We start from the raw sequence: 114525 nt of genomic DNA, 5'->3' as shown, positions 1-114525 counted from the left end.
GCGGCAATCGCCAGCGGGTCGAGGTCGCAGGCCACTACTTCCAGCGCGCCGGCCTTCACCGCTGCAATGCCGGCGATTCCGGAACCGGCGCCGAAATCCAGCACCCGCTTGCCTCGAACCCATTCGGGAAACTCCGCCAGATAGCGCGCCACCGCCAGACCGCTTGCCCAGCAGAAACTCCAGTACGGCGGTTCATGCAGGATTCGTTGGGTTTCCTCCTGGCTGAATTCGCGCGCCATGTTGTCGCCGTCGATCAGCCACAGCTGCAAATCGGTGTCCGGCAACGCACAGGCCTTCAGTCGGGCGTCGCCGAGCAATTCGCCCAGCGACTGTTGCAGGTCTAGCGGTGCATTCATGGTGCTTTGACAAATTGCAGCTGGCCCAGCGCCTGGGTGGTCGGCTGAGTGATGGTCTGCGACGGCAGGTGCAGGATCAACTGGCCGGACTGGCTGGCGCGGCCGCGCAGTTCAACCCGCGCACCCACCGGAAAAGCGTCGGGGTTGAAGCGCAGATGGAACGGCAGAATCTGGTTGTTGCCGATCAGGCTGGAACTGGCGAGCAATTGTTGCGGGCGATCCTTTGCGTCGATCACCAGCAGCGCCAGTTCGACTTCGGCGCCGGCCGGCACGCCTTGCAGGGTGCCGCTCAGTTCCCGTTGATACGCGGGCAGCGGGCCGAGGTCGGCGGCTTCCCGGGCTTTTTTCTGCGCCTGTTGCGGCGCCGGGCCCGGCGTGGGCGGCTGAGGCTTGGGCGCATCGCTGCCACAGGCAACCAGCAGGCTGAAAACACTGAGCAAAACGAGCGGTCGTAGGGACATTGGCGGCTCCAGCAAAATGAAATCCATGGATCAAACGATCATGGCAGTCTGTATACCGCAAAGCCTATGGCTTGTCTTGCCACCGGGATGCGCTACCATGGCCCTCCCTTTTTTTGTTGCCAGCCACCATGCACTGTCCCTTCTGCGGTGCCAACGACACCAAGGTCATCGACTCGCGTCTGGTCGCCGAGGGCGAACAGGTGCGCCGCCGGCGTGAATGCCTGGCCTGCGGCGAACGTTTCACGACGTTCGAGACGGCCGAACTGGTGTTGCCGCGCCTGATCAAAACCGACGGCAGCCGCCAACCGTTCGACGAAGAAAAACTCCGCGCCGGCATGCAGCGCGCCCTGGAGAAACGTCCGGTGAGCGTCGAGCGCCTCGAATCCTCTCTGGTCCATATCAAACACAAGCTGCGCGCCACCGGCGAGCGCGAGGTCAAGTCCCTCGTGGTCGGCGAACTGGTGATGGCCGAGCTGCAGAAGCTCGATGAAGTGGCCTACATCCGTTTCGCTTCCGTGTACCGCCGCTTCCAGGACCTCAACGAATTTCGCGAAGAGATCGACCGCCTCGCCCGCGAACCGGTGAAAGAATGACCGCCGCCGCCGAGCAGGCCATCCTCGACGCCCACTTCATGGCCCGGGCCCTGGAGCTGGCGCGCAAGGGGCATTACACGACGCATCCCAATCCACGGGTTGGCTGCGTGATCGTGCGTGACGGGCAGATTGTCGGCGAAGGCTGGCATGAACGTGCCGGCGAACCCCACGCCGAAGTCCACGCCCTGCGCGCCGCCGGTGAACTGGCCCGGGGCGCCACGGCTTACGTGACTCTCGAACCTTGCAGCCACCACGGCCGCACACCGCCGTGTGCCGATGCGCTGGTGAATGCCGGTGTCGGTCGGGTGGTCGCGGCGATGCGTGATCCGAATCCACAAGTCGCCGGACGCGGTCTGCAGCGCTTGAGCGATGCCGGCATCGCCAGCGAAAGCGGCGTGCTGGAAGGCGAAGCTCGCAAGCTCAATCAAGGTTTTCTGAAGCGCATGGAACACGGCTTGCCGTTCGTGCGGGTCAAGTTGGCCATGAGCCTCGACGGTCGCACGGCGATGGAAAGCGGCGAGAGCCAATGGATCACCGGCCCGGCCGCGCGTTCGGCAGTGCAGCGTTTGCGCGCCCAGGCCAGCGTAGTGCTGACCGGCGCCGACACGGTGCTGGCCGATGGCGCACGCCTGACCGTTCGCGGTGACGAGTTGGGACTGGATGCCGAACAAACCACGCTGGCCCTGAGCCGTCCGCCGCTGCGGGTGCTGATCGACGGGCGTCTGCGGGTGCCGCTGGATGCGCCGTTCTTCAAGGCCGGACCGGCGTTGGTCGCCACCTGCGTGGCCATCGAAGAACAGTACGCCCACGGTCCGGAATGCCTGATCGTGCCGGGCGATGACGGTCAGGTCGATCTGCACCAGTTGCTGATCGAACTGGCCAACCGTGGCGTCAATGAAGTGCTGGTCGAGGCCGGTCCGCGACTGGCCGGCGCGTTTGCCCAGCTCGGTCTGGTCGACGAGTTCGTGATCTTCATTGCCGGCAAGTTCCTCGGCTCCACGGCGCGTCCGCTTCTGGACTGGCCGCTGGCCTATATGAAGGATGCGCCGGAGCTGAAAATCACTGAAATTCGCGCGGTTGGCGATGACTGGCGAGTCACTGCAATCCCTGTCTCATCGGCGAGCGTATAATTCCCGGCCATCGCGTTAGCGCTGGCTTCGTTCTCAAGGAGAACCCCATGTTTACCGGCATCATCGAATCCATCGGCAGTATCCGCGCACTGACCCCAAAGGGCGGTGATGTGCGGGTGCATGTCGAAACCGGCAAGCTCGACCTGAGCGACGTAAAACTCGGCGACAGCATCGCGGTCAACGGCGTGTGCCTGACCGCGGTTGAACTGCCGGGCAACGGCTTCGCCGCCGACGTCAGTCGCGAAACCCTCGACTGCACCGCCATGAATGACCTGAAAAGCGGCAGCCCGGTCAACCTGGAAAAAGCCCTGACTCCGACCACCCGTCTCGGCGGCCATCTGGTCAGCGGTCACGTCGACGGTGTCGGCGAAGTGGTATCGCGCAGCGACAATGCCCGCGCCGTGGAATTTCGCATCCGCGCGCCGAAAGAGCTGGCCAAGTACATCGCCCACAAAGGCTCGATCACCGTCGACGGCACCAGCCTGACCGTGAATGCGGTCGATGGCGCCGAATTCCTGCTGACGATCATTCCGCACACCCTGAGCGAAACCATCATGGCGTCCTACAAGCCAGGTCGCCGGGTGAACCTGGAAGTCGACCTGCTGGCGCGTTATCTGGAGCGTCTGCTTCTGGGCGACAGGGCCGCTGAGCCTGACTCTTCACAAAAGCCTGGCGGTGGCATCACTGAAAGCTTTCTGGCCGCCAACGGCTACCTCAAATCCTGACTGAAGGGGGTGCCTTGTGGCGCTCAATAGCATCGAAGAACTGGTTGAAGACATCCGCCAAGGCAAGATGGTCATCCTCATGGATGACGAAGACCGCGAGAACGAAGGCGACCTGATCATGGCCGCCGAATGCTGCAAGGCCGAGCACATCAACTTCATGGCCAAATACGCCCGTGGCCTGATCTGCATGCCGATGAGCCGCGAGCGCTGCGAAACCCTGAAGCTGCCGCTGATGGCACCACGCAACGGTTCCGGTTTCGGCACCAAGTTCACCGTCTCGATCGAAGCCGCCGAAGGCGTGACCACCGGCATTTCCGCCGCTGACCGCGCACGCACCGTGCAAGCGGCCGCCGCGAAAGACGCGAAAGCCGAAGACATCGTCAGCCCGGGCCACATCTTCCCGCTGATGGCCCAGGCCGGTGGCACCCTGGCCCGTGCCGGTCACACCGAAGCCGCCTGCGACCTGGCGCGCATGGCCGGTTTCGAGCCGAGCGGTGTGATCTGCGAAGTGATGAACGACGACGGCACCATGTCCCGTCGCGCCGAACTGGAAGCTTTCGCCGCTGAACACAACATCAAGATCGGCACCATCGCCGACCTGATTCACTACCGGATGATCCACGAACGTACCGTTCAGCGGATTGCCGAGCAGCCGCTGGACAGCGAACTGGGCCAATTCAACCTGGTGACCTATCGTGATTCCGTGGAAGGCGACGTGCACATGGCACTGACCCTGGGCACCGTTTGCGCCGAAGAGCCGACCCTGGTTCGCGTGCACAACATGGACCCGCTGCGCGACCTGCTGATGGTCAAACAACCGGGCCGCTGGAGCCTGCGTGCCGCCATGGCCGCGGTTGCCGAGGCCGGCAGCGGTGTGGTGCTGTTGCTCGGTCACCCACTGGATGGCGACGTGTTGCTGGCGCACATCCGCGAAACCGGCGATCAGGCCGCGCCGAAAAAACCGACCACCTACAGCATCGTCGGTGCCGGTTCGCAGATCCTGCGTGACCTCGGCGTGCGCAAAATGCGACTGATGTCGGCGCCGATGAAGTTCAATGCAATATCCGGTTTCGATCTGGAAGTTGTAGAATACGTGCCCTCCGAATAATGACCGGTTGTTTCCGGCTCCGAATTCGCGGCAAATAAATCACTGAGGGACGCGAAACAGACGCGTCCCGGCTCTTTAAGAGATCTGACGAATGACCCTGAAGACCATCGAAGGTACCTTCATCGCCCCTAAAGGCCGCTACGCTTTGGTAGTGGGCCGCTTCAACAGCTTCGTGGTTGAAAGCCTGGTCAGCGGTGCAGTTGATGCCCTGGTTCGCCACGGCGTGAGCGAAAGCGACATCACCATCATCCGCGCACCTGGCGCCTTCGAAATCCCGCTGGTTGCGCAGAAAGTCGCCCAGAAAGGCGAGTTCGCAGCAATCATCGCCCTGGGCGCGGTCATTCGTGGCGGCACTCCGCACTTCGAATACGTGGCTGGCGAGTGCACCAAGGGCCTGGCCCAGGTGTCCATGGAGTTCGGCGTACCGGTCGCTTTCGGCGTCCTGACCGTTGATTCCATCGAGCAAGCCATCGAACGTTCCGGCACCAAGGCCGGCAACAAAGGTGCTGAAGCTGCCCTGTCCGCTCTGGAAATGGTCAGCCTGCTGGCGCAGTTGGAGGCCAAGTGATTAGCGACGAAAGCGATCGTTTCAACCCGCGCGATCCGAAACCTGCGGATGCCGGCAAGCCATCGAAAAGCGCCAAGCGCCGCGAAGCCCGTCAGCTCGCGACCCAGGCCCTGTATCAGTGGCACATGGCTCGGCAGTCGTTGAACGAGATCGAAGCGCAGTTCCGGGTCGATAACGATTTCACCGATGTCGACGGTGCTTACTTCCGCGAAATCCTGCACGGGGTTCCGCAGTTCAAGACCGAAATCGACAACGCGCTCACGCCTTGCCTGGACCTGGCGATCGAAGAGCTGGACCCGGTTGAACTGGCCGTTCTGCGCCTGTCCACCTGGGAACTGCTCAAGCGCGTCGACGTGCCGTACCGCGTTGTGATCAACGAAGGTATTGAACTGGCCAAGGTGTTCGGTTCGACCGACGGCCACAAGTTCGTCAACGGCGTGCTCGACAAGCTGGCTCCGCGCCTGCGTGAAGCTGAAGTGAAGGCGTTCAAGCGCTGATCCGCGCTTGAATACTTTTTCTCGGCCATGGGCGAGTTTGAGCTGATCCGCAATTTCTTCGCCGCCGCGCCTTGTGCGCAGGGCGGCGAAGGCGTTGCATTGGGGATCGGCGACGACTGCGCCTTGCTGGCGGTTCCTTCCGGGGAACAGCTGGCGGTTTCCACCGATACGCTGGTGGCCGGCGTGCATTTCGCCGATCCCTGCGATCCGTTTCTGCTCGGTCAGCGCTCGCTGGCCGTGGCGGTCAGCGACCTCGCTGCCATGGGCGCCACGCCCGTCGCCTTTACCCTTGCCCTGACTCTGCCGACGGTGACTGCCGATTGGCTGCAAGCCTATGCCCGCGGTTTGAACCGCATGGCGCAGGGCTGCGGCGTGGCACTGGTCGGCGGCGACACGACGCGCGGGCCGTTGAGCCTGACCGTCACCGTGTTCGGCCGCGTCCCGGCCGGCAAAGCGCTCACCCGCAGCGGCGCACAGCCGGGCGATCTGCTGTGTGTCGGCGGCGAACTGGGCAATGCCGCCGGGGCCTTGCCGCTGGTGCTGGGTCAGCGTGACGCCGAGCCGCACATCGCCCAGCCGCTGCTTGATCATTACTGGTCGCCGCAACCGCAACTTGCCCTCGGCCAGGCCCTGCGTGGCAAGGCCAGCTCGGCGCTGGATATCTCCGATGGCCTGCTCGCCGACTGTGGTCACATTGCACTGGCCTCGAAGGTTCGCCTCGAAGTCGAGCGTGAGCGTGTTCCGTTGTCGGATGCGCTGGTGACGTTTCTCGGCCAGCGCGGCGCCGAGCGTGCGGCGTTGAGCGGTGGCGATGATTACGTGCTGGCTTTCACGTTGCCGTCCGACGAGTTGCCGGCGCTGCTCGCCGATGGCTGGCCGATCCATGTGATCGGCCGCGTAACGCAAGGCCAGGGCGTGGTGCTGCTGGATCGCGACGGGCACGACATCACCCCGCAAATCCGGGGTTATCAACATTTTCAGGAGTCACCGTGACAGATCACCCGAAACAGGTTCCGGCCGAATTCGTTCCGCCGTCGGTCTGGCGCAATCCCTGGCATTTCCTCGCGTTCGGCTTCGGCTCGGGCACCTTGCCCAAGGCGCCGGGCACTTGGGGCTCGTTAGTTGCGCTACCCTTTATCCCGTTGTGGCAGATGCTGCCCGACTGGGGTTACTGGCTGATGCTCGGGATCACCATGCTGTTCGGCTTCTGGCTGTGCGGCAAAGTGGCCGACGATCTGCGGGTGCACGACCACGAAGGCATCGTCTGGGACGAAATGGTCGGGATGTGGATCACCCTGTGGCTGGTGCCGGAAGGCTGGTACTGGTTGCTCGCCGGGTTCCTGGTGTTCCGCTTCTTCGACATTCTCAAGCCGTGGCCGATCCGCTGGATCGACCGGCATGTTCACGGCGGCGTCGGCATCATGCTCGACGACGTGCTGGCCGGCGTATTTGCCTGGCTGGCAATGCAGGGACTGGTGTGGGTTTTCGCCTGATTTCCAGGCGTGGATGAGGGACACAGGGATGACTCGACGCTGGTTGGCGATAGTGTTTTTGACCTTGCTTGGCGCCACGGCTCAGGCACAGGACGCACCGCCTTCGGTCATACACCTGGCCAGCGAAGACTGGGAAGACTACACCGCCGCCGATGGTCATGGCTTGGGCTGGGACGTGTTGCGCAAAGTCTTCGAGCCGGCCGGCGTGACCCTGGATATTCGCACCGTGCCCTACACCCGCTCGGTCGGGCTGGTGCAGTTGAAGGAAGCCGACGCACTGGTCGGTTCCTATCGCGGTGAAGCCGAACAGGTGCTGTACCCGAAATGGAATTTCGATTCCGACCACATCTACGCGCTCGGCCTGGCCAGCAACCCCTCGCCGACCCAGGCGACGCTGGGCAAATACCGACTGGCCTGGGTGCGCGGCTATCGCTACGAAACCTACCTGCCGAACGTCAAACGCTTCAACCAGATCGAGCGTCGCACCGGCATCCTGTCGATGCTCAAGCAGGGGCGGGCGGATTACTACATCGATGCGCTGACGGAAATAGAAGCGGTGGTGAGAAACGCCGCCGACCCGTCGCAGTACCGTTATTCACATCTGGCGGAATTGCCGCTGTACCTCGGTTTCGCCGACACCCCGCAAGCCCGTGCACTGATGTCGATCTACGACCAGCGCATGGAGCAACTGGTAAAGAACGGCGAGTTGAAGCCGATCTTCGAGCGCTGGAAGCAGCCGTATCCCTTCGAATGAACGCGATAAGGGCGAGCCTGTTATCAAACTTTTTGATCGTTATGGCCGATAATTCAGCCTAAGCGCCTGCGGGAACCTGCTGTTACAATGCCGCCCAGCGAATCTTCAGACTTTTCAGATCAGGAGCACACCGGTGCCTGTCGTTTTTGTCGCCGCTTCCAAGCTGCCAACGCCTTTTGCACAATTCACCATGCACGGTTTTCTCGATGAAGCCACCGGCCGCGAGCACGTCGTGCTGAGCTTGGGTGAGATTGCCGACGGTGCCCCGGTACTCGGCCGTCTGCACTCCGAATGCCTGACCGGCGATGCCTTGTTCAGCCAGCGTTGCGACTGTGGTTCGCAACTTGAGGGCGCCCTCAAAGCCATCGCTCGCGAAGGTCGTGGCGTGTTGCTGTACCTGCGTCAGGAAGGACGCGGCATCGGTCTGTTGAACAAGATCCGTGCCTACGAATTGCAGGACGGCGGTGCCGACACCGTGGAAGCCAACGAGCGTCTGGGCTTTGCCGCCGACCAGCGTGACTACGCCATGTGCCTGCCGATGCTCGAGCATCTGGGCGTCAAGTCCCTGCGCTTGATGACCAACAACCCGCGCAAGGTCAAAGCCTTGACCGATATGGGTATCGTTGTTGCCGAGCGCGTGCCGCTGCACACCGGCCACAATCCGCACAACAAACTCTATCTGGCGACCAAGGCCAGCAAGCTCGACCACATGATGGGCAACGAGCATCAGGGCGAGGTAGACCGGGCGTGACCCGCGGGCAAGTGCGGCGCCGTCTGTCGATCGCCTGGTGGAAATACCTGGCGCTGGCGCTGGTGCCGCTGTTCGTGATCAACGCTGTGTTCGGCCAGGGCGAGGCGATTCTGCCGGTGCTGGCGATGCCTTTCTTTATCGCTGGCGTGGCCTCGATGTTTGTCAGCCTGAAGTTTTTCGGGCGCTACAAACATGCGCTGATCGCCACGCAAAAAGCCCTCGATACTCCTGAAGAGCCCGCTGCCTGGATTGCCCTGGCGGCCTGCCTTCGCAGTGCATACGTGGTCGCAGCGCTGCCGGCATGGATTGGTTCGCTGGCGGTGTTCGTTGGCCTTGAAGCGGTGCCGCTGATGTTGCTGGCGCTGTCTACGGCCGTGCTGTTCTACCTCTATCGTATCCCGCGTCAACTCGCTTGATGCGTCGTCTCTGGCTGGCGGTTCTGCTGCTGGCCGTCAGCGGTGAAACGCTGGCCGCCCTGCGGGTGGTCAGCCTCGCGCCATCCCTGTCCGAAATCGTGGTTGAACTGGGTTCGGCCGACCTGCTGGTCGGGGTGCTGGATGCCGGTGAGCGTCCGTCTGCGATCAAGGACGTGCCTTCGGTGGGCCGTTACGGTCAGCTCGACATGGAGCGCCTGCTCAGCCTCAAGCCTGACTTGTTGCTGTTGTGGCCCGGCAGTGTCGGCCCGGCTCAACGTGATCAGCTCAAGCGCCTGAACATCCCGACGTTCGTTGCGGAGCCTCACAGTCTCGAACAGCTGACTGCGCAGATTGAGGGCATCGCGATACAGCTCGGTCGTCCTGAGCGTGGGATCGCGCGGGCCAGCGAGTTGCGGCAAAAACTCGATAAGCTGCGCCAGCGCTACCGCCGCGAAGTACCGCTGCGGGTGTTCTATCAGGTTTGGGACAAGCCGCTGTACACCGTCGGTGGCGGACAAATCATCAGCGATGCGCTTGAAGTGTGTGGCGCACGCAATGTGTTCGCCGACCTGAGCCTGCCAGCGCCACAGGTGAGCATCGAAGCGGTTTTACAGCGTGATCCCGAAGTGATACTGGCCGGCGATCAGCTGCAACTGGAGGCGTGGAACGCCTGGCCACAAGTGGCAGCGGTGAAGCATCGGCAATTGCTGCTGGTCACCGATAAAGGCCTTGAGCGTCCGAGCGGGCAGATGATCGAGGCGACCGCCAAGCTCTGCCAGCTGATCGCGCCAGATCGTTAGAGCTGCGGCGTCCAGGTCACGCCGAACATGAACGCCCGACCTTCCTCGCGATAGCCAAACTGACTGCCGTCATGGCTGTACAGCGCCCGGCTGTAACCCTTGTCCAGCAGGTTGTCGACCTTGAAATCCAGTTTGATCTCTCGGTTCAGCGCCCAGCTGCTGCGCAATCCGAGCAGTGCATAACCGCCCAATGGTTGCTGATTGTTCAGATCGTCATAACTGCTGCTGACGGCCTGCCAACTGGCGCCGAGGCCAAGGCGATCGAACTGTCGATCCAGATCCCAGCTCAGGGTGCGACGGGCACGCCGTGCCAAAGTGTGGCCGGTGTCGCGGTCGCGGGGATCGATGATCGCCACGCCGAGGTTGCTCTGCCAGCCGAACAGCTCCTGTTTCAGCGCTGCTTCGAAGCCGTTGATTCGCGCCGAGGCGACGTTTTCCGGGCGTGAGTTGCTGCCGAAGATGATCGCGTCTTCCAGATCGGTCCGGTACAGCGAGGCTTCGAGGCGAGTGCTGTCGCTCAACTGGCTGCGCCATTGCAGCTCGTAGCTTTTCGAGGTTTCCGGTTTCAGGTCGGGGTTGCTGAAGTCCGGGTAATACAGATCGTTGAAGGTCGGCGCGCGGAAGCCTTCGCTGTAGCTGAGCAGCAGATCGTTGTCCGGGTTGACCGGCAAGGTCAGCGTGCCGCTCCAGCTGTTCTGGCCGCCGAACTGCTGGTTGTCGTCACGGCGCAGGCCCAGTTCGGTGGAGAAACTGTCGGCCTGGAAGCGATGCTGGATGAAGGCTGCGCGGTTCCAGCGGCTGTCTTCGTCGAACGCGGTGCTGCTGTTGACGCGATCTTCGTACCAGTCGCCGCCAAGGATCAGGCTGTTGCGTGCATCGAGGGTCAGGTCGTTCTGCCAGGTCACCGAATCACGGTAGGTGTTGAACACCGAGCGCTCGTCGCTGAGCTTGTCGAAGGACTTCTCGCGGTTTTCGCTATGGCCGAGTTCCAGGCGCGACTTCCAGCGCTCGTTGATCCGCGCGTCGATGTAGCTGCTGAAACTGCTGACGGTGAAATCGCTGTACGGTTGCTGCTGCACAGAGTCGAAGGTCACCGGGTCGAAGCGTCCGAACGGGTTGTCGAACTCGCTTTTGCCACGGTTATCCAGCAGATTGGCGCCAACTTCGATGTCATCGGTCAACGCATGGCTGAGGCTCAGGCTGATGGATTTGTTGCGGTAGGCGTCGTGGTCGCTGTCGCTGGGGTAGGACTCGTGGGTGCGGTCGAGGCCGGCGGTTTCATCGAGGCTGGCGCCGAGGTTGAAGCGGGTTTTCTCGTCTCCGCCGGAGAGGCCAATACTGCGTTCCCAGGTCTGGTTGCTGCCGAATCCGACATGCATCCGCGGCTGCAAGCCTTGTTCGCCGCCGCGCCGGGTGAAGATCTGAATCACCCCGCCAATCGCATCGCTGCCGTAAATCACCGAGCGCGAACCGCGCAGCACTTCCACGCGCTCGATCTGTTCGATGTTCAGGTGTTGCAGGTTGCTGTCGCCGGAGGTGGAATTGCCGATGCGCTGGCCGTCGACCAGCACCAGGCTCTGCGCCGATTGCGTACCACGAATGTAGATCCCCGGGAGGCTGCCACGTCCGCCGGTTTGCGCGACTTGCACGCCCGGCACCCGCTGCAGCAGATCGGTGACGCTGCGCGGTTGCAGACGCTCGATGTCTTCGCGGGTGAACACGGTGTTGGCGGCGCTGCTGTCGTTGCGTGCTTCGACCTGACGGTTGGCGCTGATCAGCATGTCCGGCAGCTTCAGGGCCTGATCGCGTTCGAAATTGTCAGCGAGGGCGTTGGCGGAGGGCAGCAGCAGGAGGGGCAGGGCGAGGCGCGAGAGGTTCATCGGTATTCCGTTGGTATTTCTGGTGTGCACTAGATTTCCAGCGACACAAAACACTGTGGGAGCGGGCTTGCCCGCGATGGCGTCGGTACATCCAACATCAATGTTGACTGTGCCGACCTCATCGCGGGCAAGCCCGCTCCCACAGGGATGGTGATTACTTGTTGAGCAGAGTCAGGCGCTCACGCACCGCCGCTTCGATCCCTACTTCATCCAGCCCGCACTCGGCCAGCATCTGCGCCGGCTTGGCGTGCTCGACGTAAACGTCCGGCAAGCCCAGGTGCAGCACCGACTTGAGGATGTTCTCGCGGGCGAGGAACTCGCTGACCGCGCCACCGGCACCGCCCATGATCGCGTTCTCTTCGATGGTCACCAGCAGGTCGTGGCTGTTGGCAATCTCGCGCACCAGCGCTTCGTCCATCGGCTTGACGAAACGCATGTCGACCACGGTTGCGTCCAGCGTCTCGGCGACTTTCAGGGCTTCGGCCATTTGCACGCCGAACACCAGCAGGGCGACCTTGCTGCCCTGACGACGCACCACGCCCTTGCCGATCTCGATCGGTTCGAGGTCTTTCTCGATGGTCGCGTTCGGGCCGGTACCGCGTGGATAACGCACCGCCGCCGGGCCGTTGTACAGGTGGCCGGTGGTGAGCATCTTGCGCAGTTCGTTTTCATCGCTCGGGGTCATGATGACCATGCCCGGGATGCAACGCAGGAACGACAGATCAAAACTGCCGGCGTGAGTCGGGCCGTCTTCGCCCACCAGACCGGCGCGGTCGATGGCGAACAGCACGTCGAGGTTCTGCACCGCGACGTCATGCACCAACTGGTCGTAACCGCGTTGCAGGAATGTCGAGTAGATCGCCACCACCGGTTTCGCGCCTTCGCAGGCCATGCCGGCGGCGAGTGTCACGGCGTGTTGCTCGGCAATTGCCACGTCGAAGTAGCGCAGCGGGAAGCGTTCGCTGAACGCCACCAGGTCCGAGCCTTCCTTCATCGCCGGCGTAATGCCCACCAGACGCGGGTCGGCAGCGGCCATGTCGCACAGCCATTCACCGAACACGCCGGAATACTTCGGCCCGCCGGCCTTTTTCGGCGCAGCGGCCGGGGCGTCCAGCGGTTCGAGCTTGGTGATGGCGTGGTAACCGATCGGGTCGACTTCCGCCGGGGCGAAGCCTTTGCCTTTCTTGGTGACGATGTGCAGGAATTGCGGGCCTTTCAGATCGCGCATGTTGCGCAAGGTGGCGATCAGGGTCGGCAGGTCGTGGCCGTCGATCGGGCCGATGTAGTTCCAGCCCAGTTCTTCGAACAGGGTGCCGGGGACCAGCATGCCCTTGGCATATTCTTCGGTGCGACGGGCGATTTCCCAGGCGCCGGGCAGGCGCGACAGCACTTTCTTGCTGCCTTCACGCATGCTCGCGTAGGTGCGGCTGGAAAGGATCTTCGCCAGATAATTCGACAGACCGCCGACGTTGCGCGAGATCGACATGTCGTTGTCGTTAAGGATCACCAGCATGTTGGCGTCGACTTCCGGCGCGTGGTTCAGCGCCTCGAACGCCATGCCGGCGGTCAGTGCGCCGTCGCCGATCACTGCAATCGCCTTGCGATCGCTGTTCTGCAGGCGGGCGGCGATGGCCATGCCCAGCGCGGCACTGATCGAGGTGCTGGAGTGACCGACGCCGAAGGTGTCGTACTCGCTCTCGGAACGGCGCGGGAAAGCCGCGATGCCGTCCTTCTGGCGCAAGGATTCCATGCGCTCGCGACGACCGGTGAGGATCTTGTGCGGATAGGCCTGATGACCGACGTCCCACACCAGCCGGTCGTCCGGGGTGTCGAAGACGTAATGCAACGCGATGGTCAGCTCGATGACGCCCAGGCCGGCACCGAAATGCCCACCGGTCTGGCCGACCGTGTAGAGCAATTCCAGGCGCAACTCATCAGCCAGGGTTTCCAGCTCGGCTTCGCCTAACCGGCGCAGGCCGTCCGGCGTGTTAGCGCGGTCGAGCAGGGGCGTGGTCGGGCGCTTGCGGGGAATCTCATGAAACGTCGTGGGCATCAGGCGAATCGTTATAGGTATAAAAGATGCGGCAGTTTACCTGATGCATCGCCCCCTGCCCACGCGTTGGTCTTTTTTGGCTGATTAGCCTTCAGTTACGCCGATCGACGATATACCGGGCCAGATCGCGCAACGGCTCGGCAGCCGCGTCAAACGGTCGCAGTGCGTGCAGGGCCTGATCGCGCAGCTCCAGCGCATAGGTCTTGGCGGCGTCGAGGCCGAGCAGGGCCGGGTAGGTCGGCTTGTCGCGGGCGATGTCGGCGCCCTGGCGCTTGCCGAGGGTTTCGGTATCGCTTTCGACGTCGAGGATGTCGTCCTGGACCTGGAATGCCAGACCGATGGCCTGTGCATAAGTCTGCAGGGACTTGAGTTCATCCTTCTCGGCACGGCCGCTGGCCAGGGCGCCGAGCTTGACGCTGACTTCGATCAGCGCGCCGGTCTTGTGCCGGTGCATCTGTTCCAGCGCTTTCTGGTCGAGCTTGAGGCCGACCGAACCGAGGTCGATGGCCTGACCGCCGACCATGCCCGCCGGGCCCGCCGCGTGCGCCAGCGCCGTGACCTGTTGCAGGCGGATGTTCGCGCTCAGATCGCTCAGACGCGGATCGAGCAGGGCGCTGAACGCCAGACTCTGCAAGCCGTCACCGGCGAGGATTGCGCAGGCTTCGTCGAATTTCTTGTGCGTGGTTGGCTGGCCGCGACGCAGATCGTCGTCGTCCATCGCCGGCAAATCGTCGTGCACCAGCGAATACGCGTGGATCAGCTCAACCGCACACGCCGCGCCGTTGGCCTGTTCGGCCTTGCCGCCAAGGGCTTCGCATGCCGCGTAGGCCAGCAGCGGACGCACGCGTTTTCCGCCGTTCATCACGCTGTAGCGCATGGCTTCGTAAAGCCGCGCCAGTTCTGGCAGCGGGGCGTTGAACAGGGTTTCCAGTGCCGCGTTAACGCGCGCCTGGCTGGTCGCCGAATACGCTGCAATCATTCTGGCTGATCCGCGTCGAAGGGTTCCTCGGCGAGTTCGCCATCGCGCTCCAGCAACACCTGGACCTTCTGCTCGGCCTGGGCCAGCGCCGCCTGGCAGTCACGGGTCAGGCCGATGCCCTGCTCGAAAGCGGTCAGCGAGTCTTCCAGCGACAATTCACCGTTCTCCAGACGCTCCACCAGCGTTTGCAGGTCGGCGAGGGACTGTTCGAAATCCAGTGCAGCTTTTTTGCGGGCCATGGCGGCTAATTCCGGTTGACGTTAAACCGGCGCGACACTAGCAGATAGGGGGGGTATGGGCAAATGAGCGGGCCGACGGACAAGGGTGTCAGTCGGTCAATTCGCCAGGATATTGAATCTGATACCGAGTGCTGCGTCCGCCGCCCGGAAGACGTTGCAGGCAGCCCTTTTCCAGCAGTTCCGCCAGATGTCGGGTGGCCGTGGCTTTGGAGACCTTGGCCACACTCTGGTATTGCGCTGCGCTGATACCGTGCTCGAAACCGCGCTCACCACCGTCGAGCAAACGATTGAGCACTTTGATCTGCTCCGCCGACAGCCCGGATTCCCGGTGCGCCTGCCAGAAGCGTGATTTTCCCAACACACTTTCAATCCGCGCAATGGCCTGTTGCAGGCTGCGCAGCAGGGTTTGCAGGAACCATGCGAGCCAGTCGGTGATGTCCAGCGTGGCTTTCTGGCTGGATTCGAGAATCCGGTAATAGCCCGCGCGGTCGTCGAGAATGCTGGCGGACATCGCATAAAAACGAATCGCCTGCGCTTCGCCCTGAGCCAGTGCCAGATCGGTGAGCGTGCGGGTAAGACGGCCGTTGCCGTCATCGAACGGGTGCAAGGTGACGAACCAGAAGTGCGCGATGCCTGCCCGCAGTAAAGGATCGAGGCCTGCCTGGTGCTGACTGGCGTCGAACCACTTGAGAAAACTGTCGAGTTGTCGCTCAAGCCCTTGTCGCGGTGGCGCCTCGAAATGCACGGTCGGGCGGTCGATTCGCCCGGAAACCACCTGCATTGGCTCATCGCCGCGTAGAGCGCCGACATTGATTGCTCGCGAAAGGAAACCACTCTCCTGTTCTGGAAACAGCCATGAATGCCATTCCAGCAATCGTTCCAGCGTCAGCGGTTCGGCAAAACGTTGAGTGGCATCGAGCATCAGTTGCGCCAGCCCCTCGCTGCGCTTGCTGACGTTGTCGCCATCCGGTGATTCCAGCCCCAGACGTCGTGCCAATGAAGAGCGCACGGATTCAACATTCAACTGCTCCCCCTCGATGGCCGAGGAGGTCACGATGTTTTGCAGCAAAGCGTCCAGCTCTGTCTGCGCGCTCAGTGAATGGCTCACCGATCCCGCCATGCCCATCAATTGACCTTGTGCCTGAACACACTCGCGCAACAACGGTGCCAGGCATTCCGCCTGCCAGTTGAAGTCCGGCCAATCAGGCTGCTGCCAGATCCAGTGAGTCGCCATTAATTGCTGATCCTGAGTGCGTGAGCCGATTGGAAACGCTATTCGGCTCATTTCGTGAGCCGAATATGACGCCTAATCGGCTCATCGTCCACTGGTCGCCGTGATTCCCACCGCAAATCCAGATGTATCCGATTGTTAAAAAACTGCCGAATCGCTAACCTTCGCGCCTTCTACGACCCGACAGTCACGGGTCTTTCAGACGAAACGCAGTTTTCACCGCTGTGAAGTACCGAGGATCGGGTGCAAGGTTTCGTTCAGGCATGGCAGGAGGCATCACATGCGTTCACTTCTTTTGCTGCTGATCGGGTTGGCCTGCGCACCCGCGCTGCTGGCGGCGCCGAGCGCGGAGCTGTCGGAGCCGGTGGGCGGCTGGCGCTATCACGGGCTGCTCGATCGCACGGAAAACCCGCAAGTCGCCTATCCCACGCCGCCGATCGATCGCGGCATCCAGCGCAATCGCACGATGATTGAAGGCCAGCTCAAGGCGATCGGCCATTTACGTCCGCCGCACAGCCTGGCGGTGAATGGCAATCCACTGAATCTGTACACCGACGACCAGGGCCGTTTCGCCCGGCCGTATGCGTTCGGCGCCGGTTCCAACAGCGTCGAGGTGATCAGCGCCGACGGCCAGTCGCTCAAGCGCGTTCAATTCTACGAAGCCAACAACCTGCGCACGCCGGCGCGGATCCGCGTGGTGCTCGGTTGGGACGACCCTAAAGCCGAACTCGACCTGCACGTCATTACGCCTGACGGCCAGCATGCCTTCTGGGCGCGTCCGGCGATGAGCAACGGTGGTGGCCTCGATCCGGACGGCGTCGATGGCCCTGGCCCGGAAATGTTCACCATGACCGCGCCGTTGCACGGCACCTATCTGGTTTACGTCAACTATTGGGGCAACTTCGGCAACGGCGGCTATAACTTCGAGGAGACCAGCAACCAGAACGAGGTCATCACCTCGCAGATCACCCTGGTGCTGAACGAAAACACCGTCGACGAAAAACGCGAAACGTTCATCGTACCCCTGCGGGCCATCGGTGATCTGCTGCTGGTCAAGACTTTCAACTATTAAGCATCCCGCACCACGGATGAACTGCCGAGCTTTGGGAACATGAGCGAGAAGATGAGCGATAACACTGCGACCCCGGCTACCGATGCGTTCGCCGCCAAACCTTCCCGGCGCTGGCCGTTGCTGGCGGTCGGGCTGTGCCTGGTGGCCGGCGTGGCGGGCGGGCTCGGCTGGCTGATGCACAAACCGAAGGCGCCGCCGGCGGAACTGGCCAGCGACAAGCTTGGCTTGAGCCGCCCGGACGCACTGCTGGAAACCCGCTCCCTGAGCCAGTTGCCCAAGGACTTGCTGACGGTGCCGTTCCTCAAGGCCACGCTCACTGAGGATTTCGTCTTCTATTACGAAACCCACGCCGACCGTCTCGGGTTGATCGGCAGTCTGCGGCGGATCATCTACGAGCATGACCTGAAGCTGCAGGACAGCCTGATCGAGCAGCTTTTCGACCAACCGGCTGACGTGGCGCTGTGGCGCGGCGCCGACGGTCGGCTGAAGGATTTCCTGCTGGTGATGGATCGCGGCGGGCTGGCCAAGGTGCTGGAGCCGCTGGCGAAAGTCGCGCTGGATGATTCGCAACTGAGCGTGTTCAGCACCCTGAAGGTCGGAGGCGATGAAGTGCCGCTGTATCAGCTGACCTACAACGCCGGCAAATCCCTGCTGTTCGCCTCCCGTGGCGACAAACTGGTGGTGCTGTCCAATCCGGCCAAATTCTACGATCCGGAAAGTGGTGCTTCCGAGGAGTCCGGCCATGTCTCGCCGCAAGCGCTGGCGGCGCTGCTCAACGGCGAAAAACTGTTCCCCGAAGCGTTCGGGCTCAAGGCCAAGACACCTGAAACCAAACAGCGCCTGTCGGTCAATTCCAGCGTTCTGGCCATGGGTTACCAGCGCTTCATCCCGAACTTCGCCGGCCTGCGTTTCGACATGGACGACAAGGGCTGGCACAGCTACCTCGCCATGGACGAACTGGAGAACCAGCCGGACTTCGATTTCAAACCGGTCTGGCAGGCCATGCCATTGGGCGCCAGTGCCTGCGTGACCTTGCCGGTCGCTGCCGAGCCGCAGAAGCCGCTGCTGGTGAAACTCGGCGCCGAAGAAGCCGTGGCGCAGAAACTCACCGAACACGTGGCCGGCGCGGCGGGCCTGTGCTGGTACGCCGATTCGCGGCTGTACACGCCGTTGCTGGTGGCCAGTCTGAACGACGAAGACAACGGCAAACTCGACGCTGATATCGGCACGCTGTTCGATTCGATGGTCGGCGCTTACGAAGGCAAGGTCGACGAGCACGCGTTCCCGGTGGTGGAAAAACAGGAAGGCCAGAGCCACCTCTGGCAGCGTCAGGTCAGTTCCAACTTCGGCCCTTACGCGGCCAAGGATGCCGAGAACCCGGACGCGATCACCGGCCGTGCCTTCATGAAAGTCAGCCTGGCGCGCCACGGTTCCACGCTGCTGTTTTCCCTCGACGACAAACTGGTCGACAAGGCGCTCGGCACCCTCGACAAACGCTTCCCGCCGATGGCCGATGTACTGCCGAAAGACGTGCTGATGCCGATCTACTTCGGCCCGGATTCGATGGCGCAACTGATCCAGCAGGAAACCCTCGACAGCCTGCCGCAGGACATGGAGCCGGTGTTCTACAACGCCGCGCAAACCTACCTGATCCCGAAACTGCGCACCCTCGGCGGCATGGGCAAATACGCCCTGACGTTGCCGGAAGGCAGCGAGCCTGACGGTCACTGGCAATGGCTGCCGCTGGAGTGGAAAGCGCTGTGACCGGACTCATTCGCAGCCTTGGCCTTCTGGCGCTGTTGCTCAGCGCCGGTGCCCGAGCCGTTGAGATTCCAGCCCTCGATCCGCAGCAATCCCAGGTGTTTCGCGCCTGGTTCGTGCGTATCGCTCAGGAGCAGTTGAGCAAAGGCCCGAGCCCGCGCTGGTATCAGCAGGACTGCGCGGGGCTGGTGCGTTTCGCCGCCAACGAAGCGCTGAAAGTCCATGACGACAAATGGCTGCGCAGCAATGGCGTGTCCAACCGCTACCTGCCGCCGGAGCTGGACCTGAGCGCCGATCAGCGCAAGCTCGCCCAGCAATGGCAGCAGGGCGGCGGCAAGGTCGGGCCCTACGTCAACGCGATCAAACTGATTCAGTTCAACAGCCATCTGATCGGCCGCGACGTGTCCCAGGCACGGCCCGGCGATCTGATGTTTTTCGATCAGGGCGACGACCAGCACCTGATGATCTGGATGGGCCGCTACATCGCCTATCACACCGGCACGACCACCCCAACCGACAACGGCATGCGTTCGGCAAGCCTGCAGCAACTCATGACATGGAAGGACACCCGATGGATACCCGACGCAGCCAACCCCAACTTCATCGGCGTCTATCGACTGAACTTTCTCTCCCAATGACCGGTGCCCGCATGCTGCGTTTACTGTCTTTTCTGTTGCTGTTGACCCTGCCGTTTTAGGCCGTGAATGCCGAAGACACCGTGGAGCCAAGCGGCTATACGCCGGTGTCCGGTGAGAGTTTTTTCCTGCTGGCCGACAGCAGTTTCGCCGCCGACGAACAGGCGGTGGTGCGCCTCGAAGCACCGGGTCGCGACTATCGCCGTTTCCGCATGGAACCGTACGGCGGCGCCGATATCCGGGTGTACAAGATCGACAAGCCGCTGGACTTCCTCAAGCGCCAGAAAAACCTGCACCGCGTGGTCAGCGACGGCCAGTTCAAGGGCGAAGGCCTGTCGAACACCCTCGCGTATCTGTGGGACAACTGGTACCGCAAATCCCGTCGGGTGATGCAGCGTGCGTTCTCCTATGAGTCGCGCCAGCAAGTCACCGAAGAAGTGCCGGAATTGAAGATGGGCAACGCCATCGCCGCGCCGACACCGTACGACGCGCAACCGCAATTCGCCCTGATTCCGGGTCTGCCGGTGGTTAGCCAGTTCCGCTATCCGCTGTGGCAGGCCAAGCCGATCCAGCCGCCGACCGGCGTCAATCTGGCCGGGTCTTCCAGCGAGTTCGTCAGCGTCGCGCCGGGTAACGTCTACATCCCGTTGGGCAATTTGAAACCGGGCCTCTATCTGGTCGAAGCGCTGATCGGCAAGTACCGCGCGACCACCATGGTGTTCGTTTCCAACACCGTGGCGGTGAGCAAGATTGCCGGTGATGAATTGCTGGTGTGGGCCGCGCGCAAACACGAAGGCAGCTCGGTGCCGAAGGTCAATGTGTTGTGGACCGACGGCCTCGGCGTGATGAGCAGCGGCGCCACTGATGCCGACGGTCTGCTGCGCCTGAAACACGTCAGCCCGGAGCGTTCGTTCGTGATTGGCGAGGACGAAGAGGGCGGTGTATTCGTCTCGGAAAACTTCTATTACGACAGCGAAATCTACGACACCAAACTCTACGCCTTCACCGATCGGCCGCTGTATCGTCCGGGTGATTGGGTGTCGCTGAAAATCGTCGGCCGTGAATTCAGGAACGCGCGGGATTCGGTATTGCCGGGCGCGGCGGACGTCAATGTCAGCGTGCTCGATGCCACCGGCACCGAGCTGCAGCGCCTCGATCTGAAACTTGATTCCAAGGCCGGCACCCAGGGCCGTTTCCAGTTGCCGGACAATGCGGTGGCCGGTGGTTACGAGCTGCGTTTCAACTACAAGGATCAGGCCTACAGCAGCGCGTTCCGGGTGGCGGAGTACATCAAGCCGCATTTCGAAATCTCGCTGAATCTGGCCAAGCAGGATTACCGCACCGGCGAACCGGTGAAAGGCAGCTTGGTGCTGCTTTACCCGGACGGCAAACCGGTGGCGAACGCCAAACTGACCCTGAGCCTGCGCGCCCAGCAACTGTCGATGGTCGACAACGAGCTGCAATACCTCGGTCAATTCCCGGTGGAGCTGACCAGCACCGAACTGACTTCCGACAGTAAAGGCAACGCGACCCTCGACCTGCCGGCCGCCGACAAACCGAGCCGCTACATGCTCACGGTGTTTGCCAGCGATGGCGCAGCGTATCGGGTCAAAACCACCAAGGAAATCCTCATCGACCGCGGTGCCGCCAGCTTCCGCCTGACTGCGCCGCAGCGCTTCAGCGCGGTGGGTGACAAGGTCGCGTTCAGCTACGCCAACGAGGGTGGCAGTGTGCAGGCCCAGGCCGTTGTGCCGAGCAGCTACAGCTGGGTTCGCCTGGAAGACCAGACCACCGGCGAAGGCAAACTGGCGGCGAAAGACAAAGGCTTCAGCGTGGCGTTCGATCGCCCGGGCACCTACAACCTGTCGCTGAAAGATCAGCACGGTCGGGTGCTTGGTGCGACCGGTCATTCGGTCACCGGCGATGGCGTCAAGGCTGTGCCGGGCACCGTGGAAATCGTCCTCGACAAACCCGAGTACAAAGCCGGCGACGAAGCGCTGGCGCTGATCACTTTCCCGGAGCCTGTCAGCGATGCACTGCTGTCGCTGGAGCGTGACAAGGTCGAAGCCACCGCGCTGCTGACCAAGGGCGGCGACTGGCTGAAACTGGAAAAACTCAGCAACACCCAATACCGCGCACGCATCCCGGTGAAGGACAACTTCGCGCCGAACCTGACGTTCTCCGTGCTCTACACCAAGGGCGGTCAGTACAGCTTCCAGAATGCCGGGATCAAGGTTGTTGCGCCACAGATCGATGTGGCGATCAAGACCGACAAAGACACCTATCAGCCGGGCGATACCGTGACGGTCGATCTGACCACGCAGTTCGCCGGCAAGGCAGTGCCGGCGCACCTGACGGTCAGCGTGGTCGATGAAATGGTCTACGCGTTGCAACCGGAAGTCGCGCCGACCATCGACCAGTTCTTCTACCACCCGCGCCGCAACAACGTGCGCACCAGCGCCAGCTTGTCGTTCATCAGCTACGACGTGGCCTTGCCGGGCAGCCCCGGCGCGCCGGGCAAGGCCAACCGCAGCGAACGCGGGGTGAAAGTGCTGGAGCGGCCGCGCCGCGAAGACGTCGACACCGCTGCGTGGCAACCGGAATTGCTGACCGATGCCGACGGTAAAACCCGTTTCACCTTCAAGATGCCGGACTCGCTGACCCGCTGGCGCATTACCGCGCGGGCGATTGCCGATGACGGTCAGGTCGGGCAGAAGAAGCAGTTCGTGCGCTCGGAAAAACCGCTGTACCTGAAGTGGAGCGGGCCGAGCAAGTTTCGCAAGGGCGATCAGCCGCAACTCGGCGTGTTCGCGTTCAGCCAGGCCGAGAAACCGGTCAAGGCTGAATTGGTGACGCACTACGCCGGCGCTGAACAACGCCTGCCGGTGACCCTCAATAACGGCATCAACTACCTGCCGCTGCCGGCCTTCGCATTGGCCACCGGCGAATGGACCGCCGAACTGGTGCAGGACGGCAAAACCGCCGATGCCCTCGCGGTACGCCTGACCGCCACCGGCGAAGGCTGGCAAGTGACGCAGACCCAGAGCCTCGACGTGGCCAGCGGCGACACGCCGTTGAGCCTGCCGGCAGACGCCACCGACATTCGCCTGCGTCTGGATGACAGCCCGCAAGCGCTGTTCCGTTCGGCCCTCGACGATCTGCTCAGCTATCCGTACGGCGGCGTCGAACAGACTGCCAGTCGTTTGCTGCCGCTGAGCATCGCTTATCCGTCGCTGGCGTCGAGCCCGCAGATCCGCGATCGCTTGCGCCTGATCATGCAGAACAGCCGTCTGCGCCTGGTGCAAATGGCCGGGCCGTCGGCGAGTTTCACCTGGTGGGGCTTCGATGGCGAGCCGGATGCGTTCCTCACCGCTTACGCCTATTACGCCGACTGGAACGCCAGTCAGGTGCTGGATCTGACCTTGCCGCCGGAGCACTGGCAGCGGGTGCTGGAGGTCTACGCCAAGCAGGCGCCGAACACGCCGTTGCTGCAACGGGCACTGATCCTGTCGTTCGCCAAGCAGATGCATCTGCCGGTCAACACGATGCTCAGCGGTTTGATGGACGATCTGGCGAAGGCCGGGGAAGGCAATGCCGAAAACCTGATGGACGACGGCGAAGACAGTCTGGTGATGGGCGATCCGGATTCGGCGCTGGGTCTGGCGGCGGCGCGGGTCTTGACCGCATCGCTGGCGACCCAGTCGAAAGTTGCTTTGCCGGACGCGTTCAATCGTCAGTTGGGCGCAGCGCAACAGCGCTTGTCGGTCAGCTCCCAGCCGTTTGCCGAAGCGCTGAACCTGTCGCTGCAACCGTTCGATCAGGCTCGTGCGAACGCGCTGCTGCAACGCCTGTTGCCGCAGCAATCGACCCTCGAACGTGCGCTGGCGCTAACCTGGCTGCAACGCAGCATCGCCCAGGCATCGCCGACCATCGCGCTGGCCCCGGGCGAAGGCTGGAAGAAAAACTACGGCGCGACCGGCGAGATGTATTGGACGTGGCAGGGTGCTGCGCCGGTGCCGAGCGTGTTGTCGGTGTCGGGCACTCAGGAGCGTCCGTTGCGTGCCGCGCTGAGCTTCCAGACCCAACAACCGGCGGTCGATCCGATGGCGGTGACCATCACTCGTCGCCTGTCGCGTCTGGTGCCGGGTGACGAAGCCTTTACCTTCAAACTGGAGCCGGTCGGCAGCAAGCCGTTGTCCAGCGACAGCCTGTATCTGGACGAGGTGATCATCACCAGCAAGGCACCAAAACCGCTGCGCTACGGCATGCTCGAAGTACCGCTGCCGCCGGGTGCGGATGTCGAGCGCACCACGTGGGGCATCAAGCTGCAGGGCAAGGACGGCACCGAACCGACTGCGCTGGAAAAAGCACGGTTCGAACCGGGCCAACTGGCCTACGCGGTGCCGGTGGATGCGCTGAGCGGTGAATTGCGTCTGCGGCATCTGGTGCGCTTCTCGCAGAAGGGCCAGTTCAACCTGCCGCCGGTGCGTTTCACTCAGGTCTACGCGCCGCAGCATCAGGCCCGCGAAGCGAAAGCGGCCCTCGGTCAGGTCACGGTCAACTGACATGACCCGGCCGCTGGTCTGGCTGCTGATGTGTGTGATTCCTGCGCTGGCGACGGCGCAGGATGAACCGTTGCGCGTGGCCTACAAGGGCGAATTGCTGTCGCTGAACCCCACGCAACTGACCGCCCGCGAGCCATTGCCTTCGTCGCTTGATACGCCGCTGGGCAGTTTGTGGAAGGTGTTCGTCTACGCGTGGCTGGTGGATACCGGCGCGCAGGAACCGGCTTATGAATGTCTCGGGCAGTCGAAGGAAGAAGTCTATTGCTGCACGGCGGGCGGGAAGATCGAGCGTGATCAGGCGCTGGTAAAATCCTGCGGGCTGTATTTCGAGCCGGCGCGGTTGGGCATAACCGCTGGCGATTGGAGAACCTATTGGCAGGCGCGACAGGCGCCGTCGTGGTTGCTGGATTTGCCATCGGTGCAACCGGCTACTCGGGTGTCCGTGGCTGACTTGTTGAAGGTTTTATCTTGGCTGCCGGCTCAGGATCAAATGCGCCGTGTGCTGCTCGACGTGGTGCTGAACGCGGCGGACGGTAATGTCGTCGGTGAACTCGGCGGGCGCTTGCGGGTGAAAACCTGGAGCTGGCTCGGCGATCAGGATCCGCAATCACGTCAGGGCGGATTCGCTGGCTGGACGGCGGACGGCTCGCCGATCTGGGCCGGTGGCCGGGGCACCAGTCAGATGGTTCTGCGGCATTACGGTTCGGCGTTGGCGACGGTGTTGCCCGCATCATGGCCAGCGGAAGCGGGGCGATGCGTTGAGGTCGGACTGTTCTCGCGTTATCCGGTTTCGCGGGTTCTGGTCGGTGATCGAGTGGTGAGCTCCGGCCCGTTGCAGGGCGATTACCGCGTCGAATTCGTTAATGGCAATACGCTGGATATCCACAGCGATGGCGAGCTGTTTCTGCTCAACGACAAGCTTGTGGCTCGGCTGGATCGCGAAGAGTACGTCGCCCGTGTGCTGGAGCGTGAAGCCAAACCCGAGCCGGCCGAAGCCGCCAAAGCGTTGGCCGTGGCGATCCGCACGTATCTGCTGCAAAACGCCACGCGCAACGGCGAATGCCTGAGCATCGACGACAGCAGCACCCGCCAACGCGTCGCCCCGCGCCCGGCTTCCGCCGAATCCCGCAACATCGCCGCATGGACGTCGGATCTGGTATTGGCCGGCAGCACCGTCACCTATCACTCCGATCAACCTGGCCCCGACAAACTGGCCTGGCAACAAGCCGTCGAGCAAGCCAATGCCGGGCAGCGTTACGACGCGATCCTGCTGCACGCCTATCCACGAGCGAGCCTTAGCCGCTGGGACAACCCGGTGGCGTCCTGCGAAGCACTGCCCGCCGCGCAGGACTGGCTGCAAAAACAGCGGCGCGGCTGGAGTCCCAGGCTGGAAAGCGAAACCGGCTACAACGAAGTCAGCACGTTCGCCGTCTGCAAACTCGCCTTCGGCCGCCCCTTCGTCGACCGCGAACGCCAGCGCATCTATGTGCGCGGCGTGCTGTCCTTGCAGGACCGCCTCGACCTGACTCACGAATACCTGCACCTGGCCTTTGAAGCACATCCCAACGGCCAGGATGAAACCTATATCGAAGGGCTCGCCCGTCACCTTTTGCTGGAATAGACCATGACACTCCGTTATCCACAGGTCTTGCTGTTCCTCTGCGCGCTTAATGCATTGCCAATGGCGATGGCCGCCGACAGCGTCAAACTCGACACCCCGGTCGGCGGCTGGCGCAGCGGCGCACCCGAGGGCGAAGGCGAAAACTTCCGCCAGACCGTCAACTATCCGGCCTCCTCGGTGAATACTCCGCTCGGCCAGGCCAACACCGCGCGCATCAGTGGCGAAATCAAAGCCACCCCGAAAAACAAAGAGCCCGGCCGCCTGATCGTCAACGGCGTCAGCATGCCGCTGAAAATCGACGACAGCGGCCGCTTCGACCGCCCGTTCTCCTTCCCCAACGGCAGCAACAGCGTCGAAGTCCGTAGCCCCGACGGCCAGCAACGGCACCGCACGCAATTTCTCAACACCAGCGGCGGCGCTACTCCGGCGAAACTGCGGGTGTTGCTGGCGTGGGACAGTGACGGCACCGACCTCGACCTGCACCTGATCACACCCGACGGCGCGCACATCTGGTACGGCGATCGCGTCGCGCCCAATGGCGCTGCTCTGGATGTCGACGTGACCACCGGTTACGGCCCGGAAATCTTCGCCATGCCGGCGCCGATCAAGGGTCAGTATCTGGTGTATGTGAATTATTTTGGCGGTGGGTATCGCGGGGATGATGAGGGTGGAGAAGAGGCGGTGCAGCCGTTGACTACCGCGCAGGTGACGGTGATTACGGAGGAGGGGACGCCTAGCGAGAAGATGGAGACTTTCATCGTGCCGATGCGGGCGGTGGGGGAGTTGACGTTGGTGAAGTCGTTTAGTTATCCCTGAGCAGGAGCCTGCTCAGGGTTGCATTAGAAGCCGGGTGGAATGTAGCCGGGCACGAACGGAACGTTGATGCACTTCCCGTGAATGATCTTCCCGTCTTCAATCCTGAACAGCACGATCTTCTTGGCCTTATTGACGGTGGCCTCCAGTTTGCAATCCGAACTGTGACCGACTGTCTCGTAGTACTCGGTGTAAACCATGCCGTTGCCGGTATGGTTCATTGAAGTCCCGGCCGCTTCTGTAGTGGTCCAGCTGGAGGATTTGAACCAGGTGAGAACCGCCAGATTCTCACCGTTGGCACCGGTCTGTTTTTTCATCGAGTCGGGTTTGCCGAACAGGTCGAGTGCTTCCTGGACATCGCGTCCTTCCCATCGAGACTGAGCAATCAGGTGGCAGCCATGCAGCAGCAATAGTGTGGGTGTCAGCAGCACCGCCAGTAACGTTTTAGTCCATTGATTCATCATGCGTTCCGCCGCTTACTTGTTACCGAGGATCGAATCCAGGTTGTCCATCATCTGCCCCTTCTCCTGAATCGGTGCCAGCTTGAAGAACATCTGTTGCATGCCCTGAATCATCTGCAAGGGCTCCATCTTGCCCAGCGCGATCATGTCCTTTTTAGCGGGGGAGCAAACAAACTCGGCGGCGCGCTGTACCCAGAACTCCTTCGGCTGCTGCCATTGGTCGTTAACTTTCAGGTGCCGCATCATGTAGGCAATGCGATCTATGGATTGCCCATTAAGAAAGCGGACCTTGTTCGTCGAGCACTGCACTTCGAGGTTGTAGGCATCGATCATCGGTTTGCCGGGTTCTTCATACACCAGCGTCACGGCCACCAACTTCGCACCCTTGGTATGGTTCGACGGCACCACTGAAGTGCTGTCGGCTACATACATGATGTTCTTGTTGGGAATGCCGTTGCCGTAAATGATCCACCAGTCACCGACGGGGTTCGGTTCTTCTGCCTGCGCGCAAATAGTGGCGGTCAGAAGTGCGGTTGCTAGAACAAGGGATTGATTGAGTTTGAAAAACGACGACATGGTGTTGCTCCATTCCTTGGTGCTTTTGCAATGCACAAAAACAGAATGGAAATTTAGTGGCGAGGTTGGGTGAGGGGCAATTAGGGCAGATGTGCTAATGGCTTATTGCGATGGTTCAATAATCGCCTGAGCCGTCTACTCATTGCACGTGCCAAGCGGACAGGCAAACTCGCATTTATTGTCTGCGTCAGGCCGCTATTTTCGGGCTGAAACTGCTGGAGATCAGGCGATTAATCGCGATTTCAAGAGCTTGATCATCGAATAGTTTATTTTTGCGCACCGCAGCTCCACCCCCGCCGTCCCAGTTTCTCAGTGCTTCACGTACCGCAGAAACGGTCGGAACAACCCCTTCCTTAATCAGCAACCAATCGACGGTCGCGAGTAATTCCATTCCGAAGGGGGATTCAAAGCCATCGATTAATTCAGCTGTGCGCTCTAAAGCTTGGGAATATTCCCTGGCTTCAGTCTTTAGGTAGGTCTGCAAAAAAGCCTTGCGATCTTGATCAAACCAAATCACATCGGTGATTTCCGCATCACTGATACGCTTGTCGCAATGTAGATAGCTACCATCCAGATTGTTGAGCAGATGCTCCAGTCGATTGGCGTATGGCCCGAATTTATGAGCGATAAATTTCAGGTTTAGCGGGTTCTCTGTACTTGGAAGTTTTTCAATTGCCCGCTCAAGAAACCAAGCCAGTTTTTGAATCTCGAGCAGACTGCATTCCATGCCCAACACCCAATAGCGTCGAACCAGTTCAGCGATAAGGGCACGGGCCGGCGTGAGCGTCTCTACACCGTTGCGCTTGGCGACATTCAGATATTGATTGGTCGGCTCGAACACCAGCACGTCGACATCCAGATCCCCCAAAACCTCAACGATCTGTTCGCGGACTTCAGGCCACTTCAATCCACCGTTACCAGCACCCAGTGGCGGGATAGCGACTGATTTCACGTCATTCTCAATTAGAAACCGACGCAGGTCGTGCAGACCTTCTGTTATCCAGGCCATTTGCGAAGGTGAACGCCAGTGACGTTTGGTCGGGAAATTGACGATCCAGCGAGGTCCTTCAAGTTCGTTGGTGGCGGTCACGTGCATCTTGCCGGTTTCAACTTCCTTGGCCTTGCACGCCGCTGCGTACAGACGATAGTTCTGCGCAAAGCGTTCTTTGAACATCAGCGCGATGCCTTTTCCCATCACGCCCACGGTGTTCACCGTGTTGACGAGGGCTTCGGTCTTGGCTTCCAGCAGGTTGCCTTGGGTAAATCTGATCATTGGAAATACCATTTGGGACGCGCATGGACAGACAACGTCAGGCCTCGAGCGGCGACGTCTTGTTCTATGCGTTCTTTCATTGCATCGGTGTGGCACATGATGCCCAGTAGTCCCGTAATCGGTAAGTGATGGTGGATCAGCGCTTCCGCTTGATAACGCTCAATTTTACGAGGGTCATCAGGATCGCGCTTGAAGTCGCGCCGTTGAAGGATAGTCCAATCGATCTGGTCGAGATTCGCCAGATCGCTGTAATAGTCTGTCCAACTCGGATAGGCATGTGCGTTTGTAAAGACAAACGGTAGGCCGAGCTCTTCAACGCGATGGAGGCTTGAGACCAGAATGACGATCTCGTCATTGCTGCGTTGCTGCACGCTCCACCCGGAGTGGATGTTCTGCATCATCACCGAGAAGGGCGTGAAATAGAAGGGCACGTAGTCGGCCAGGACGCCTTCGGGTGCGATAGGCACCTGACGGGAACGGCGCTTGTCGATCAAGTCGACGTTGCCGATGTTCACGTAATGAGGTGCCTGTACTTCCGAGTTTGCGCAATGCAGGCCGTTGTCCAGAATCCAGGGCAGGTTATCGCGATGGACGATACGCCAAATCAGAGCTTTCTCTGGATTCAGGCTGGTGTAGTTCATTGATAAAACATTCTCTGATTCACGCTGGTCTGCACATTAACATCCGCTGCCTGCAATTTAGCTACGCAAAGTGCATCGACTTCTTCGCTGGGGGTAAAGATTTTGAAGAAGGCCTCAGGTTTAACAACCCCCGGTGCGAGACACTCGGCCATGCAGATGCTTTTGCAATGAGGGTCCAGGTAATCGCGACTGCTCATGACATCCCACTCGATGGCTTCGAAACCCTGTTCGTAATCAAGTAGCTGTATTGAGTCGCCTGCTAACGGGTGGCGTGGAATGATTTTCCAGCCGTATTGCCTGGCCGTTGATCTGTAGACCGAGATCAGTACAAATTGGGCCTCTGGCCTGTTGCGCTGGACGCTTCCGTCAAATGGATTCTTCGCAAACCAGTGGAAGGGCACGTAATTGTCGAGCTGCAGAGCCTGCCGCTTTTTCAGGATTTCAGCATCTGCGACGTCTTTGAAACCCGAGAGGCCAGCGCGAGGTTTCAAACCATCCTTGAAAATTCCATCCAGGTTTTCAACTGAAGTGAGATGGTAGAGAAGCTTCTGATCCTTGATGCTTTTAACGTCCGACATAGTGGTCTCCTTGACCTGCACATCAACCTAAACTGGATTCAGTTCCGGCCTCGCCCCGTGCTGATGTAACCCTCGATCCGTAGGGGTTGGTAGAACAATCGCTGCGATTCTAGTGTGCCATCACTTTTGGCCACAAGCCCACTAAGGAAATTGGTTAGCAGGGTCAAGCAGCAACACGCCCGAACTCACTCTTCATCAAAATAATCGCGATCCAGCGTCGGCAACCGCAACAAACGCGATGTCACGCCCACCTCATGATCCATCATCAGATGCACCAGTCGCGTCCCGTCTACCAGCACAATACCGTCCACCGATTTGGCGAAGTCGACGGCGTGCGCCGTAAAACCAGAGGTGGTAATGAACACACCGCGCTTGGCCTTTTGTCCTGCGAGCGCGCCATAGAACGCCTGTAACTCAGGTCGGCCAACCGTGTTCTGCCAACGCTTGGCCTGTACGTAAACCTTCTCCAACCCCAATTTATCGAGCGAGATAATGCCGTCGATGCCGGCATCACCGGAACCTCCGACACGTTGCAAGTCGTTGCGACTGGCGCCGTAACCCAAGCGATGAAGAACATCCAGCACGATTACTTCAAAACGGTTAGGGCTTACTTGCAGCAAGTTGTCCAAAAGGTCGGCCGCCGTGGCATCGCGTAATTCCTTAAGCGCTCGCTCCAGTCGGTCGTCGGGGCTCTCGGTGGCGGAGGCTAGATCGGGCTCCACATTTGGTTGGTCATCCAGTGGCTCGGCGTCAGGCGCGACTTTCAGCTTCACATTCATGTAGCCGATTGCTAAGTGCTCCACATCCGTGGTCGACAGTGGAAATGCATGCTCCTTGGCGTACTGCACGCCTGCGTCGGTCAACTTCCAATAACCGCGTTTGGCACTGCTGGAAAGACCTGCGCGCTTGAGTCGATCGTGTGCCCAGCCTGATCGGTTCTTGTAGGTAGCCTGACCACTGGCGATCAGTTCTTCGCGCTGAGCTTCACTCAGTTGCAGCATTTTTGCTGCTGATTCATGAGCGTCCCGAGCGATTGCACCCTCGGGTTTTGTGGCGAGAAAGCGAAGGATCGGCTCAATGAACTGATCGTAGGTTGGAACGGACATGGGCGCATCCCTGTGCTGAAAGTGTTTTCGTGCCGATCGGATGGCGATTGTAAATCAACGGTGGATATGGAGGGCTTCGCGACTAAAGCGTCTGCAGGTGAAAGCGTAAGTCGCTATGTCAGTTTCACCATCAATCCGCAAAAACACCGCAAAGCGCATTGCCTTGGTAACCATGAACGATCGGTCCCAACATCATGAATGGGCCGCAAGCGTAGAAAGGGGATGGGACTTTTTGCTGCGAGTCGAGCAGAACGGCTTCGTTTCCGAACTCGTCGTTGCCGAAGGACTGCTCGAAATACGATGTGCACACCGGTAGTTTCAATGGCACCGGAATGATCAGTGCCCAAACGGTGATCCCGCACCATTCCCGTGTAGGCGTCGACGTGACCGTTCTGCTGATTTGCGGTGTGATTGATCGATAGCTTTGCGCTTTGTAAGCGTCTGTCTTGACGGTTGTTTTTTCCGGGAGCGATACGATTGCTCCAACACATCCTGAAAGACAAAGGCACGAGGCGGCTGTCAGGCCAACTGATTTCATGTTTGAAGTGATGGTTTTGGGCATCAATGTTGAACGTCCTTGTGGGGTGACTTGAGCAATCTAAGTTGCCGTCGCTTCCAGCAGGCGGGGCTCTGTTATGCGATGAGTTGTGCAAGCACCATTACACAGCGCTCTGCCCGTAAACCGACCCCCGGCCGGTTTTTCAGCAGGCATTAAAAAGCCGGCTTGTGGCCGGCTTCTCGGGGACTGGCTTGGTTTATTTTTGGTAAACCGCGCCAGCCTTCAAAACGTACATCCGGATCTTGCGTCCGGCTGTGGGACTTGGTCAGACAGTGGTCTGCCGCGTCAGGCGTCATCCGGGCCGCTTGGCGGGCCGATGCGCGAATGTGGGGCGCAGGATACTGAGTTTTGTTGGGGATTCCCAGTGCGAAGTGCGGGATAGAGCGTTCTATCCATGAAAAATCCCGTATTTGTACCGACTATCCGGGCCGGTTGCCCCTCACGACAGAAGCTGGCTCAGAGAAACGGCACCACCGGCCGCCGCTTGCCCAGCGTCGACCACCAGAACACCCACCCCAATACATGAATCCTCTGCTCCTCGATCTGCGCCGCGCGGAAGATCTCGTCCGGGTATTCGGCGCTGTTGTGGCTGCGCAGGCGCAATGCGTTGCCGGGCATGCGGTGCAGGTATTTGATGCGCAGCATGCCGTCGTGTTCGATGGCGTAGATTTCGCCGTCCACCACCTGGGTGAGGCCGCGGTCGATGGCGAGGGTGGAGCCGTCTTCGATTTTCTCGGCCATGCTGTTGCCGATCATGTGGGTGCAGATGGCGTCGGTGTGGCGGATCTCCAGTGTTTCTAGGTGGCTGCGGGGCAGGCGGATGGTTTGTTCCGGGTCTTTGATGACATGGGTTTTGTCGGAGCCGGGGGCGACCGGGGTTTCTTTGTAGAGCGGCAATTCGATGTCGTTGGTTTCGAGCACCGTGTAGACGCCGCGAATGGCATGCGCATCGAGGATGTCGCCCGAGTCCGTATGCAGGTGCGGGGCGTCTTTCGGGCCTTCGCCGGTCTTCAGCCATTGGCTGTTGACGGACAACAGGCGCGCAACTTCTTCCATGCGGTACGCGGGTACGCCCCGGGTGTACCAGTTATGAACGTTTTGGGCTTCCGTGCCCCAGAACTTTGCGAATCCCGTGGTGGTGATGTTCGCAGCTTCCAGGAGTGCCTTGAATCTTGGACCGCTAGTGTTCTTTCTCATAAACACGAGTCTACGACCGGCCTAGAGCGGTTTGAATAAACCTTGCGTTCAAAATCAGGGCAAATTTTGCGACGGGATGTAAGACGTCCTTGTGGGAAATTACACACACCAAAACTTTTCTGTAGGTCGCTATAAACAGGCTGTTTAAGCACTTATCTGGCAGGCACAAAAAACCCCGGATCAACCGGGGTTTTCTTCAAGCGTGTCGCAGGTCGCGAGACTTAGCCTTTGTAGGCAGCAACCGACTTGGTGATCGCGGCGCGGGCAGCGTCAGCGCCGTCCCAGCCTTCGATTTTCACCCATTTGCCTTTTTCGAGATCTTTGTAGTTCGCGAAGAAGTGCTCGATCTGCTGGATCAGCAGGGCTGGCAGGTCGGTGTATTCCTTCACGTCCACGTACAGCTGGGACAGCTTGTCGTGTGGGACTGCGATGACTTTGGCATCGCCGCCGCCGTCGTCGGTCATGTTCAGGATGCCGACTGGACGCGCGCGGATCACCGAACCTGGAGCAACCGGGTAAGGGGTTACTACCAGCACGTCCAGGGGATCACCGTCGTCAGCCAGGGTGTTCGGGATGTAACCGTAGTTGGCCGGGTAGAACATCGGGGTGGCCATGAAACGGTCAACGAACAGGCAATCGCTGTCTTTGTCGATTTCGTATTTGATCGGCGCGTGGTTGGCCGGGATCTCGATCGCGACGTAGATGTCGTTCGGCAGGTCTTTGCCAGCCGGAATCTTGCTGTAGCTCATTGGGCGTTGCCCCCGTTAGTTGACCAAAAACACTTGGCCGGATTGACCAAAAAGTGGCGGCGATTATAGGCATATTCTGCCGTGGACGCCATGTACCGGAAGTCGTGCAGACCTTTACTCGTGAGCCTGATAGACCGGGTCGCTGGCCTGAAGTTGCTTCAGGCGCGCCAACGGATCCTGGCGGTAGAAAAGCCGCAGCTGCGCATACACCTGTGGATAAGCTTCGTGCAGCAGATCCGGAGCGCTGAAGAAGTACTCGCTGGTGACGGCGAAGAACTCGGCCGGGTTCTCGGCGGCATACGGGTCGATGGCGGTTTCGGCGTCGGGATGGCGGTCGAGCTGGCGATTGAGGTCGTCGTACGCCGCCTGCATCACCTCGGCCCAGTCGCTGACCCGCATGTCGGCATGCAGCGGTGGCAGGCCGTTGGCGTCACCGTTGAGCATGTCCAGCTTGTGCGCCAGTTCGTGGATCACCAGGTTGTAGCCTTCCCAGCCACCACTGGCCATCACGCCGGGCCAGGCGAGGATGATCGGCCCTTGTTGCCACGCTTCGCCGCTGTGTTCGCCGTCCCACTCATGCTCGACGCCGCTGGCATCGCGATGGCGCTGGGGGCTGAGGAAGTCGTCGGGGTAGAGGACGATTTCATGAAAACCCTGATACCAGTTCAGATCGCCGAGATGCAAAAGTGGCAGTTGCGCCTGGGCGGCGAGCAGCAGGCGTTGTTCCTGATGCAATTCGACACCGGGCAGGGCGGTCAGGTGTTTGTCTTCGAGGAACAGCACGCTGGTTTCGCGCAGCCACTGGTCTTCAGCGGCAGTGATGCCATCGAGAAAACTCAGGTGATGGCGCACCCGCTGCCACATATCGTCGGCAATCGGGTACTTCGCCAGAATGCGCCGGCGTCGCCAGGCGCTCAGCGACCACATCGGCTTAGTGCGATTGGGCTTTGGTGCCGCCGAAACGGCTGCGAACCACGCCGATGATCATCGGAATCAGCGACAGCAGAATGATGCCGACCACCAGCAGCGACAGGTTCTTCTTGATGAACGGCACGTTGCCGAAGAAGTAGCCCAGCGTCACCAGACCGCCGACCCACAGGACCGTACCGAACACGCTGAAACCGAAGAACCGCGGGTAAGGCATCTTCGCGACACCGGCGACGAACGGGGCAAAGGTACGGATGATCGGCAGGAAGCGCGCCAGGGTTACAGTCTTGCCACCGTGTTTGTCGTAAAAGTCGTGGGTCTGTTGCAGATAGTCGCGGCGGAAGATCTTCGAATTCGGATTGCTGAACAGTTTTTCACCGGCCGTTCGTCCGATCACGTAGTTGGTGCTGTCGCCGAGGATCGCCGCGAGCATCAGCAAGCCCGCCAGCAATACCGGATCCATACCGCCGCCCGCAGCCACTGCGCCGGCGATGAACAGCAGGGAATCACCCGGCAGGAATGGCATCACCACCAGACCGGTCTCGCAGAAGATCACCAGAAACAGGATGGCGTAGATCCAAGGCCCGTAATTATTCACCAGCAGGTCGAGGTAAACATCGAGATGCAGGATAAGGTCGAGCGGGTTGAAATCCATGGAGGCACCTGTGGTGATGGCCTGACTCGGCAGACCTGTGCGGATGACTTCGTGTAAGCCTACAAGCGGGTGTAGTTTTTCTTACAAGCCGGAAAGATCGGGATTATACGGGCAGAGGGGTGAAAAGCGCGTTGGTTTTGTAGCGGGGGATGTCGGTGTGAATAAATGTCGGGTTGGCATTCATTTTGGGGAGGGAGTCTGCTCCCTCCCCGCAGGGCACCCCGCGATCAGAGTTCTTCGCTGATCGGCAGCACGTAGTTCTTGAACTCGGTGTCTTCCTTGAACCCGATGGATTCGTAGGTTTTCTGCGCCACTTCATTGTCGGCGCTGGTGGAGACGCGCATGCGCACGGCCTGGGTTTCCTTGGCCATTTTCTTCGCGGTGCGGATCAGGTTGTCGGCTACCAGCTGGCGGCGGGCGTCTTCGGCGACGTAGATGTCGTTGAGGATCCACACGCGCTTGAGCGACAGGGAGGAAAAACTCGGGTAGAGCTGGCAGAAGCCCATGAGCTTCTTGTCGTCGTCATCGGCCAGGGCCAGGTAGATCACCGATTCCTTGCGTCGCAGGCGCTTTTCGAGAAAGGCCCGGGACGAGTCCGGGTAGGGCAGGGAGCCGTAGAACTCGCGGTACTTAACGAACAACGGGGTCAGCAAATCCAGGTGTTCGAGGGTCGCTTGGATAATCCGCATGGTAGGTCTCGTCCTTCAAGTGGCTGTCTTCACGTGGGGCTGACGGCAACGGGAAACCTTGGGCGGCCGTGCGTCGATCCTGCCTCAAACCGGCGCAGAAAGGCAATGCGGAAACGGTTCAGGCTGGGGGCGGATCGAGTAGGAAATTACTCTTCATGTCTGCACCGGCTTCCGATTCCAGCGTCCGAACCTGCGCTTCGTCCTTCAGATTGACGCCCGACAGCTGTCGCCGACAGGCTTCGCGCATCAGGTACAGCAAGCGATGCGCCGCCATGCCGTAACTGAGCCCTTCCAGCCGCACATTGGAGATGCAGTTGCGGTAAGCATCCGTGAGGCCGACCTTTGGATTGTAGGTGAAATATAAACCCAGGCTGTCCGGCGAACTGAGGCCCGGACGCTCTCCAATCAGCATCACGACCATTTTCGCGCCCAGCAACTGGCCAATTTCATCGCCAATCGCCACCCGGCCCTGTTCCACCAGTACCACCGGCGCGGTCGACCATTCGTCGGCGCTCATCTGTTCCTCCAGGCGGGTGAGAAACGGCAGGGTATGCCGATGCACCGCCAGCGCCGACAGACCATCCGCCACCACAATCACCAGATCCACACCGCCCGGATGCGCCTGGGCGTATTCGCGCAGGGTCTGGGCCGATTGATCGCTCAATTTGCGCCCCAGGTCCGGGCGTTGCAGGTAGCTGTTGCGATCCACCGCCGCGCTGTGCAGCAGCAGGCTGTCGCGCTGGCGCTCGGTCAGTTGGGCGCTGAGCCCGGCGTGATCGAACGGCAAATGCACCGCGTCCCGAGCCTGGGCGTGGGCGAACTGGAAATCCAGCTGTGCACGGGTCGGCAGGCTGGTGCCGGTGCGGCCGAGGGCAATGCGCGCCGGGGTCAGACGACGCAGCTCCAGCCACGGGTTTTGCGGATCGACGGGCGGTTTTTCCATCTGACTCATCCCAGTTGCGCCAAGGCCTGGCGGAAGGCCGGCGGCAGGTTGTTGCCAAAGCGGACCTTGCCGTCCGCCTGGGTGAAGATGCCCATGTTCGCCAGCCACTGTTCGAATTCCGGCGCCGGTTTCAGGCCAAGTGTCTGGCGCGCATAGAGCGCGTCGTGGAACGAGGTGGTCTGGTAGTTGAGCATGATGTCGTCGGAGCCGGGGATGCCCATGATGAAGTTGATCCCGGCCACGCCGAGCAGGGTCAGCAGGGTGTCCATGTCATCCTGGTCGGCTTCGGCGTGGTTGGTGTAGCAGATGTCGCAGCCCATCGGCACGCCGAGCAGCTTGCCGCAGAAGTGGTCTTCGAGGCCCGCGCGGATGATCTGTTTGCCGTTGTACAGGTATTCCGGGCCGATGAATCCTACGACGGTGTTCACCAGAAACGGCTTGAAATGGCGCGCCACGGCGTAGGCCCTTGTCTCGCAGGTCTGTTGATCGACGCCGTGGTGGGCATTGGCCGACAGGGCGCTGCCCTGGCCGGTTTCGAAATACATCAGGTTCTGCCCGAGCGTGCCGCGATTGAGGCTCAGACCCGCTTCATAACCTTCCTGCAAGATGTTCAGGTTGATGCCGAAACTGGCGTTGGCCGCTTCGGTGCCGGCAATCGACTGGAACACCAGATCCAGCGGCACACCACGGTTGACCGCTTCTATAGAGGTGGTGACGTGGGTCAGCACGCAGGCCTGGGTCGGAATGTCGTAGCGCTGGATGATCGCGTCGAGCATTTCCAGCATTGCGCAGATCGAGGCGATGCTGTCGGTGGCCGGGTTGATGCCGATCATGGCGTCGCCGTTGCCGTACAGCAGACCGTCGAGAATGCTCGCCGCGATGCCGGAAGGTTCGTCGGTCGGGTGATTGGGTTGCAGCCTTGTGGATAACCGCCCACGCAGGCCGAGGGTGCCGCGAAATTGGGTGACGACGCGGATCTTCTGCGCCACCAGCACCAGATCCTGCACGCGCATGATCTTCGACACGGCAGCGACCATTTCCGGTGTCAGGCCGGGGGCGAGGGCGCGCAGGCTCTGCTCATCGGCCGCTTCGCTCAGAAGCCAGTCGCGAAAGCCGCCAACCGTGAGATGGCTGACGACTGCGAAGGCCTGTTTGTCATGGCTGTCGATGATCAGTCGGGTGACTTCATCGGATTCGTAGGGGATCAGCGCTTCCTGCAAAAAATGCGTGAGCGGGATGTCGGCCAGCGCCATTTGCGCGGCCACCCGTTCGCCATCGTTGAGCGCGGCGACGCCCGCCAGGAAGTCCCCGGAACGTGCAGGGCTGGCCTTGGCCATCACTTCCTTGAGGCTGTCGAAGCGATAGGTCTGGGCGCCGACGGTATGGGCAAATGCAGCCATGGGGCGCGTTCCTCCTGAATGAATGCTTTTAGTGCGGGCACCGAGCCCGAGGCCCGATGCCGGTGCAGCTCAGTTAGCGTTTAGATACCTTCGAGCATAGCGTCTGCCGGTGCTTCGGAGCGTTGCTTGGCGGTCAACTGGAAGTACAGGTAGCCGGCGGCCATGAAACCCAGGAACACACAGCCGATCAGCGTGTTGAACCAGGCCATCGCCACCAGGCACACCACCGCCAGGAACAGCGCGATGGCCGGCACCACCGGATAGCCCGGTGCGCGGAAGGTGCGCTCCAGATTCGGCTCGGTTTTGCGCAGTTTGAACAGGCTGAGCATGCTGATGATGTACATCACGATGGCGCCGAACACCGACATGGTGATCATCGCCGCCGTCAGGGTCATGCCTTGCAGGTTGACCAGACCGTCGCTGTAGATCGCCGCGATGCCGATCACGCCGCCGGCCAGAATCGCCCGGTGCGGGGTCTGGAAACGCGAGAGTTTGGCCAGGCCTTTCGGCAGATAACCGGCCCGGGCCAGGGCGAAGAACTGCCGCGAGTAGCCGAGGATGATCCCGTGGAAACTCGCTACCAGCCCGAACAGGCCGATCCACACCAGCATGTGCATCCAGGTCGAGTTGTTGCCGACCACCGCTTTCATCGCCTGCGGCAGCGGGTCGTTGATGTTCGACAGTTGACGCCAGTCACCGACGCCGCCGGCCATCACCATTACGCCGATGGCCAGGAATACCAGGGTCAGGATGCCGCTGACATAGGCCCGTGGAATCGTGCGTTTCGGGTCCTTGGCCTCCTCGGCCGCCATGGCCGCGCCTTCGATGGCGAGGAAGAACCAGATCGCGAAGGGAATCGCCGCGAAAATGCCCGGAATCGAGCCCATCGTGAACTCATTGGCACCCGACCAGCCGTTCAGCACGAAGTTGCTGAAGCTGAAGCCCGGTGCGACCACGCCCATGAACACCAGCAATTCGGCGACGGCGAGCACGGTCACTACCAGCTCGAAGGTCGCGGCGATGCTGACGCCAAGGATGTTCAGGGCCATGAACACGAAATACGCGCCGACTGCCGCGAGTTTCGGATCGAGCCCCGGATATTGCACATTCAGATAGGCGCCGATGGCCATGGCGATGGCCGGCGGGGCGAACACGAATTCGATCAGGGTGGCGATGCCGGCGATCAATCCGCCTTTCTCGCCGAACGCCCGACGGCTGTAGGCAAACGGCCCGCCCGCGTGGGGGATCGCGGTGGTCAGTTCGGTGAAACTGAAGATGAAGCAGGTGTACATGGTCGCGACCATCAGGGCCGTGACCAGGAAACCCAAGGTTCCTGCGGTGCCCCAGCCATAACTCCAGCCGAAGTATTCGCCGGAAATCACCAGGCCGACGGCAATGCCCCAAAGGTGCAGGGTGCCGAGTGTGGGTTTGAGCTGTGTGGTGGAAGTCATAAGTCCTCTCTGTCTTTTTTATTGTTCGATCTGTTGGACTTTCGGGTGCAGCGGTTGAGTGAGTGGATGCTGTTCACGCAGCGGCAGTGTTCACGCAAATCCTGAATGACGGGTACGCAAGGCCCGTGCCAGAGCGGCCAGGCCAGGAAGTGTCATCGGGATTAAAAGGGCGACACCGATATTTCGGTGCCGCCCTTGGTTTTTAGAAGAAGCCCAGCGGATTGATGTCGTAGCTCACCAGCAGGTTTTTGGTCTGCTGGTAGTGGTCGAGCATCATCTTGTGGGTTTCACGGCCGACGCCGGACTTCTTGTACCCGCCGAACGCGGCGTGCGCCGGGTACAGGTGGTAGCAGTTGGTCCACACACGACCGGCCTTGATGGCGCGGCCCATGCGATAGGCGCGGTTGATGTCGCGGGTCCAGAGGCCGGCGCCCAGGCCGAACTCGGTATCGTTGGCGATCGCCAGGGCTTCGGCTTCGTCCTTGAACGTGGTGATGCTCACCACCGGGCCGAAGATTTCTTCCTGGAACACACGCATTTTGTTGGTGCCCTTGAGCAGGGTCGGCTGGATGTAGTAACCGGAAGCCAGGTTGCCTTCGAGTTTTTCCACCTTGCCGCCGGTCAGCAGCTCGGCACCTTCGCCCTTGGCGATTTCCAGGTACGAAAGGATCTTGTCGAATTGCTGCTCGGATGCCTGGGCGCCAACCATGGTGTCGGTATCGAGTGGGTCGCCACGTTTGATCTGGCTGACTTTCTTCATCACCGCTTCCATGAACTGCGGATAGATCGACTCCTGAACCAGTGCACGGGACGGGCAGGTGCAGACTTCGCCCTGGTTGAAGAACGCCAGCACCAGGCCTTCGGCGGCTTTTTCGATGAAGCTTGGCTCGGCCTGCATGATGTCTTCGAAGAAGATGTTCGGCGACTTGCCGCCCAGCTCAACGGTGGACGGAATGATGTTTTCGGCAGCGCATTTCATGATGTGCGAGCCGACCGGGGTCGAGCCGGTGAAGGCGATCTTGGCGATGCGTTTGCTGGTGGCCAGGGCTTCGCCGGCTTCTTTGCCGAACCCTTGCACCACGTTGAGCACGCCCGGCGGCAGCAGGTCGCCGATCAGTTCCAGCAGCACGCTGATGCCCAGCGGGGTTTGCTCGGCAGGCTTGAGCACCACGCAGTTGCCGGCGGCCAGGGCCGGGGCGAGTTTCCATGCGGCCATCAGGATCGGGAAGTTCCACGGGATGATCTGGCCGACCACGCCCAGCGGTTCATGGATGTGATAGGCGACGGTGTTGCCATCGATCTCGGCGGCGCTGCCTTCCTGGGCGCGCAGGCACCCGGCGAAATAGCGGAAGTGGTCGGCAGCCAGCGGGATGTCGGCGTTGAGGGTTTCGCGGATGGCTTTGCCGTTGTCCCAGGTTTCGGTGATCGCCAGGGTTTCGAGGTTCTGTTCGATGCGGTCGGCGATTTTCAGCAGGATCAGCGAGCGGGCCTGGGCGGAAGTGGAACCCCAGGCATCGGCAGCGGCGTGGGCGGCGTCCAGGGCTTTTTCGATGTCTTCGGCCGTGGAGCGCGGGAATTCGGCAATCGGTTGGCCATTTACTGGCGAGGTGTTGGTGAAGTACTGACCTTTGACAGGCGCGACGAACTCGCCGCCGATGTAGTTACCGTACTTGCTCTTGAACGAGACTTTGGCGCCTTCAGTACCGGGGTGAGCGTAACGCATGATGATGTTCTCCTTGGCTTTGTACTTATTAGAGAAACGCGCATGAGCGCTTGCTATAAGCGTAGAGCAAAGGTCGGGCCACTGCCGTGCAGGTCAGGCAAATCAAGGCCTTGCGAGATTTGTGTCGGACAAGTGGCAAGCGTCTGTGGCGGTATCGGTACAGCCTGGGTGACAGTTTGTACCGCTTCTGGCACAACCCGTGACCGGGCGGTCTTGCCAGCATTGCAAAGACCGGTTGGCTGGAGGATGCTGGTCACCACTTCACGCATGGGCCGATGAGCCTCGGGGAGAATAATAAGAAATGCACGACAACCATTTGAGTCGCCATGCCCAACAGGTTCTCACCGTCACCCAGGGCAAGCCGCACCTGCATGGCCCCGGTGCCGACCCCTCGATTGCCCGCTCGTGGCTGCGTTGTCTTGAGGACTATCACCTCGACCCGGCCCTGACCATGGCGCCGACCGTGCTCGAACACGGTCGAATCCTGGAAAGCCGCGAACGCTTGCAACAGGTGTTGCAGATCGCCGGCAATGAAATGAGCAGCCTGCATCAACAACTCTCCGGCGCCGGCCACGCGGTGCTGCTGACCGACGCGCGCGGGGTGATCCTCAACTGCGTCACCGCTCCCGCCGAACGCAAGATTTTCGAACGCGCCGGCCTGTGGCTGGGTTCCGACTGGAGCGAGGCCTGCGAAGGCACCAACGGCATCGGCACCTGCCTGGTGGAACGTCAGGCCCTGACGATTCATCAAGACGAACACTTTCGCGGTCGTCACACCGGCCTGACCTGCTCGGCGAGCCCGGTGTTCGACCCGCACGGCGAGCTGCTGGCGGTGCTCGATGTTTCCTCGGCTCGGCATGACGTCTCGCGCCAGAGCCAGTTCCACACCATGGCGCTGGTCAATCTGTCGGCGAAGATGATCGAGAGCTGCTACTTCCTGCGCTGCTTCGATAACCAATGGTTGTTGCGTTTCCACCTTCAGGCTGAGTCCGTCGGGCTGTTTAGCGAAGGGTTGCTGGCGTTTGACGGGGAAGGGCGGATCAGTGCGGTCAATCAGAGTGCATTGAACCTGCTCGGGCACATCCGTGGCGGCTTGCTCGGTAAACCGGTGGAGGCGTTTTTCGATTGTTCGCTGGATGAGTTGCTCGGGCGCGCCAGTGCCAATGCCAGCGCCAGTTGGCCGCTGCGTACTCGCGATGGGCGGCATCTGTTTGCGGTGCTGCGCGGCGAAACCCGTCGGCCGCTGCCAGCAGTACCGGTTCCGGCGCCTTTGGAAGCGCCGCGTCTTGCGGGCATTTGCCTTGGTGATGCGGCGTTGCAGTCGGATTTCCGCAAGTCGCTGCGGGTGTTCGAGCGTGACGTGCCGCTGCTGATCAACGGCGAAACCGGTTCTGGCAAGGAAGCATTCGCCAAGGCTGTGCATAACGCCAGTCAGCGCGCCGGCAAAGCGTTCGTCGCCCTCAACTGCGCGGCAATTCCCGAAAGCCTGATCGAGAGCGAACTGTTCGGTTATCGCGGCGGCAGCTTCACCGGCGCGCGCAAGGACGGCATGCGCGGCAAGCTGCAGCAGGCCGATGGCGGCACGTTGTTCCTCGATGAAATCGGCGACATGCCGCTGGCTCTGCAGACTCGCCTGTTGCGGGTGCTGGAAGACCGGCAGGTGGTGCCGATCGGCGGCGAGCCGGAAGCGGTCAACGTGCGAATCATCAGCGCCACCCACCGCAATTTGCTGGAGCGGGTCGGTGATGGCAGTTTCCGGGAAGACCTTTACTACCGGCTCAACGGGCTGGAAGTGGCGCTGCCGCCGTTGCGCGAGCGCAGTGACAAGTCGCAGCTGCTGGATTTCCTGCTGGCCGAAGAGGCGGGCGGGGAAACGATCCTGATCGACGAACCGGCGCGCCAGGCTTTGCTCGGGTTCAACTGGCCGGGCAATGTGCGGCAGATGCGCAATGTGCTGCGCACGCTGGCGGCGTTGTGCGATGAGGGGCGGATCGGGCTGGATGATCTGCCGGCGATGTTTCGGCATGTGCAGCCGCTGTTGGTGAAAGCCGATGAAACTGCATCCGAACATCCGCTGGAAGATGCCGAGCGGCTGGCCTTGCTCAGTGCGCTGGAACACACGCGCTGGCATATGACCCATACGGCGCAGCAACTGGGCGTCAGTCGCAATACGCTCTATAGAAAGTTGCGCAAGCACGGGATTGAGCGGCGTGTCAGTTAAAAGCCCCTCACCCTAGCCCTCTCCCAAAGGGAGAGGGAACTGACCGCGGTGTCTTTTGGCATACATCGACCTGAGCGACCGAGTCGATTATGGATTCGGGCTGGAGTTCACCGTGATGTGTCAGGTCGGCGTACCTCGAGAGAACACGACGGTCGGTTCCCTCTCCCTTGGGAGAGGGCTAGGGTGAGGGGTGCGATCTCAAGTCGGACACAAATCCAGACCTCCACCCTCAATCACCTAAAGAGTGCCATTTCCCCCTCCCTGCGCTAACCTGCGGCCATGTTTTACGAGGTCGACTATGCACATTCATATTCTGGGTATCTGCGGGACTTTCATGGGCTCGATGGCGGTTCTGGCCAAAGAGCTGGGCCATCACGTCACTGGCTCCGATGCCAACGTCTATCCGCCGATGAGCACCCAGCTCGAAGCCCAGGGCATTCAGCTGACCCAGGGTTACGACCCGGCGCAGCTTGATCCGGCACCTGATCTGGTGGTGATCGGCAACGCCATGTCCCGCGGCAATCCGGCAGTGGAATATGTGCTGAACAAAGGCTTGCCGTACGTGTCCGGCCCGCAATGGCTGGCCGACCATGTGCTGCAAGGTCGCTGGGTGCTGGCGGTTGCCGGTACGCACGGCAAGACCACCACCAGCAGCATGCTCGCCTGGGTACTGGAACACGCCGGCATGAGCCCGGGCTTCCTGATCGGCGGAGTGCCGCAGAATTTCTCGGTGTCGGCACGTCTGGGTGGTACGCCGTTCTTCGTGATCGAGGCTGACGAATACGACAGCGCGTTCTTCGACAAGCGCTCGAAGTTTGTCCACTACCGTCCGCGCACCGCGATCCTCAACAACCTTGAGTTCGATCATGCCGACATCTTCCCTGATCTGCCGGCCATCGAACGGCAGTTCCACCACTTGGTGCGGACCATTCCGAGCGAAGGCCTGGTGATCCACCCGACCACTGAACCCGCCTTGCAACGTGTGATCGAGATGGGCTGCTGGACCCCGGTGCAAACCACTGGTGCCGGCGGTCAGTGGCAGGTCAAGTTGCTGAAGGACGACGGCTCGGCGTTTGAAGTGATGTTCGAAGGCGTGTCCCAAGGCGTGGTCGAGTGGGAGTTGACCGGTCAGCACAACGTTGCCAACGCCTTGGCCACTCTGGCTGCCGCGCGCCATGTCGGCGTTGTTCCGTCGATGGGCATTGGCGGGCTGAGCGCATTCAAGAGCGTCAAGCGCCGTATGGAGAAAGTCGCGGAAGTGCGCGGCATCACCATCTACGATGACTTCGCCCACCACCCGACCGCGATTGCCACCACCCTTGATGGCCTGCGCAAACGTATCGGCGATGAGCCGCTGATCGCGATCATCGAGCCGCGCTCCAACTCGATGAAGCTCGGCGCCCACCGTGACGGTCTGCCGGACAGCGTGGTCGATGCCGATCAAGTGATCTGGTACGCCCCGGCCAACCTCGGTTGGGATCTGGCAGGCACCGCCGCGTTGTGCACCGTGCCGTCAATCGTCAGCGATTCGCTGGAAGGCATCATCGAACGCGTGAAGAGCCAGGCCCAGCCCGGCACCCACGTGGTGATCATGAGCAACGGCGGTTTCGGCGGCCTGCACGGCAAACTTGCCGAGGCGCTGAAATGAACACGCGTCTGGCGAGCAATGGCCCGGAACGCATCACGCTGGCGATGACTGGCGCGTCCGGCGCCCAGTACGGCTTGCGCCTGCTGGATTGTCTGGTGCGCGAGGATCGCGAGGTGCATTTCCTGATCTCCAAGGCCGCGCAACTGGTTATGGCCACCGAGACCGACGTGTCGCTGCCGGCCAAGCCACAAATGATGCAGGCGTTCCTCACCGAATACACTGGCGCGTCCGCCGGGCAGATCCGTGTGTACGGCAAGGAAGACTGGATGTCGCCGGTGGCCTCGGGCTCCGGCGCTCCGGCGGCGATGGTGGTGGTGCCGTGCTCGACCGGCACCTTGTCGGCCATTGCCACCGGCGCCTGCAACAACCTGATCGAACGGGCGGCGGACGTCACCTTGAAGGAGCGTCGCCAGTTGATTCTGGTGCCGCGCGAAGCGCCGTATTCGAGCATTCACCTGGAGCACATGCTCAAGTTGTCGAACATGGGCGTGACCATCCTGCCGGCCTCGCCGGGCTTCTATCACCAGCCGCAGACCATCGATGACCTGATCGATTTCGTGGTGGCGCGGATTCTCAATCTGCTGGGCATTCCCCAGGACATGCTGCCGCGTTGGGGCGAACACCATCTGAGCAGCGATGAATAAGCTGCTGGCGATCCTGCTGATCTTGCAACTGACCGGCTGCGCCACCGTGCGCACGCTCGATGCTGCCAAGCCCGGCGCGCCGGTGGTGTATTCCGGCACGCGGCTGGATCTGTATGCGATGAATGGCGGATGTTGCGCGATGGATCGATTCGGCGCCGAGGCACCGAGCTATCCCGGTGTGGATCTGCCGGCCAGCGCATTGCTCGATACGCTGCTGTTGCCGTTGTCGTTGCTGACGGTCATCGGTGTAGGGTTTCAGGCGACTGGCGGGCTATGAAAATCAATGGCACGACCCCGCAGGGGCGTGCCATTGAAGCTCCCTATAACGTGATCGTTTCGGGCGGAAAGACGATGTCGTCGGAGAATATGTCCTGTCCCGCCGGCAATTCGATAACGCGCTTGCCGGCGTTCGCCACTTCATCGATCAACCCGTCATATTCGTCCCGGTTCAATTCTCCTGCCCGCGTGCGGGACTCGATGGCGTCGGCAGGGTTTTGATCCGATCCCGTGGCGTGCTTCAACGCCTGCAAATGGATATCTTCCACTGTCGCCGCGCGGGTCATGCCCGAGTTGACCAGCCAGACGCGCCTCGACGTGAAGCCGATCGACGACATCGATACATGGCCTTCCATCTTCATGCTCGGGAACCACGTTTTGCCATCCGCAGGGCTTCGTTCGAGCCGCGTCGGGTTGTAGACGCGATTGTCCTGCCCAGCAACGACTTCCACATTGCGGGTATCGAGCAGGTAGCAAAACCGGATGCGTTGAGCGGGGGGCGTCGAAGTGCCGCTGGTTGTCTGGTGCGCCTCTATGCCTGTCACTCCTCTGGTTTCATTCGCAAAGTCCATGGCGCTCTTCAGGCTGAACATTGCACTGACGGGTGTCTCGCTCGTGGTGCCCACAGCCGATACCACGCGTGGGACCATGGCCCCGGGCCGGGCTATTTCGAAAGGTGTCCGGTCATCCACTTTGAACACGGCAGGAATGTCGGTTCTGTACAGATAATTGTGCGTATTGCGCTTGAAGCCGCTGAGCCGCAACAGCTCCTGAAAGAAGGGTTCGGTCAGACTCGCCTTCAGCAGGCTGGTGCCTTCTCCCTGATTTCTCAGCTGGATGATTTCAGCATCGATTTCCGGCAGAAACGGTTCGAAGAGTTTTTCGTTGGTTACCAGCCGGGTGCGATCCTGATAGGTCTTGACCCATCCAGGCATTTCATCATTGATCAGGTTCTTGAACTGCCCTGTCGGCGACAGCTCCTTGCACAGTCGTATTAGTTGCTGGACGGAAAGATTGTAGGGCTGGAACCGGGCGAGGATTTGCTCTCGTGTTTTAAGCGGAGAATCAGGGTTGGTCCACAGCCGCAGGTAGTCGAACAGTTGTTCACGCTGGGAGGGGTATTCCCGTTGTTTGACCCAGGCAGGCGGTTTCTGATGGCGCGCAACCTCCCGACGAAAGCGCACGATGTCGGGTCCTTCGATCCGATAGAGGTTCCAGATGTCGATGTCCCGCCAGAAGGGGCGCAGAACATTCTCTTTGTAGATCGGATAATCGGTGGCTTTGACGACAATCAGGCTGGCGCCTTCACGAAACGCCAGTTGGGTGAGAGGTCCATGATTGTCATTCAAGCCAGGCTTGCGTTGCATTTCGACATAACCATGGAAATTCGACTTGTCGAGATCCCAGGTGTAGTGGCGCTGATCACCGTAGGCAAGCGTGGCGTCCGCTGTCCCGGACGTGTCGGGTGTTGATGTGCGTGGAGAGGGCGAGCCGGGTGTTGGCGGGCTTGGCAATGGCGTTTGTGGGCCAGATGGGCTGCGGTGCAAGGTGACGGACTGGAGGTGTTCTGCCCATTGGGCGGGCGTGCGGTGCTGATGGTTCAGGAGGCTGTTGAACAGGTCGCGATCCATGTCCATGCCAGACCAGCGGTACAGCTCGTCAAACAGGTAGGCGTTTTCCATCCGTTGTGTCCGAACGGTAGCCCATAGAGGTTTCTTCCCGGTGCTGTGCGCTTCGCTGCGGAAACGGGTGATTTCTGCGCCCTGTATCCCGTAGAGATCCCAGATATCGCGGTCTGTCCAGGCTGTTAACAGTTCGGCTGGCTGATCGATTCGCGAAGCGGAAGGCTCGACACTGACAAACGAGCCGCTTTCGTCCATGAATGCATGATGCAGCGGCGGTCCCACCTCTTCGGTCCGGCGCATTTTTCGGTGCAGGACCACATAGCCATGGTGATTGTTGGCCTTCTCGTTCCATACGTAATGTTGGGTATCGACGTAAATCGGTGCAGTGTTCGGCTGCGTCCTGGCCGGTCCCGGCAGGTGGGGCTGTGCTGCGTTATCGTCGGTATTGTCTGCCTCCCGGTGTACCGTGGACTCGAGGGCCTGACTGATAACCCGCGGCTCAGCGACCCGCCAGGTATTGCTTTCGGTGTCGAATTGCAGGACGGGGCCCGAGGGCTGCGCTTCCTGTGGGCGCATCGCTCGGTAGGTTCCTAGGCCTTCGTCCCAGGCCACCATGACCGTCGTGGTCGTGGTGTATTGCACCTCGGCATAAATGCGTCCCCTGTGAACCCGCAACCCTTCGGTGTTGACGGCGGGTAATCGCGTTCGCAGTTGCGCCGGTAACTCGTAGTGACGGATCGATCCGCTCGCGTCTGGGTCGCTGGATGAGCTTCCTTGAGTGTCTCCAGCCGGGTGGGTCAGATCCTGAATCTGTATCGCGGGCAATGTGTCACTTGAAGAAAGGGGGGCAGGCGCCTCCGTGGGGCGGCTGGCGCTGTCTGTTTCCGGGGATCGAATCAAACCCGGGAAATCATGACGCTGGGTCGGCGATGTTTCCGGAGTCGACCTGTCGAGGGTGGGTGGCGTTTTGCTGGTGCCTTTCGACGTTTTTGTTTGCGGTGCCATCAAGGAGTCCTTTCATTGATTGCCTGACGTGCTGTGGTGTCATCCCATGGCGGAATGGCCGTAGACGCAGGTGTGCTGGAGGGCACGTTATCCATGAAAGGGAAGGGGCACGTGGTAGATAGCTACGACATGCGGGTTGATTCGATTCACTTTATTTCGAATGTCGGCCAGTTCACGCAAGATCCTCGGGCTTCATTGGAAATGGTTACCCGGGATCCGCGTTGAACCGCTGTGGCGAGTGAGCTTACTTGCCGAGTTTTCTCAGTTCGTCCGACTCGACAATCCGCACACCATCCTGCTCCTCCAGCGCCAGACGCCACATGGCGCGGGCCAGTTGGCAGGCTTCGATGCCACGGTATTTGCCGGGGATCAATTTAGAGAATGGCGCGGCGAGCTGTTCGCCCAGACGGGGCTCGCTGCGTTCGCCGAGCAACAGCGATGGCCGGCAGATGGTCAATTGCGGCCAGTCCTGCGCGCGCAATGCGTATTCCATTTCGCCTTTTACCCGGTTGTAGAACACCGAGGACCGGCGATCGGCCCCCAGGGCGCTGATCACGATCAGGTGCCGTGCTCCCATCTCCCGGGCGCGCTTGGCGAACGCCACCACCATGTCCAGATCCACGGCGCGAAACGCCTCTTCGGAGCCGGCCTGTTTGATCGTGGTGCCGAGACAGCAATAGGCGATGTCGACCCGACCGGCCAGTTGCGGCAGGAAGGTCTGTGGATCGCCGACCGGGTTTTCCAGATGCGGATGTTCAGCCAGCGGCCGGCGTGAGGGGGCAAGGACGCGGCTGATCGTCGGCTCGTTGAGCAGGCGGTCGAGCAGATGTTCACCGGTCAGTCCGGTGGCTCCTGCAAGCAAGACATGCTGAGGCGTCAAGTACATAGTGTCTCTCCCTTGATACTGTTCAGCTTAGTTGCTCTTTATCGCTCCGTCGTTCAACGCAGCACTTTGCAATGCTTTTCTCGCTTGCTGTTTACGCAGCAGTTGCCAGTGCGCCAGCACGGTTTTCGGCGCCCAGATCTGCGGTTCAGAGGCTTCGAAGTTGTCCGCCAGTTCCCGTTCGGCGACGGTGGCCTTGGCCAGTTTGAAGGCTTGCTCCAGGTCGTCGGTCTGGTTCAGCGCCTGGGCAAACAGGGCATCGCCGAAGTAGGTGAAGTTGGCCTCCTCGGAGCAACCGAACGACACGCGATCGGCGCGCGAGGCGGTCATGATCAGCGTGCGCTCGTCCTTCAGCGCCGGAATGAAGCCGCCGGAATAGCACGAAGAGATGACGATGATCTTGTCGCGATTCTTCAGCGGTGCGAGCACGGCGGCGAGTTCGTCGGCGGGCAGGTCGGCCAGTTCCATGCGCGGCTGGTCGAGCACCAGTTCGTGTTCGGCGGTGCCGTGGCTGGTCAGGTAGATGAACACCAGGTCTTCCGGGCCGCTGCGTTCGGCCAGGGTCAGGGCTGCGCGGCGCAGGTTCTCGCGGGTGGCCATCGGCCGGTCGCCGAGGTGGTCGCGATGGTTGACCAGGCGAATCTGGCCAAACGCGCCGAAACGGCTGGTGAGCATGTTGGCCACGTAATCGGATTCGCGCAGGAACACGCTCTGCTTGCCGTCGCCGCCGAGGGTCAGGGTGTACAGCTCCACTGCCGGGGTCGAGGCCGGCACATTGGCCAGCGCTTCATCGAGCAGGCGACCCTGGGCCAGCAGGCCGAGTTCTAGGGTGTCCGGCAGCAACTTGCCGTCGGCATCGCGTACCCGCTGGCCGTTGATCCAGGTGCCGCTGAGCACGCTGCCATCGGTGAGCACCAGGGTGCCGCGTCCGGAATAACTGTCGCTGTCGAATCCACCGACGTAGAAGCTGCCATCGGACAGGTTCAGGCGACCCTGACCGCTGAAGCGCCAATCATTGAAGTAACCGATGTAGTGGCTGCCGTCGGCGCCGATCAGTTCGCCCTTGCCGGTCAGCGCGCCTTCCTTGAACTGCCCGAGCCAGACATCGCCATCGGCGTTTTCGTAGCGACCCTTGCCGTGCAGTTGATTGTTCTTGAAGCCGCCGACGTAGATGTCGCCGTCGGCACTGTTGAAGGTGCCGTTGCCTTCGAGCTGGCCGTTGACGAAGTGGCCGGTGAACTGATTGCCGCTGGCATCGCCGCGCTGGCCTTCGCCGTTGGGTTTGCCGTGGGCGAACTGGCCCTGATAGGAACTGCCGTCATCCAGCTCGAGGCGACCGAGCCCGGAATACTGGTCGGCCTTGAATTCGCCGCGATAGGTCATCGCGTTTTCTTTAAGGGTGCCTTCGCCGTCACGTCGGCCCAGCTTGAAACCGCCGGTGTAGCTGCCGGCCGTGGTGGTCAGCGTGCCCTGGCCGTCGAACAGCCCTTGCTGGAAGTTGCCGCGATAGACCTCGCCATTGCTGCCGTGCCATTCGCCCTGACCATGCCATTGCCCCTTGTCGAACGCCCCGGCGTACCAGCTGCCGTTGGGGTAGTCGACCCGGCCCTGGCCTTGCAGCAAACCATCGACCAGTTCACCGCGATAGCGGCCGCCGTCGGGCAGGCGTGCATCCGGCGGCAACAGCGATTCGCCGTCGCCACACGCGGCCAGCAACAGGGTCAAGGCAAGGGGAGCAAGAGGAGCGAATGAGCGCATAGCGGGATCCGGGCAATTAGGCGACCGAGTATGCCGCAGCTATGTGACCTAATACAGCCGGCGGGGAGGAGCGGATGCGAAACAGCGTGAGCCGCTTCGCATCCAGGCGCTTAAACGAAGCAGAGCGACAGCGGTTCGGCGATGTAGGCCGGTTTGTCCGAGCCTTCGATCTCCAGGGTGGCGGTGGCCTTGAGCAGCCACTGGCCAGGTTTTTTCTCGGTCACTTCACCGAGGTCGACCTTGAGCCGGACCTTGGAGTTGACCTTGACCGGCTGGATGAAACGCACGCTGTCCAGGCCGTAGTTGACCACCATCTTCACGCCTTGCGGCAGGATCAGGATGTCTTCCATCAGTTTGGGGATCAGCGACAACGACAGGAAACCGTGTGCAATGGTGCTGCCAAATGGCGTTTGCGCGGCTTTGATCGGGTCGACATGGATGAACTGGTAATCCCCGGTGGCTTCTGCGAACAGGTTGATACGCTCCTGATCGATGGTGAGCCATTCGGAACGTCCGAGTTCCTTGCCGACATAATCTTTGAGCTCTGCAACTGGAACATAGGGCATTGAGACTCTCCTTGGGTTCATCGGTTTTATAGTTTTTCAGGTGGGGGATTTGACCGCCCTGCGAACCACTGTAGATCATCATGGCGATTTGCTCAGGTCAACCGACCATGCTTTTGGCGAATGCCGATCCATAGCGCAGGCGTGCTTATAATGCGGGCGACTTGCGAGGCGAAAAGTAAGACGGAGATGACGGATGTTGCTACGCGGCCTGACCATGCTGGTGCTGTTTCAATTGCTCGGCACGGCCCTCAATCATTTGCTGTTGCCGGTGCTGCCGGGGCCGATCATCGGCCTTTTGCTGTTGCTGGTATTCCTGATCGTACGCGGTGAAGTCGGCGAGCCGCTGAACCTCGCCGCCGGCAGCCTGCTGCGTTATCTGCCATTGCTGCTGGTGCCGCCGGCGGTGGGCGTGATGGTGTATGCCACGGCGATTGCCGCGGATTTCTGGGCCATTGTCGGTGCGCTGGTGGTCTCGCTGATTCTGTCGATGGCCTTCGCCGGCGTGCTGATGCAACGGCTGGTCAAGCGCCACGCGCCGCATTCGGAGGAGTCCTGATGCTGTTCGACTGGCAAGGTGCCTGGGCTTCGGTGATTCACCATCCCCTGTTCGGCATCGGCATCACCCTCGGTGCCTATCAACTGGTGCTGGCGGCGTTCGAGAAAACCCGCTGGATCTTTCTGCAACCGGTGCTGGTCTCGATGCTGTTGGTGATCGGCGTGCTGGTCGGCTGCGGCCTGACCTACGCCGAGTACCGCAAGAGCACCGAGATCCTCAGTATTCTGCTGGGCCCGGCGACCGTTGCGCTGGCAGTGCCGCTGTATCTGAATCTGCGACGCATCCGGCAATTGTTCTGGCCGATTTTTACTACGCTGGTGATAGGCGGCGTGGTCGCCACGGGCATGGGCGTGGCGCTGGGCTGGTGGTTCGGTGCCGATCACATGATCCTGATGACCATGGCGCCCAAGTCGGTGACCTCACCGATCGCCATGCTGGTGGCCGAACAGATCGGCGGTGTCGCAGCATTGGCGGCGGTGTTCGTGTTGATCACCGGGGTGATCGGCGCGATCTTCGGCCCGGCGTTGCTGACCCGTCTGGGCGTGCACAGCCCGGAGGCGCGCGGCATGGCGCTGGGCATGACGGCACATGCGGTCGGCACCTCGGTGGCGTTGCAGGAAAGCGATGAGTGCGGCGCCTTCGCGGCGCTGGCGATGAGTCTGATGGGCGTGGCCACGGCGGTGTTCCTGCCGTTGGCGGTGTCGATGGTGGTGTAAGGAAATGTCTATGAGTCTGCCGCTTTTTCCGCTGAACACGGTGCTGTTTCCCGGCTGCAATCTGGATCTGCAGATCTTCGAAGCACGCTACCTGGACATGATCGGCCGCTGTATGAAACAGGGCGGCGGGTTCGGCGTGGTGTGCATCCTGGAAGGCAGCGAAGTCGGCGTCGCGCCGGAAGGTTTCGCCATGGTCGGCTGCGAAGCGCGCATCACCGATTTCCAGCAGCAGGACAACGGACTGCTGGGCATCCGGGTGCAAGGCGGGCGGCGCTTCATCGTGCAGAGCACCGACGTGCAGCGCGATCAATTGATCATGGCCGAGGTCGAGTGGCTGGACGAAGAACCCGAGCAACCGCTGCAGGATGAAGACGCCGATCTGGTGGCGCTGCTCAAGGCTCTCGCCGAGCACCCGATGGTCGAGGCGTTGAACATGGGCATCGAAGCGGCGGGGCAGCAATCACTGGCCAATCAGTTGGCGTATCTGCTGCCGTTCGCCGAGGAAGACAAGATCGATTTGCTGCAACTCGACGACCCGCAGCAGCGACTGGATGCGATTCAGGCGCTGCTCGATGAATTGCAGGGCGAGTTGTTCGCTTAAGACTCGACTCGGTTATACGGGCCAGACGATGTCATTGGCGAACCAGTCCCGGCCACCTGGAAATGCAAGGATCGGCTTGCCGGCCCTGGCCACCGCATCGATCAACGCGTCGTATTCATGTTGATTGGAAATGCCGCTGTGGGTCCGCGCCTCGATGTCATTGCCGATGTAGCTGGTTTGGGCGGCAGCGGCAACGTCGTCGACTTTTGCCGCACGGGTGAAGGTCGAGTCGAGCAGCCAGAGGCGCTCTGATTCGATACCTCGCTTGGACGTTGAAATCAGGGCTTCGAGTTCGTCTTCGGGAAACCAGGCATTCTTTTCCCGTGCCGCCAGATTGAGCAAATGGTTCTCCTCATTGAGGACCACCTCCATCCTTCGGGTATCGATGACGTAAGAGAAGATGAACTGCTGATCGTGTCGGATCGTCTCGTAATTGCGTTCGGTGTCCAGTTCTACGTCCGATGCATCGGACCAGTCGTTGTCGGAGTTCCCTGACTCGTTGTCCGATTCACCCGGTTTTTTGCCGGGATATTTGTTTCTCTGGCTGTTGTAGCGCAGGTACTGCGGATCGGGAGCCTCGGTGCCCCTGGCGCTATATCTCTTGACCAGCTGATGGCTGACCGTGGCACTGATCGGTTTTTCGGTCGTGGCGCCGCGCGGGTGTTTCAGGCGAGGCAGCATGCGTCCGTCGTTGTAGAACTCGAAAGGCGTGCGTTCATCGGCCCTGAACAGACCCGGAATATCCGTGCGATACAGGCAGTCGCTGCTGTTGCGCAGGTAACCGAGTCGGGTCAGAAAGGCGTCGAGAAATTCCCGGGTGACGCTTTTGTCGAAGTCGATCAGGTCGCTGCGCAGTGTTCCGTTCCGCACGGGCAGTAGCAGCGGTTCGATTTCTTCATACAGTTGATCGAAGCGGGTCGGATCGTTCTCGTCCCGAGAGCGTAAGTGATGCTGCTTGGCCCACTCCGGCATCACCCGGGGATCGGCGGTCAGATCACTGTGCAACCGGATGTGTTGTCGTGGCGACAGGTTATAGGCGCGCAAAAACTCGACGCGCTGGCCGAGCGTCATCAGTGGATGCATCGTGAGCAACGAGTCGTTCAGCAGTCGGGTGGTGGCTTCATGCGCCGACAAAGGAGAGGTCTGCGCTTGTTTGGCTGGCTCCGGCGTATCAACGTCACTGACCTGGGAATGGGGGCGTTTCGAGGGGGTATGTGAGGCCGGGCTCCAGGTCGATTCACCGGTATTTCTGTAGAGCACCGGCCCGGGAGACAGCTTTTTGTATAGATCCATGGCCCGATAGGTGCCCAGGTTCGCATCGAATTCCACATACACCGTGCCGCTGTCTTTCACATCGACGAACGCGCGTCCGACGATGTAGTGCAGACCCTCCTCGTTGGGCGGTTGCAGGTTGCGCAGCAATCCGGGGTTCAAACGGTAACTGTCCAGTCCGGTCGCCGTTTCACGGGAGGCGACCGGCAGGTCAGACACTTCGATTTTCGGTGTGTCCGCGAGGGGCGGGGTGTGTCCCGGGTTTCGCGGATGCGCGGCTGTCAGGTCTGGCAACGAATGCGGTAGCTGTGGGTCTGGCGCTTGCGGTCGCAATCGTGGGAGTTCAGCAAGCGAGTCGGCGGGCGTATTACCCTTGGAAAAGCCTGGCGGCGAGGGTGGTTTTGGTCGCATGGTGTCATTCCTTGACGATGATCAGGTGCTCGACAGGTATCGAGCGGGTCGGAGCGGTTTCGCTGCTCCAGACGTTGGTGGCAACGTTGTATGAAATCTTGCCGGCAGCGGTTTCGCTCAGGCGAATGTGGTGAACGGACACTTCGTCGGACTCAAGCTCTTCACGCCGTTGATGCTCACGAATGTCCTGGGCGATGGCCTGAACCGATGGGTAGGCTCGGGCATTGATGGCGCACAGACCGATCACCTCGAACAGTGCATTGATCCGATAACGGTTTCCCGAGGAGACCACGACTTCGATGGTTTCCAGTGGCGTCAGCGGATCGTTGCTGTCCGGCAGTTGAATCCGGATGCTGCCGATTCTGAGCAGGTTGTCCTTGATGGAAAGATCGCGGTGGCTGATCTGCTCTTGCAGATGTTGCGTGTGAATGAACCAGGTGGAAGAGCCCGAGACGTTGGCATCCGCTTCTGCGGTGGACAGCCGGATGGACGTGGCGCTGGCGGGAAACAGTTCATAGCTCGACGATCGTCCCTCCAGCCAATAGGTCGCATTGTGCTCGGCTGCCTGAAAGTCGACCCGCTGCGAGGTTGCCTTCAGCGTGCGCTTCTCGACAGAGGGCCTGACGAAAATATACCGGCCGGCTCGCTCGCGCAGCGAGGTGCGGCTTTGCACTACGGTATAACCCGGGTTCCTTGCGTCGTTTAGATACGTGGGATGCGGAAAGTCGAGGTGATAGGAAATCCCGTCTCGCATGACCAGCGTCATCGGGTGATTCATCTGCCAGCCGGAGGCCAGGATTCCGGCTCCCATGTCGCGTTTCTTGCCCGGATTTTCTCTTGCAGCACCGTGCAACGAAAGCAAGCCACCACCCTGGTGGAATGTGATGGTGTAGTGAATGTCCGAGTAGCTGAGCTGCGTGAATGCGTTTGGCCTTGTTTTTGTAACCGTATAAATCGCCCTGACTTCATCGATTTCCGTGCTGTCGCGGTCGACGTACAGAGTGCTTCGGGTCGGTGTTTCGTTCAGCGTTGCCCACAGGATCGAGTGATAGACCTGGCGCGAGACGAAGTAATACGAGTGCGGTTTGTTCGAGATTCTGCAAGGGAGATCATTGACCGGCACCGGCGAGGATTTCGTTGTGCCGACGGTCAGAACGGTCACTTTCACGGTCAGGTCGGCCAGGTCCGGGGTATCGGCAGGCCACGCCGGCAGCAAGTGGTAGCCGTCCTGTGTAATGAGCGTCCATTTGTCGTTGCGCAGGGTGCGTTTGCCATCGACCGTCCGGTACACCGCCTCCAGCACCAGTTCCCGGCTTGGCGACCGGATGTCGTCGTCGCGCAGGGATTCAATGACCAGCGCGTCATTGCGCACGTACCAGCGCTGGATGGCTTCGAGTGTCACGCCCAGATAGACCTTGCTCGGTTCCTGACCATCCTCTTGGAGGGAAACCTTGAGACAGTTCGGGGCAATTTCATAGGTATCGCTACCGCTGCCGCCGTCGACCGTGCCTTGAAGACCGCTGACGGAGATGCGGTCATCGCCGGCGCCTGCGTCGACGCGGTCATCACCATTGGCGGCAATGGTGTCGGCGTGGTCGGAACCGGTCACGCGGTTGAGCGCGCCGGCCAGTGTCTCGACCTTTTCGATGGACTTGAAGGTTGAATGCAGCACCGGTTCAGCCGCTGGGTCTGCAGGACGCACCGCCAGCCTGCCGTTTTTCAGGTCGATGTCAAAACCGATATGGCGCGGCGGTTTGGCGACAGGGTCTTGGTTTTTGTGTTTGCCTTGCAGCCAGAGCAGATCGGTGCCGTCACCGCCGGACAGCTCACTGACGGTGGTCGGGTCTTCAGACAGCGCTTCGGATGCCGACTGAAACAGAAAGGAGTCATCCTTGTTGCCGCCGTCGAGGGTTTTACGGCCGCTGGCATAGCTGAAGAAATTCGGCTTGTCCTCAACGCCTTGCACCGTGTCATGGCCGCCGCCCAGGTTCCAGAAGACCCCTTTCGCCGGGTCGCTTTTGGTCCGCGCGATGACGGCGTCCGAGCCTGATACGCCCTTCCTCGCATCGCAGGTATCGTCCGTATCACTGATGACGGGGAGATTTTCGGTGATATAGGGTGTTTCTCCTTTGGCCTCATCCCATTGGAAGCGATAAAGACGAGTTGGCTGCAACGTGACCTCGTAACGGCCATTGACGATCGCATCGACACTTTCCTTGAATTCATTGTCGAGCCAGCCAAGGCTGCGGGTTTTCAAGGCTTTGGCATAATCGCTCGTGGTCTTGGCGACCAGGTAGCGCTCCATCAGAGCCTTGTCCTGGCTTTGTCCGGTGAACGCGAACCAGCCGGCACGCCAGCGTTCGTGCACGGTCAGCTCGATGTAATCGTCGATATCGTCGACCATGCGCGCGGCACCGTAGATTCGGGCACCGACAATCATGATCGCCGCCGCTGCAATCCCCACCGGGCCAGCAGCTTGAAAGCCCATCAGTGCTGCGCAGCCAAGGGCAATGGACAGGGCACCGCTGAACACGCTCAAGCCGCCGGTGACGTACAGATCCTGAGCTTCCTTGCCTTGGGCCTTGGCCGCATCGTTGAAGGATTTGATGGCGGTGTAGATATCGAAGGGCAGCGTCAGCACGCTGGCGATCAGGCCTGCGCCCCGGCTCAGCCATTTGCCCATGGCGGTCTTGCCGAATTGTTCGAGGGCCATGGAGCCCTGGCGGATCATCTGTTCGCCGGTCTTGTTCAGCGCGTATTCGAGGCCCAGTGAAGTGATCTCGGCGAGAGCGCCGCCCACATTGATCAGCACTTCTCCCATCTGACCTTTCTTGAGGCCGTCGATGGCGCCCATGTAGGCGCTGTACAAACCGTAGGCCTGCAGCCCGGCGCCCATACTGGTCATGCCGCGACTTTTGGCCTTGTCTACCCAGCCCGGCAGGTGTTCGGGCAGCGGGCTTCTGTGGATATCCAGCTGTTGAGTGGCGGTCAGCAGTTTGCCGATTTTCTGCATGGGGTGCTCAGTATCACTGGCGGATATTTCGCGCAGAAGCGGTGCTGCGTCGGGGGAGCGCAGAGTGGCGATTTCGTAGAGTAATTCCGGTACCCGTTGATGCTCCTGACCATCGACTGACTTGATCCGCTGCTCAACCTGGGCGGGATCGAATTGCAGCCCATCGATAAAGGCCTGATCGGGCTCGGGGAAGTACGTGTTGGCTGCTGTAATGGCCTCGCCGTTGACCCGGGCACCCAGCGCCTGAAGTGTCTGGCGGCTCACGGTCAGTTCGCCAAATCGCAGGGGCCCGAACAGTTTGTCCAGATCGTTCAGGTCCGACATTTTGCCAAACGGTACATCGGTTTCCGCCGTTGCTGAATTTGATGGAGTGATAATGTCGGAAATTGTTATGGAGGCTGTAAGAATAGTTTCAGGATTGATGTTAAAGGGTTTGGCCAAAATCAATACTCTTTGATGAAGTGTCGGGTGACTTTGGCATGAAGGATGGTTGTGTTTGGTTGTTATTGTTTTGCTGATTGTATTGTTGTTTTTTGTATTGCCTTTGAAGTGGTCTGTCGGGTGTTTTTGATTTAGCGTTGAACCCGACTCGCAGGAAGCGGGTTTCATGAACAAGGAGAGCGATGTGACAATTTATGAAGATGAATGGGCGTTCTGGGATGATATTGCCGGGAAGTATATTTTTAAACATGCAGGCGTTGATCTGAATACCGATATTGTCCTCAAGGCCGCCGGCTACTACGCGGATTCCATGGTGCTTGAGCGCCGCAAACGCAGACGTGTGAAGAACGATCCGGCCCAGGCTGCTGGTAAATGAAATCCTGTCTGTTGTTCAGTCCGTTTTTAACAAGAAGAGAACCTTCACATGTCTGATGGCAATAATATTACCTTCACGGGGCAACTGTTCGCGGATGGACTTCCGCTGGTGCTCAATTATCAAGTCATGGAACAACGTTTGAAGCAGCCGCGGATCACCACGGGGCAGAGGTTGAATGCGGAGATTTCCCTGAATGACGAAATCAGTTCGCCAATCGTGACACTCGCGGATCATGACGATGCCGAGCCGCTGTTATTGGAGTTTGTTCCGGATTATCAGGGGCGATATGCCCTTAATGTCAAAACGGCCGGTCGTTACTTTAATTGGCAGCTGCGACTTGATCAAAGTACAAGGCATCTTCTGGCCGCGAAAAGTGGTGGTAGTTACTTTGAGCTGGAAACGTATGCCGGAAAGCTCAAGTCGTTTGGTGACTTGCCGTCCAATCCGGTTTCTGTGGCGCTGTTCAGCGTAGAGAAGAAGATGCGCCTGTTTCAGCATGAGACAAAGGAAGGGCTCACCTACTTCCTGGACAAGAATCCGAACGACACCGGGCACAATGCCTACAACCCTTCGTCGGTATCGTTCGTCTTGAGGAGCAATCCTTCGCTGCTGTCTGCCGTCGCCTAGTACGAATAGCGCAGCATGGTATGCGGCAAGTGTCGCAGCACGAAGAAACCGAACAGGGCGACCAGCGCCGGCAACACCAGCCACCAGACTCTCTGCGGCATGGCGCCGAGCGGCGATTGCCGTTGGCTGAGCCAGAGCCCGGCGGCGCACACGCACGCGGCGAGCATGGCGCCGGCCAGCACATCCGTCGGCCAGTGTGCGCCCAGATACACTCGCGACAGGGCAATCGCCAGTGCCGGAATACAGCCGACCAGCAACCAGGTCAGTCGCAACCTCGGCGGCTGCCCGCGTCCGGCCAGCACAGCCAGAGTCAGGAACAGCGCGAACGATCCGGACGCATGGCCGCTGGGCATGCTGTAACTGGTGAGCGGGTCTGTCAGTACTTCCGGGCGCACCCGGGCGAAAAACATCTTGGTGCCGGTGTTGGCCAAGGCCGTGACGAGCAGGGTGCCGCCCACGAAGATTGCGTGGCGCCACTGGCGGCACAGCAACAGCAGCGCAGTCAGCAGGGCGCTGAACAGCAGCATGTTGCGGAATTCACCGATCAGGGTGAAGACCACCGCCACCTCATCCAGCGCCGGGCGGCGATGTTCCTGCACCAGGGTCATGACGCCCTGATCGAGGGCAGTCAGATACGGGTAACCGATGAACAGGCCGATCAGGATCAACAGGCTCATGCTGCTGATCCAGATCGTCGCCCGCCGATGGCGGCGCAGGCTGCTGTTGGCGCTCAGGCCGACCATCACCGCAATGCTGCCGGCGACGATTCCGGCCTGCAGCCAGAAACCTTCCGGCAACGGCAGGCGAATCGCCGCCCCGGTGGCCCAGCCCGGCAGCAGGTAGGCGAGGCTCCAGCCGGCCGCTGCCAGCAGACTCACGGCCGCGAAGCGCGGGAAGGGCATGTCGCACATCCCGGCGACCATCGGCAGCATCGGCCGCAGCGGGCCGATGAAACGTCCGACCAGCAGGCTGGCGATGCCGTACCGTTGGAAGTAGGTTTCCGCGCCGGCCATCCATTCCGGGTGATGGCGCAGACCCGGCAGGCGCCGGATATTCTGGTGGAAGTGGCGACCGAGGAAATAAGAAATCACATCGCCGAGAATCCCGCCGAGGAAACCCAGCAACAGGGTTTCGCTCAACGACAGCGCTCCGCTGCCGGCCAGCACCGCCACGGCAAACAGCAGCACCGTGCCGGGCACGATCAACCCGGCAATCGCCAGGCATTCCACGCAGGCCACGACAAACACAGCAGCGGCCAGCCACTGCGGATTGGCGGCCAGCCACCCGGTCACGCTATCGAGCCATGGGCCCATACAAACCACTCCATTTCATTGATGTCCCTGATCGGCGAGCCGAAGGGTGTGCATTCACAGCAAAAAATAATCGCGACCTTCGACCTGACCTCGACGCAGCGGGTTCCGCGTGCACCACTGGGCATAGGCGGCATCGACGAAGCGATACATCAAGTGTTCGTCACGGCCATGGGGAATGCCCAGTCGGGTGGTCTGAATGACGTGGGTCGGAGCCGGTCCGGTATCTTCCACCAGCAGGATTTCATGGTCGAAGCGCTTGGCATCCCACACCGGCACTTTCAGTCCCAGCGCCTTGCACAACAGCGTCTGCCCGGCACAGAGTTTCTGCGACGGACGCGGTCGCCCCTGGGCGTCGGGGTTGTTCAACAGCATCTGCGCCAGGCTGGCCGGGCCACTGATCTCGTCGACCCACGGATAGGCCGATTTGATCAGCACTGCATTGCCCGGACCCTGCGCGCTGAAGTTCAGCGAATCGCCGCCACGGGCGTAGTACATATAGATGTGGCCGCCGTCCAGAAACAAAGCCTTACGCTTTTCTGTGTAGCCGAGGGACGCGTGGCTGCCTTTTTCTTCGCAGTAATACGCTTCGGTTTCGATGATTCGGGCGCTGAGCCACAAATCGCCGACGCGGTGGCGGATGACTTTGCCGAGCAGATCGCGGGCCAGTGTCTGGGCGTCACGGTCGAAAAAAGCGTCCGCAAGGCCGACAGGCTGGCGCGCGGAGGTGGCGCGAACGGTCAGGTTGGACATGGCAAACAATGTTTATCCAGGCGAAGGAGGTCGTGATGATAACAATTCACGGCTTAATCCCGGCTGAACGTCGGCAAATCGCCGTCCATTTCGACCATCCGCCCGTCACCGCTGTTAGTCCCGGGACGCGACAGCTATAATCTGCCGCTTTCCTCTTTGCCAAGACCCCAGCAGACCATGACTGAGTCCGTTCTTGACTACATGACCCGATTGGGTCGCGCCGCCCGCGAAGCTTCCCGCGTCATCGGCCGTGCCAGCACCGCGCAGAAAAACCGCGCCCTGCTGGCTGCCGCCAATGCCCTGGACGCCGCCCGCGCCGAGCTTGCGGCAGCCAATGAACAGGATCTGGCCGCCGGTCGCGCCAACGGGCTGGAGCCTGCGCTGCTGGAACGTCTGGAACTGACCCCGGCGCGTATCGATGGCATGATCGTCGGTCTGCGTCAGGTCGCAGCGCTGCCGGATCCGGTCGGTGCGATCCGTGACATGAGCTTCCGTCCGTCGGGCATTCAGGTCGGCAAGATGCGCGTACCGCTGGGCGTTATCGGGATCATCTACGAATCCCGTCCCAACGTGACCATTGATGCCGCGAGCCTGTGCCTGAAGTCCGGCAACGCGACCATCCTGCGCGGCGGTTCCGAAGCGATTCATTCCAACCGCGCGATTGCCGCCTGCATCCAGCGCGGTCTGGCCGAAGCCGAACTGCCGGCTGCCGTGGTGCAAGTGGTGGAAACCACCGACCGTGCCGCCGTTGGCGCGCTGATCACCATGCCGGAGTACGTCGACGTGATTGTGCCGCGCGGTGGTCGGGGCCTGATCGAGCGCATCAGTCGTGACGCCCGGGTGCCGGTGATCAAGCACCTGGACGGCATCTGCCACGTCTATGTCAGCGAACACGCCGACCTGCCGAAAGCCCAGCGCATCGCCTTCAATGCCAAGACCTATCGCTATGGCATCTGCGGTGCGATGGAGACCTTGCTGGTCGATCAAAGTGTTGCGAAGGATTTCCTGCCGTCGATGGCGAAGCAGTTCCGCGAAAAAGGCGTCGAACTGCGTGGTTGCGAACGCACCCGGGCGATCATCGAGGCCGTAGCGGCAACCGAGGAAGACTGGAGCACCGAGTACCTGGCGCCGATTCTGTCGATCCGCGTGGTGGATGGCCTGGATCAGGCCATCGAACACATCAACCATTTCGGCTCCCACCACACCGACTCGATCGTCAGCGAAAACCTCGCCGACACCCGCCAGTTCGTGGCTCAGGTCGACTCGGCGTCGGTGATGATCAACACCCCGACCTGCTTCGCCGATGGATTCGAATACGGATTGGGTGCCGAGATCGGCATTTCTACTGATAAGCTGCACGCCCGTGGCCCGGTGGGCCTCGAAGGACTGACCTGCGAGAAATACATCGTGGTCGGTGATGGCCAGTTGCGCGGCCAGGCGACGGTCTGACTTGTCCGACCTCGACCTGAAAGCGCCGAAACCCGGCAAGAGGTCCCGTCCCCGGCGCATTGGCGTACTGGGCGGGACGTTCGATCCGGTGCATGTCGGCCATTTGCGTGGTGCGCTGGAAGTGGCCGAAGCGCTGGGGCTCGATGAGCTGCGCATGATGCCCAGCGCCCGGCCGCCGCACCGCGATACGCCGCAGGTGTCGGCGCAGGACCGGCTGGCAATGGTTGAATGTGCGGTGGCCGGTGTGCCGCCGCTGGTGGTGGACGCCCGCGAATTGCAGCGGGACAAACCGTCCTGGACCATCGATACCCTGGAGTCGCTGCGTGCCGAAATGGCTGCCGAGACCCAGGTTTTTCTGCTTCTGGGCTGGGACGCATTTTGCGGACTGCCCACTTGGCACCGCTGGGAAGAGTTGCTCCAGCATTGCCACATCCTGGTGCTACAGCGCCCGGACGCCGACAGCGAACCGCCGGATGCCTTGCGCAACCTGCTGGCAGCGCGTTCGGTGAGCGACCCGCTGGCCCTGAAGGGGCCGAGCGGACAGATTGCATTCGTCTGGCAGACACCGCTCGCGGTTTCCGCCACCCAGATCCGTCAACTGCTGGCCAGCGGTAAGTCGGTACGTTTCCTGGTGCCCGACGCGGTCCTGGCCTACATCGATGCGCACGGTCTGTACCGTGCGTCGAACTGAACAAGGCGTGCTTCACTGATACGAATCCACGTGTCGCCAAGCCGCCGAAAATATGAGCAAAACGAGTTTTATATGACTGACAAAGACCAAACCAAAGTAAAGCGCAAAGGCACATTCAAGAGCGCCCCGCTGCCAGAACCGGTCAACACCAACGAACCGCTGAAGGGCGACGAGCTGGTCAAGGTGGCCGTTGCAGCCCTGGAAGACGTGAAGGCCCAGGATATCCAGATCATTGATGTGCGCGACAAGCAGAGCATCACCGACTACATGATCATCGCCACCGGTACTTCCAACCGCCAGATCAACGCGATGCTGGACAAGGTTCGCGAAGAGGTCAAAAAGAACGGCGCCAAGCCGCTGGGCGAAGAAGGCAAGGGCGACAGCGACTGGGTGCTGCTGGACCTGGACCTGGTGATCGTGCACATGATGACCGCCTCGGCACGTCAGTTCTACGACCTGGAGCGCCTGTGGGCCGGTGCCGAGCAAAGCCGTGCGGCGGACGCCAAGCACCACAGCCCGGAAAACACCCACGAGCATTTCACCAAGCTCAACAAAGACCAGCTGTAAGGGATTGCTGTGCGACTGCGACTGATCGCCGTCGGTTCACGCATGCCCAAGTGGGTGGAAGAAGGCTGGCATGAATATGCCAAGCGTCTTCCGTCCGAGCTGGCGCTGGAACTGGTGGAAATTCCGCTCAATACCCGTGGCAAGAACGCCGACGTGGCCCGCTTCATCCGTCAGGAAGGCGAAGCCATGCTGGCCAAGGTCGGGCAGAACGAGCGGATCGTCACTCTCGAAGTTCATGGCAAGCCGTGGAGCACCGAGCAACTGGCGGTCGAACTCGATCGCTGGCGCCTGGACTCGCGCACGGTCAACTTCATGGTCGGTGGCCCGGAAGGGCTGGCGCCGGAAGTCTGTGCCCGCGCGGATCAGCGCTGGTCGTTGTCGCCGCTGACGCTGCCGCACCCGCTGGTGCGCATCCTCATCGGCGAGCAGTTGTATCGTGCCTGGACCGTGCTGTCCGGCCACCCTTACCACAAGTAATCCGCCCTCATGTCTCAGCCGATCCGCATCAAGGACCACGAAAAAGACGCCCGTCTGGTGCGTGGTCGCGTCGTGTTCGGCGCAATTGCGGTGGTGGCGCTGATCTGCGTGCTGATTGCGCGGCTGTATTACCTTCAGGTGATTCAGTACGAATATCACTCGACCTTGTCGGAAAACAACCGGGTGCATGTCCAGCCGATCCCGCCGACCCGTGGCCTGATTTTCGACCGCAACGGCGTGGTGGTGGCGGACAACCGTCCGAGCTTCAGCCTGAGCATGACCCGCGAGCGCTCCGGCGACTGGCAGCAGGTGCTCGACGTGATCGTCGAGGTCTTGCAGCTGACGCCGGAAGACCGGGTGATCTTCGAGAAACGCATGCGTCAGGGCCGCCGGCCGTTCGAACCGGTGCCGATCCTGTTCGAGCTGAGCGAAGAGCAGATCGCCCGGATCGCGGTGAACCAGTTCCGTCTGCCGGGCGTCGAGGTGGTCGCGCAACTGGTGCGTCATTACCCGCAGGGCGCGCACTTTGCGCACTCGGTGGGTTACATGGGGCGGATCAACGAAAAAGAGCTGAAGACCCTCGATCCAGTCAACTACAGCGGCACCCACCACATCGGCAAGACTGGCATCGAACGCTTCTATGAAGCCGAGCTGCACGGCCAGGTGGGTTACGAAGAGGTCGAGACCAACGCCCGTGGCCGCGTTCTGCGCGTGCTCAAGCGGACCGATCCGGTGCCTGGCAAGGACATTGTCCTGAGCCTCGACATCAAGTTGCAGGAAGCTGCCGAGGCTGCGCTGGGCGGTCGGCGTGGCGCGGTGGTGGCGCTCGATCCGAAAACCGGCGAAGTGCTGGCGATGGTCAGCCAGCCGAGCTTCGACCCGAACCTGTTCGTCACCGGCATCAGCTTCAAGGCTTACGCCGAGCTGCGCGATTCGATCGACCGGCCGCTGTTCAACCGCGTGCTGCGCGGTCTTTACCCGCCGGGTTCGACGATCAAACCGGCGGTGGCGATTGCCGGTCTCGACGCGGGCGTGGTGACGGCGTCGAGCCGGGTATTCGACCCCGGTTACTACATGCTGCCCAACTACGATCACAAGTACCGCAACTGGAACCGCACCGGGGACGGCTTCGTCGACCTCGACACGGCGATCATGCGGTCCAACGACACCTACTTCTATGATCTGGCGCACAAGCTGGGCATCGATCGGTTGTCGGCCTATATGAACAAGTTCGGCATCGGCCAGAAGGTCTCGCTGGACATGTTCGAAGAATCCCCCGGCCTGATGCCGTCCCGCGAGTGGAAACGCGCGACCCGGCGTCAGGCGTGGTTCCCGGGCGAAACCCTGATTCTCGGGATCGGCCAGGGCTACATGCAATCGACCCCGCTGCAACTGGCCCAGGCCACGGCGCTGGTGGCCAACAAGGGCGTGTGGAATCGCCCGCACCTGGCCAAATCCCTCGAAGGCGTGAAACCGGTGGATGAGAATCCGATGCCGGACATCATCCTGCGCGATCCGTCGGACTGGGCCAAGGTCAACCATGGCATGCAACAGGTGATGCACGGTGCACGGGGTACGGCGCGTAAAGCGGCGATCGGCGCGCAATACCGGATCGCCGGCAAGTCAGGTACGGCGCAGGTCGTGGCGATCAAGCAGGGTGAAAAGTACGACCGCTCCAAGGTTCAGGAACGCCACCGCGACCACGCCTTGTTCGTCGGTTTCGCGCCGGCGGATGACCCGAAAATCGTGGTGTCGGTGATGGTCGAGAACGGTGAGTCCGGTTCCGGCGTCGCTGCACCGGTGGTGCGGCAGGTCATGGATGCCTGGCTGCTGGATCAGGACGGACGGTTGAAGGCCGAATACGCCAGCCCTATCAGTGCGGAGGCTACGGCCCGTGATGAATAATTTCGATCGCATGCTCTCCAGCGAGGATGTGATGCGTCGCCGGGCGACGCTGTTACAACGTTTGCATATCGACGGTCCGTTGCTGGTGCTGCTGCTGATTCTCGCGGCCGGCAGCCTGTTCGTGCTGTATTCGGCCAGCGGCAAGAGCTGGGATCTGCTGGCCAAACAGGCCACGTCGTTCGGCATCGGTCTGGTGTCGATGATTGTCATCGCCCAGTTCGAGCCAAGGTTCATGGCGCGCTGGGTGCCGCTCGGCTACGTGATCGGGGTGGTGCTGCTGCTGGTGGTGGACATCATGGGCCACAACGCCATGGGTGCCACCCGCTGGATCAACATTCCCGGGGTGATCCGCTTCCAGCCCTCGGAATTCATGAAGATCCTGATGCCGGCGACCATCGCCTGGTACCTGTCCAAACGCACGCTGCCGCCGCAGCTCAAGCATGTCGGCATCAGTCTGCTGTTGATCGGCGTGCCGTTCGCCCTGATCGTGCGTCAGCCGGATCTCGGCACTTCGCTGCTGATTCTGGCCGGCGGCGCCTTCGTACTGTTCATGGGCGGGCTGCGCTGGCGCTGGATTCTCAGCGTGCTGGCGGCGGCGATTCCGGTGTCGGTGGCGATGTGGTTCTTCATCATGCACGACTACCAGAAGCAGCGAATCCTGACGTTCCTCGACCCGGAAAGTGATCCACTCGGCACTGGCTGGAACATCATCCAGTCGAAAGCCGCCATCGGTTCCGGCGGCGTATTCGGCAAGGGCTGGCTGCTGGGCACCCAGTCGCACCTGGACTTCCTGCCGGAAAGTCACACCGACTTCATCATCGCCGTGCTCGGCGAAGAGTTCGGCCTGGTGGGCATCTGTGCGCTGTTGCTGATCTATCTGTTGCTGATCGGTCGCGGCCTGGTGATTACCGCCCAAGCGCAGACGCTGTTCGGCAAATTGCTGGCCGGCGCTCTGACCATGACGTTTTTTGTTTACGTTTTCGTCAACATCGGTATGGTCAGTGGCCTGTTGCCGGTGGTGGGGGTGCCGTTGCCGTTCATTAGCTACGGCGGAACTTCGCTGGTGACGCTGCTGTCAGCGTTTGGGGTTTTGATGTCGATCCATACCCATCGCAAGTGGATCGCACAGGTTTGAATAAGGTGAAGAGTTCAATGCAAGTAATGCGTGACTGGGCGACACGATACGCACCGTGGCTCGGCCTGGTAGGCATCCTTGGCAGCGCGCAGGAAGCGTTGGCCGGCGATTACGAAGGCTCGCCCCAGGTGGCCGAGTTCGTCGGTGAAATGACCCGCGACTACGGTTTTGCCGGCGAACAGCTGATGGCTGTGTTCCGCGAGGCCCAGCGCAAACAGGCGATTCTCGACGCCATTTCCAAACCGGCCGAACGGGTCAAGCAGTGGAAAGAATACCGGCCGATGTTCATCACCGACGCGCGCATCGCCCGCGGTGTGGACTTCTGGCGCCAGCATGAGGCGACCTTGGCCCGCGCCGAGCAGGAATACGGCGTTCCGGCCCAGGTGATCGTGTCGATCATCGGCGTTGAGACCTTTTTCGGACGTAATACCGGCAATTACCGGGTGATCGATGCCTTGTCCACGCTGGGTTTCGACTATCCTCCCCGTGCCGAATTTTTCCGCAAGGAGCTGCGTGAGTTCCTGCTGCTGGCGCGTGAAGAGCAGGTCGACCCGCTGACCCTCAAGGGTTCCTACGCCGGGGCGATGGGTCTGCCGCAGTTCATGCCGAGCAGTTTCCGCGCCTATGCGGTGGATTTCGACGGCGACGGCCACATCAATATCTGGAACAACCCGGATGATGCGATCGGTAGCGTCGCCAGCTATTTCAAGCGTCACGGCTGGGTCGCCGGCGAGCCGGTGGTCAGTCGCGCGGATGTACGCGGCGAGCAGGTGGATGAAGGCCTGACCACCGGCATCGAGCCGACGAAAACCGTCGGGGAGTTGCGAGCGCTGGGCTGGTCGAGTCATGATGCGCTGCGCGATGACATGCCGGTCACCGCATTCCGCCTGGAAGGCGACAATGGCCCGGAATACTGGATGGGCCTGAAGAATTTCTACGCGATCACGCGTTATAACCGCAGCGTGATGTACGCCATGGCCGTACATCAACTGTCTGAACAGCTGGTACAAGCACGGGGCGTCAAGTAATGCGGGCATTGCCTATCAATAAACCCCTGAAGCTGGTGGCTTTCGCTGCGTTGGCGGTGCTGGTCGCCAGTTGTTCGACCAGCCGTTCGCCGAGCCAGAAGCCGACCACCGCCGTTCGCTCGCAGCCGGGCCTGGACATCAACCGGGCCCACAAGGACGGCGCGCCGTGGTGGGATGTCGACGTATCGCGCATCCCGGATGCCACGCCGACCCTGCACACCGGCCCCTACAAGGCCAACCCGTACACCGTGCTGGGCAAGACCTACTTCCCGTTGCAGGAATCCAAGACGTACGTGGCTTCCGGCACCGCGTCCTGGTACGGCACCAAGTTCCACGGTCAGAACACCGCCAACGGCGAGGTCTACGACCTGTACGGCATGAGTGCCGCCCACAAGACATTACCGCTGCCGAGTTACGTTCGGGTGACCAACCTGGACAACAACAAGAGCGTGATCCTGCGGGTCAATGACCGCGGGCCGTTCTACTCGGACCGGATCATCGACCTGTCCTACGCCGCCGCCAAGAAGCTCGGTTATGCCGAAATCGGTACAGCGCGGGTCAAGGTCGAAGGCATCGACCCGCAACAATGGTGGGCCGCCAAGGGCCGCCCGGCGCCTTTGATGCTCAACGAGCCGCAAGTCGCGCAGAATAGCGCCCCGGTGATCACGGCGTCGGCCGGCACCGTCGAGCAATGGACTCCACCGCCGCAGCAGCACGCCGCGGCCGTCGTGCCAGTCCAGCTCGATGCAAAAAAAAACGCTTCTGCACCAGCGTCTGGCCAGTATCTGCAGGTGGGCGCGTTCGCCAACCCGGACGCTGCAGAACTCCTGAGGTCGAAGCTCAGCGGGATGGTGAGCGCTCCGGTGTTCATCAGCTCGATCGTGCGCAATCAGCAGACCCTGCACCGGGTTCGCCTGGGACCGATCGGTTCGCCGGGTGAAATTGCCCAGGTACAGAACAGCGTGCGCCTGGCCAACCTGGGTTCGCCAAGTGTGGTCACCGAGTAAACGTAGGACTTGATTGACGGTTCACCAGCGATTGGGGGGTGAACCAGGTTGTTGGCTCGTCGAAGAACAAAAGCCCGGCAAGGGTGACTGGAGTGAGCAACTGAACACGCGATGGCCCGTTAGAAAGCCATCTGATTAATTTTGCCCGCAAGGGCAGTTTCCATTAGCGATTTCGAGAGACGGATGAACATCACCACCTTTGCCAAACGCCTGTGTCTGCTAGTCCCGCTGCTCCTCTCGCCTGCCGCGTTCGCGGCCGAGATGATGCCGTCGCCACCACAACTGGCCGCCAAATCCTACGTGCTCATGGATGCCAACAGCGGCAACGTGCTGGTGGAGAACAACGGTGACCAGCGTCTGCCGCCGGCCAGCCTGACCAAACTGATGACCGCGTACATCGCCACGCTGGAAATCCGTCGCGGCCAGATCGGTGAAAACGACCCGGTGACCGTCAGCGAAAACGCCTGGCGCACCGGCGGTTCGCGGATGTTCATCAAGGTCGGCTCGCAGGTCACTGTCAGCGACCTGCTGCACGGCATCATCATCCAGTCCGGCAACGACGCCAGCGTCGCGGTGGCTGAACATATCGCCGGCAGCGAAGATGCGTTCGCCGACCTGATGAACAAGACCGTCGCCGATCTGGGCATGACCAATACCCACTTCATGAACCCGACCGGTCTGCCGAACCCCGAGCACTACTCGTCGGCTCACGACATGGCGATCCTGGCGCGCGCGATCATCCACGAAGACCCGGCTCACTACGCGATCTACTCGCAGAAAGAGTTCTTCTGGAACGGCATCAAACAGCCTAACCGCAACCTGCTGCTGTGGCGCGACAAGACCGTCGACGGTCTGAAAACCGGTCACACCGACGAAGCCGGCTACTGCATGGTGTCCTCGGCCGTACGTGACGGCATGCGCCTGATCGCCGTGGTGTTCGGCACCAACAGCGAAGTGGCCCGTGCCGCCGAGACCCAGAAGCTGCTGACCTACGGTTTCCGCTTCTTTGAAACCCAGACCTTCTACCAGAAGGGCACTGAACTGGCTCAGGCCCCGGTGTGGAAAGGTACCACCAGTCAAGTCAAGGCCGGCCTGGCACAAGACCTGACCATGACCCTGCCGAAAGGCCAGCTGAAGAAGCTCGCTGCCAGCATGACCATGAACCCGCAACTGACCGCGCCAATCGCCAAGGGCGACGTGATCGGTAAAGTCGAAGTGAAACTGGACGACAAGGTGGTGCACAGCGCCGACCTGATCGCCCTGGACGCTGTCGAGGAGGGTGGTATCTTCCGCCGCATGTGGGATAGCATCCGTCTATTCTTCTACGGCTTGTTCAACTGATTCGAGTTGACCTGCATGGCCCCGTTCCGGTCCGGAGCGGGGCCTTGTTCGTTACCGGGCTTACGCTTACGAGGCCGTTACGCCATGACCGATACCGAAGTAAAGGCGCCAAAGATCGAATTTCCCCAGGTTGATTATCCGGTTAAGGTGATCAGCGATACGGGCGTCGGCAACAAAGACAGGATCATCGACATCGTCAAGAAACACGCCAAGATCAACGATGAGCGTGTCGACGAGCGTCAAAGCAGCAACGGCAAGTACACCACCATCCAGTTGCACATCGTCGCGACCGACCAGGATCAGCTGTACAACATCAACAGCGAACTGCGGGCCACCGGTTTCGTGCACATGGTGCTGTGATGCCGGGCACGCTGGGCTTTCGCGAGCTTGGCCAGATGGCTTACGAGCCGGTCTGGCAGGCCATGCAACGTTTTACCAACGAGCGTGGCACCACGGCCCCGGACGAAATCTGGCTGGTGGAACACCCGCCGGTGTTCACCCAGGGCCAGGCCGGCAAGGCCGAGCACCTGTTGCTGCCGGGGGATATTCCGGTGGTGCAGGTCGACCGCGGCGGTCAGGTGACCTACCATGGCCCAGGCCAGTTGGTAGCCTATCTGCTGCTGGATGTGCGCCGACTCGGTTTCGGCGTGCGCGATCTGGTCAGCCGCATGGAGCGCTGCCTGATCGAACTGCTGGCCAGCTACGGCGTGACCGCCGTGGCCAAGCCGGATGCTCCCGGCGTCTACGTCGACGGGGCGAAGATCGCTTCTCTGGGTTTGCGGATTCGCCATGGTTGTTCCTTTCATGGCCTGGCCCTGAACGTGGACATGAACCTGGAGCCGTTTCGACGGATTAATCCCTGCGGCTATGCCGGGCTGGCGATGACCCAGCTGAGCGAGCACGCAGGATCGATTGAATTTGCCGAGGTAAGTGCCCGGCTGCGCGCGCAGCTCGTCAAACACCTCGACTATGCTGAGCAGACGACCCTGACGGGCGGAATCGACTGATATGACTACTGATGCAGTGCAAACCATGATCCCGACGCTCGACGTGACCGAGCGCCCGGCCCCGCGTCCCAAGGTTGAAGCCGGCGTCAAGCTGCGCGGCGCCGAGAAGGTTGCACGCATCCCGGTGAAGATCATTCCGACCACCGAACTGCCGAAGAAACCCGACTGGATCCGCGTGCGCATCCCGGTTTCGCCGGAAGTCGACCGCATCAAGAGCCTGCTGCGCAAGCACAAGCTGCACAGCGTCTGCGAAGAGGCGTCCTGCCCGAACCTGGGCGAGTGCTTCTCCGGCGGCACCGCGACCTTCATGATCATGGGTGACATCTGCACCCGTCGTTGCCCGTTCTGTGACGTTGGCCACGGTCGTCCGAAGCCACTGGACGTCAACGAGCCGGAAAGCCTGGCCATCGCCATCGCCGACCTGAAACTCAAGTATGTGGTGATCACCTCGGTTGACCGCGACGACCTGCGTGACGGCGGTGCCCAGCACTTCGCCGACTGCATCCGCGAAATCCGCAAACTGTCGCCGAACGTGCAGCTCGAGACCCTGGTCCCGGACTACCGTGGCCGCATGGACATCGCCCTGGAAATCACCGCGGCCGAGCCGCCGGATGTGTTCAACCACAACCTGGAAACCGTACCGCGCCTGTACAAGGCTGCGCGTCCGGGTTCGGACTACCAGTGGTCGCTGACCCTGCTGCAACGCTTCAAGCAGATGATGCCGCACATTCCGACCAAATCCGGCCTGATGCTGGGTCTGGGCGAGACCGACGACGAAGTCATCGAAGTCATGAAGCGCATGCGCGAACACGACATCGACATGCTGACCCTGGGCCAGTACCTGCAACCGTCCCGCAGCCACTTGCCGGTGCAGCGTTTCGTGCACCCGGACACCTTCGCCTGGTTCGCCGAGGAAGGTTACAAGATGGGCTTCAAGAACGTCGCGTCCGGCCCGTTGGTGCGTTCTTCGTACCACGCCGACGAACAGGCGAAACTGGTCAAGGCCGAGCTGCTCGGTTCCTGATTCAGCGCTGAATAAAAAATGCCCGCCGGGGTTTATCGCCCGGCGGGCATTTTTTTGCCTGGCTTACACTCGTTACTGACTTTTCCTGCAATTTGCGGCGCGGCCGAGCCTCTTCTGTTTGTCGCCGTTCCTGACTACTGTGTGAGCATGACTTCACACAGGGAGATCCATGGATGACCGTTCGACCGACCCACACCCTTTTTCCGCACAAGCCCGTGCCCGCGCTGCCGTCGGAAGGGCTGATAGGCGTCATTGCGCCCGCCGGCCCCGGCACGCTGGATACCGAAAAGGCCGTTCAGTGGATGCGCGCCCGGGGTTACGGTTTGCGGGTGTTCCCTGGCGTCTACGAGAAGGATGGCTATCTGGCCGGCAGCGACGAGGTGCGGCTCAACGATCTGCACGCGGCGTTCGCTGACGAGGAGGTGGATGCAATCATTTGCCTGCGCGGTGGTTACGGCACGCCAAGGTTGCTGGACCGGATCGACTACGACTTGCTGAGCCGCCATGCCAAGCCCTTCGTCGGTTACAGCGACATCACAGCTCTGCATCTGGCCATCAGTCGCTACGCCGGGTTCGTGACCTTTCACGGGCCGTTATTGAATGCCGATCTGCTGGGTGACAAGGAACCGCCGACGGTGACGTCGTTCTTCGCCATGCTGCGCGGTCAGTTGAAGGCCGGCAGTGTGCTGAGTCATCCGGCGGCTTATCCATTGACCACCGTGGAGCCCGGCATTGCTCACGGGCGTTTGCAGGGTGGCAATCTGGCGATGATCGCCGCGACCCTGGGCACGCCTTACGAAATCGATGTCGAAGGGGTGATTCTGCTGATCGAGGACATCAACGAGCCGCTGTACCGGATCGACCGCTTGCTGACCCAGATGCGTCTGGCGGGCAAGTTGGCCAGATTGCGTGGCGTGCTGGTCGGGGATGTGGCGGGCGTGGATGTCGAGGCCTTGAACCGCTTGCTCAAACAGACCTTTGAACCACTGCGGATTCCGGTGCTGTCCGGCTGGCGCAGCGGACACTGCGATCCGAACCTGACGCTACCGCTGGGGGCGCTGGTTCGACTGGATGCGGGTAAGAAGGAATTGATGCTGGAGCAGGATGTGGTGATTCGCTGAGCGAGTCACAAAAGAAGACCGCCGCCTGAAGAGGCGGCGGTCTTTTTGTTTTTACTGGTTGCGCAGGCTTTCCAGCAGCTTGTGCGTCGGATAACCGTCCGCCGGCCAGCCGAATGACTGCTGCGCAGCGCGAATCGCCTTGCGCGTATTGGCACCGATGATGCCGTCGGCGGTGCCTGCGTCGTAGTTGCGCGCGGTCAGCAGGTTTTGCAGTTCGATCCGTTCGGTGCGGCTCAACGGCAGATCGTCTTTTGGCCAGCTGCCATTGATCAGGCCGGCACCGTTGAAGCGCTCGGACAACAGGCTGACGGCCAGTGCGTAGGATGACGAGTTGTTGTATTTGAGGATCGCCCGGAAGTTATCGAGGATCAGGAACGCCGGGCCGCGGTAGCCGGCCGGCAGCAGCAGGGCGGCGGACAGTTGCTCGGAGCCGGCCGGCACCTGGCCGCCGTTCGGCAGGATCACACCCAGTTGCCGCCATTCGGCGACGCTCTTGCGAATTGCGCCGTCAGCCAGGGTGTAGTTGAAACCGCTCGGCAGTTGCACTTCGAAGCCCCACGGCTGGCCACGCTGCCAGCCGGAGCTTTGCAGGTAATGCGCGGTGGAGGCCAATGCGTCAGCCGGGCTGCCCCAGATGTCGCGGCGACCGTCACCGTCGAAATCCACGGCGTGGGTGTTGTAGGTGGTCGGGATGAACTGGGTCTGGCCCATGGCGCCGGCCCAGGAGCCGAGCATTTTCTCCGGGGTGATGTCGCCCTGTTGCAGGATCTGCAGCGCCGCAATCAGCTGCGCATGTGCAAAGCCCGGACGGCGACCTTCATAAGCCAGGGTCGCCAGCGAGTTGATCACCGACTTGCTGCCCTGGAACTGGCCGAAATTGCTTTCCATCCCCCACACCGACACCAGCGCCTGGCGATCGACGCCATAACGCTGCTCTATGCTTTGCAGAATGTCGGCGTACTGGCTGATCAGTGCCTGGCCTTTGCGCACGCGCAACGGCGACAGTGCGCCATCCAGGTATTCCCAGACCGGCCGGGCGAATTCCGGCTGGCTGCGGTCGGCGCGAATGACGCTGGCATCGAAACTGACATTGGCGAAGGCGCGGTCGAACAGGTCGGCACGGATGCCGGCGGCCAGAGCTTCCTTGCGGAAACCGGCCTGCCATTCGGCGAAGGTCTGGGTCGGTTGCAGGTCGAGGTTGTCACCGGACGGCACTACCGGCGGGATGACCGCTGGGGCTGTGGCAACGGGAACGGTCTGAAGCGGTTGAGCGTCGGCGGCGGTGGGTTTTTCCGCGCAGGCGACAAGCAGTACGAAGCTGGAGGCAGCGATCAGTTGGCGCAAGGGCCAACGACGGGAAAGACTGAGGGGCATGCACGGGTCCAGGGAATACGAATCAGGTGCAGACCTTAACATGAGGAAGGGGTGCTGCGCTTTAAGCGGCCAGAAAGTAAGAAGCCTCCCAGCTGTCAGACTGGAAGGCTTCGCGGCGGTAGCTGCCTTTACCCTTGGTTGGTCGTTCCTGGCGGCTGCGGAACAGGGGTTGGGCGACGATGGATTTGGCCTTGTTGTGGCCATGTTTCGATGGCTTTTTGCTCATGAGGATTCTCTCGATCGAGTGGGGGTTTTGCGCGGCAGATAATCTGCCGATCTCGAGCATCTGTCTATAGGACCGAGGACGGGATGTTCTGTAGGAAACGGACTTGGTAAAAAACGGGATCGCAGAGCGCGATCCCGGATCTCATTCGGCAGGCAATGTCAGCCGCTGACCGGCCATCAGCAGCGCCAACCGGCTCAGGCTCATCCACGGCGAGCCCGCCGCCTGGCCCTTGATCTGCGCATCGATGCGCTGGGCTTCGAGCAGCAACTGCGCCCAGCGTTGCGCCGAGTAGCGTTGCAGGGCCTTGCTCATCAGCGGTTTGCGCTTGTCCCAGACCGGCGGCTTGGCCTGACTGAAGCACTTGTCCAGCGGTGTGCCCTGACTGTATTGCAACGAGATGTTGGCCAGCAGGCGCAACTCACGGGCCAGGGCCCAGAGAATCACCGGCGGCTCGACCCCTTCACCGCGCAGCCCTTCGAGCATGCGCAGGGCGTGGGCTGGTTCGCCGTTGAGCACCGCGTCGGTCAGGCCGAACACGTCGAAGCGCGCACTATCGGCCACGGCCGCCTGCACGGTTTCGACGGTAATCTGCCCGCCCTCGGCCATCAGCTTGAGCTTTTCGATCTCTTGCGCAGCGGCCAGCAGGTTGCCTTCGACCCGCGCGGCAATCAGCTCGACCGCGTCCTGGCTGGCTGACAGGCCGGCCTGGGACAGGCGCTGACGAATCCAGCTCGGCAACTGGTTGGCGTCCACCGGCCAGATCTGCACGAACTGGGTCTGCTGACCTTCGACCAGCGCCTTGCCCCACTTGGTTTTCTGCGCGCTACCGTCCAGCTTCGGCAGGCTGATCAACAGCACCGTGTCTTCTGCCGGGCGCGAGCAGTATTCGATGAGGGCGGCCGCGCCCTTGTCACCGGGCTTGCCCGAAGGCAGGCGCAGTTCCAGCAGGCGTTTTTCGGCGAACAGCGACATGCTGGCGCCAGCCTGCAGCAACGTGCCCCAATCGAAATTGGCGTCGGCGGCAAAGACCTGGCGTTCGTCGAATCCTTGCTGACGGGCGGCAGAGCGAATGGCGTCGGCAGCTTCCTGGCACAGCAGCGGGTCATCGCCGCTGATGATGTAGACCGGCGCGAGAGCGCCTTGCAGGTGTTTGCCGAGTTGGGCGGGAGCGAGCTTCATAAGAGAGGGCGAACGGGGCGCCTGAGCGCCCCGAACGTCTTACTGCTGCGGCAGTTCGAGCGGCGACTGGCGCGGGGTTTCCGCTTCAGCCTTCTGTGCCGCTTCGAGGGCGTCGGCTTCTGCCTTGGCCCGTGCATTGGCGGTTTGCTGCAGAGCGTCAAGCTGTGCCGGCGTCAGTTGTTGCAGACGCAGCATCATGCGCTGTACCAGCTCGCGGCGGGTTTCACGGCGGGCATCGTTGGCTTCCTGGTCGGAACCCACCAGGTTGTTGCCGTCGTGGATGAACACTTTCTGCACTTCAAGCTTGTCGCTTTTCAGCAGCAGATCTTTTTCGCCACGGATATCGTAGGTAAGGACGGTGCTGACCTGGTACTCGCCGGTACGACCGGCGCCGGCGTAGCTGAGAATCCGCTGGGATTCCTGCTCATCGGCCAGATACAGCTTGTACGGTGCACCGGTAACGACCTTGACGCCGCTGGACTCCAGCACCTGACGCAGTTGCGTCACGGTTTCGCCGTAGGCGTTGCGGGCGCTCAGGTCGAGCTCCTTGATCGATAGCTCATTGGTGCCGGTGCCACGCAGCTGGAAACCGCAGGCGCTCAACAGGACGGCGAGGCCCATCACCAGCAGATTGCGTTTGATCATTGTGTTGCTCCCCTTGAAACCATGTGGGCCGACTCTGTGGCCCGAAAGGTTTTACTGGGCGTCAGGCACACCTGACGCCCGATCCAATTAGCTGGCGACGATATTGACCAGTTTCCCGGGCACTACGATCACTTTGCGAATCGTCAGGCCGTCAACGAAACGCAGCACGTTTTCGTTGGCGCGCGCTGCCGCTTCGACTTCTTCACGGGTGGCGGCGGCCGGCATTTCGATCTGGCCACGCAGCTTGCCGTTGACCTGGATCACCAGGGTCAGGCTGTCCTGGACCAGCGCGCTTTCGTCCAGCACCGGCCAGCCGGCGTCGATCACCGGATCGGCGTGGCCTAGACGGTTCCACAGCTCGTGGCTGATGTGCGGCGTGATCGGTGCGAGCAGCAGCGTCACGGTTTCCAGACCTTCCTGAACCAGTGCGCGATCCTGTTCGGTCGCTTGCGCGGCTTTTTCCAGCACGTTCATCAGCGTCATCACCTGGGCGATGGCGGTGTTGAATTTGTGGTTCTGGCCGACGTCGTGGCTGGCCTGCTTGATCGCCTGGTGGATCGCACGACGAATGACTTTCTGTTCGTCATTCAGTGCGGCGATGTCCAGTTTGCCCGGCAGACCCTGAGTGACATGGGCCTGAGCCAGACGCCAGACGCGCTTGAGGAAGCGGTGCGAGCCTTCCACGCCGGAGTCCGACCATTCAGCGCTCATGTCAGGTGGCGAGGCGAACATCATGAACAGACGGCAGGTGTCGGCGCCGAACTGGTCGATCATCGACTGAGGGTCGACGCCGTTGTTCTTCGACTTGGCCATCTTCTCGGTGCCGCCGATTTCCACCGGCAGGCCGTCGGCGATCAGCTTGGCGCTGATGACCTTGGCCTTGCTGTCGCGCTCGAGTTCCACGTCCGCCGGGTTGAACCAGGTGTAGGCACCGTTGGCTTCACGACGATAATAAGTCTCGGCGACCACCATGCCCTGGGTCAGCAGATTCTTGAACGGCTCGTTGGAGCTCACCAGGCCTTCGTCACGCATCAGCTTGTGGAAGAAGCGCGCGTAGAGCAGGTGAAGAATGGCGTGTTCGATACCGCCGATGTACTGATCCACCGGCAACCAGTGGTCGGCCGCGGACTTTTCCACCAGGCCGCCTTCGAAGTGCGGCGAGGCGTAACGGGCGTAGTACCAGGACGACTCGACAAAGGTGTCCATGGTGTCGGTTTCACGCTTGGCAGGCTGACCGCATTTCGGGCAGGCGCACTCGTAGAACTCGGGCATGCGCGCCAGCGGCGAACCGGCGCCGTCCGGCACCACGTCTTCCGGCAGGACGACAGGCAGTTGATCTTCCGGCACCGGCACGTCACCGCAGGCATCGCAGTGGATGATCGGGATCGGGCAACCCCAGTAGCGTTGACGGCTGATGCCCCAGTCGCGCAGGCGGAACTGGGTGCGCGAGGCGCCGAGGTTTTTCTTGATCAGGGCGACTTCCATGGCGTCGAACGCGCCAGCGAAGTCCAGACCGTCGAACTCGCCGGAGTTGATCAGCGTGCCGTGCTCGCCGTAGGCGTCCTGCCATGGCGCCGGGTTGGTTTCACCGGAGCTGGTGCGCACCACGGATTTGACCGGCAGGTTGTACTTGTGGGCGAATTCGAAATCGCGCTCGTCGTGCGCCGGCACCGCCATGACCGCGCCGTCGCCGTAGTGCATCAGCACGTAGTTGGCGACCCACACCGGCAGTTTTTCGCCGGTCAGCGGGTGCTCGACGAACAGGCCGGTCGGCAGGCCTTTCTTCTCTTGGGTGGCGACGTCGGCTTCGGCGACGCTGCCGCCCTTGCATTCGGCGATGAACGCTTGCAGCTCAGGGTTGTTCTTCGCGGCGAGAGCAGCCAGATGATGCTCGGCGGCCACGGCAACATAGGTTGCGCCCATCAGGGTGTCCGGACGGGTGGTGAAGACTTTCAGGGTGCCGCTTTCGCCGATCGAATCGACGTTGTACGGGAACTGCACTTCCATCCCGCGCGACTTGCCGATCCAGTTGCGCTGCATGGTCTTGACTTGCTCGGGCCAGCCGGTCAGTTCGTCGAGGCTCTCCAGCAGCTCATCCGCGTAAGCGGTGATCTTGAAGTAGTACATCGGGATTTCGCGCTTTTCGATCAGCGCGCCGGAACGCCAGCCGCGACCGTCGATGACCTGCTCGTTAGCCAGAACGGTCTGGTCGATCGGGTCCCAGTTCACGGTGCCGTTCTTGCGGTAGATCACGCCTTTTTCGAACAGGCGAGTGAACAGCCATTGTTCCCAGCGGTAGTAATCCGGTTTGCAGGTGGTGACTTCGCGCGACCAGTCCACCGCCAGGCCCAGGCTGCGCAGCTGGGACTTCATGTAGGCGATGTTTTCATAGGTCCACTTGGCCGGAGCCACGTTGTTCTTCATCGCGGCGTTTTCCGCCGGCATGCCGAAGGCGTCCCAACCCATCGGTTGCAGAACGTTCTTGCCGAGCATGCGCTGGTAGCGGGAGATCACGTCGCCGATGGTGTAGTTGCGCACGTGCCCCATGTGTAGCTTGCCGCTGGGGTAAGGGAACATCGACAGGCAGTAGTAAGTCTCCTTGCCTGGCTGTTCACTGACTTCAAAGGACTTTTGCTCGTCCCAGAAGGACTGGGCGGCGGCTTCGATTTCACGGGGCTGATATTGTTCGTGCATGGCTACTTTTGTACTGGATAGGGGTGGCCTAATCCTCTTCAATGCGACGTTCGGGGCGTGCCGGACGAGCTGGAAGTGGAGTTACAGGAAGCGCCGTAGCATACATGACCGCGCTCGGCCTAGGGAAACCCTGATTGCAGCCGTTTGACCGGATGAAATTGCGGCGAGGGCCGTTGGTCGCGGCGTGCAGCCGGTTTGTGCAGCGAAGCTAAGCTCTAACTGGGGAGTGAGTCTTATCTTCAATGAGGTGAGGGATGGTGGAGTCACAGCAAAAAAACGTTACCAAACCCGAGTTGTACGAGCGGTTGATCGATCGTCTGGGTATGGCCCTGGACGCGGCAAAAACCGCTGGAAGGCTGCGCGACGAGCGCCCCCTGGAGCTGGAATTGCGTGGCTTGAGTCCCGCCGAGTTCAAACTGGTCAAGGCCTATCTGGATCGCAGTGAGCGTGAAACCCACGGATACCTGTCACAAGCCGTGAAACAACTCGATGCAGCCCATACGGCCAAGGTCATCTGGCTCAAGGACAAGGCGCCCGGCAGAGACACCGTCAAGGTGCGGACTCTGCAGGCCAAGTAAACGCATGGCAGGTCAAAAAGCGGATCTTTTTCAACGGGATCCGACCCTACTGGTTGTCGCGCTGCATCAACCCACTTAGGCTTCGGGCATCTTTGGAGATGCTCGATGCCTTTTCGTTATTTCATTAAACAACTTCTATTGCCACCCGGCCTTCTTTTGCTGCTGTTGCTGGCGGCCTGGTGGCTGCGTCGCTCGCGGCCACGGCTGGCGGGGCTGTGTTTTGCCCTAGGGTTTGGCGGTTTCTGGCTGATGAGTCTGCCGGTGGTCGTGCAGTCGGGCGCCAAGGCGTTGGAGCGTGAGCCGCCGCTGGCCCGGGAAGCATGGACAAGCCTGGCGCAGCGCGCCGATGCGATTGTGGTGCTGGGCTCCGGTCGCGAACGCGGCGATGTGGCCTGGGGCGAAGATCAGCCGACTGGTGTCGGGCTTGAACGGCAGCGTTACGCGGCGCGACTGGCCAAGGCGTCGGGGTTGCCGATTCTGACCAGCGGTGGCCTGCATTACGGTACACCGCCGACCGAAGCCAAATTGATGGCCGATTCGCTACGCGATGATTTCGGTGTGACGGTGCGTTGGCAGGAAGGGGAGAGCCGCACCACGTGGGAAAACGCCGAATTCAGCGCCAAAGTGTTGTTGCCGGAAGGCGTCAAACGCATCGTGCTGGTGACCCAGGCCTGGCACATGCCGCGAGCGGTGTGGAGTTATCAACAGGCTGGATTTGAAGTGGTGCCGGCGCCGGTTGGTTTCCTCGGCACGGACAATGCCCGGCCGTTTGGCGGCTGGCTGCCGGAATTCAAGTCGATCTGGCAGAGCGGGCAGTTGATGAACGAGGCGGTGGGGCAGATCGGTTATTCGCTGTTCTATCGAGGGGATGACAGCGCCGATTGATCACTCCCGCGCAGGACGCGGGAGTGAGCAGGTTTTCAGAGCGTCTTGGACATCCGATTGGTCATCAGCGCCCAGCCGAACAGCACCACGCACAGGATGATCAGCGGCCACGAGCGCCATTGCAGATACGGCGTCAGGTTGTGCATCGGCACCACTTCGCCGTACAGCACGCCCTGTTCGAACTGCGGAATGCGCTCGGTGATCTGGCCAAACGGGTTGATCAGTCCGGTCACGCCGTTGTTGGTCGCACGAATCATCCAGCGTCCGGCTTCAAGCGCGCGCATCTGCGCCATTTGCAGGTGTTGCAACGGGCCGATGGACGTACCGAACCAAGTGTCGTTGCTGATCGTCAGCAGCAGATCGCTGCGTGCCGCCAGGCCTGCGGCGAACTCCGGATACACCACTTCGTAGCAGATGAACGGCGCGATCTGATATCCCTTGGCCTGCAACAAGGCCTGATCGGCAGGGCCGCGGGCGAAGTCGGACATCGGCAGGTCGAAGAATGCGATCAGCCCGCGCAGGATGTCCTGCAACGGTACGTACTCGCCGAACGGCACCAGTTTTTGCTTGAGATAGGTGCCATCGCCTTCGCCAACCACGGTGATGCCGTTGTAGAAGCGTCTCTCGTGGTGAACCATTTCGCGGATCGGTACGCCGGTGATCAGCGCCGATTTACGCTCGGCGGCGAAGTTGCCCATCATGGTCAGGTAGCCCTCGGCGGACTCCTTGAGCACCGGGACGGCGGTTTCCGGCCAGATCAGCAGGTCCACCGGTTTGGAGCGGAAACTCAGGTCGCGGTACAGCGCCAGTTGCGCATTGAGTTCGGCCGGGTCCCATTTCATGCTTTGCGCGACGTTGCCCTGAATCGCGGCAACGGTCAGCGGCGCGCCCGCCGGGCTGGTCCAGGCATGGCCCTTGAGCGCAATGCCCGCCGCCCATGGCCCGATCAGCAATACCAGGCCGGCAGCGATGAAGGCTTTGCGGCGGGTTTGCAGCAGGCGCGGTGCGTTGTAGATCAGTGCAGCGGTCAGTGCCAGGACGAACGACACCAGCCACATGCCGCCTACTGGCGCGAGCCCGGCCAGCGGGCCGTCGAGCTGGCTGTAACCGGAATACAGCCACGGGAAACCGGTGAGGAACCAGCCACGGAAAGCTTCCTGACCCACCCACAGCGCCGCGAACGCCAGGGCGTCGGCCACCGGCGCTTCATTACGCCGCAACCAGCGCGCCCAGAGCCACGCAGGCAGAGCGAAGAACCAGGCAATGGCCGCCGTGAAGATCAGCATCAGGAACCCGGCCAGCAGCACCGACGCGCCGCCGAAATGGTGGATGCTGTAATAGATCCAGCTGGTGCCGGCGCCGAACAGGCCGAAACCGAAGCACCAGCCACGGCCCAGGGCCTGTCGCGGGCTCAGCTCGCGCAGGCCGGCATAGAACAGGCCGACCGCCAGCAACGCCAGCGGCCAGAGATCGAACGGTGCCAGAGCGAAGGTGGTGATTGCACCGGCCGCCACGGCCAGCAGGTTACCGGGCCAGCCGGGGCGGGTTGTCCAGCGCATTTCAATCCTTAGATTTTTTACCGGGCGATTGGGGTCAGTCGCAGCAAATGAATCCGACGGCTGTCGGCGTTCAGGATGCGGAAACGATAGGCGCCGATTTCAGTGATTTCGTTGCGTTTTGGCAAGTGCCCGAACGCGCTCATCACCAGCCCGCCGACGGTGTCGAACTCGTCGTCGGAGAATTCGCTGTCGAAGAACTCGTTGAAGTTCTCGATCGGCGTCAGGGCCTTGATCAGGAAATCACCGCTGGGCAGCGGCTTGATGTAGCTGTCTTCTTCGACGTCGTGCTCGTCTTCGATGTCGCCGACGATTTGTTCAAGCACGTCTTCGATGGTCACCAGACCGGCCACGCCGCCGTATTCGTCGATGACGATGGCCATGTGGTTGTGGTTGGCGCGGAACTCACGCAGCAACACGTTCAGACGCTTGGACTCCGGCACGAAGGTGGCCGGGCGCAGCAGGTCTTTGATGTTGAAGCTGTCGCCGTTCTCCTTGAGGATCAGCGGCAGCAGATCCTTGGCCAGCAACACGCCCATCACGTCGTCATGGCTTTCGCCGATGACCGGGTAGCGCGAGTGGGCCGAGTCGACCACGGCAGGGAGGAATTCGCGGGGTGTCTGGGTCGCCTTGATGCTGATCATCTGCGAGCGCGGCACCATGATGTCGCGAACCTGCAGGTCAGCCACCTGGATGGCGCCTTCGACGATGGCCAGCGCTTCACTGTCCAGCAGTTTGTTCTGATGTGCATCGCGCAGCAGCTCAAGCAGCTCCTGGCGGTTCTTCGGCTCGTGGGCAAAAGCCTGGGTCAGTTTACCCAGCCATGACTTTTGCCCGTTGCTCGATCGATCTTCGCTCATAGCGATTACTCTGAATCCTTTGTTGTAACAGTAGGGGATGTTTCGGTTTCGTCGTCCGCGTACGGATCGGGATAACCCAATTCGGCAAGCAACTCGCGTTCCAGTGCTTCCATTTCCTCGGCTTCCTCGTCATCTATATGGTCGTAACCAAGCAGATGCAAGCAGCCGTGAATGACCAGATGTGCCCAGTGGGCCTTTAGTTCCTTGCCCTGTTCGGCGGCTTCGCGCTCGACCACGGCCACGCAGATCACCAGATCGCCCAGCAGCGGGATGTCGAGAAACTCGTCGGGCACTTCGGCGGGAAAGGACAGGACGTTGGTCGCGTAATCCTTGTGGCGCCAGGTGTGATTCAGTTCGCGGCCTTCTTCCTCGTCGACCAGACGAATGGTCATTTCCGAGTCGGCGGTGCGCTGACGCAAGGCCAGTTCGCACCATTGGCGGAATTCGGCTTCGGTCGGCGCAGACGCTTCGGTCGCGATTTGCAGGTCAAGCTCAAGCATCGTGGCGGGTGTCCTTTGGCGCTTCATCAGCAACACGCGTCTCGAAGCGCTCGTAGGCTTCGACGATGCGTTGCACCAACGGGTGGCGCACCACGTCTTTGGGCTGGAAGTGGGTGAAGCTGATACCCGGCACATCCTTCAGGACTTCGATGACGTGATGAAGTCCGGATTTGGTGCCGCGCGGCAGGTCAACCTGGGTGATGTCGCCGGTGATCACGGCCGTGGAGCCGAAACCGATCCGGGTCAGGAACATCTTCATCTGCTCGACGGTGGTGTTCTGACTTTCGTCGAGAATGATGAAGCTGTTGTTCAGCGTGCGACCGCGCATGTAGGCCAGCGGCGCGACTTCGATCACCTGACGCTCGATCAGCTTGGCCACGTATTCGAAACCGAGCATCTCGTAGAGCGCGTCGTAGAGCGGGCGCAGGTACGGGTCGATCTTCTGCGACAGATCGCCGGGCAGGAAGCCGAGTTTCTCACCCGCTTCGACCGCCGGACGCACCAGCAGGATGCGCCGGATCTGCTCGCGCTCCAGCGCATCGACGGCGCAGGCGACAGCCAGGTAAGTCTTGCCGGTACCGGCCGGGCCGATGCCGAAGTTGATGTCGTTGCCGAGAATTTCCTTCACATAGCGCAGCTGGTTCAAGCCGCGTGGGCGAATCATGCCTTTCTTGGTGCGCAGGGCGACGGAGGCTTCGGCGGGGGCGGGGTTGTCCAGTTGCTCGACGGCCGATTCCTGGAGGAACAGGTGAACCGTATCCGGCGACAGCTCTGAACCCTTGGTTTCCCGGTACAGGCGGCGAATCAGGTTTTCCGCGGAAGTGGTGTGCTTGGGCTCGCCGATCAGCTCGAACTGATTGCCGCGATTGCGGATCTCGATGGCCAGGCGCTGTTCGATCAGCCGCAAGTGCTCGTCGAACTGCCCGCACAGATTGGCGAAGCGGCGAGCCTCAAAGGGCTCGAGGATGAAACGATGTGGTTCGATGGGTGCGTTCAAGGTCGTATTTAGCCGCCCTGGGGCAATTAGGATGAAATCAAGGATAACGCCAGCGGCGTGGGTGCGAAAGCTCTTAAATTGATGCCGTTCCTGTGGGAGCGAGCCTGCTCGCGATGGGCATGAATGCGGTTCATCTGAAAAACCGCGTCATCGTTCATCGCGAGCAGGCTCGCTCCCACAGTTGAACAAAGGGTGTTACTGGATCAGCGAGCCGCGCAGCGAGTGCGGTTGCGCCGCGTCGATGTGGACGTCGGCGAACTGGCCGATCAGGGTCGGATTATCGCAGCGGAAGTTGACGATACGGTTATTCTCGGTGCGCCCTTGCAGCTCGCCCGGGTCTTTCTTCGAATAATCGGTCACCAGAATGCGCTGGACCGAACCGACCATTTGTCGGCTGATCTCGAACCCTTGCTGATTCAAACGGTGCTGCAAGGCGTTCAGGCGTTCTTTCTTCAGTTCTTCCGGGGTGTCGTCGGCCAGATCGGCGGCTGGAGTGCCTGGGCGCTGGCTGTAGACGAACGAGTAGGAAAAATCGAAACCGACATCGGCAATCAGCTTCATGGTCTGCTCGAAATCTTTCTCGGTTTCCCCCGGGAAGCCGACGATAAAGTCCGAGCTGATGCAGATGCCCGGTACGGCGGCGCGCAGTTTGCGCAGCTTGGATTTGTACTCCAGCGCCGTGTGGTTGCGCTTCATCGCGGCCAAAATCCGGTCCGAACCCGACTGCACCGGCAAGTGCAGGTGCTTCACCAGTTCCGGCACTTCGGCGTGGGCCTGGATCAGGCTGTCGGAGAATTCCAGCGGGTGCGAGGTGGTGTAGCGGATGCGGTCGATGCCATCGACCGCCGCGACGACGCGGATCAGTTCGGCCAGATCCGCCAGACGACCGTCGTGGGTCAGCCCGCGATAGCCGTTGACGTTCTGGCCCAGCAGGGTCACTTCACGCACGCCATGTTCGGCCAGGTGGATGATCTCGGCGATCACGTCGTCGAATGGTCGGCTGACTTCTTCGCCGCGGGTGTAGGGCACCACGCAGAACGTGCAGTACTTGCTGCAGCCTTCCATCACCGACACGTAGGCGCTTGGCCCATCGATGCGCGGCTCGGGCAGATGGTCGAATTTTTCGATTTCCGGGAACGAGACGTCGACTTGCGGCAGCTTGCTGATGCGCGCGGCGTCGATCATTTCCGGCAGGCGGTGCAGGGTCTGCGGGCCGAACACCACGTCGACGTACGGGGCGCGATCACGGATCGCCGCGCCTTCCTGGCTGGCCACGCAACCGCCGACGGCGATCACCATGTCCGGGTTGGCCAGTTTCAGTTCGCGCCAGCGGCCGAGCTGGGAATACACCCGGTCCTGGGCGCGTTCGCGGATCGAGCAGGTGTTGAGCAGGATCACGTCGGCATCTTCGGCGCGCGCCGTGACTTCCAGGGCCTGGTGTTCGCCCAGCAGATCGACCATGCGCGAGCTGTCGTACTCGTTCATCTGGCAACCGTGGGTTTCGATGTAAAGCTTCTTGGCCATGGAATAGGGTCGTCACGTGGTTCAAAGAACCGCGCATTATAGGGAACATGTCCCCAGGTTCCTACCGCTGCGCGTCCGGTGGCTATGCTATAGTTCGCGCCCTCATTTTTACCCCGATGTCGTCCGCCCGCCATGACCAAACGCGAAGCTCCAATCTACAAGGTGATTTTCCTCAACCAGGGCCAGGTGTTCGAAATGTACGCCAAGCAGATCTATCAAAGTGATCTGTGGGGTTTCCTGGAAGTGGAAGAGTTCGTCTTTGGCGAGCGCACGCAAGTGGTCGTCGACCCGAGCGAAGAAAAGCTCAAGGCGCAGTTCGAAGGCGTGGTGCGCAGCTTTGTGCCGATGCACTCGATCGTGCGCATCGATGAAGTCGAGCGACTGGGGACGCCAAAGATCAGCGAAGCCCGTGGCGGTGTTGGCAATGTGATGCCGTTTCCGGTGCCGATGCCCGAGAAGTAAAACCGGGTTTTATGGAAGTGATCGTTCCCATGCTCTGCGTGGGAATGCCGCCTTCGACGCTCCGCGTCGGTGACGAAAAGCGCGGGAACTATCGTTAGTCAGGGCAGGGGCGAGAACGGCGTACGCCCGTCGGCGCTCTGCAGTTCCATCAGGTATTTACGGAAAATTTGCCCGAGCACCTGGGTTGCGGTTTCCAGGTCTTCGCGGGACATCTTTTCAGACACTTCGTCGGCGGTGTCGAGCGCGTCTTCGGCGCCGTTGACCGCGGCCATCTTCAGCACGATATAAGCCTGAATGTTGTTGGCCTGCACGCCTTCACCGTGGAAGAACATGGTGCCGAGCTTGAATTGCGCCTGGGCGTGGCCTTGCAGCGAGGCCTTTTCGAAATAGCTCAGGGCTTGATTGAGGTCGCGCGGCGCATTCTTGCCGTCGTAGTAGAACTCACCCAACTCGTATTGCGCTTGCGCATCCCCCTCATCCGCTGCCTTTTGGCAGGCGGCGAGTGCCTGCGTGACATCTTGCGGCTGAGTATTGAGGGTGCAGCGACCCATCGCCGGGATCAACAACGAGTTGCCGCCTGCTTGTGCATGTGCGAGCAGCGGCTGAAGGAGCAACAGGCAGCCCAAGGCAAGGGTGCGGCCGGTGCGGTTCATGGGAATCGACTTACCTCTGAAGGGCGCGCGGACCCGTCGAGGGATCCAATAAGCGCGCATTATGAAATAAGCAGGGCCATCCTTACAAAGTCTTTACTCGATTTTCTGCTGCGCGGGAAATATATCGCCCACTTTATGGGGGATTTTTGGCAGGCGTGTCGGAAAAGACGTGCGGATGTAGGAGAACGCTGACGCTGGCAATGGCCAACGTCAGCGGCGGGGCGTTTTACTTCAATTTGGCGAAGGCGCGCTCAGCGGCGTCGAGGGTCAGTTTCAGCTCGGCTTCGCCATGGGCGATCGAGGTGAAACCGGCTTCGAAGGCGCTCGGTGCCAGGTACACGCCACCTTCCAGCATCAGGTGGAAGAAGCGGCCGAACAGCGCTGCATCGCTGGCCATCACGTCTTCAAAAGTAACAATGTCGTCGGCACCGCTGAAGTACAGACCGAACATGCCGCCCGCCTGGGTGGTCACGAACGGAATGCCAGCGGCATCGGCGCGCTGTTGCAGACCGTCGAGCAGGCGCGTGGTGTAGTCGGTCAGCTCGGCGTGGAAGCCCGGACGGCTGATCAGGCGCAGGGTGGTCAGGCCGGCGGCCATCGCCAGCGGGTTACCCGACAAGGTGCCCGCCTGATAGACCGGACCCAGCGGCGCGATGCGCTCCATGATCGAGCGCTTGCCGCCGAAGCAGCCGACCGGCATGCCGCCGCCGATGATCTTGCCGAAGGTGGTCAGGTCCGGGGTTACGCCGTAGTAAGCCTGGGCACCGCCGAGGGCAACACGGAAACCGGTCATCACTTCGTCGAAAATCAGCACTACGCCGTGCTTGTCGCACAGGCTGCGCAGGCCTTCGAGGAAACCCGGCGCCGGCGGCACGCAGTTCATGTTGCCGGCCACTGGCTCGACAATGATGCACGCGACGTCCTGGCCGACTTCGGCGAGCATTTTTTCAACGGCGTCGATGTCGTTGAACGGCAGGGTCAGGGTGTGTTTGGCGAACGCTGCCGGTACGCCGGCCGAGCTTGGTACGCCCTGGGTCAGTGCGCCGGAGCCGGCCTTGACCAGCAGGCTGTCGGAATGACCGTGGTAGCAGCCTTCGAACTTGATGATGCTGTCGCGGCCGGTGAAACCACGGGCCAGACGGATCGCGCTCATGGTCGCTTCGGTGCCGGAGCTGACCATGCGCACCATCTCCATCGACGGCACCAGCGAGCAGACCAGATCGGCCATCTCGGTTTCCATCGCGGTCGGCGCGCCGTAAGACAGGCCGTGTTGCAACTGGTTGCGCACGGCGTCCAGCACGTCCGGGTGGCTGTGGCCGAGGATCATCGGGCCCCAGGAGCCGACGTAATCCACATAACGCTTGTCGTCTTCGTCAGTGACGTAGGCGCCTTCGGCGTGCTTGAAGAACAGCGGCGTGCCGCCAACGCTCTTGAACGCGCGCACCGGCGAGTTCACGCCACCGGGAATGTGTTTCTGGGCGTTGGCAAACAGGGTTTCGGAACGAGACATGATCGGGCTCTCAGACTTTTAGTAATTCATTGAAGGCGCGGGCGCGGCGGGTCACTTCGGCGGTGCTGTCGGCGCCGAACAGGCCATGGACCACGGCCAGCAGATCGACACCGTGGGCCACCAGTGGCGCAGCGTTGTCGAGGGTGATGCCGCCGATCGCGCAGATCGGCAGGTGCAGGGTACGTTTGGCCTCGTCGAGCAGATCGAGGCTGCAACTCGGTGCACCGGGTTTGGTACTGGAATTGAAGAAGCGACCGAAGGCGACGTAACTCGCGCCTTCTTTGGCGGCCTGTTCGGCCAGTTCAAGCTGTGCGTGGCAGGTCGAGCCGATGATCGCCTTGGAGCCGAGCAGGGCGCGGGTCGGCGACAGCGGGCCGTCGGTCTGGCCCAAGTGCACGCCGACGTTCAGGCGCGCGGCCAGTTCGGCGTCATCGTTGATGATCAGTTGCGTCTTGTAGCGTTCGCACAGGTCGCGCAGGGCCTCGGCCTCACGCAGGCGGCGGGCTTCGTCGCTGCTTTTGTCGCGGTATTGCAGCAGGGTGACGCCGCCTTCCAGCGCCGCCTCCACGTAGGACAGAAACTTGCCGGCCAGCAACTGGCTGTCGGTGATGGCATACAGGCCACGTAGTTTCATCGCGCAGACCTCAGGCTCGAAACATCAGGAACAGAAATCCAGCGGCAGGCGACGCGGCACGAACTGGCCTTTGCCCAGCTGTTCGGCATCGCGCAGGGTGCGCCAGGTGTAATCCAGCGCAGTACGCACCGCGCTCGCAAGGTTTTCGCCCAGTGCCAGGCGGCCGGCGAGGGTGCTGGCCAGGGTGCAGCCGGAACCGTGATAGCTGCCCGGCAGGCGCTGGCACTTGAACGTTTCGCGCAGGCCGTCGCGGCTGTACAGGCGATTGTGGATTTCGGTTTCGTCGCCGTGACCGCCAGTGATCAGCAGGTTCTTGATGTACGGCAACAGTTTTTCAGCACACTCGTCCGCGGTGCCTTCTGGCAGTTCGGCGAGGATCCGGGCTTCGGGAAGATTGGGGGTGGCGATGATCGACAGCGGCAGCAGGCGTTCGCGCATGGCGTAGCCGACTTCGTCCTTGCCCAGGCGTCCGCCGCCGCCGGCGCGCAGCACCGGGTCGCAGACCACTGGCAAGTGCGGGTGCGCCTGGAGCAGTTCGACGACGGTGTCGACCATTTCCAGGGAACCGAGCATGCCCAGTTTCACTGCCGCGACTTCGGAATCGTTGAGTACGGCATTGGCCTGGGCCTGTACCCACTCACGGTCGAGGACGCGAAAGTCAGTGACGTTGACCGTATCTTGCACGGTCAGGGCGGTGACGGCCGGAGCCGCATGGCAACCCTGAGCGAGCAGGGCTTCGATATCTGCCTGCAGGCCGGCGCCACCACTGGGGTCGTGGCCGGAGAGACAGAGGACAACGGGGCGTGAGCTGTAGATATTCATGGTGCGCGAGCTTACCACCAAACCTGTTTTCCGGGTGTTGTGGCGCAGCGCGCGGCCGATAACCCGGGTAGCGAGATCCACAGCGCTTGTCACAATCTGACCGAGCCAACAGCTCTAGCCCGGTGTTTTGCTCTGGAACGCCCGTTCTAGAGCCTTCCTTGGAAAAATTTCCATGGTGCTCAATGGCCATCAACGGCTATGCTAGAGTGGATCCAAACCAATAACAGGTAATACCGGTTTTACGTCATCTCAAAGGGAATGGGGGGCTTCCTGACACAACCGGCCAAGCCACGCTGGGGCTTCAATGCGCTATTTGTTGATGTTGCTGTTCTGCTTGCCCCTCCTGGCAAGCGCCGTCGAGTTCGACGAGTTCACCCAGAGCCTCCCGCTGGGTCGATCCCTGCAAGTGTTCGAAGACCCGAGCGGTCTGGCGAGCATTGCTGACGTCCGCGCGCAAGCCGCCGCCGGAAACTTCAAACCCCATGACAAAGCCACGCTCAATGCCGGTTATTCGCGCTCGGTGTTCTGGCTGAAGATCGATCTGCATTACCGCCCGACCAACCCGTCGGCGCAACGCAGCTGGCTGCTGGAACTGGCGTATCCGCCGCTCGATCATCTCGATCTGTATCTGCCCGATGCGGCCGGTGACTACCGTCTGGTGCGGCAGACCGGGGACGCCCTGCCGTTCGCCAGTCGCGAGATCCGCCAGAACAATTACCTGTTCGACCTGGCGTTCAAGCCGGATCAGCAACGAACCGTTTACCTGCGGTTGTCCAGCGAGGGCTCGATCCAGGCGCCGGTAACGTTGTGGTCGAGCACCGCGTACCTTGAAGACCAGCCGGTGCGCCTGTACGTGCTGGGGGTCATTTATGGCGTGCTGCTGGGGATGCTGGTCTACAACCTGTTCATCTACCTCAGCGTGCGCGACACCAGTTACCTCTATTACATCTTCTATATCGCTTCGTTCGGCCTCTATCAGCTGTCGGTCAATGGCGCGGCGGTCGAGTATTTCTGGCCGGACAACCCATGGTGGGCCAACGCCGCCACGCCGTTCTTCATCGGTTGCGCGGGGCTGTTCGGCAGCCAGTTCGCCCGCAGTTTCCTGCAGACGAAGAACCACAGCCGTTGGCTCGATCGTCTGTTGATCGCCCTGATTGTTTTTGGCGCCGTGGTGATCGGTCTGTCGTTGATGACCAGTTATGGCCTGGCCCTGCGTCTGGCGACGACCCTGGCACTGACCTTCACCGTGGTGATCTTCGCCGCCGGGATCCTCGCTTGGTGGCGCGGCCTGCGGGTGGCGCGCTATTTCATCATTGCCTGGTCGGCGTTCCTGATCGGCGGCATCGTCAACACCATGATGGTGCTGGGCCTGCTGCCGAATGTGTTCCTGACCATGTACGCCAGCCAGATCGGCTCGGCCATCGAAGTGGCGCTGCTGTCGCTGGCCCTGGCCGACCGCATCAACGCGATGCGCGAACAACAGGCGCAGACCCTGTTCGACGCCGGCCAGAAACTTGAAGTGCTGAACCAGCAACTGGCCCACAGCAACAAGCTCAAGGACGAATTCCTCGCGACCCTGACCCACGAACTGCGCACGCCCATGAACGGGGTGATCGGTTCGCTCGAGTTGATGCAGACCGTCGAACTCGATCCGGAACTGGAGCAATACCAGCAGACTGCCGCCGGTTCGGCGCGGGACATGATGCGCATGGTCAACGGCATCCTGACCCTGACCGAATTGCAGGCCGGCAAGCTCAAGGCGACGCCGGGCAGTTTCAGCCTGCGCGGGGTGGTCGAGGCGTTGCGGATTCAGTTCGATGGCAACGCTTCGAGCAAGTCGCTGGACTTCAAGGTCGACGTGCTGCCGACCCTGCCGGATCGCCTGCATGGCGACAGCGCCAAACTCGCACAATGCCTGGAATGCCTGCTGGACAACGCGATCAAGTTCACCCGCGTCGGCGGTCTGGCATTGCGGGTGACGGGCAAACCGTCGACGGACAATCGGCTGGCGCTGTCCTTTGCGGTGATCGACACCGGGATCGGCTTCACCGATCTGGGCGAGGCGACGATGTATCAGCGCTTCTTCCAGCTCGACGGTTCGATGACCCGCGAATACGGCGGGCTGGGTGTCGGTCTGGCGATCTGCCGTCAATTGGTGGAGTTGCTCGGTGGCAAGCTCACGCACCGCTCCGAACCGGGGAGTGGCAGCCGCTTTCAACTGGATGTCGAGTTTGAGTTGCCGGAAGTGGAAGCCGTGCCCGCGTTCAGCCGCGACACCGTGCGTGCGCCGCAGGATTGCACCGTGCTGCTGGTGGACGACAACAGCGTCAACCAACTGGTGATGCGCGGCATGTTGCTCAAGCTCGGTTTCCGCGTGCGCACCGCCGACCACGGCGCGGCGGCGCTCGACTGTTTGCAGCGCGAGCGCTTCGATGCCGTGCTGATCGACTGCCAGTTGCCACCGCTCGACGGGGCATCGCTGTGTTGCCAGATTCGTGACCTGCCGGGATGCGCCCATCTGCCGGTGTTCATGATCGCGCTGGGGGCGGATCGCGAGCATTGCGCGTCGGGTGGCTCGATCGATTATCTGAGCAAACCGGTGAAATTCGAGGATCTGCAGGTTGCGATGCAGCGGCGGGTGTTGAGTTGCTGATAGGGTGAAAGCGCCGGTATTTAGGCCGATATGACACTTTGATCGGTTCGGGGGCGGTGCTTAACTGAAGCTCTGGCCGATCAAGGAGCCCCGTCATGAACCTGCATCAGTTCGCCGAAACTCACGAAGTCACCAACCAGCCACCGTCGCTGGACGGCACCAACCTGTACCGCATCGACCTGCCGTTGCAGGAGTGGTCGCGGCGGTTCGGCGCCGGCTGGGCCGAGTCGCGGATCGACGCCTACGGCGCGCTGGCCGGCGGGCCGCTGATGGAGGCCGGGTTCCTCGCCAACCAGAACAAACCGGTGTTCGCCAGTCATGACCGCTATGGACATCGCATCGACCTGGTGGAGTTTCATCCGGCGTATCACGAGCTGATGCGCACCGCCATTGAACATGGCTTGACGTCGTTGCCCTGGGCTCATCCACAGGACGGCGCCCATGTCGCCCGCGCTTCCATGTCCTATCTGCACAGTCAGGCCGAAGCCGGCAGCGGTTGCCCGCTGACCATGACTTTCGCCAGTGTGCCCGCGCTGCGTTTGCAGCCGAATCTGGCTGAGCAATGGCTGCCGAAAATCCTCGCCACCGAATACGACCCGCGCAATGTCGGCATGGCCCACAAGGCGGGCGTCACCATTGGCATGGCGATGACCGAGAAACAGGGCGGCACCGACGTGCGTGCCAACACCACCAAGGCTTATCCGGTCGGTGCCAGCGGCCCGGGTCAGGCCTATGAACTGGTGGGGCACAAGTGGTTCTGTTCGGCGCCGATGTGCGATGCGTTCCTGACGCTGGCGCAAACCGACAAGGGTTTGAGCTGCTTCCTGCTGCCGCGCCATCGCCCGGACGACACGCGCAATCAGTTCTACATCCAGCGCCTGAAAAACAAGCTCGGCAACCAGTCCAACGCTTCCAGCGAAGTGGAATTCCGAGGCGCGCTGGCATGGATGGTCGGCGAAGAAGGGCGCGGCGTGCCGACCATCATCGAGATGGTGGCGATGACCCGTTTCGATTGCATGGTCGGCTCCAGCTCGCTGATGCGTCAGGCGCTGACTCAGGCCAGCCATCACTGCGCCCATCGCAAGGTCGGCGGCAAACTGCTCAGTGAACAGCCACTGATGCAGAACGTGCTGGCCGATCTGGCGCTGGAAAGCGAAGCCGCGCTGGCGCTGAGCCTGCGCATGGGCAAGGCGCTGGATCATCTGGACGATCGCCATGAAGCGCAGTTCGCCCGACTGGTGACGGCGGTGGGTAAATACTGGATCTGCAAACGTGCGCCGGGGATGATCAACGAAGCCGCCGAGTGCATGGGCGGTGCTGGCTATGTCGAGGAGAGCATCCTGCCGCGGCTTTACCGGGAAGCGCCGGTGAACTCGACGTGGGAAGGCTCCGGCAACGTGCAATGCCTCGACGTGCTGCGGGCGTTGTCGAAAGAGCCGGGCGTACTCGATGTGTTGTTCAGCGAGTTGGGCGACGGTCATGGCGACAAGCGACTGGCTGCGCACATTCAGCAATTGCAGGCACAGTTCAAGGACACCAGCGACATTCAGTACCGCGCTCGGCAACTGACTGAAGACATTGCTCTGGGACTGCAAGCGAAGTTGCTGCTGGAGGCCGGGAATTCGGCGGTCAGCGATGCGTTCATCGCCAGTCGTCTGAACGGAGGCGGGCGGGCCTACGGCGCGTTGCCGCGCGGACTGGATGTCGAAGCCATCGTCGCCCGCTCTACGCCGCAAGGTTTCTGACCCAAGTCGCCCAAACACAACAAAACCCTGTGGGAGCTGGCTTGCCAGCGATGACGGCCTGTCAGTCAACATCGATGTTGAATGTGATGGCCTCATCGCGGGCAAGCTCGCTCCCACAGGGATCTTCATTGTTTGAATGATTAGGGTGAACCCACAACGCCACTGTTTCCGTGACGCCACGATGCAGGCAAGATGAAGCTCTGCAAGTCAGAACACAGGAAGCTGATCGTGACCGAAGCGTTTATTGTCGTTCAAACCGCCGAACAGGCCGTGGATCGTCTCGCCGAGCTGCATGAGCGGGCCACCACGGCGCTGAACTCGGCGCTCAAGCGTTATCTCAAGGATCGCGTCGAGCCCGACGCCGAGCAACGTGCCCTGTTCCGTTATCCCGAACTGCGTCTGACCTACCACTGCCAGGGCGAAGTCCCGCAGACCACCCGCGCCTACGCCAAGGTGCAGTTGCCGGGCACCTACAGCGTGACCGTCACCCACCCGGCGGCGTTTCGCAAATACCTGCTGGAACAGCTCACGCCGCTGATGCACGACTTCACCGTGACCGTCGAAGTCGGGGTCAGCGAGCAGAACATTCCATATCCGTACGTGGTCGAGCAGGGCGATGAACTGGCCGGCTCTGGCGTCACTGCCGCCGTGCTGGCACGGGTGTTCCCGAGTACCGACCTGTCCGCCGCCACCGATGGCATCGCCGACGGTCTCTACGACTGGGAAAACACCGATCCGCTGCCGCTGGCGCTGTTTGACGCCGCGCGCGTCGACTTCTCGCTGCGTCGTCTGGTGCACTACACCGGCAGCGACTGGCGCCATGTGCAGCCGTGGATTCTGCTGACCAACTACCACCGTTATGTCGACCAGTTCATCGTCCATGGCCTGGAACAACTGCGCCGCGACCCGCGTTTCGTACGCATGGTCTTGCCGGGCAACGTGATCATCGAAAAGGGCATGGATCACGGCGAAGCCTCGGCGATTACGGCCGGTGTGGTCTGGCACCGCTACCAGATGCCGGCCTATCACCTGATCGCCAGCGATGGCCACGGCGTGACCTTGGTCAATATCGGCGTCGGCCCGTCCAACGCCAAGAACATCACCGACCACCTGGCTGTGCTGCGTCCGCATTGCTGGCTGATGATCGGTCACTGCGGCGGCCTGCGTCAGTCGCAGACCATCGGCGACTACGTGCTGGCCCACGCTTACATGCGTCGCGACGGTATTCTCGACCGGGTGGTGCCGCCGAACATTCCGATTCCGGCGCTGGCCGAAGTGCAACTGGCGCTGCAACAAGCGGCAGCCAATATCACCGGCGAAAAAGGCGAAGAGCTGAAAAAACGTCTGCGTACCGGCACCGTGCTGACCTACGACGACCGCAACTGGGAATTGCGCTGGGCTCAGGAACGACCGCTGATCAACCTGTCCCGCGCCGTGGCCGTGGACATGGAAAGCGGCACCATCGCCGCCCAGGGTTATCGCCTGCGGGTGCCGTACGGCACGTTGCTGTGTGTATCGGACAAGCCGCTGCACAGCGAAATCAAGCTGCCGGGTTCGGCCAACGCGTTCTACGAGCGTGCGGTCAGCCAGCACTTGAAGATCGGCATTGAAGCGGTGGATCTGCTGCGCACCGAACTCAATTCGCTGCACTCGCGCAAACTGCGCAGCTTCGACGAGCCGCCGTTCCGCTAACGGTTTGTCGTGGTCATTTGGCGGTCGGGGCACTAGCATTGTCAGCCCTGATCGCTAAATGTCTGCTCTCTTATGTCCCGTCCTCAACGTCCACCTTCCCGCCGCCCCGGCGCGAAGCCAGCTTCTTCAGCCCCGCGCCGTGTTGCCAAGGCACCGCCCGCTGAGCCGAAGCTGATCCTGTTCAACAAACCGTTCGATGTGCTGACGCAATTCAGCGACGGCGAAGGGCGGGCGACGCTCAAGGATTACATCGATATTCCGGGCATCTACCCGGCCGGACGGCTGGATCGTGACAGCGAAGGTTTGCTGCTGCTGACCAACGACGGCCAGTTGCAGGCGCGGATCGCCGACCCCAAGCACAAGCTGGCGAAAACCTATTGGGTGCAGGTCGAAGGCGTGCCGACGGCCGAGCAGTTGCAGCGTCTGCGCGACGGCGTCGAATTGAATGACGGCATGACCTTGCCCGCGCAAGCGCGGCAACTGGATGAGCCCGAGCTGTGGCCGCGCAATCCACCGGTACGCTTTCGCGCAACGATTCCGACAACCTGGCTGGAACTGGTGATTCGCGAAGGACGCAACCGCCAGGTGCGGCGGATGACGGCGGCGGTCGGGCTGCCGACGTTGCGGCTGGTACGGGTCAGGATTGGTGACTGGACGATCGAAGGGCTCGATCAGGGACAGTGGAAAGAAGTGCCGGCGCGCTTATAAGGCGCCGGACTCGATCAGGCCGATCACCACGCTCTTGATGATGAATGCGGCCACGCCCAGGCCCAGCACGAAAAACAGAATGAACGAGCCAAAGCGCCCGGCCTTGGACTTCTTCGCCAGATCCCAGACGATGAAACCCATGAAAATGATCAGGATGCTGACCAGACCGGTCATCATCCACTCTTCAAATACTGCTGGATCCATCGGGTTCTCCGGCACGCACGGGGCTAAAAGGGCGCGGCGAGTATACGCCAAGGGGGGCGGGGTGGCATTGATCTGGGTCTGATCCGACGACTGGCCCTCACCCTAACCGTCTCCCGGGGGGAGAGGGGACTGACCGAGGTGTCTGGCGTCATACATCGACCTGAAATTTCCAGTCGATTATGGATTCACAGCAGGGCGTTCAGGTCGGCGTACTTCTCGAGCAACCCACCGTCGGCCCCCTCTCCCTCCGGGAGAGGGCTGGGGTGAGGGGGCTTTTAAATCAGCTACGCAAATGTGTGAGCGGCAGTTCGGTACTGTTGAGCACCTGATTCAACACAAAACTCGAGCGCACGCTGGTCACCCCTTCAATCCGCGTCAGATGCCCCAGCAGCAGCTTCTGATAGTGATCCATGTCCGGCACCACCACTTTCAGCTGATAGTCGGCATCGACCCCAGTCACCAGACTGCATTCCAGCACTTGCGGCAAGGTACGGATCGCCGCTTCGAAGTTCTCGAAACGCTCCGGCGTGTGCCGGTCCATGCCGATCAGCACGTAGGCGGTCAGGCTCAGGCCGAGCATCTTGCGATCGAGCAGGGCGACCTGACGGGAGATGTAGCCGTCGTCCTCCAGTTGCTTGACCCGGCGCGAGCACGGGGAGGGCGACAGACCGATGCGCTCGGCCAGTTCCTGGTTGGAGATGCGGGCGTCGCGCTGCAATTCCGCCAAAATGCTGAGGTCGTAACGGTCGAGTTTGCTCATCAAACGATCCTTTGTCTTAACTATTGCGGCGGATTATCTATCCAGGGTTAAAAATTGCGCAAGTGATGTTTATTTGAGCAATCTTCGCAATCATCTGTCGCAGCCTCCGGCCTATTCTTATCACCAGAATCACTGCTCGGTAACACAGTCCACGCGGCCCGCCCAATCCGGCCTGCCGCGGCCGCCACCCCCACCGGGGTTGTGCCGGCCCCCGAGCTGCACACTGTCCAGAAGACGGCGTGAGGTGAGCCGACGTCAAAAGCGTCGAGCCAGGACGAAGTTCTCTAGAAGGGAGGCCGACGGGTCTCCCTTTTTTCTTGCCCGCGATTTGGCCCATCGCGCTCAATAAATAAATGACGTGACTGATAACCTGTAGCAGAACCCGGTGTGCCCATCCCCGGTCTTAGCTACACGCCCTCTTAATTTCAGGCTCTAGTCCGCAGTGAGGAATTTCATGAAGTCGCGCATCTGGCGTCTGGCCAGTGTTGGTTTGCTGTGTGTGAGTGTCGGTGCGCAAGCGCTGGCGGATGAGCCGCAGAATCGCGGCCCGGACGGCGGTGGACGCGGGCCTGAGCATCAGGGCAACAATCAGGGCCATGGCGGCGGCAATCAGCAGCACGGCCAAGACAATCCGCAGCGGCAGAACAACGACATCATCCGTGGCGACAACAGCCGCCAGTTCGAGCACAACGGCCAGCAGAATCACGGCCAACCGAACAACGGCCAGTGGCAGAACCAGAACCAGCCACGTCCGGCCTACAACCCCAACCCGGTGCGCCAGCCGCCACCGCCGCCGCAACTGCCGGCCAATGACCTGCCGATCCAGCCGCGCCCCGACACCGTGCGCCAGACCCAGGAACCCCGTCAGGGTTACTACCGCGACGAGCGCCCGCAGAACGGCTATCACCAGAACTGGCAGACCGGCAACCGCCCCAACGACAATCGCTGGCCGGGTCGCCCGGACGGGCATGGCAACGGCTGGGGCCCGGGCCCGCAATACCGGCCGGGCCATGTGATCGACCGTTTCCCGGATCGCGATTACCGTGTGCCGTATCGCGGCCAGGACTATTTCTACTCCGGCGGCTACTGGTATCGCCCGCAAGGCCCGCGCTACATCGTGGTTCAGCCGCCGCGCGGGATTCGCATCCAGTACCTGCCGGATTACGCTCGGGAAGTGTGGATCGGCGGTTCGCTGCTGTTCCTCGCTGCTGGCTCGTACTACGCGTATCAGGAAGCGACCCAGGATTACGTGGTGGTCGAGCCGCCGGTGCAGCAGCCACCGCAGCCGACCGGCAATGGCTATGACGTGGAAGCCTATCCGGCCAACGGTCAGTCACCGGAGCAGGTTCAACGCGACGGGTACGAGTGTTATCAGTACGCGGTGCAGCAGAGCGGCTTCAATCCGCGCACCGCGACTTATCAACCGGCACCCGAAGTGGTGCAGGCCTACCGTCAGGCCCAGGGCAATTGCCTGAGCAGTCGCGGTTATCAGGTCAACTACTGAGCCCGAGCGGCTTTGACCACTTCCTGCGGGTCGGCGTGCACCAGCACTTCGGCCCGTGGGTAGGCTTTGTGAATGGCATCCGCCGCCTGATCGCTGATGCCATGGGCGACTGACAGCGTCAGCTCCCCCGGCAATTCCAGGTGCAACTGCACGAACCAGTGATTGCCGGAAATCCGTGTGCGCAGATCGTGTGCGCCCAATACTCCCGGCACGCCGCACGCCAGTTCGAGCATGTGCTGACTGACATCCGTCGGCAGCTCTTCATCCATCAGCACCGAAAAACTTTCCCGGGCGATCTGAATCGCGCTCCACAAAATGTACGCCGCAATTCCCAGACCGAACCACGCATCCAGCTGATCGAACCCCAATCCGGCCAACACCAGCGCAATCAGAATGCTGCCGTTGAGCAACAGGTCCGAACGGTAATGCAGCGAGTCCGCCCGCACCGCGTTGGACCCGGTCTGCTTGATGACCCGATGCTGCAGCATCAACAGCGCGACAGTCAGCAGCAGGGAAAACACGATCACACCAATGCTCAGCCACGGCGCGCCGAGTGGCTCGGGATTTTTCAGGCGCTCATAAGCCTGAAACGCGATCAGCACCGCACTGCCGCCAATGAACAGCGCCTGCGCCATGCCCGCCAGGGATTCGGCTTTGCCGTGACCATAACGGTGATCGTCATCCGCCGGGCGCAGCGCGTAATGCACCGCCAGCAGATTGAGCAACGAAGTGACGCCATCGAGGGCCGAGTCGGTGAGGCCGGCGAGCATGCTCACCGAACCGCTCAGCCACCAGGCGATGGCTTTGGCGATGATCAGCGTACAGGCCACCGCCACCGAGGCGCGGGTCGCCAGCCGCAGCAGGCGGGCGTGTTCGGTGCTTGTGGTCATGGGTGCGTCTATTCCTTAAGCGGCAGGTTGCAGGCCGAACATCGCCAGTTGCTGGGTGCTGCCCTTGTGCTGGATCAGGCGCGGGTCGTCCAGCGGCAGATTGCGGCCCAGCTCCGTTTCGAGAATAGCCTGCAACTTCAAGTTATCGACCTGACCGTCCGGGCCGATGGCTTGCTTGAGCTTGGCCGGATCGACCTGCGCCGTGTGGCCCGGTTCGAAGTAGATCGCGCCGGTGGCGAAGTCCACGGCAAACGCGATCACGCCGGGAAGGATATAGAACAACAGGCCCACGGCATCGAGCACGGCAATCGCCGGGTCGATCTTGCCGTCGATCTGGCCGCGCCGGTCTGGGTAGAAAATCGAACCGCACGCGGTGATCTGAGTGAGCAGGGTGGCAACCAGTACACCGCCGATCAGGCGAAAAGGTAAGCGCATGGGAATCTCCTGAGTCATCTATTAACGAAGCGTCATCGTGTGAAGTTAAGACCCTGACGAACGCCTGGCAGTTCGCCGTTATACTCGCCGCTCTGTTTGGGAGCCAGCATGATTTCTTTGCCGATCGACGAAGTTTTACCCGCCCTGCGTGAAGCGTTGGCGACACGCCACGAAGCCGTGCTCGAAGCACCGCCCGGCGCCGGTAAAACCACCCGCGTGCCCTTGGCCCTGCTCAATGAAGCGTGGCTGAACGGGCAGACCATCCTCATGCTCGAACCGCGTCGACTGGCGGCGCGTGCAGCGGCGGAGCGGCTGGCCAGCGAGCTGGGCGAGAAGGTCGGTGAAACCGTCGGTTACCGCATCCGCCTCGACAGCAAGGTCGGCCCCAACACACGCATCGAAGTCGTCACCGAAGGCATCCTCACCCGGCGTCTGCAGGACGACCCGGCGCTGGAAGGCGTGGGCCTGCTGATCTTCGACGAATTTCACGAACGCAGTCTCGACGCCGATCTGGCGCTGGCCCTCAGTCTGAACGGTCGCGAGCTGTTTCGAGCTGAACAACCGCTGAAGATTCTGCTGATGTCCGCCACCCTTGAAGGCGAACGTCTGGCCGGGTTGCTCGACGACGCGCCGATCCTGCGCAGCGAAGGCCGGATGTTCCCGGTGACGATGCGCTGGGGTCGGCCATTCCAGCCCGGCGAATACATCGATCAACGCGTCACGCAAACGGTGCTCGAAGCGCTGCACGATGAAACCGGCAGCCTGTTGGTGTTTCTGCCGGGGCAGGCGGAAATCCGGCGTGTTCATCAACAACTGGCGGACGCCATCGGTGAGCGCAGCGACGTGTTGCTCTGCCCGCTGCACGGCGAACTCGACCTGAATGCCCAACGCGCCGCCATCGACCCGGCTCCGGCCGGCCAGCGCAAAGTGGTGCTGGCCACCAACATCGCCGAGACCAGCCTGACCATCAACGGTGTGCGTGTGGTAATCGACGCCGGGCTGGCGCGTGTGCCGCGTTTCGACCCGGGCAGCGGCATGACTCGGCTCGACACTCAGCGTATATCCAAAGCCAGTGCCACCCAGCGAGCGGGCCGGGCAGGGCGTCTGGAACCTGGCGTGTGTTATCGACTGTGGTCGCAGGATCAGCATGAACAGCTGGCGGCTTATGGCAGTGCGGAAATCCTCTCGGCGGATCTGGCTGGCCTGGCTTTGCAACTCGGTCGCTGGGGCGTGGCGCCGAGTGATCTGATCTGGCTGGACGTGCCGCCGGCGGCCGCTTATGCACAGGCTCAGGATCTGTTGCAGCGCCTCGGTGCACTGGACGGTGAAAGCCTCAACCGTCACGGGCAGGCCATGGCTGAATTGCCGGCCCATCCGCGCATCGCGCATTTGCTGTTGCGTGGTCAGGCACTGGGCTTGGCGACCATGGCGTGCGACGTCGCCGCGTTGCTCGGCGAGCGCGACATTTTGCGCGGTGCCGGGGCGGATCTGCACAGCCGTCTGGTGCTGCTGTCCGGCGAAGAACGCGCGGCCCGTGGTGCCCAGGGCGGCGTGCAGCGCGCCCGGCAACTGGCGCGGCAATATCGTGGATACCTGCGCGGCAAGGCGAGCGAACCAGTTGCCGACCCGGATCACCCACGCTGGCTCGGCGCCTTGCTGGCGCTGGCCTACCCGGACCGCGTCGCTCAGCAGCGGCGTGCCGGTGGTGCCGAATATCGTCTGGCCAACGGCCGTGCGGCGCTGTTCGCCGAAGCCGACAGCCTGATGAAGGAACCGTGGATCGTCATCGCCGACCTCGGCAGCCGCCAAGGTCAACGCGAAGAGCGGATTTATCTGGCGGCGGATTTCGATCCGGCGCTGTTCGATTCGGTGCTGGCCGAACAAGTGCACAACGTCGATCAACTGGACTGGGACGAGCGCGAAGGCGTGTTGCGCGCAGAGCGCCAACGCAAGGTTGGCGAACTGATCCTCAGCCGCGAACCACTGACCGGTCTCGACGAAAACGCCCGAAGTCAGGCACTGGTCAATCTGGTGCGGCGCAAGGGGCTGGAGCTGCTGCCGTGGACCCCGGAACTGCGCCAGTGGCAGGCGCGAGTCGCCTTGCTGCGCCAGCTCGACCTTGACGCCAAGGGCGACAGCCAATGGCCGGATGTCAGCGACGCCACCCTGCTGAAAACCCTCGAAGACTGGCTGATGCCTTTTCTGGGCAAGGTCTCGCGCCTCAGCCATTTCGCCAACCTCGACTTGTCGAGCATCGTGCGCAATCTGCTGCCATGGCCGCTGCCACAACAGCTCGACGAACAGGCGCCGCATCACCTGAGCGTGCCGTCAGGCTCGTCGATTCGCCTCGACTACAGCGAACAACCACCGATACTCGCCGTGCGCTTGCAGGAGCTATTCGGCCTGGCCGACACACCGCGCATCGCCGGCGGCCGGCAGGTGGTCAAGCTGCACCTGCTGTCGCCCGCGCGGCGTCCGGTGCAGGTGACGCAGGATCTGGCCAACTTCTGGCGCAGCACCTATGCCGAGGTGAAGAAGGATCTGAAGGGGCGGTATCCGAAGCACTATTGGCCGGATGATCCGCTGGTGGCTGAAGCCACCGCCCGGGCCAAGCCGCGCGGTACGTGAGGGTCAGCGGCTGGCCTTGGCGGTCAGCTGCTCCCGGCAATAATCGGCAAACAACTGCGCCGGTTTGGTCAGTTGTCCGCGTTTGAGCCACGCGGCCACGAGGCCTGAGCCGGTGACGTCTTCGACGATGTCGACGCACACGACTTTCTTGCCGTCGTAGGTGCATTCCGAATGCGGGCGGGTGACCAGGATCGAGAAGCCGAAACCCTGGCCGACCATGCCGCGCACCATTTCGATCGACGGCGAGCTGAAATCGATGCGTGGCGACAGCCCGAGTTCTTCGAACAGGCTGACGAAGTAGGTGCGGCTCGGTTGCACGTCGAGCAGGATCATCGGTTCCAGGCACAAGTCCCGCAGCGAAACCTGCTTGAGCTGGGCGAAGCGGTGATCTGCCGGGAGCAGGGCGTAAGGCCGTTGGGCCGGCATCAGGGGTTCGGTTTCGATGGTGGCGTCGAGGTCGTGTTTGTAGAGGATTGCCAGGTCGAAGGTGCCCGAGGTCAGGCCTTGCACCAGTTCCTGTTGTTCGCCGTCGCGGATGCGGATCTTCACCCCCGGATACAGCGCCGAGAAGCCGGCAATCAGTTGCGGCAGGTACAGCGGCGCCACCGTTTCAAAACAGCCGATATCGATCTGCCCGGCCACCACGTCGTTGTCGGCGAGGGCGTTCTGTTCGAACTCCTTGGCCATGCGCAGCAGTTCCTGGGCCTTGCGGAAGAACCGCGCGCCGCTAGGCGTTAGCGACACGCCTTGGGCGTGATGGCGGATCAGCAGTTGCACGCCGAAGCTGTCTTCCAGCCCCTTGATCGCCGTGGAAATCGCCGGTTGCGCGATGTACAGCTTGCGCGACGCTTCGGCGACGCTGCCGCATTCGACGGTGGTGATGAAGTATTTCAACTGACGCAGGTTGTAAGCGGCCACGGTGAACCTCAAAGCGAACGGATTCCACATCCAAGCAATTTGTAAGCCGCCGGCCTCCGTTCTGTCGGCGGTTTTTTTGTCCCTGAACAATAGCCCCATACGCGCGCGAAGGGGCCATCGGCTGGTTACCTTTTTTATTGTCTGCGAAGACATTTTTACTGGTTTTAGCTCGCACGGGCCTGAGCGACTATCGACCCCGCACTGTTCTCAAAAGAATAAAAGTCCAAGGAGCAACCACCGTGTTCGAGCTTGCAGACTGGCAGCGCAAGGCCGCTGAATTGAGCTATCCGTATCAGGCCGTGATCGACGGCAAACTGCGTGCGGCGCAGTCGGGGCAGACCTTTGCCGCGATCAACCCGGCCACCGGCCAACTGCTGGCAAACGTCGCCGCGTGCGGTGAAGAAGACGTCGATGCAGCGGTGAAAAATGCGCGGCAGGTGTTCGAGGCGGGCTCCTGGGCCGGGCGCTCACCGAGCGAGCGCAAGCAAGTGCTGCTGCGGCTGGCGGATCTGATTCTGGCCAATCGCGAAGAGCTGGCGTTGCTCGATTCGCTGAACATGGGCAAACCGGTGATGGACGCTTACAACATCGACGTGCCGGGCGCCGCCGGGGTGTTCCGCTGGTACGCCGAAAGTCTCGACAAGCTCTACGATCAGGTCGCGCCAAGCGCGTCGAACGTGCTGGCGACCATCACCCGCGAAGCGCTGGGCGTGGTTGCTGCGGTGGTGCCTTGGAATTTCCCGCTGGACATGGCCGCGTGGAAACTCGCGCCGGCGCTGGCGGCGGGCAACTCGGTGATTCTCAAACCCGCCGAGCAATCACCGTTCTCCGCGTTGCGTTTGGCCGAGCTGGCGCTGGAAGCCGGGTTGCCGGCCGGTGTGCTGAACGTGCTGCCGGGGCTCGGCGAACAGACCGGCAAAGCCTTGGGCTTGCACCCGGATGTCGATTGCCTGGTGTTCACCGGCTCGACCCAGGTCGGAAAATATTTCATGCAGTACTCCGCGCAGTCGAACCTCAAGCAGGTGTGGCTGGAGTGCGGCGGCAAGAGCGCCAACCTGGTGTTCGCCGACTGCCAGGATCTGGATCTGGCGGCGCAGAAAGCCGCGTTCGGGATCTTCTTCAATCAGGGCGAGGTCTGCTCGGCCAACTCGCGGTTGCTGGTGGAACGCTCGATTCATAACGAGTTCGTTGAACGGCTGAAGGCTCAGGCCGAACGCTGGCAGCCGGGCGATCCGCTGGACCCTGCGAGTGCAGCCGGGGCAATCGTCGATACTCGTCAGACCGAAAGCATTCTGCGCTTCATCAACCAGGCCGAGCGCGAAGGCGCGACCCGCGTCTGCGGCGGGCGGCAGCTGAGTTTCAACGGTTCGGACAACTTCATTCAGCCGACGATTTTCACCGACGTGCAGCCGCACATGACCCTGTTTCGCGAAGAAGTGTTCGGCCCGGTGCTGGCGGTGATGCCGTTCGATGACGAGGCCCACGCCTTGCGACTGGCCAACGACAGCGTCTACGGTCTGGCGGCGTCGCTGTGGACCGATGATCTGCACCGCGCGCACCGGGTGGCGCGGCAATTGCGAGCCGGTACGGTGTCGGTCAACAGCGTCGATGCGCTGGACGTGACCGTGCCGTTCGGCGGCGGCAAACAATCCGGGTTCGGCCGCGATCTGTCGCTGCACTCGTTCGACAAATACACCCAGTTGAAAACCACCTGGTTTCAACTGCGCTCATGACAGCCGCTCACAACAAAAAAGGAGATCCGGCGATGACCACCTCACGTGAAACCCGCGACTACCAGGCCGCCGATGCAGCGCACCACATTCATGCGTTCGTCGACCAGAAGGCCCTCAACGACGAAGGCCCACGGGTGATGGTGCGTGGTGACCGCCTGCATCTGTGGGACAACGACGGTCGGCGCTACCTCGACGGCATGTCCGGGCTGTGGTGCACCAACCTCGGTTACGGGCGCAAGGACTTGAACGCGGCAGCGAGCCGGCAACTGGAGCAGTTGCCGTACTACAACATGTTTTTCCACACCACCCACCCGCAGGTGATCGAGCTTTCCGAGCTGCTGTTCAGCCTGCTGCCGGGGCACTACAGCCACGCGATCTACACCAACTCCGGCTCCGAGGCCAACGAAGTGCTGATCCGTACCGTGCGCCGTTACTGGCAGGTGCTGGGCAAGCCCGAGAAGAAAATCATGATCGGCCGTTGGAATGGCTATCACGGTTCGACCCTCGCGGCGACGGCCCTTGGCGGCATGAAGTTCATGCACGAAATGGGCGGGATGATTCCCGACATCGCGCACATCGACGAGCCGTACTTCTTCGCCCACGAAGGCAATCTGACCCCGGCGGAATTCGGTCTGCGGGCTGCGCAGCAACTGGAATCGAAGATCCTTGAACTGGGTGCCGACAAGGTCGCCGGATTCATCGCCGAACCGTTCCAGGGCGCGGGCGGGATGATCTTCCCGCCGGAAAGCTACTGGCCGGAAATCCAGCGCATCTGCCGCAAGTACGACGTGCTGCTGTGTGCCGATGAAGTGATCGGTGGCTTCGGTCGCACCGGCGAATGGTTCGCCCACGAATACTTCGGTTTCGAGCCGGACACCCTGTCCATCGCCAAGGGCCTGACCTCCGGTTACATCCCGATGGGCGGCCTGATCCTGTCGAAGAAAATGGCCGACGTGCTGGTGGAGCAGGGCGGTGTGTTCGCCCACGGCCTGACCTATTCCGGGCACCCGGTGGCGGCGGCGGTGGCGATTGCCAACCTCAAGGCATTACGCGATGAAGGCGTGGTGACGCGGGTCAAGGATGACATCGGCCCGTACCTGCAACAGTGCCTGCGCGAGGTGTTCGGCAATCACCCGCTGGTGGGCGATATTCAGGGCACGGGCATGGTCGCGGCGCTGCAACTGGCCGAAGACAAGGCCACGCGCAAGCGCTTCGCCAATGAGAACGACATCGCCTGGCGCTGCCGCACGATCGGTTTTGAAGAGGGGGTGATCATTCGCTCGACCCTGGGGCGGATGATCATGGCGCCGGCGTTGATTGCCAGCCGTGAGGAGATTGACGAACTGGTGGGCAAGACGTTGAAAGCGCTGGATCGTACCGCGCAGGAATACGGTCGGCTCTGATCTGAAACCTGTGTGAAACGATAACAATCGCAGCCTTCGGCTGCGATTTTTTTGGGCTTTGCACCCACCTCGGGCACCCCCGTCCGACACGCCCTTTCGCGGTGCGCACTACCCAGTTTTTTCATCGTTCGCGTCTAACTATTTCCTCGTTTTCCTTACGCCAAGCCTGGGTCAACATCGATTTCGCCAGCCAAGGCATTGCCCGCCAGAGTCCAGCAGAGACCGCAGCGTGCATCCGCGCCGACGAGGCTGGCCGTACTGCCCATGACAACTAAATCAACAGCGTTGGGAGTGCTCCATGAACAAGTCCTTGTTTACCCGTCTTGCAGGTCCTCTGGCGATTTCCGCCCTTTCCGTCACCGCCGCCCAGGCCGGCACCTTGTCGATTGGCCACACCACGTGGGTCGGTTACGGCACCCTGTATCTGGCTCAGGATCTGGGCTACTTCAAGGAAAACGGCCTGACCGTCGAATTGCCGGTGGTCGAAGAAGCGTCGATGTACATGGCCGCTCAGGCGTCCGGGCAATTGTCCGGCTCGGCCTCGACCATCGACGAAGTGCTCAAGTACCGCCCGCAGTTCTGCTTCAAAGCCGTGGCCGCGCTGGATGACAGCCATGGCGGCGACGGTGTGCTGGTCGGTAAAAACGTGAAGAGCCTGCAGGAACTCAAGGGCCAGGCTGTGGCCGTCAACGAAGGGTCGACCTCGCAGTTCTGGCTCTCGTATCTGCTGAAAAAGAACGGCATGAGCATGAGCGACATCACCGTGCAGAACATGACCGCCGACGATGCCGCCACCGCGTTCATCGCCGGTCGCGTGCCGGCCGCCGTGACCTGGGAGCCGCATCTGTCGATGGTGCGCGACAAGCAGCAGGGCAAAGTGCTGATCGACAGCAGCAGTACGCCGGGGGTGATCGTCGATGTGGTGGCGCTCAACTGCACGGTGATCGAGAAGCAGCCGGAGGACGTCAAGGCGCTGGTCGCCGGGCTCTACAAAGCGGTGCAGTACACCAAGGACCATCCACAGAAAGCCTACGAAATCATGGCCAAGGGTGTCGGCGGTTACCTGTCCGATCCGAAGGAACTGGCCGCCGCCGCGCAGGGCGTGCGTTTCTACGATCAGGCCATGAGCGAAAAACTCCTTGGCTCGCCGGGCAAGCCAGGTGACAGCGCACCGCTGATCAAACTGGCCAACGAAACCGCCAGCGAATTGCAGGGCAAGCCCTACAACGTCAGCAATGACGATCTGGTGGATAACCGCTTCGTCAGCCCGCTCTAGGAGACTGGTCATGTTCAAGCGCAATTCATGGCTGAGCCGCTGCATCACGCCGAAGACCGGATTGCCAATGCCGGTGGTGTGGAGCGCCAGCGGTCTGGCCTGGGTGTTGCTGGTCGGCCTGTGGGCCGGGTTGTCCTACGGCGGCATCGTGCCGGGGATGTTCCTGCCGACGCCCGGCGCGGTGGTCGAGGCCGCGGTGCGCCTGAGCCGCGATGGCACACTCGGCCAGCATGTCTGGGCCAGTGTCGAAGTGGTGATGGTCGGCTTCATTGTGTCGTCGCTGGTGGCAGTGCCTCTGGGCTTGCTGATGGGCAGCTTCCGTATCGTCCAGGCGTTCCTCGAACCGCTGGTGAATTTCATCCGTTACCTGCCGGTGACCTCGTTCGTGCCGCTGTTCATCCTGTGGATCGGTATCGGTCTGGAGCAACGGGTGTCGGTGATCATTTTCGGCGTGTTCTTCCAGCAACTGGTGATGATCGCCGACGTGTCCAAAGGCATTTCCAAGGACTTGATCAACGCCTCTTACACCCTCGGCTCCAACCGGCGTGACGCAGTGCTGCATGTGATCGCCCCGGCGTCGTTGCCCGGCGTGCTCGACACCTTGCGGGTGACCATGGGCTGGGCCTGGACCTATCTGGTGGTCGCCGAACTGGTCGCCGCATCGAGCGGCCTTGGTTACTTGAGCCTCAAGGCCATGCGCGGCTTTCAGGTCGACGTGATTTTTCTCGCCATCGCGATCATCGGCCTGCTCGGCCTGGTCACCGATCAACTGTTCCGCTTCTTGCGTTTGAGGATTGCCGCATGGGCTCAGTAACCGCTGCCAACCGTCGTTTCATCGAGCCGGTCGCTGCACCGGTACACGCCGCGCCAAGGTTGCAGGTGGACAAGGTCAGCCTGCGTTACAGCAAACCCGGCGGCGGTACATTTACTGCGCTGGAAGAGGTGTCGTTCGAAGTGCCGGATCAGCAGTTTGCGGTGCTGGTCGGGCCGTCGGGCTGCGGCAAGTCGAGCCTGCTGTACCTCACCGCCGGCCTGGCCGAGCCGACGTCCGGCGAGATCTATGTCGGCGGTCAGCAAGTGCAGGGCCCCGGCGCGGATCGCGGGATGGTGTTCCAGAGCTACACGCTGTTCCCGTGGCTGACCGTGCGGCAGAACGTCGAGTTCGGCCTCAAGCGCCGGGGCATGCCGGCGGCGCGGCGCAAGGAAATCGTCGATCACTATGTCCACGAAGTCGGCTTGTCAGGATTTGCCGACAACTACGCCAAGCAGTTGTCCGGCGGCATGATGCAGCGGGTGGCGATTGCCCGGGCATTGGCCAACGACCCGCAGATCCTGCTGATGGACGAACCCTTCGGCGCCCTCGACAGCCAGACCCGTCTGCAAATGCAGCAGCTATTACTGCGGGTGTGGGGCAACAGCAAGAAAACCGTGCTGTTCGTCACCCACGACATCGACGAAGCGATCCTGCTCGGCGATCGGGTGTATGTGATGGGCGCGCGGCCTGGACGGATCAAGCAGATTCTGGACGTGCCGATCGAGCGCCCACGCACGCTGGACATGGTGATGGAGCGCTCGTTCATCGACATGAAACGGCAGATCTTCGGGCTGTTGCACGACGATCTCGAAGAGGCTCATTGAGGTCAGTTGGGTGGCAGGAGGAACTTCGCAATCACCGGTAAATGATCGGAGATGCGCAAGGTGTCGTCCTGCCGCACCGTGGCTTCGACCCGTTTGATCTTCGGGCTGTAGAACAGGTAATCGACCGTGCGGTCCGGGCCATTCAGGCCGGGGTCATTAGGGTAATGGGTCAGCCACTTGGCGCGGTCGATGCCGCTGGCTTCGTTGTTGGTCGGGATCATCGGGTATTTGTCCCACAGCACATGCAGCGCACTGTCGGCGGAGTACGGCGCGCGCTGCTCGGTGGGCAGGCGCCGGTACTGGCCGAGCGGCAACAGGTTGAAGTCGCCGCCGATCAGCCACGGCGTGCCGTGGCTTTCGTGTTTGTCGAGGACCTTGGCCACCGCTGTCACCTGCGCCTGCAAGGTTTCGTCCGGTTGGGTGGCGCGATCCAGATGGGTGTTGAACACCACCAGTTGCCCGCCATCGCTGAGCGGCAGAGTGGTGGCGAGCAGGGCGTTTTTCGGCTGGAACTGACGGCTGATGATGTTTGACGGCTGCACCGGCAATTGCAGGCGTTCGGCGTGTTCGATGCGGTAGCGGCTGAGGGTGGCGAGCTGTCGGCCGACGCTGCCGAAGATGTGCGGATCCGGGACGAAATCGGCCTTCCAGTCAAAGGCGTGGGCGCTGCATGGGTAGAGGTCGGTGAGGCGTTCCTGCAACAGCTTGAGCTGGTTCTGATAGTCGCTGGCCTTGGCGCCGTCATCCAGTTCCTGCAACAGCACCACGTCGGGCTGTTCGTCGCGGATCACTCGCGCCACTTCATCGAGGCTGAACGCCATGTCTTCCGGGGTCGGGGCTTCGTCTTCGCCTTGCGCCAGGTCATTCCAGAACACGTAGCGCTTGCCGGCCAGGTATTGCACGTTCCAGGTCATGACTTTCAGGGCCTGGCCGGGCACCAGCGTCGGCGGTTGCCCGGTGCAGCTGACCGGCAGGGTTTCCCGGGCGTCGGGGCGCCAGGTCAGGCTGAAGATCAGCGTGCCGATCAGGGCGAGGGCGAGCAGTACGGGCAACAGGATGTAGCGCAGTAGACGGGTCATGGCTCGGCTTATAGCGATACGGAAGTGGTCCCGAGCATACCCGAGACCCATCCATCACCCCAAGCTCGGTGCAGTCAGACTATTCCGTCACGTTTGTCGGGCAATTCGCTGATCAACATGAACAGGCGGAACAGCACCACACTGGTGAACAGCTGCAGGAAGCTGTGACCGCTGTCGATCAGCACCGCAATCAACGGATTCTGCGGATCGGGATAGACCTGCAAAGTCAGGCCCTTGAGCAGCCACAGCGGCCCCATCACACACAGAATGCACACCAGAATCCGCAGAAAATGCCCACGGCTCAGGCGCAGGCTTTCCTTCATCGCCTGCAACGGGCCGTAACCGCGCAGCACCAGCAGATACTCACCGAAGGCCAGGGTGACCATCAGCCACAGGCCTGGCAGGAAATACAGCGACAGACCGAGCAGGATCAACAGTGTGTTCAGCGCAGTCAGCAGGGCAAAGCGCGGCCACAGGCGAGCGGCCATCGCCAGCAGATCGCGGGTTTGCGGGGATTCGCCGCGGGTGCGGGCGTCGAGAAACAGAATCAGCGCGGCGGTGTACAGCGGATACACCAGCAGGCCGACGATCACGCTGATGGCCGAGTAACCGTCCGGGTCGCTGGCATGGTCGACCACCTGTTGCAGCACGGCTTCGACAATCACCAGCGGCAGGCACAACTGGACGATCCGGCCCAGATTGCGTTTGAAGAAATACAGGGAGTCGCGCAGCACATCGAAGGCATTCATCAGTCGGTATCGCAGGTCAAAAACAGTGGCCCACTTTAACCGATGATCCGTTTCGCTGCGCAAACGTAAACGTTCGGTAAAGGTCATTGAAACATTCTGTCACTGCCTCCATTACAGAGGTGCGCCTTCTCCGACGTGGAGGAGGGCAACGTTATCCCCGGCAATCTACGAGGTCGCCATGAACAGCGAAGAACAAACCCTGATCGATGGACTGTTTTCCCGGCTGCAACAGGCCGAAACGGAGGCAGCCCCGCGCGACGCCCAGGCCGAGGCGCGGATCAAGGAACACCTGACGCGCCAGCCGGCCGCAGGTTATTTCATGACCCAGGCGATTCTGGTGCAGGAGGCTGCCCTCAAGAGCCTCGACGAACAGAACAAACAACTGACTCAACAGGTCAAGCAATTGCAGGCCGAACTGCAATCGGCCAAGGCGCAGAGCGCGCCGCCGGCCTCCAGCGGTGGTGGCTTCCTGTCGAGCATCTTCGGTGGCAGCAGCTCGCGCCCGGCGCCGACCCAGAGCGCCCCGGC

107 protein-coding genes (2 of these 107 cut by a window edge) are annotated in these 114525 nt (G+C 61.4%); 55 read left to right on the top strand and 52 right to left on the bottom strand.

Features of this window, described 5'->3' with window-relative positions; translation table 11 throughout:
* Nucleotides 1-356, bottom strand: the 5' portion of a protein-coding gene (locus C1X29_RS01100) for a methyltransferase (protein WP_085747612.1). The gene continues 301 nt to the left of window position 1, outside the view; only the first 356 of its 657 coding nucleotides appear in the window; the start codon lies at nt 354-356; its stop codon lies off the left edge, out of view.
* Complete coding sequence (locus C1X29_RS01095; protein WP_007955577.1) at nt 353-817, bottom strand: YbaY family lipoprotein; 465 nt, start codon at nt 815-817, stop codon at nt 353-355. The genes C1X29_RS01100 and C1X29_RS01095 overlap by 4 nt, the downstream gene beginning before the upstream one ends.
* A gap of 128 nt (nt 818-945) precedes the next feature.
* Here C1X29_RS01095 and nrdR point away from each other — a divergent pair, with 128 nt between their 5' ends.
* From nrdR to C1X29_RS01035, 12 genes are all read left to right on the top strand, one after another.
* Nucleotides 946-1410, top strand: coding sequence for a transcriptional regulator NrdR (gene nrdR, locus C1X29_RS01090; protein WP_003228656.1), 465 nt, complete (start codon nt 946-948; stop codon nt 1408-1410).
* Nucleotides 1407-2540: a bifunctional diaminohydroxyphosphoribosylaminopyrimidine deaminase/5-amino-6-(5-phosphoribosylamino)uracil reductase RibD gene (gene ribD, locus C1X29_RS01085; RefSeq protein ID WP_102716670.1), complete on the top strand. Its 1134-nt coding sequence runs from the start codon at nt 1407-1409 to the stop codon at nt 2538-2540. The genes nrdR and ribD overlap by 4 nt, the downstream gene beginning before the upstream one ends.
* A gap of 47 nt (nt 2541-2587) precedes the next feature.
* The gene (locus C1X29_RS01080; RefSeq protein ID WP_085609113.1) at nt 2588-3265 is read left to right on the top strand and encodes a riboflavin synthase; all 678 of its coding nucleotides are present in this window, start codon (nt 2588-2590) and stop codon (nt 3263-3265) included.
* A 16-nt stretch (nt 3266-3281) separates the two neighbouring features.
* Nucleotides 3282-4373, top strand: coding sequence for a bifunctional 3,4-dihydroxy-2-butanone-4-phosphate synthase/GTP cyclohydrolase II (gene ribBA, locus C1X29_RS01075; protein WP_039771922.1), 1092 nt, complete (start codon nt 3282-3284; stop codon nt 4371-4373).
* 91 nt (nt 4374-4464) lie between these two features.
* Nucleotides 4465-4941: a 6,7-dimethyl-8-ribityllumazine synthase gene (gene ribE, locus C1X29_RS01070; RefSeq protein WP_003228649.1), complete on the top strand. Its 477-nt coding sequence runs from the start codon at nt 4465-4467 to the stop codon at nt 4939-4941.
* Nucleotides 4938-5438, top strand: a complete 501-nt coding sequence (gene nusB / locus C1X29_RS01065) for a transcription antitermination factor NusB (RefSeq protein ID WP_007955566.1) — start codon at nt 4938-4940, stop codon at nt 5436-5438. The genes ribE and nusB overlap by 4 nt, the downstream gene beginning before the upstream one ends.
* 27 nt (nt 5439-5465) lie before the next feature.
* Nucleotides 5466-6431, top strand: coding sequence for a thiamine-phosphate kinase (thiL, locus tag C1X29_RS01060; RefSeq protein ID WP_102716669.1), 966 nt, complete (start codon nt 5466-5468; stop codon nt 6429-6431).
* A complete protein-coding gene (locus C1X29_RS01055) occupies nt 6428-6931 on the top strand; it encodes a phosphatidylglycerophosphatase A (protein WP_011336134.1) in 504 nt (167 codons plus the stop codon). The genes thiL and C1X29_RS01055 overlap by 4 nt, the downstream gene beginning before the upstream one ends.
* A gap of 28 nt (nt 6932-6959) precedes the next feature.
* Entirely contained in the window at nt 6960-7685 is a 726-nt protein-coding gene (locus C1X29_RS01050; protein WP_102716668.1) for an ABC transporter substrate-binding protein, read from the top strand.
* Nucleotides 7686-7818: 133 nt separating this feature from the next.
* Nucleotides 7819-8436: a GTP cyclohydrolase II gene (gene ribA, locus C1X29_RS01045; protein ID WP_007955551.1), complete on the top strand. Its 618-nt coding sequence runs from the start codon at nt 7819-7821 to the stop codon at nt 8434-8436.
* Complete coding sequence (locus C1X29_RS01040; RefSeq protein ID WP_102716667.1) at nt 8433-8852, top strand: MFS transporter; 420 nt, start codon at nt 8433-8435, stop codon at nt 8850-8852. Before ribA ends, C1X29_RS01040 begins: the two co-directional genes overlap by 4 nt.
* A complete protein-coding gene (locus C1X29_RS01035; RefSeq protein ID WP_102716666.1) occupies nt 8852-9652 on the top strand; it encodes a cobalamin-binding protein in 801 nt (266 codons plus the stop codon). Before C1X29_RS01040 ends, C1X29_RS01035 begins: the two co-directional genes overlap by 1 nt.
* Here C1X29_RS01035 and C1X29_RS01030 read toward each other — a convergent pair.
* From C1X29_RS01030 to C1X29_RS01010, 5 genes are all read right to left on the bottom strand, one after another.
* Complete coding sequence (locus C1X29_RS01030) at nt 9649-11532, bottom strand: TonB-dependent receptor (RefSeq protein ID WP_102716665.1); 1884 nt, start codon at nt 11530-11532, stop codon at nt 9649-9651. The two genes, C1X29_RS01035 and C1X29_RS01030, sit on opposite strands and share 4 nt — an antisense overlap.
* Nucleotides 11533-11686: 154 nt before the next feature.
* Nucleotides 11687-13585, bottom strand: coding sequence for a 1-deoxy-D-xylulose-5-phosphate synthase (gene dxs, locus C1X29_RS01025; protein ID WP_102716664.1), 1899 nt, complete (start codon nt 13583-13585; stop codon nt 11687-11689).
* Nucleotides 13586-13676: 91 nt separating this feature from the next.
* Nucleotides 13677-14564, bottom strand: a complete 888-nt coding sequence (ispA, locus tag C1X29_RS01020) for a (2E,6E)-farnesyl diphosphate synthase (protein WP_102716663.1) — start codon at nt 14562-14564, stop codon at nt 13677-13679.
* Nucleotides 14561-14803, bottom strand: a complete 243-nt coding sequence (locus C1X29_RS01015) for an exodeoxyribonuclease VII small subunit (RefSeq protein ID WP_007894317.1) — start codon at nt 14801-14803, stop codon at nt 14561-14563. Before C1X29_RS01015 ends, ispA begins: the two co-directional genes overlap by 4 nt.
* 88 nt (nt 14804-14891) lie before the next feature.
* Entirely contained in the window at nt 14892-16037 is a 1146-nt protein-coding gene (locus C1X29_RS01010; RefSeq protein WP_085747623.1) for a Fic family protein, read from the bottom strand.
* A gap of 277 nt (nt 16038-16314) precedes the next feature.
* On the opposite strand from C1X29_RS01010, the gene C1X29_RS01005 reads away from it, so the two are divergent.
* The 6 genes from C1X29_RS01005 (at nt 16315) to C1X29_RS00980 (ending at nt 26504) form a co-directional block, all read left to right on the top strand.
* Complete coding sequence (locus tag C1X29_RS01005; protein WP_102716662.1) at nt 16315-17106, top strand: YfaP family protein; 792 nt, start codon at nt 16315-16317, stop codon at nt 17104-17106.
* Between the two features lie 51 nt (nt 17107-17157).
* Nucleotides 17158-18870 (top strand): DUF2138 domain-containing protein, encoded by a 1713-nt coding sequence (locus C1X29_RS01000; RefSeq protein WP_102716661.1) that lies wholly within the window; start codon nt 17158-17160, stop codon nt 18868-18870.
* Nucleotides 18840-19505 carry a DUF1175 domain-containing protein gene (locus C1X29_RS00995; RefSeq protein ID WP_085747626.1) on the top strand — a complete coding sequence of 222 codons (666 nt, stop codon included), beginning with the start codon at nt 18840-18842 and terminating at the stop codon, nt 19503-19505. The genes C1X29_RS01000 and C1X29_RS00995 overlap by 31 nt, the downstream gene beginning before the upstream one ends.
* 62 nt (nt 19506-19567) lie before the next feature.
* Nucleotides 19568-24067, top strand: a complete 4500-nt coding sequence (locus C1X29_RS00990; protein ID WP_256584278.1) for an alpha-2-macroglobulin — start codon at nt 19568-19570, stop codon at nt 24065-24067.
* A gap of 1 nt (nt 24068) precedes the next feature.
* Nucleotides 24069-25688 (top strand): DUF2300 domain-containing protein, encoded by a 1620-nt coding sequence (locus tag C1X29_RS00985; RefSeq protein ID WP_102716659.1) that lies wholly within the window; start codon nt 24069-24071, stop codon nt 25686-25688.
* 3 nt (nt 25689-25691) lie between these two features.
* Nucleotides 25692-26504, top strand: coding sequence for a YfaP family protein (locus C1X29_RS00980; RefSeq protein WP_102716658.1), 813 nt, complete (start codon nt 25692-25694; stop codon nt 26502-26504).
* 23 nt (nt 26505-26527) lie between these two features.
* Here C1X29_RS00980 and C1X29_RS00975 read toward each other — a convergent pair whose 3' ends face one another.
* The 16 genes from C1X29_RS00975 to C1X29_RS00900 form a co-directional block, all read right to left on the bottom strand.
* Nucleotides 26528-26962, bottom strand: a complete 435-nt coding sequence (locus C1X29_RS00975; protein WP_039772002.1) for a hypothetical protein — start codon at nt 26960-26962, stop codon at nt 26528-26530.
* 15 nt (nt 26963-26977) lie between these two features.
* On the bottom strand, nt 26978-27538 hold the full coding sequence (locus tag C1X29_RS00970; RefSeq protein WP_102686379.1) for a hypothetical protein: 561 nt from the start codon (nt 27536-27538) through the stop codon (nt 26978-26980).
* A 187-nt stretch (nt 27539-27725) separates the two neighbouring features.
* Complete coding sequence (locus C1X29_RS00965) at nt 27726-28811, bottom strand: macro domain-containing protein (RefSeq protein ID WP_085747631.1); 1086 nt, start codon at nt 28809-28811, stop codon at nt 27726-27728.
* Nucleotides 28808-29452 carry a DUF4433 domain-containing protein gene (locus C1X29_RS00960; RefSeq protein ID WP_074691609.1) on the bottom strand — a complete coding sequence of 215 codons (645 nt, stop codon included), beginning with the start codon at nt 29450-29452 and terminating at the stop codon, nt 28808-28810. Before C1X29_RS00960 ends, C1X29_RS00965 begins: the two co-directional genes overlap by 4 nt.
* Nucleotides 29449-30030: a DarT ssDNA thymidine ADP-ribosyltransferase family protein gene (locus tag C1X29_RS00955; protein WP_085747632.1), complete on the bottom strand. Its 582-nt coding sequence runs from the start codon at nt 30028-30030 to the stop codon at nt 29449-29451. Before C1X29_RS00955 ends, C1X29_RS00960 begins: the two co-directional genes overlap by 4 nt.
* A gap of 185 nt (nt 30031-30215) precedes the next feature.
* Nucleotides 30216-31136 (bottom strand): restriction endonuclease, encoded by a 921-nt coding sequence (locus C1X29_RS00950; RefSeq protein WP_085747633.1) that lies wholly within the window; start codon nt 31134-31136, stop codon nt 30216-30218.
* Nucleotides 31137-31266: 130 nt separating this feature from the next.
* Nucleotides 31267-31698 carry a hypothetical protein gene (locus C1X29_RS00945; RefSeq protein WP_080770657.1) on the bottom strand — a complete coding sequence of 144 codons (432 nt, stop codon included), beginning with the start codon at nt 31696-31698 and terminating at the stop codon, nt 31267-31269.
* A gap of 453 nt (nt 31699-32151) precedes the next feature.
* Nucleotides 32152-32892, bottom strand: a complete 741-nt coding sequence (locus C1X29_RS00940) for a S24 family peptidase (protein WP_085747634.1) — start codon at nt 32890-32892, stop codon at nt 32152-32154.
* 221 nt (nt 32893-33113) lie between these two features.
* Nucleotides 33114-33641 (bottom strand): inorganic diphosphatase, encoded by a 528-nt coding sequence (gene ppa / locus C1X29_RS00935; RefSeq protein WP_007933577.1) that lies wholly within the window; start codon nt 33639-33641, stop codon nt 33114-33116.
* A 114-nt stretch (nt 33642-33755) separates the two neighbouring features.
* Nucleotides 33756-34568: a zinc-dependent peptidase gene (locus C1X29_RS00930; RefSeq protein ID WP_085747635.1), complete on the bottom strand. Its 813-nt coding sequence runs from the start codon at nt 34566-34568 to the stop codon at nt 33756-33758.
* 4 nt (nt 34569-34572) lie between these two features.
* On the bottom strand, nt 34573-35223 hold the full coding sequence (locus tag C1X29_RS00925; protein WP_011336118.1) for a DedA family protein: 651 nt from the start codon (nt 35221-35223) through the stop codon (nt 34573-34575).
* 227 nt (nt 35224-35450) lie between these two features.
* On the bottom strand, nt 35451-35912 hold the full coding sequence (locus C1X29_RS00920; RefSeq protein WP_074691599.1) for an N-acetyltransferase: 462 nt from the start codon (nt 35910-35912) through the stop codon (nt 35451-35453).
* A gap of 118 nt (nt 35913-36030) precedes the next feature.
* Nucleotides 36031-36855, bottom strand: a complete 825-nt coding sequence (eutC, locus tag C1X29_RS00915) for an ethanolamine ammonia-lyase subunit EutC (RefSeq protein WP_102686378.1) — start codon at nt 36853-36855, stop codon at nt 36031-36033.
* A 5-nt stretch (nt 36856-36860) separates the two neighbouring features.
* Nucleotides 36861-38255, bottom strand: coding sequence for an ethanolamine ammonia-lyase subunit EutB (locus C1X29_RS00910; RefSeq protein ID WP_102686377.1), 1395 nt, complete (start codon nt 38253-38255; stop codon nt 36861-36863).
* A gap of 80 nt (nt 38256-38335) precedes the next feature.
* Nucleotides 38336-39706 carry an ethanolamine permease gene (eat, locus tag C1X29_RS00905; RefSeq protein ID WP_102686376.1) on the bottom strand — a complete coding sequence of 457 codons (1371 nt, stop codon included), beginning with the start codon at nt 39704-39706 and terminating at the stop codon, nt 38336-38338.
* A 202-nt stretch (nt 39707-39908) separates the two neighbouring features.
* Entirely contained in the window at nt 39909-41429 is a 1521-nt protein-coding gene (locus tag C1X29_RS00900; RefSeq protein WP_007958625.1) for an aldehyde dehydrogenase family protein, read from the bottom strand.
* 301 nt (nt 41430-41730) lie between these two features.
* Here C1X29_RS00900 and C1X29_RS00895 point away from each other — a divergent pair, with 301 nt between their 5' ends.
* The 4 genes from C1X29_RS00895 (at nt 41731) to C1X29_RS00880 (ending at nt 46219) form a co-directional block, all read left to right on the top strand.
* Complete coding sequence (locus tag C1X29_RS00895) at nt 41731-43650, top strand: sigma-54-dependent Fis family transcriptional regulator (RefSeq protein ID WP_102686375.1); 1920 nt, start codon at nt 41731-41733, stop codon at nt 43648-43650.
* Nucleotides 43651-43948: 298 nt separating this feature from the next.
* Nucleotides 43949-45298: a UDP-N-acetylmuramate:L-alanyl-gamma-D-glutamyl-meso-diaminopimelate ligase gene (gene mpl / locus C1X29_RS00890; RefSeq protein WP_102686374.1), complete on the top strand. Its 1350-nt coding sequence runs from the start codon at nt 43949-43951 to the stop codon at nt 45296-45298.
* Complete coding sequence (gene ubiX, locus C1X29_RS00885; RefSeq protein WP_007958630.1) at nt 45295-45942, top strand: flavin prenyltransferase UbiX; 648 nt, start codon at nt 45295-45297, stop codon at nt 45940-45942. The genes mpl and ubiX overlap by 4 nt, the downstream gene beginning before the upstream one ends.
* Nucleotides 45935-46219, top strand: coding sequence for a YceK/YidQ family lipoprotein (locus tag C1X29_RS00880; protein WP_102686373.1), 285 nt, complete (start codon nt 45935-45937; stop codon nt 46217-46219). The genes ubiX and C1X29_RS00880 overlap by 8 nt, the downstream gene beginning before the upstream one ends.
* 43 nt (nt 46220-46262) lie before the next feature.
* Here the strand turns inward: C1X29_RS00880 and C1X29_RS00875 are convergent, their stop codons facing one another.
* The 4 genes from C1X29_RS00875 to C1X29_RS00860 form a co-directional block, all read right to left on the bottom strand.
* Complete coding sequence (locus C1X29_RS00875) at nt 46263-48848, bottom strand: hypothetical protein (protein ID WP_146023248.1); 2586 nt, start codon at nt 48846-48848, stop codon at nt 46263-46265.
* A gap of 244 nt (nt 48849-49092) precedes the next feature.
* A complete protein-coding gene (locus C1X29_RS00870) occupies nt 49093-49734 on the bottom strand; it encodes an oxidoreductase (RefSeq protein ID WP_007958634.1) in 642 nt (213 codons plus the stop codon).
* 27 nt (nt 49735-49761) lie between these two features.
* The gene (locus C1X29_RS00865) at nt 49762-51489 is read right to left on the bottom strand and encodes a C13 family peptidase (protein ID WP_102686371.1); all 1728 of its coding nucleotides are present in this window, start codon (nt 51487-51489) and stop codon (nt 49762-49764) included.
* Nucleotides 51490-51599: 110 nt separating this feature from the next.
* On the bottom strand, nt 51600-52055 hold the full coding sequence (locus C1X29_RS00860; RefSeq protein ID WP_085747645.1) for a MaoC family dehydratase: 456 nt from the start codon (nt 52053-52055) through the stop codon (nt 51600-51602).
* A 193-nt stretch (nt 52056-52248) separates the two neighbouring features.
* Here C1X29_RS00860 and C1X29_RS00855 point away from each other — a divergent pair, with 193 nt between their 5' ends.
* From C1X29_RS00855 to C1X29_RS00845, 3 genes are read left to right on the top strand one after another with little or no spacing between them, the layout of a single operon-like run.
* A complete protein-coding gene (locus C1X29_RS00855; protein WP_007958636.1) occupies nt 52249-52611 on the top strand; it encodes a CidA/LrgA family protein in 363 nt (120 codons plus the stop codon).
* Nucleotides 52611-53327, top strand: coding sequence for an LrgB family protein (locus C1X29_RS00850; RefSeq protein WP_007958637.1), 717 nt, complete (start codon nt 52611-52613; stop codon nt 53325-53327). The genes C1X29_RS00855 and C1X29_RS00850 overlap by 1 nt, the downstream gene beginning before the upstream one ends.
* A gap of 10 nt (nt 53328-53337) precedes the next feature.
* Complete coding sequence (locus tag C1X29_RS00845; RefSeq protein WP_085747646.1) at nt 53338-53928, top strand: LON peptidase substrate-binding domain-containing protein; 591 nt, start codon at nt 53338-53340, stop codon at nt 53926-53928.
* Nucleotides 53929-53940: 12 nt separating this feature from the next.
* Here the strand turns inward: C1X29_RS00845 and C1X29_RS00840 are convergent, their stop codons facing one another.
* Nucleotides 53941-55350: a hypothetical protein gene (locus tag C1X29_RS00840; RefSeq protein ID WP_256584270.1), complete on the bottom strand. Its 1410-nt coding sequence runs from the start codon at nt 55348-55350 to the stop codon at nt 53941-53943.
* A 265-nt stretch (nt 55351-55615) separates the two neighbouring features.
* On the bottom strand, nt 55616-59065 hold the full coding sequence (locus C1X29_RS00835; protein WP_256584269.1) for a calcium-binding protein: 3450 nt from the start codon (nt 59063-59065) through the stop codon (nt 55616-55618).
* 166 nt (nt 59066-59231) lie between these two features.
* On the opposite strand from C1X29_RS00835, the gene C1X29_RS00830 reads away from it, so the two are divergent.
* Both C1X29_RS00830 and C1X29_RS00825 read left to right on the top strand, forming a co-directional pair.
* Nucleotides 59232-59441 (top strand): hypothetical protein, encoded by a 210-nt coding sequence (locus C1X29_RS00830; protein WP_256584268.1) that lies wholly within the window; start codon nt 59232-59234, stop codon nt 59439-59441.
* A gap of 48 nt (nt 59442-59489) precedes the next feature.
* Nucleotides 59490-60068 carry a hypothetical protein gene (locus tag C1X29_RS00825; RefSeq protein WP_102716655.1) on the top strand — a complete coding sequence of 193 codons (579 nt, stop codon included), beginning with the start codon at nt 59490-59492 and terminating at the stop codon, nt 60066-60068.
* Here the strand turns inward: C1X29_RS00825 and C1X29_RS00820 are convergent.
* Complete coding sequence (locus C1X29_RS00820) at nt 60065-61381, bottom strand: bifunctional DedA family/phosphatase PAP2 family protein (protein ID WP_102686367.1); 1317 nt, start codon at nt 61379-61381, stop codon at nt 60065-60067. The two genes, C1X29_RS00825 and C1X29_RS00820, sit on opposite strands and share 4 nt — an antisense overlap.
* A 54-nt stretch (nt 61382-61435) precedes the next feature.
* Nucleotides 61436-62131: a DNA-3-methyladenine glycosylase gene (locus C1X29_RS00815; protein ID WP_007958648.1), complete on the bottom strand. Its 696-nt coding sequence runs from the start codon at nt 62129-62131 to the stop codon at nt 61436-61438.
* A gap of 177 nt (nt 62132-62308) precedes the next feature.
* On the opposite strand from C1X29_RS00815, the gene C1X29_RS00810 reads away from it, so the two are divergent.
* The 13 genes from C1X29_RS00810 to C1X29_RS00750 all read left to right on the top strand — a co-directional run bounded on the left by C1X29_RS00810 (nt 62309) and on the right by C1X29_RS00750 (nt 74883).
* Complete coding sequence (locus tag C1X29_RS00810; protein ID WP_007958650.1) at nt 62309-63580, top strand: glutamate-5-semialdehyde dehydrogenase; 1272 nt, start codon at nt 62309-62311, stop codon at nt 63578-63580.
* Nucleotides 63549-64271 carry a nicotinate-nucleotide adenylyltransferase gene (gene nadD / locus C1X29_RS00805; protein WP_039771865.1) on the top strand — a complete coding sequence of 241 codons (723 nt, stop codon included), beginning with the start codon at nt 63549-63551 and terminating at the stop codon, nt 64269-64271. The genes C1X29_RS00810 and nadD overlap by 32 nt, the downstream gene beginning before the upstream one ends.
* A gap of 72 nt (nt 64272-64343) precedes the next feature.
* Nucleotides 64344-64838: a ribosome silencing factor gene (gene rsfS, locus C1X29_RS00800; protein WP_007958654.1), complete on the top strand. Its 495-nt coding sequence runs from the start codon at nt 64344-64346 to the stop codon at nt 64836-64838.
* A gap of 9 nt (nt 64839-64847) precedes the next feature.
* On the top strand, nt 64848-65315 hold the full coding sequence (gene rlmH, locus C1X29_RS00795) for a 23S rRNA (pseudouridine(1915)-N(3))-methyltransferase RlmH (protein ID WP_009051038.1): 468 nt from the start codon (nt 64848-64850) through the stop codon (nt 65313-65315).
* Nucleotides 65316-65324: 9 nt separating this feature from the next.
* A complete protein-coding gene (mrdA, locus tag C1X29_RS00790) occupies nt 65325-67220 on the top strand; it encodes a penicillin-binding protein 2 (protein WP_102716654.1) in 1896 nt (631 codons plus the stop codon).
* 31 nt (nt 67221-67251) lie between these two features.
* Nucleotides 67252-68355, top strand: coding sequence for a rod shape-determining protein RodA (gene rodA / locus C1X29_RS00785; protein ID WP_052026248.1), 1104 nt, complete (start codon nt 67252-67254; stop codon nt 68353-68355).
* A gap of 17 nt (nt 68356-68372) precedes the next feature.
* Complete coding sequence (mltB, locus tag C1X29_RS00780; protein WP_007958658.1) at nt 68373-69383, top strand: lytic murein transglycosylase B; 1011 nt, start codon at nt 68373-68375, stop codon at nt 69381-69383.
* On the top strand, nt 69383-70390 hold the full coding sequence (locus C1X29_RS00775; RefSeq protein WP_011336096.1) for a septal ring lytic transglycosylase RlpA family protein: 1008 nt from the start codon (nt 69383-69385) through the stop codon (nt 70388-70390). Before mltB ends, C1X29_RS00775 begins: the two co-directional genes overlap by 1 nt.
* A 183-nt stretch (nt 70391-70573) precedes the next feature.
* Nucleotides 70574-71731: a D-alanyl-D-alanine carboxypeptidase family protein gene (locus tag C1X29_RS00770; protein ID WP_011336095.1), complete on the top strand. Its 1158-nt coding sequence runs from the start codon at nt 70574-70576 to the stop codon at nt 71729-71731.
* 84 nt (nt 71732-71815) lie between these two features.
* On the top strand, nt 71816-72091 hold the full coding sequence (locus C1X29_RS00765; RefSeq protein ID WP_102686365.1) for a DUF493 domain-containing protein: 276 nt from the start codon (nt 71816-71818) through the stop codon (nt 72089-72091).
* Nucleotides 72091-72738, top strand: a complete 648-nt coding sequence (lipB, locus tag C1X29_RS00760) for a lipoyl(octanoyl) transferase LipB (protein WP_039771855.1) — start codon at nt 72091-72093, stop codon at nt 72736-72738. Before C1X29_RS00765 ends, lipB begins: the two co-directional genes overlap by 1 nt.
* A 25-nt stretch (nt 72739-72763) precedes the next feature.
* Entirely contained in the window at nt 72764-73762 is a 999-nt protein-coding gene (gene lipA / locus C1X29_RS00755) for a lipoyl synthase (RefSeq protein WP_162130488.1), read from the top strand.
* Nucleotides 73763-73935: 173 nt separating this feature from the next.
* On the top strand, nt 73936-74883 hold the full coding sequence (locus C1X29_RS00750; RefSeq protein WP_102716653.1) for an LD-carboxypeptidase: 948 nt from the start codon (nt 73936-73938) through the stop codon (nt 74881-74883).
* Nucleotides 74884-74934: 51 nt separating this feature from the next.
* Here C1X29_RS00750 and C1X29_RS00745 read toward each other — a convergent pair whose 3' ends face one another.
* From C1X29_RS00745 to leuS, 5 genes are all read right to left on the bottom strand, one after another.
* Nucleotides 74935-76257, bottom strand: a complete 1323-nt coding sequence (locus C1X29_RS00745; protein WP_102716652.1) for a lytic murein transglycosylase — start codon at nt 76255-76257, stop codon at nt 74935-74937.
* Between the two features lie 61 nt (nt 76258-76318).
* Complete coding sequence (gene arfA / locus C1X29_RS00740) at nt 76319-76483, bottom strand: alternative ribosome rescue factor ArfA (protein ID WP_007958672.1); 165 nt, start codon at nt 76481-76483, stop codon at nt 76319-76321.
* 141 nt (nt 76484-76624) lie between these two features.
* Complete coding sequence (holA, locus tag C1X29_RS00735) at nt 76625-77662, bottom strand: DNA polymerase III subunit delta (RefSeq protein WP_007958673.1); 1038 nt, start codon at nt 77660-77662, stop codon at nt 76625-76627.
* Nucleotides 77663-77701: 39 nt separating this feature from the next.
* Nucleotides 77702-78307: an LPS assembly lipoprotein LptE gene (gene lptE, locus C1X29_RS00730; RefSeq protein WP_085747653.1), complete on the bottom strand. Its 606-nt coding sequence runs from the start codon at nt 78305-78307 to the stop codon at nt 77702-77704.
* Nucleotides 78308-78394: 87 nt separating this feature from the next.
* The gene (gene leuS, locus C1X29_RS00725; protein WP_102716651.1) at nt 78395-81001 is read right to left on the bottom strand and encodes a leucine--tRNA ligase; all 2607 of its coding nucleotides are present in this window, start codon (nt 80999-81001) and stop codon (nt 78395-78397) included.
* A gap of 254 nt (nt 81002-81255) precedes the next feature.
* On the opposite strand from leuS, the gene C1X29_RS00720 reads away from it, so the two are divergent.
* Both C1X29_RS00720 and C1X29_RS00715 read left to right on the top strand, forming a co-directional pair.
* Nucleotides 81256-81579: a hypothetical protein gene (locus C1X29_RS00720; protein WP_085747655.1), complete on the top strand. Its 324-nt coding sequence runs from the start codon at nt 81256-81258 to the stop codon at nt 81577-81579.
* A 105-nt stretch (nt 81580-81684) separates the two neighbouring features.
* The gene (locus tag C1X29_RS00715) at nt 81685-82464 is read left to right on the top strand and encodes a YdcF family protein (protein ID WP_102716650.1); all 780 of its coding nucleotides are present in this window, start codon (nt 81685-81687) and stop codon (nt 82462-82464) included.
* Nucleotides 82465-82499: 35 nt separating this feature from the next.
* Here the strand turns inward: C1X29_RS00715 and lnt are convergent, their stop codons facing one another.
* From lnt to miaB, 5 genes are all read right to left on the bottom strand, one after another.
* Nucleotides 82500-84023, bottom strand: a complete 1524-nt coding sequence (gene lnt / locus C1X29_RS00710; protein ID WP_102716649.1) for an apolipoprotein N-acyltransferase — start codon at nt 84021-84023, stop codon at nt 82500-82502.
* A gap of 17 nt (nt 84024-84040) precedes the next feature.
* Nucleotides 84041-84880, bottom strand: coding sequence for an HlyC/CorC family transporter (locus C1X29_RS00705; RefSeq protein ID WP_007909641.1), 840 nt, complete (start codon nt 84878-84880; stop codon nt 84041-84043).
* Nucleotides 84881-84885: 5 nt separating this feature from the next.
* Nucleotides 84886-85380, bottom strand: coding sequence for an rRNA maturation RNase YbeY (gene ybeY, locus C1X29_RS00700; protein ID WP_007958682.1), 495 nt, complete (start codon nt 85378-85380; stop codon nt 84886-84888).
* A complete protein-coding gene (locus C1X29_RS00695) occupies nt 85373-86377 on the bottom strand; it encodes a PhoH family protein (protein ID WP_085747658.1) in 1005 nt (334 codons plus the stop codon). Before C1X29_RS00695 ends, ybeY begins: the two co-directional genes overlap by 8 nt.
* Nucleotides 86378-86572: 195 nt before the next feature.
* On the bottom strand, nt 86573-87901 hold the full coding sequence (gene miaB, locus C1X29_RS00690) for a tRNA (N6-isopentenyl adenosine(37)-C2)-methylthiotransferase MiaB (RefSeq protein WP_074691567.1): 1329 nt from the start codon (nt 87899-87901) through the stop codon (nt 86573-86575).
* A 132-nt stretch (nt 87902-88033) separates the two neighbouring features.
* Between miaB and C1X29_RS00685 the strand changes: the two genes are divergently transcribed.
* Complete coding sequence (locus C1X29_RS00685) at nt 88034-88363, top strand: DUF1820 family protein (RefSeq protein WP_007958692.1); 330 nt, start codon at nt 88034-88036, stop codon at nt 88361-88363.
* A 98-nt stretch (nt 88364-88461) separates the two neighbouring features.
* Here the strand turns inward: C1X29_RS00685 and C1X29_RS00680 are convergent, their stop codons facing one another.
* The 4 genes from C1X29_RS00680 to C1X29_RS00665 form a co-directional block, all read right to left on the bottom strand.
* Nucleotides 88462-89016, bottom strand: coding sequence for a tetratricopeptide repeat protein (locus C1X29_RS00680; protein WP_003228518.1), 555 nt, complete (start codon nt 89014-89016; stop codon nt 88462-88464).
* Nucleotides 89017-89242: 226 nt separating this feature from the next.
* Nucleotides 89243-90526: a glutamate-1-semialdehyde 2,1-aminomutase gene (gene hemL / locus C1X29_RS00675; protein ID WP_064599654.1), complete on the bottom strand. Its 1284-nt coding sequence runs from the start codon at nt 90524-90526 to the stop codon at nt 89243-89245.
* Between the two features lie 10 nt (nt 90527-90536).
* Nucleotides 90537-91160, bottom strand: coding sequence for a thiamine phosphate synthase (gene thiE, locus C1X29_RS00670; protein WP_007958698.1), 624 nt, complete (start codon nt 91158-91160; stop codon nt 90537-90539).
* Nucleotides 91161-91184: 24 nt separating this feature from the next.
* A complete protein-coding gene (locus C1X29_RS00665; RefSeq protein ID WP_102716688.1) occupies nt 91185-91982 on the bottom strand; it encodes a hydroxymethylpyrimidine/phosphomethylpyrimidine kinase in 798 nt (265 codons plus the stop codon).
* 304 nt (nt 91983-92286) lie between these two features.
* Here C1X29_RS00665 and C1X29_RS00660 point away from each other — a divergent pair, with 304 nt between their 5' ends.
* From C1X29_RS00660 to C1X29_RS00645, 4 genes are all read left to right on the top strand, one after another.
* Nucleotides 92287-94635, top strand: coding sequence for a hybrid sensor histidine kinase/response regulator (locus C1X29_RS00660; protein ID WP_102716648.1), 2349 nt, complete (start codon nt 92287-92289; stop codon nt 94633-94635).
* Nucleotides 94636-94730: 95 nt separating this feature from the next.
* Nucleotides 94731-96380, top strand: coding sequence for an acyl-CoA dehydrogenase family protein (locus C1X29_RS00655; RefSeq protein ID WP_102716647.1), 1650 nt, complete (start codon nt 94731-94733; stop codon nt 96378-96380).
* Nucleotides 96381-96572: 192 nt separating this feature from the next.
* Nucleotides 96573-98072, top strand: a complete 1500-nt coding sequence (gene amn / locus C1X29_RS00650) for an AMP nucleosidase (RefSeq protein ID WP_173940171.1) — start codon at nt 96573-96575, stop codon at nt 98070-98072.
* Between the two features lie 72 nt (nt 98073-98144).
* On the top strand, nt 98145-98780 hold the full coding sequence (locus tag C1X29_RS00645; protein ID WP_085612563.1) for a pseudouridine synthase: 636 nt from the start codon (nt 98145-98147) through the stop codon (nt 98778-98780).
* Here the strand turns inward: C1X29_RS00645 and C1X29_RS00640 are convergent.
* Both C1X29_RS00640 and C1X29_RS00635 read right to left on the bottom strand, forming a co-directional pair.
* A complete protein-coding gene (locus C1X29_RS00640) occupies nt 98775-98984 on the bottom strand; it encodes a DUF2788 domain-containing protein (protein WP_003228500.1) in 210 nt (69 codons plus the stop codon). The genes C1X29_RS00645 and C1X29_RS00640 overlap by 6 nt on opposite strands.
* 280 nt (nt 98985-99264) lie before the next feature.
* On the bottom strand, nt 99265-99744 hold the full coding sequence (locus tag C1X29_RS00635; protein ID WP_007909658.1) for an Lrp/AsnC family transcriptional regulator: 480 nt from the start codon (nt 99742-99744) through the stop codon (nt 99265-99267).
* Nucleotides 99745-100198: 454 nt separating this feature from the next.
* Here C1X29_RS00635 and C1X29_RS00630 point away from each other — a divergent pair, with 454 nt between their 5' ends.
* Nucleotides 100199-101248, top strand: a complete 1050-nt coding sequence (locus tag C1X29_RS00630) for a DUF6515 family protein (protein WP_102686359.1) — start codon at nt 100199-100201, stop codon at nt 101246-101248.
* Here the strand turns inward: C1X29_RS00630 and C1X29_RS00625 are convergent.
* Nucleotides 101242-102138 carry a cation diffusion facilitator family transporter gene (locus C1X29_RS00625; RefSeq protein WP_102686358.1) on the bottom strand — a complete coding sequence of 299 codons (897 nt, stop codon included), beginning with the start codon at nt 102136-102138 and terminating at the stop codon, nt 101242-101244. The genes C1X29_RS00630 and C1X29_RS00625 overlap by 7 nt on opposite strands.
* 15 nt (nt 102139-102153) lie before the next feature.
* Nucleotides 102154-102573, bottom strand: a complete 420-nt coding sequence (locus C1X29_RS00620; protein ID WP_039771823.1) for a hypothetical protein — start codon at nt 102571-102573, stop codon at nt 102154-102156.
* A gap of 108 nt (nt 102574-102681) precedes the next feature.
* Between C1X29_RS00620 and hrpB the strand changes: the two genes are divergently transcribed.
* On the top strand, nt 102682-105201 hold the full coding sequence (gene hrpB, locus C1X29_RS00615) for an ATP-dependent helicase HrpB (protein WP_102716646.1): 2520 nt from the start codon (nt 102682-102684) through the stop codon (nt 105199-105201).
* 3 nt (nt 105202-105204) lie between these two features.
* Here hrpB and C1X29_RS00610 read toward each other — a convergent pair whose 3' ends face one another.
* A complete protein-coding gene (locus C1X29_RS00610) occupies nt 105205-106119 on the bottom strand; it encodes a LysR substrate-binding domain-containing protein (protein WP_085747763.1) in 915 nt (304 codons plus the stop codon).
* Between the two features lie 239 nt (nt 106120-106358).
* Here C1X29_RS00610 and C1X29_RS00605 point away from each other — a divergent pair, with 239 nt between their 5' ends.
* The 5 genes from C1X29_RS00605 (at nt 106359) to C1X29_RS00585 (ending at nt 112169) form a co-directional block, all read left to right on the top strand.
* Nucleotides 106359-107852, top strand: a complete 1494-nt coding sequence (locus C1X29_RS00605; protein WP_102716645.1) for an aldehyde dehydrogenase — start codon at nt 106359-106361, stop codon at nt 107850-107852.
* Between the two features lie 32 nt (nt 107853-107884).
* Nucleotides 107885-109255, top strand: a complete 1371-nt coding sequence (locus C1X29_RS00600; RefSeq protein WP_102716644.1) for an aspartate aminotransferase family protein — start codon at nt 107885-107887, stop codon at nt 109253-109255.
* 298 nt (nt 109256-109553) lie between these two features.
* Nucleotides 109554-110531: an ABC transporter substrate-binding protein gene (locus C1X29_RS00595; protein ID WP_102716643.1), complete on the top strand. Its 978-nt coding sequence runs from the start codon at nt 109554-109556 to the stop codon at nt 110529-110531.
* 10 nt (nt 110532-110541) lie between these two features.
* A complete protein-coding gene (locus C1X29_RS00590) occupies nt 110542-111345 on the top strand; it encodes an ABC transporter permease (protein ID WP_102716642.1) in 804 nt (267 codons plus the stop codon).
* Nucleotides 111333-112169, top strand: coding sequence for an ABC transporter ATP-binding protein (locus C1X29_RS00585; RefSeq protein WP_102716641.1), 837 nt, complete (start codon nt 111333-111335; stop codon nt 112167-112169). Before C1X29_RS00590 ends, C1X29_RS00585 begins: the two co-directional genes overlap by 13 nt.
* Before the next feature lie 2 nt (nt 112170-112171).
* On the opposite strand, the gene C1X29_RS00580 is transcribed toward C1X29_RS00585, so the two are convergent.
* A complete protein-coding gene (locus tag C1X29_RS00580) occupies nt 112172-113248 on the bottom strand; it encodes an endonuclease/exonuclease/phosphatase family protein (RefSeq protein WP_102716640.1) in 1077 nt (358 codons plus the stop codon).
* Between the two features lie 74 nt (nt 113249-113322).
* Entirely contained in the window at nt 113323-113997 is a 675-nt protein-coding gene (locus C1X29_RS00575) for a YciC family protein (RefSeq protein WP_218189661.1), read from the bottom strand.
* A gap of 178 nt (nt 113998-114175) precedes the next feature.
* Here C1X29_RS00575 and C1X29_RS00570 point away from each other — a divergent pair, with 178 nt between their 5' ends.
* Nucleotides 114176-114525: the beginning of a DUF2076 domain-containing protein gene (locus C1X29_RS00570; RefSeq protein ID WP_102716639.1), read on the top strand. 409 nt of this gene lie beyond the right edge of the window; the window shows 350 of its 759 coding nt (coding positions 1-350); it begins with the start codon at nt 114176-114178; the stop codon falls past the right edge of the window.

Source organism: Pseudomonas sp. GW456-12-10-14-LB2 (assembly GCF_002884345.1).
Lineage (GTDB): Bacteria > Pseudomonadota > Gammaproteobacteria > Pseudomonadales > Pseudomonadaceae > Aquipseudomonas > Aquipseudomonas paraglycinae.
Note: the sequence above shows the minus strand (reverse complement) of the source record. Positions and strands in the feature narration are given on the sequence as shown.

Coding starts and splice junctions, on each gene's coding strand:
- C1X29_RS00660 (WP_102716648.1), top strand. CDS start 92,287: ATGCGCTATTTGTTGATGTTGCTGTTCTGCTTGCCCCTCCTGGCAAGC.
- C1X29_RS01050 (WP_102716668.1), top strand. CDS start 6,960: ATGACTCGACGCTGGTTGGCGATAGTGTTTTTGACCTTGCTTGGCGCC.
- C1X29_RS00880 (WP_102686373.1), top strand. CDS start 45,935: ATGAATAAGCTGCTGGCGATCCTGCTGATCTTGCAACTGACCGGCTGC.
- eat (WP_102686376.1), bottom strand. CDS start 39,706: ATGACTTCCACCACACAGCTCAAACCCACACTCGGCACCCTGCACCTT.
- mrdA (WP_102716654.1), top strand. CDS start 65,325: ATGTCTCAGCCGATCCGCATCAAGGACCACGAAAAAGACGCCCGTCTG.
- amn (WP_173940171.1), top strand. CDS start 96,573: ATGAAGCTCTGCAAGTCAGAACACAGGAAGCTGATCGTGACCGAAGCG.
- C1X29_RS00775 (WP_011336096.1), top strand. CDS start 69,383: ATGCGGGCATTGCCTATCAATAAACCCCTGAAGCTGGTGGCTTTCGCT.
- nadD (WP_039771865.1), top strand. CDS start 63,549: ATGGCCAGTTGCGCGGCCAGGCGACGGTCTGACTTGTCCGACCTCGAC.
- lptE (WP_085747653.1), bottom strand. CDS start 78,307: ATGATCAAACGCAATCTGCTGGTGATGGGCCTCGCCGTCCTGTTGAGC.
- C1X29_RS00635 (WP_007909658.1), bottom strand. CDS start 99,744: ATGAGCAAACTCGACCGTTACGACCTCAGCATTTTGGCGGAATTGCAG.
- C1X29_RS00595 (WP_102716643.1), top strand. CDS start 109,554: ATGAACAAGTCCTTGTTTACCCGTCTTGCAGGTCCTCTGGCGATTTCC.
- mpl (WP_102686374.1), top strand. CDS start 43,949: ATGCACATTCATATTCTGGGTATCTGCGGGACTTTCATGGGCTCGATG.
- C1X29_RS00950 (WP_085747633.1), bottom strand. CDS start 31,136: ATGTCCGTTCCAACCTACGATCAGTTCATTGAGCCGATCCTTCGCTTT.
- C1X29_RS00765 (WP_102686365.1), top strand. CDS start 71,816: ATGACCGATACCGAAGTAAAGGCGCCAAAGATCGAATTTCCCCAGGTT.
- hrpB (WP_102716646.1), top strand. CDS start 102,682: ATGATTTCTTTGCCGATCGACGAAGTTTTACCCGCCCTGCGTGAAGCG.
- C1X29_RS00820 (WP_102686367.1), bottom strand. CDS start 61,381: ATGGGCCCATGGCTCGATAGCGTGACCGGGTGGCTGGCCGCCAATCCG.
- leuS (WP_102716651.1), bottom strand. CDS start 81,001: ATGCACGAACAATATCAGCCCCGTGAAATCGAAGCCGCCGCCCAGTCC.
- C1X29_RS00590 (WP_102716642.1), top strand. CDS start 110,542: ATGTTCAAGCGCAATTCATGGCTGAGCCGCTGCATCACGCCGAAGACC.
- C1X29_RS00750 (WP_102716653.1), top strand. CDS start 73,936: ATGACCGTTCGACCGACCCACACCCTTTTTCCGCACAAGCCCGTGCCC.
- C1X29_RS00870 (WP_007958634.1), bottom strand. CDS start 49,734: ATGTACTTGACGCCTCAGCATGTCTTGCTTGCAGGAGCCACCGGACTG.
- thiL (WP_102716669.1), top strand. CDS start 5,466: ATGGGCGAGTTTGAGCTGATCCGCAATTTCTTCGCCGCCGCGCCTTGT.
- miaB (WP_074691567.1), bottom strand. CDS start 87,901: ATGGCCAAGAAGCTTTACATCGAAACCCACGGTTGCCAGATGAACGAG.
- C1X29_RS00585 (WP_102716641.1), top strand. CDS start 111,333: ATGGGCTCAGTAACCGCTGCCAACCGTCGTTTCATCGAGCCGGTCGCT.
- ribD (WP_102716670.1), top strand. CDS start 1,407: ATGACCGCCGCCGCCGAGCAGGCCATCCTCGACGCCCACTTCATGGCC.
- C1X29_RS00960 (WP_074691609.1), bottom strand. CDS start 29,452: ATGAACTACACCAGCCTGAATCCAGAGAAAGCTCTGATTTGGCGTATC.
- lipA (WP_162130488.1), top strand. CDS start 72,764: ATGATCCCGACGCTCGACGTGACCGAGCGCCCGGCCCCGCGTCCCAAG.
- C1X29_RS00995 (WP_085747626.1), top strand. CDS start 18,840: ATGGCTGCCGCTGGAGTGGAAAGCGCTGTGACCGGACTCATTCGCAGC.
- C1X29_RS00980 (WP_102716658.1), top strand. CDS start 25,692: ATGACACTCCGTTATCCACAGGTCTTGCTGTTCCTCTGCGCGCTTAAT.
- C1X29_RS00940 (WP_085747634.1), bottom strand. CDS start 32,892: ATGAGAAAGAACACTAGCGGTCCAAGATTCAAGGCACTCCTGGAAGCT.
- C1X29_RS01005 (WP_102716662.1), top strand. CDS start 16,315: ATGCGTTCACTTCTTTTGCTGCTGATCGGGTTGGCCTGCGCACCCGCG.
- C1X29_RS00815 (WP_007958648.1), bottom strand. CDS start 62,131: ATGTCCAACCTGACCGTTCGCGCCACCTCCGCGCGCCAGCCTGTCGGC.
- C1X29_RS00640 (WP_003228500.1), bottom strand. CDS start 98,984: ATGGATCCAGCAGTATTTGAAGAGTGGATGATGACCGGTCTGGTCAGC.
- dxs (WP_102716664.1), bottom strand. CDS start 13,585: ATGCCCACGACGTTTCATGAGATTCCCCGCAAGCGCCCGACCACGCCC.
- C1X29_RS00720 (WP_085747655.1), top strand. CDS start 81,256: ATGGTGGAGTCACAGCAAAAAAACGTTACCAAACCCGAGTTGTACGAG.
- C1X29_RS00925 (WP_011336118.1), bottom strand. CDS start 35,223: ATGGATTTCAACCCGCTCGACCTTATCCTGCATCTCGATGTTTACCTC.
- mltB (WP_007958658.1), top strand. CDS start 68,373: ATGCAAGTAATGCGTGACTGGGCGACACGATACGCACCGTGGCTCGGC.
- C1X29_RS00810 (WP_007958650.1), top strand. CDS start 62,309: ATGACTGAGTCCGTTCTTGACTACATGACCCGATTGGGTCGCGCCGCC.
- ribE (WP_003228649.1), top strand. CDS start 4,465: ATGACCCTGAAGACCATCGAAGGTACCTTCATCGCCCCTAAAGGCCGC.
- C1X29_RS00860 (WP_085747645.1), bottom strand. CDS start 52,055: ATGCCCTATGTTCCAGTTGCAGAGCTCAAAGATTATGTCGGCAAGGAA.
- C1X29_RS01010 (WP_085747623.1), bottom strand. CDS start 16,037: ATGGCGACTCACTGGATCTGGCAGCAGCCTGATTGGCCGGACTTCAAC.
- C1X29_RS00965 (WP_085747631.1), bottom strand. CDS start 28,811: ATGATCAGATTTACCCAAGGCAACCTGCTGGAAGCCAAGACCGAAGCC.
- C1X29_RS00705 (WP_007909641.1), bottom strand. CDS start 84,880: ATGAGCGAAGATCGATCGAGCAACGGGCAAAAGTCATGGCTGGGTAAA.
- rodA (WP_052026248.1), top strand. CDS start 67,252: ATGCGTCGCCGGGCGACGCTGTTACAACGTTTGCATATCGACGGTCCG.
- C1X29_RS00645 (WP_085612563.1), top strand. CDS start 98,145: ATGTCCCGTCCTCAACGTCCACCTTCCCGCCGCCCCGGCGCGAAGCCA.
- C1X29_RS00600 (WP_102716644.1), top strand. CDS start 107,885: ATGACCACCTCACGTGAAACCCGCGACTACCAGGCCGCCGATGCAGCG.
- arfA (WP_007958672.1), bottom strand. CDS start 76,483: ATGAGCAAAAAGCCATCGAAACATGGCCACAACAAGGCCAAATCCATC.
- C1X29_RS01000 (WP_102716661.1), top strand. CDS start 17,158: ATGAGCGATAACACTGCGACCCCGGCTACCGATGCGTTCGCCGCCAAA.
- C1X29_RS00680 (WP_003228518.1), bottom strand. CDS start 89,016: ATGAACCGCACCGGCCGCACCCTTGCCTTGGGCTGCCTGTTGCTCCTT.
- C1X29_RS00930 (WP_085747635.1), bottom strand. CDS start 34,568: ATGTGGTCGCTGAGCGCCTGGCGACGCCGGCGCATTCTGGCGAAGTAC.
- C1X29_RS00900 (WP_007958625.1), bottom strand. CDS start 41,429: ATGCGTTACGCTCACCCCGGTACTGAAGGCGCCAAAGTCTCGTTCAAG.
- C1X29_RS00625 (WP_102686358.1), bottom strand. CDS start 102,138: ATGACCACAAGCACCGAACACGCCCGCCTGCTGCGGCTGGCGACCCGC.
- C1X29_RS00945 (WP_080770657.1), bottom strand. CDS start 31,698: ATGCCCAAAACCATCACTTCAAACATGAAATCAGTTGGCCTGACAGCC.
- ispA (WP_102716663.1), bottom strand. CDS start 14,564: ATGATTGCAGCGTATTCGGCGACCAGCCAGGCGCGCGTTAACGCGGCA.
- C1X29_RS00655 (WP_102716647.1), top strand. CDS start 94,731: ATGAACCTGCATCAGTTCGCCGAAACTCACGAAGTCACCAACCAGCCA.
- thiE (WP_007958698.1), bottom strand. CDS start 91,160: ATGAAACTACGTGGCCTGTATGCCATCACCGACAGCCAGTTGCTGGCC.
- C1X29_RS00875 (WP_146023248.1), bottom strand. CDS start 48,848: ATGGCACCGCAAACAAAAACGTCGAAAGGCACCAGCAAAACGCCACCC.
- holA (WP_007958673.1), bottom strand. CDS start 77,662: ATGAAGCTCGCTCCCGCCCAACTCGGCAAACACCTGCAAGGCGCTCTC.
- C1X29_RS01095 (WP_007955577.1), bottom strand. CDS start 817: ATGTCCCTACGACCGCTCGTTTTGCTCAGTGTTTTCAGCCTGCTGGTT.
- hemL (WP_064599654.1), bottom strand. CDS start 90,526: ATGTCTCGTTCCGAAACCCTGTTTGCCAACGCCCAGAAACACATTCCC.
- C1X29_RS00770 (WP_011336095.1), top strand. CDS start 70,574: ATGAACATCACCACCTTTGCCAAACGCCTGTGTCTGCTAGTCCCGCTG.
- C1X29_RS00850 (WP_007958637.1), top strand. CDS start 52,611: ATGCTGTTCGACTGGCAAGGTGCCTGGGCTTCGGTGATTCACCATCCC.
- C1X29_RS00715 (WP_102716650.1), top strand. CDS start 81,685: ATGCCTTTTCGTTATTTCATTAAACAACTTCTATTGCCACCCGGCCTT.
- C1X29_RS00920 (WP_074691599.1), bottom strand. CDS start 35,912: ATGCGGATTATCCAAGCGACCCTCGAACACCTGGATTTGCTGACCCCG.
- C1X29_RS00970 (WP_102686379.1), bottom strand. CDS start 27,538: ATGTCGTCGTTTTTCAAACTCAATCAATCCCTTGTTCTAGCAACCGCA.
- C1X29_RS01015 (WP_007894317.1), bottom strand. CDS start 14,803: ATGGCCCGCAAAAAAGCTGCACTGGATTTCGAACAGTCCCTCGCCGAC.
- C1X29_RS00830 (WP_256584268.1), top strand. CDS start 59,232: ATGAACAAGGAGAGCGATGTGACAATTTATGAAGATGAATGGGCGTTC.
- eutC (WP_102686378.1), bottom strand. CDS start 36,855: ATGGAAAAACCGCCCGTCGATCCGCAAAACCCGTGGCTGGAGCTGCGT.
- C1X29_RS00955 (WP_085747632.1), bottom strand. CDS start 30,030: ATGTCGGACGTTAAAAGCATCAAGGATCAGAAGCTTCTCTACCATCTC.
- C1X29_RS01035 (WP_102716666.1), top strand. CDS start 8,852: ATGCGTCGTCTCTGGCTGGCGGTTCTGCTGCTGGCCGTCAGCGGTGAA.
- C1X29_RS01030 (WP_102716665.1), bottom strand. CDS start 11,532: ATGAACCTCTCGCGCCTCGCCCTGCCCCTCCTGCTGCTGCCCTCCGCC.
- C1X29_RS00855 (WP_007958636.1), top strand. CDS start 52,249: ATGTTGCTACGCGGCCTGACCATGCTGGTGCTGTTTCAATTGCTCGGC.
- C1X29_RS00910 (WP_102686377.1), bottom strand. CDS start 38,255: ATGGCTGCATTTGCCCATACCGTCGGCGCCCAGACCTATCGCTTCGAC.
- lipB (WP_039771855.1), top strand. CDS start 72,091: ATGCCGGGCACGCTGGGCTTTCGCGAGCTTGGCCAGATGGCTTACGAG.
- C1X29_RS00895 (WP_102686375.1), top strand. CDS start 41,731: ATGCACGACAACCATTTGAGTCGCCATGCCCAACAGGTTCTCACCGTC.
- C1X29_RS00825 (WP_102716655.1), top strand. CDS start 59,490: ATGTCTGATGGCAATAATATTACCTTCACGGGGCAACTGTTCGCGGAT.
- C1X29_RS00975 (WP_039772002.1), bottom strand. CDS start 26,962: ATGAATCAATGGACTAAAACGTTACTGGCGGTGCTGCTGACACCCACA.
- C1X29_RS00745 (WP_102716652.1), bottom strand. CDS start 76,257: ATGCCCCTCAGTCTTTCCCGTCGTTGGCCCTTGCGCCAACTGATCGCT.
- rsfS (WP_007958654.1), top strand. CDS start 64,344: ATGACTGACAAAGACCAAACCAAAGTAAAGCGCAAAGGCACATTCAAG.
- C1X29_RS01080 (WP_085609113.1), top strand. CDS start 2,588: ATGTTTACCGGCATCATCGAATCCATCGGCAGTATCCGCGCACTGACC.
- C1X29_RS00575 (WP_218189661.1), bottom strand. CDS start 113,997: ATGAATGCCTTCGATGTGCTGCGCGACTCCCTGTATTTCTTCAAACGC.
- ppa (WP_007933577.1), bottom strand. CDS start 33,641: ATGAGCTACAGCAAGATTCCGGCTGGCAAAGACCTGCCGAACGACATC.
- C1X29_RS00685 (WP_007958692.1), top strand. CDS start 88,034: ATGACCAAACGCGAAGCTCCAATCTACAAGGTGATTTTCCTCAACCAG.
- C1X29_RS00665 (WP_102716688.1), bottom strand. CDS start 91,982: ATGAATATCTACAGCTCACGCCCCGTTGTCCTCTGTCTCTCCGGCCAC.
- C1X29_RS00580 (WP_102716640.1), bottom strand. CDS start 113,248: ATGACCCGTCTACTGCGCTACATCCTGTTGCCCGTACTGCTCGCCCTC.
- lnt (WP_102716649.1), bottom strand. CDS start 84,023: ATGCGCTGGACAACCCGCCCCGGCTGGCCCGGTAACCTGCTGGCCGTG.
- C1X29_RS00865 (WP_102686371.1), bottom strand. CDS start 51,489: ATGCGCTCATTCGCTCCTCTTGCTCCCCTTGCCTTGACCCTGTTGCTG.
- ubiX (WP_007958630.1), top strand. CDS start 45,295: ATGAACACGCGTCTGGCGAGCAATGGCCCGGAACGCATCACGCTGGCG.
- C1X29_RS00985 (WP_102716659.1), top strand. CDS start 24,069: ATGACCCGGCCGCTGGTCTGGCTGCTGATGTGTGTGATTCCTGCGCTG.
- C1X29_RS00630 (WP_102686359.1), top strand. CDS start 100,199: ATGAAGTCGCGCATCTGGCGTCTGGCCAGTGTTGGTTTGCTGTGTGTG.
- C1X29_RS00845 (WP_085747646.1), top strand. CDS start 53,338: ATGAGTCTGCCGCTTTTTCCGCTGAACACGGTGCTGTTTCCCGGCTGC.
- ybeY (WP_007958682.1), bottom strand. CDS start 85,380: ATGCTTGAGCTTGACCTGCAAATCGCGACCGAAGCGTCTGCGCCGACC.
- C1X29_RS00620 (WP_039771823.1), bottom strand. CDS start 102,573: ATGCGCTTACCTTTTCGCCTGATCGGCGGTGTACTGGTTGCCACCCTG.
- nrdR (WP_003228656.1), top strand. CDS start 946: ATGCACTGTCCCTTCTGCGGTGCCAACGACACCAAGGTCATCGACTCG.